113 protein-coding genes and 1 tRNA gene (2 of these 114 cut by a window edge) are annotated in these 114942 nt (G+C 53.4%); 61 read left to right on the plus strand and 53 right to left on the minus strand.

The window, feature by feature from the left end; genetic code table 11:
- The 3 genes in view from dnaG to rpsU are tightly spaced (at most 22 nt apart) and all read right to left on the minus strand, a layout consistent with a single transcriptional unit that may run on beyond the window.
- Positions 1-1202, minus strand: partial view of a DNA primase gene (dnaG, locus tag E0F26_RS03945; protein WP_279242750.1) — the 5' portion only. Its footprint begins 667 nt before the window's first position; only the first 1202 of its 1869 coding nucleotides appear in the window; its start codon is at positions 1200-1202; its stop codon lies beyond the left edge, outside the window.
- 22 nt (positions 1203-1224) lie between these two features.
- Positions 1225-1683, minus strand: a complete 459-nt coding sequence (locus E0F26_RS03950; protein ID WP_279242751.1) for a GatB/YqeY domain-containing protein — start codon at positions 1681-1683, stop codon at positions 1225-1227.
- An 18-nt stretch (positions 1684-1701) separates the two neighbouring features.
- Positions 1702-1917, minus strand: coding sequence for a 30S ribosomal protein S21 (gene rpsU, locus E0F26_RS03955; protein ID WP_009021038.1), 216 nt, complete (start codon positions 1915-1917; stop codon positions 1702-1704).
- A gap of 134 nt (positions 1918-2051) precedes the next feature.
- Here rpsU and tsaD point away from each other — a divergent pair, with 134 nt between their 5' ends.
- On the plus strand, positions 2052-3104 hold the full coding sequence (tsaD, locus tag E0F26_RS03960; protein WP_279243190.1) for a tRNA (adenosine(37)-N6)-threonylcarbamoyltransferase complex transferase subunit TsaD: 1053 nt from the start codon (positions 2052-2054) through the stop codon (positions 3102-3104).
- Complete coding sequence (folB, locus tag E0F26_RS03965) at positions 3101-3472, plus strand: dihydroneopterin aldolase (protein WP_279242752.1); 372 nt, start codon at positions 3101-3103, stop codon at positions 3470-3472. Before tsaD ends, folB begins: the two co-directional genes overlap by 4 nt.
- A 101-nt stretch (positions 3473-3573) precedes the next feature.
- On the opposite strand, the gene E0F26_RS03970 is transcribed toward folB, so the two are convergent.
- The 4 genes from E0F26_RS03970 to E0F26_RS03985 all read right to left on the minus strand — a co-directional run bounded on the left by E0F26_RS03970 (position 3574) and on the right by E0F26_RS03985 (position 6952).
- Complete coding sequence (locus E0F26_RS03970) at positions 3574-4644, minus strand: tRNA nucleotidyltransferase/poly(A) polymerase-related protein (protein ID WP_279243191.1); 1071 nt, start codon at positions 4642-4644, stop codon at positions 3574-3576.
- Positions 4645-4667: 23 nt separating this feature from the next.
- The gene (locus E0F26_RS03975; protein WP_279242753.1) at positions 4668-5483 is read right to left on the minus strand and encodes a symmetrical bis(5'-nucleosyl)-tetraphosphatase; all 816 of its coding nucleotides are present in this window, start codon (positions 5481-5483) and stop codon (positions 4668-4670) included.
- A 159-nt stretch (positions 5484-5642) separates the two neighbouring features.
- A complete protein-coding gene (gene rsmA / locus E0F26_RS03980) occupies positions 5643-6464 on the minus strand; it encodes a 16S rRNA (adenine(1518)-N(6)/adenine(1519)-N(6))-dimethyltransferase RsmA (protein WP_279242754.1) in 822 nt (273 codons plus the stop codon).
- A gap of 71 nt (positions 6465-6535) precedes the next feature.
- Complete coding sequence (locus E0F26_RS03985) at positions 6536-6952, minus strand: H-NS histone family protein (protein WP_279242755.1); 417 nt, start codon at positions 6950-6952, stop codon at positions 6536-6538.
- 128 nt (positions 6953-7080) lie between these two features.
- On the opposite strand from E0F26_RS03985, the gene E0F26_RS03990 reads away from it, so the two are divergent.
- Entirely contained in the window at positions 7081-8010 is a 930-nt protein-coding gene (locus E0F26_RS03990) for a patatin-like phospholipase family protein (RefSeq protein WP_279242756.1), read from the plus strand.
- Here the strand turns inward: E0F26_RS03990 and pdxA are convergent.
- The 3 genes from pdxA to E0F26_RS04005 are packed head-to-tail and all read right to left on the minus strand — an operon-like array spanning position 8007 to position 12590.
- A complete protein-coding gene (pdxA, locus tag E0F26_RS03995; protein WP_279242757.1) occupies positions 8007-8993 on the minus strand; it encodes a 4-hydroxythreonine-4-phosphate dehydrogenase PdxA in 987 nt (328 codons plus the stop codon). The genes E0F26_RS03990 and pdxA overlap by 4 nt on opposite strands.
- 14 nt (positions 8994-9007) lie before the next feature.
- Positions 9008-10282: a peptidylprolyl isomerase gene (locus E0F26_RS04000; protein ID WP_279242758.1), complete on the minus strand. Its 1275-nt coding sequence runs from the start codon at positions 10280-10282 to the stop codon at positions 9008-9010.
- The gene (locus E0F26_RS04005; protein WP_279242759.1) at positions 10269-12590 is read right to left on the minus strand and encodes an LPS-assembly protein LptD; all 2322 of its coding nucleotides are present in this window, start codon (positions 12588-12590) and stop codon (positions 10269-10271) included. The genes E0F26_RS04000 and E0F26_RS04005 overlap by 14 nt, the downstream gene beginning before the upstream one ends.
- 188 nt (positions 12591-12778) lie before the next feature.
- Here E0F26_RS04005 and E0F26_RS04010 point away from each other — a divergent pair, with 188 nt between their 5' ends.
- The 7 genes from E0F26_RS04010 (at position 12779) to trpC (ending at position 19298) form a co-directional block, all read left to right on the plus strand.
- Positions 12779-13819 (plus strand): aminoglycoside phosphotransferase family protein, encoded by a 1041-nt coding sequence (locus E0F26_RS04010; RefSeq protein ID WP_279242760.1) that lies wholly within the window; start codon positions 12779-12781, stop codon positions 13817-13819.
- Positions 13820-13827: 8 nt separating this feature from the next.
- On the plus strand, positions 13828-14484 hold the full coding sequence (gene murU, locus E0F26_RS04015; protein ID WP_320416198.1) for an N-acetylmuramate alpha-1-phosphate uridylyltransferase MurU: 657 nt from the start codon (positions 13828-13830) through the stop codon (positions 14482-14484).
- Positions 14485-14592: 108 nt separating this feature from the next.
- On the plus strand, positions 14593-15264 hold the full coding sequence (rpe, locus tag E0F26_RS04020; RefSeq protein WP_279242762.1) for a ribulose-phosphate 3-epimerase: 672 nt from the start codon (positions 14593-14595) through the stop codon (positions 15262-15264).
- Between the two features lie 8 nt (positions 15265-15272).
- Positions 15273-16751 carry an anthranilate synthase component I gene (gene trpE / locus E0F26_RS04025; RefSeq protein ID WP_279242763.1) on the plus strand — a complete coding sequence of 493 codons (1479 nt, stop codon included), beginning with the start codon at positions 15273-15275 and terminating at the stop codon, positions 16749-16751.
- Between the two features lie 4 nt (positions 16752-16755).
- Positions 16756-17382: an anthranilate synthase component II gene (locus E0F26_RS04030; RefSeq protein WP_279242764.1), complete on the plus strand. Its 627-nt coding sequence runs from the start codon at positions 16756-16758 to the stop codon at positions 17380-17382.
- A 63-nt stretch (positions 17383-17445) separates the two neighbouring features.
- The gene (gene trpD / locus E0F26_RS04035) at positions 17446-18489 is read left to right on the plus strand and encodes an anthranilate phosphoribosyltransferase (protein ID WP_279242765.1); all 1044 of its coding nucleotides are present in this window, start codon (positions 17446-17448) and stop codon (positions 18487-18489) included.
- Entirely contained in the window at positions 18486-19298 is an 813-nt protein-coding gene (gene trpC / locus E0F26_RS04040) for an indole-3-glycerol phosphate synthase TrpC (protein ID WP_279242766.1), read from the plus strand. The genes trpD and trpC overlap by 4 nt, the downstream gene beginning before the upstream one ends.
- Here the strand turns inward: trpC and crp are convergent.
- Complete coding sequence (gene crp, locus E0F26_RS04045; RefSeq protein ID WP_279242767.1) at positions 19295-19951, minus strand: cAMP-activated global transcriptional regulator CRP; 657 nt, start codon at positions 19949-19951, stop codon at positions 19295-19297. The genes trpC and crp overlap by 4 nt on opposite strands.
- A gap of 122 nt (positions 19952-20073) precedes the next feature.
- Here crp and E0F26_RS04050 point away from each other — a divergent pair, with 122 nt between their 5' ends.
- The gene (locus E0F26_RS04050; protein WP_279242768.1) at positions 20074-20493 is read left to right on the plus strand and encodes an OsmC family protein; all 420 of its coding nucleotides are present in this window, start codon (positions 20074-20076) and stop codon (positions 20491-20493) included.
- Positions 20494-20600: 107 nt separating this feature from the next.
- Here E0F26_RS04050 and coq7 read toward each other — a convergent pair whose 3' ends face one another.
- From coq7 to dusB, 5 genes are read right to left on the minus strand one after another with little or no spacing between them, the layout of a single operon-like run.
- Positions 20601-21248, minus strand: coding sequence for a 2-polyprenyl-3-methyl-6-methoxy-1,4-benzoquinone monooxygenase (gene coq7, locus E0F26_RS04055; RefSeq protein WP_279242769.1), 648 nt, complete (start codon positions 21246-21248; stop codon positions 20601-20603).
- A gap of 31 nt (positions 21249-21279) precedes the next feature.
- Positions 21280-22554: a phosphoribosylamine--glycine ligase gene (gene purD / locus E0F26_RS04060; RefSeq protein ID WP_279242770.1), complete on the minus strand. Its 1275-nt coding sequence runs from the start codon at positions 22552-22554 to the stop codon at positions 21280-21282.
- 2 nt (positions 22555-22556) lie between these two features.
- On the minus strand, positions 22557-24131 hold the full coding sequence (gene purH, locus E0F26_RS04065; protein ID WP_279242771.1) for a bifunctional phosphoribosylaminoimidazolecarboxamide formyltransferase/IMP cyclohydrolase: 1575 nt from the start codon (positions 24129-24131) through the stop codon (positions 22557-22559).
- Positions 24132-24183: 52 nt separating this feature from the next.
- Positions 24184-24450, minus strand: a complete 267-nt coding sequence (gene fis / locus E0F26_RS04070; RefSeq protein WP_279242772.1) for a DNA-binding transcriptional regulator Fis — start codon at positions 24448-24450, stop codon at positions 24184-24186.
- On the minus strand, positions 24447-25484 hold the full coding sequence (gene dusB / locus E0F26_RS04075; protein ID WP_279242773.1) for a tRNA dihydrouridine synthase DusB: 1038 nt from the start codon (positions 25482-25484) through the stop codon (positions 24447-24449). The genes fis and dusB overlap by 4 nt, the downstream gene beginning before the upstream one ends.
- A gap of 245 nt (positions 25485-25729) precedes the next feature.
- Here dusB and aroQ point away from each other — a divergent pair, with 245 nt between their 5' ends.
- The 4 genes from aroQ to prmA are packed head-to-tail and all read left to right on the plus strand — an operon-like array spanning position 25730 to position 28934.
- Positions 25730-26167, plus strand: coding sequence for a type II 3-dehydroquinate dehydratase (aroQ, locus tag E0F26_RS04080; protein ID WP_279242774.1), 438 nt, complete (start codon positions 25730-25732; stop codon positions 26165-26167).
- A gap of 36 nt (positions 26168-26203) precedes the next feature.
- Positions 26204-26665, plus strand: coding sequence for an acetyl-CoA carboxylase biotin carboxyl carrier protein (gene accB / locus E0F26_RS04085; RefSeq protein WP_279242775.1), 462 nt, complete (start codon positions 26204-26206; stop codon positions 26663-26665).
- Between the two features lie 26 nt (positions 26666-26691).
- Positions 26692-28038, plus strand: a complete 1347-nt coding sequence (accC, locus tag E0F26_RS04090; protein WP_279242776.1) for an acetyl-CoA carboxylase biotin carboxylase subunit — start codon at positions 26692-26694, stop codon at positions 28036-28038.
- On the plus strand, positions 28035-28934 hold the full coding sequence (gene prmA / locus E0F26_RS04095; protein ID WP_279242777.1) for a 50S ribosomal protein L11 methyltransferase: 900 nt from the start codon (positions 28035-28037) through the stop codon (positions 28932-28934). Before accC ends, prmA begins: the two co-directional genes overlap by 4 nt.
- Here prmA and E0F26_RS04100 read toward each other — a convergent pair.
- The 5 genes from E0F26_RS04100 to E0F26_RS04120 are packed head-to-tail and all read right to left on the minus strand — an operon-like array spanning position 28931 to position 33649.
- Entirely contained in the window at positions 28931-29998 is a 1068-nt protein-coding gene (locus tag E0F26_RS04100) for a DUF2333 family protein (protein ID WP_279242778.1), read from the minus strand. The genes prmA and E0F26_RS04100 overlap by 4 nt on opposite strands.
- Before the next feature lie 48 nt (positions 29999-30046).
- The gene (locus E0F26_RS04105) at positions 30047-30490 is read right to left on the minus strand and encodes a copper chaperone PCu(A)C (protein WP_279242779.1); all 444 of its coding nucleotides are present in this window, start codon (positions 30488-30490) and stop codon (positions 30047-30049) included.
- Positions 30491-30529: 39 nt separating this feature from the next.
- Complete coding sequence (locus tag E0F26_RS04110) at positions 30530-32269, minus strand: protein-disulfide reductase DsbD family protein (RefSeq protein ID WP_279242780.1); 1740 nt, start codon at positions 32267-32269, stop codon at positions 30530-30532.
- Positions 32270-32278: 9 nt separating this feature from the next.
- Complete coding sequence (locus E0F26_RS04115; RefSeq protein WP_279242781.1) at positions 32279-32632, minus strand: pentapeptide repeat-containing protein; 354 nt, start codon at positions 32630-32632, stop codon at positions 32279-32281.
- 18 nt (positions 32633-32650) lie between these two features.
- The gene (locus E0F26_RS04120; RefSeq protein ID WP_279242782.1) at positions 32651-33649 is read right to left on the minus strand and encodes an adenosine kinase; all 999 of its coding nucleotides are present in this window, start codon (positions 33647-33649) and stop codon (positions 32651-32653) included.
- A gap of 167 nt (positions 33650-33816) precedes the next feature.
- On the opposite strand from E0F26_RS04120, the gene E0F26_RS04125 reads away from it, so the two are divergent.
- The gene (locus tag E0F26_RS04125; protein WP_279242783.1) at positions 33817-34428 is read left to right on the plus strand and encodes an NUDIX hydrolase; all 612 of its coding nucleotides are present in this window, start codon (positions 33817-33819) and stop codon (positions 34426-34428) included.
- Positions 34429-34492: 64 nt separating this feature from the next.
- On the opposite strand, the gene E0F26_RS04130 is transcribed toward E0F26_RS04125, so the two are convergent.
- Genes E0F26_RS04130 through E0F26_RS04145 form a run of 4 tightly spaced genes read right to left on the minus strand, consistent with a single transcriptional unit; the run spans position 34493 to position 37980 of the window.
- Positions 34493-35209, minus strand: coding sequence for a delta-aminolevulinic acid dehydratase (locus tag E0F26_RS04130; RefSeq protein WP_279242784.1), 717 nt, complete (start codon positions 35207-35209; stop codon positions 34493-34495).
- Entirely contained in the window at positions 35206-36213 is a 1008-nt protein-coding gene (hemB, locus tag E0F26_RS04135) for a porphobilinogen synthase (protein ID WP_279242785.1), read from the minus strand. Before hemB ends, E0F26_RS04130 begins: the two co-directional genes overlap by 4 nt.
- 10 nt (positions 36214-36223) lie before the next feature.
- Positions 36224-37504: a glutamate-1-semialdehyde 2,1-aminomutase gene (hemL, locus tag E0F26_RS04140; RefSeq protein WP_279242786.1), complete on the minus strand. Its 1281-nt coding sequence runs from the start codon at positions 37502-37504 to the stop codon at positions 36224-36226.
- Positions 37505-37560: 56 nt separating this feature from the next.
- Entirely contained in the window at positions 37561-37980 is a 420-nt protein-coding gene (locus E0F26_RS04145) for a CopD family protein (protein ID WP_279242787.1), read from the minus strand.
- A 72-nt stretch (positions 37981-38052) separates the two neighbouring features.
- Here E0F26_RS04145 and argC point away from each other — a divergent pair, with 72 nt between their 5' ends.
- From argC to erpA, 4 genes are read left to right on the plus strand one after another with little or no spacing between them, the layout of a single operon-like run.
- Complete coding sequence (gene argC, locus E0F26_RS04150) at positions 38053-39081, plus strand: N-acetyl-gamma-glutamyl-phosphate reductase (protein ID WP_279242788.1); 1029 nt, start codon at positions 38053-38055, stop codon at positions 39079-39081.
- A gap of 3 nt (positions 39082-39084) precedes the next feature.
- Positions 39085-39795, plus strand: coding sequence for a DUF6776 family protein (locus E0F26_RS04155; RefSeq protein ID WP_279242789.1), 711 nt, complete (start codon positions 39085-39087; stop codon positions 39793-39795).
- Positions 39796-39845: 50 nt separating this feature from the next.
- On the plus strand, positions 39846-40271 hold the full coding sequence (locus E0F26_RS04160) for a bactofilin family protein (RefSeq protein WP_279242790.1): 426 nt from the start codon (positions 39846-39848) through the stop codon (positions 40269-40271).
- Positions 40272-40284: 13 nt separating this feature from the next.
- Positions 40285-40638: an iron-sulfur cluster insertion protein ErpA gene (erpA, locus tag E0F26_RS04165; RefSeq protein ID WP_279242791.1), complete on the plus strand. Its 354-nt coding sequence runs from the start codon at positions 40285-40287 to the stop codon at positions 40636-40638.
- Between the two features lie 137 nt (positions 40639-40775).
- Here the strand turns inward: erpA and E0F26_RS04170 are convergent, their stop codons facing one another.
- Positions 40776-41870, minus strand: coding sequence for an anhydro-N-acetylmuramic acid kinase (locus E0F26_RS04170; protein ID WP_279242792.1), 1095 nt, complete (start codon positions 41868-41870; stop codon positions 40776-40778).
- Entirely contained in the window at positions 41867-43171 is a 1305-nt protein-coding gene (locus E0F26_RS04175; protein WP_279242793.1) for a peptidoglycan DD-metalloendopeptidase family protein, read from the minus strand. The genes E0F26_RS04170 and E0F26_RS04175 overlap by 4 nt, the downstream gene beginning before the upstream one ends.
- A gap of 229 nt (positions 43172-43400) precedes the next feature.
- Here E0F26_RS04175 and tyrS point away from each other — a divergent pair, with 229 nt between their 5' ends.
- The 5 genes from tyrS to E0F26_RS04200 all read left to right on the plus strand — a co-directional run bounded on the left by tyrS (position 43401) and on the right by E0F26_RS04200 (position 48317).
- A complete protein-coding gene (gene tyrS / locus E0F26_RS04180) occupies positions 43401-44687 on the plus strand; it encodes a tyrosine--tRNA ligase (protein ID WP_279242794.1) in 1287 nt (428 codons plus the stop codon).
- A gap of 26 nt (positions 44688-44713) precedes the next feature.
- On the plus strand, positions 44714-45730 hold the full coding sequence (nagZ, locus tag E0F26_RS04185) for a beta-N-acetylhexosaminidase (protein ID WP_279242795.1): 1017 nt from the start codon (positions 44714-44716) through the stop codon (positions 45728-45730).
- A gap of 312 nt (positions 45731-46042) precedes the next feature.
- Positions 46043-46360, plus strand: coding sequence for a hypothetical protein (locus E0F26_RS04190; protein WP_279242796.1), 318 nt, complete (start codon positions 46043-46045; stop codon positions 46358-46360).
- A gap of 2 nt (positions 46361-46362) precedes the next feature.
- Complete coding sequence (locus E0F26_RS04195) at positions 46363-47670, plus strand: dicarboxylate/amino acid:cation symporter (RefSeq protein WP_279242797.1); 1308 nt, start codon at positions 46363-46365, stop codon at positions 47668-47670.
- Positions 47667-48317 (plus strand): MBL fold metallo-hydrolase, encoded by a 651-nt coding sequence (locus tag E0F26_RS04200; RefSeq protein WP_279242798.1) that lies wholly within the window; start codon positions 47667-47669, stop codon positions 48315-48317. The genes E0F26_RS04195 and E0F26_RS04200 overlap by 4 nt, the downstream gene beginning before the upstream one ends.
- A gap of 6 nt (positions 48318-48323) precedes the next feature.
- Here the strand turns inward: E0F26_RS04200 and E0F26_RS04205 are convergent, their stop codons facing one another.
- Genes E0F26_RS04205 through E0F26_RS04270 form a run of 14 tightly spaced genes read right to left on the minus strand, consistent with a single transcriptional unit; the run spans position 48324 to position 64083 of the window.
- Positions 48324-49400, minus strand: a complete 1077-nt coding sequence (locus tag E0F26_RS04205; protein ID WP_279242799.1) for an NADH:flavin oxidoreductase — start codon at positions 49398-49400, stop codon at positions 48324-48326.
- A gap of 12 nt (positions 49401-49412) precedes the next feature.
- A complete protein-coding gene (locus tag E0F26_RS04210; protein ID WP_279242800.1) occupies positions 49413-51116 on the minus strand; it encodes an amidohydrolase in 1704 nt (567 codons plus the stop codon).
- A 60-nt stretch (positions 51117-51176) separates the two neighbouring features.
- Complete coding sequence (locus E0F26_RS04215) at positions 51177-52586, minus strand: M48 family metalloprotease (RefSeq protein WP_279242801.1); 1410 nt, start codon at positions 52584-52586, stop codon at positions 51177-51179.
- Between the two features lie 3 nt (positions 52587-52589).
- Complete coding sequence (locus tag E0F26_RS04220) at positions 52590-53246, minus strand: hypothetical protein (protein ID WP_420887702.1); 657 nt, start codon at positions 53244-53246, stop codon at positions 52590-52592.
- Positions 53246-53923: a hypothetical protein gene (locus E0F26_RS04225; RefSeq protein WP_279242803.1), complete on the minus strand. Its 678-nt coding sequence runs from the start codon at positions 53921-53923 to the stop codon at positions 53246-53248. The genes E0F26_RS04220 and E0F26_RS04225 overlap by 1 nt, the downstream gene beginning before the upstream one ends.
- Positions 53898-54896, minus strand: coding sequence for a vWA domain-containing protein (locus E0F26_RS04230; RefSeq protein WP_279242804.1), 999 nt, complete (start codon positions 54894-54896; stop codon positions 53898-53900). The genes E0F26_RS04225 and E0F26_RS04230 overlap by 26 nt, the downstream gene beginning before the upstream one ends.
- Positions 54896-55987 (minus strand): VWA domain-containing protein, encoded by a 1092-nt coding sequence (locus E0F26_RS04235; protein ID WP_279242805.1) that lies wholly within the window; start codon positions 55985-55987, stop codon positions 54896-54898. The genes E0F26_RS04230 and E0F26_RS04235 overlap by 1 nt, the downstream gene beginning before the upstream one ends.
- A gap of 3 nt (positions 55988-55990) precedes the next feature.
- On the minus strand, positions 55991-57253 hold the full coding sequence (locus E0F26_RS04240; RefSeq protein ID WP_279242806.1) for a hypothetical protein: 1263 nt from the start codon (positions 57251-57253) through the stop codon (positions 55991-55993).
- Positions 57250-58053: a MotA/TolQ/ExbB proton channel family protein gene (locus tag E0F26_RS04245; RefSeq protein WP_279242807.1), complete on the minus strand. Its 804-nt coding sequence runs from the start codon at positions 58051-58053 to the stop codon at positions 57250-57252. The genes E0F26_RS04240 and E0F26_RS04245 overlap by 4 nt, the downstream gene beginning before the upstream one ends.
- An 11-nt stretch (positions 58054-58064) precedes the next feature.
- Positions 58065-58376 carry a hypothetical protein gene (locus tag E0F26_RS04250; RefSeq protein ID WP_279242808.1) on the minus strand — a complete coding sequence of 104 codons (312 nt, stop codon included), beginning with the start codon at positions 58374-58376 and terminating at the stop codon, positions 58065-58067.
- A complete protein-coding gene (locus E0F26_RS04255) occupies positions 58366-60432 on the minus strand; it encodes a PEGA domain-containing protein (protein WP_279242809.1) in 2067 nt (688 codons plus the stop codon). The genes E0F26_RS04250 and E0F26_RS04255 overlap by 11 nt, the downstream gene beginning before the upstream one ends.
- Complete coding sequence (locus E0F26_RS04260) at positions 60432-61967, minus strand: tetratricopeptide repeat protein (protein WP_279242810.1); 1536 nt, start codon at positions 61965-61967, stop codon at positions 60432-60434. Before E0F26_RS04260 ends, E0F26_RS04255 begins: the two co-directional genes overlap by 1 nt.
- 17 nt (positions 61968-61984) lie before the next feature.
- Positions 61985-63175: a hypothetical protein gene (locus E0F26_RS04265; protein ID WP_279242811.1), complete on the minus strand. Its 1191-nt coding sequence runs from the start codon at positions 63173-63175 to the stop codon at positions 61985-61987.
- Positions 63172-64083, minus strand: a complete 912-nt coding sequence (locus E0F26_RS04270; protein WP_279242812.1) for a hypothetical protein — start codon at positions 64081-64083, stop codon at positions 63172-63174. Before E0F26_RS04270 ends, E0F26_RS04265 begins: the two co-directional genes overlap by 4 nt.
- Before the next feature lie 16 nt (positions 64084-64099).
- Between E0F26_RS04270 and E0F26_RS04275 the strand changes: the two genes are divergently transcribed.
- A complete protein-coding gene (locus tag E0F26_RS04275; protein ID WP_279242813.1) occupies positions 64100-64456 on the plus strand; it encodes a hypothetical protein in 357 nt (118 codons plus the stop codon).
- On the opposite strand, the gene E0F26_RS04280 is transcribed toward E0F26_RS04275, so the two are convergent.
- Positions 64389-66002: a hypothetical protein gene (locus E0F26_RS04280; RefSeq protein ID WP_279242814.1), complete on the minus strand. Its 1614-nt coding sequence runs from the start codon at positions 66000-66002 to the stop codon at positions 64389-64391. The genes E0F26_RS04275 and E0F26_RS04280 overlap by 68 nt on opposite strands.
- A gap of 149 nt (positions 66003-66151) precedes the next feature.
- Here E0F26_RS04280 and E0F26_RS04285 point away from each other — a divergent pair, with 149 nt between their 5' ends.
- Positions 66152-66940 carry a thioesterase family protein gene (locus E0F26_RS04285; protein ID WP_279242815.1) on the plus strand — a complete coding sequence of 263 codons (789 nt, stop codon included), beginning with the start codon at positions 66152-66154 and terminating at the stop codon, positions 66938-66940.
- A 1-nt stretch (position 66941) separates the two neighbouring features.
- On the opposite strand, the gene ggt is transcribed toward E0F26_RS04285, so the two are convergent.
- On the minus strand, positions 66942-68675 hold the full coding sequence (gene ggt / locus E0F26_RS04290; RefSeq protein WP_279242816.1) for a gamma-glutamyltransferase: 1734 nt from the start codon (positions 68673-68675) through the stop codon (positions 66942-66944).
- A 79-nt stretch (positions 68676-68754) separates the two neighbouring features.
- Here ggt and pdxH point away from each other — a divergent pair, with 79 nt between their 5' ends.
- Positions 68755-69480, plus strand: a complete 726-nt coding sequence (pdxH, locus tag E0F26_RS04295; protein WP_320416195.1) for a pyridoxamine 5'-phosphate oxidase — start codon at positions 68755-68757, stop codon at positions 69478-69480.
- Positions 69481-69514: 34 nt separating this feature from the next.
- Here pdxH and E0F26_RS04300 read toward each other — a convergent pair whose 3' ends face one another.
- The 3 genes from E0F26_RS04300 to E0F26_RS04310 form a co-directional block, all read right to left on the minus strand.
- Positions 69515-70801 (minus strand): CinA family nicotinamide mononucleotide deamidase-related protein, encoded by a 1287-nt coding sequence (locus E0F26_RS04300; protein ID WP_279242817.1) that lies wholly within the window; start codon positions 70799-70801, stop codon positions 69515-69517.
- Between the two features lie 62 nt (positions 70802-70863).
- The gene (gene asnS / locus E0F26_RS04305) at positions 70864-72261 is read right to left on the minus strand and encodes an asparagine--tRNA ligase (protein ID WP_279242818.1); all 1398 of its coding nucleotides are present in this window, start codon (positions 72259-72261) and stop codon (positions 70864-70866) included.
- A gap of 53 nt (positions 72262-72314) precedes the next feature.
- On the minus strand, positions 72315-74324 hold the full coding sequence (locus E0F26_RS04310; RefSeq protein WP_279242819.1) for a VacB/RNase II family 3'-5' exoribonuclease: 2010 nt from the start codon (positions 74322-74324) through the stop codon (positions 72315-72317).
- Positions 74325-74829: 505 nt separating this feature from the next.
- On the opposite strand from E0F26_RS04310, the gene E0F26_RS04315 reads away from it, so the two are divergent.
- Positions 74830-76266, plus strand: a complete 1437-nt coding sequence (locus E0F26_RS04315; protein ID WP_279242820.1) for a PhoH family protein — start codon at positions 74830-74832, stop codon at positions 76264-76266.
- 125 nt (positions 76267-76391) lie between these two features.
- Here E0F26_RS04315 and E0F26_RS04320 read toward each other — a convergent pair whose 3' ends face one another.
- On the minus strand, positions 76392-77399 hold the full coding sequence (locus tag E0F26_RS04320) for a hypothetical protein (RefSeq protein WP_279242821.1): 1008 nt from the start codon (positions 77397-77399) through the stop codon (positions 76392-76394).
- Between the two features lie 27 nt (positions 77400-77426).
- A complete protein-coding gene (gene rsgA / locus E0F26_RS04325; RefSeq protein ID WP_279242822.1) occupies positions 77427-78398 on the minus strand; it encodes a ribosome small subunit-dependent GTPase A in 972 nt (323 codons plus the stop codon).
- A 58-nt stretch (positions 78399-78456) separates the two neighbouring features.
- Between rsgA and orn the strand changes: the two genes are divergently transcribed.
- Positions 78457-78996, plus strand: coding sequence for an oligoribonuclease (orn, locus tag E0F26_RS04330; RefSeq protein ID WP_279242823.1), 540 nt, complete (start codon positions 78457-78459; stop codon positions 78994-78996).
- Between the two features lie 34 nt (positions 78997-79030).
- Here orn and queG read toward each other — a convergent pair whose 3' ends face one another.
- Positions 79031-80212, minus strand: coding sequence for a tRNA epoxyqueuosine(34) reductase QueG (queG, locus tag E0F26_RS04335; RefSeq protein ID WP_279242824.1), 1182 nt, complete (start codon positions 80210-80212; stop codon positions 79031-79033).
- On the opposite strand from queG, the gene tsaE reads away from it, so the two are divergent.
- The 11 genes from tsaE (at position 80193) to E0F26_RS04390 (ending at position 91885) form a co-directional block, all read left to right on the plus strand.
- Positions 80193-80675 carry a tRNA (adenosine(37)-N6)-threonylcarbamoyltransferase complex ATPase subunit type 1 TsaE gene (gene tsaE, locus E0F26_RS04340; RefSeq protein WP_279242825.1) on the plus strand — a complete coding sequence of 161 codons (483 nt, stop codon included), beginning with the start codon at positions 80193-80195 and terminating at the stop codon, positions 80673-80675. The genes queG and tsaE overlap by 20 nt on opposite strands.
- Positions 80676-80731: 56 nt before the next feature.
- Positions 80732-82039, plus strand: coding sequence for an N-acetylmuramoyl-L-alanine amidase (locus E0F26_RS04345; protein ID WP_279243193.1), 1308 nt, complete (start codon positions 80732-80734; stop codon positions 82037-82039).
- Positions 82039-83892, plus strand: coding sequence for a DNA mismatch repair endonuclease MutL (gene mutL, locus E0F26_RS04350; RefSeq protein ID WP_279242826.1), 1854 nt, complete (start codon positions 82039-82041; stop codon positions 83890-83892). Before E0F26_RS04345 ends, mutL begins: the two co-directional genes overlap by 1 nt.
- On the plus strand, positions 83893-84795 hold the full coding sequence (gene miaA / locus E0F26_RS04355) for a tRNA (adenosine(37)-N6)-dimethylallyltransferase MiaA (protein ID WP_279242827.1): 903 nt from the start codon (positions 83893-83895) through the stop codon (positions 84793-84795).
- 91 nt (positions 84796-84886) lie between these two features.
- A complete protein-coding gene (gene hfq / locus E0F26_RS04360; RefSeq protein WP_009469913.1) occupies positions 84887-85129 on the plus strand; it encodes an RNA chaperone Hfq in 243 nt (80 codons plus the stop codon).
- 44 nt (positions 85130-85173) lie between these two features.
- Complete coding sequence (gene hflX / locus E0F26_RS04365) at positions 85174-86436, plus strand: ribosome rescue GTPase HflX (RefSeq protein WP_279242828.1); 1263 nt, start codon at positions 85174-85176, stop codon at positions 86434-86436.
- A gap of 77 nt (positions 86437-86513) precedes the next feature.
- A complete protein-coding gene (gene hflK, locus E0F26_RS04370; protein ID WP_279242829.1) occupies positions 86514-87662 on the plus strand; it encodes an FtsH protease activity modulator HflK in 1149 nt (382 codons plus the stop codon).
- A 2-nt stretch (positions 87663-87664) separates the two neighbouring features.
- Entirely contained in the window at positions 87665-88537 is an 873-nt protein-coding gene (gene hflC, locus E0F26_RS04375; RefSeq protein WP_279242830.1) for a protease modulator HflC, read from the plus strand.
- A gap of 98 nt (positions 88538-88635) precedes the next feature.
- A complete protein-coding gene (locus E0F26_RS04380) occupies positions 88636-89805 on the plus strand; it encodes an ATP phosphoribosyltransferase regulatory subunit (RefSeq protein ID WP_279242831.1) in 1170 nt (389 codons plus the stop codon).
- Positions 89805-91091, plus strand: a complete 1287-nt coding sequence (locus E0F26_RS04385; RefSeq protein ID WP_279242832.1) for an adenylosuccinate synthase — start codon at positions 89805-89807, stop codon at positions 91089-91091. The genes E0F26_RS04380 and E0F26_RS04385 overlap by 1 nt, the downstream gene beginning before the upstream one ends.
- Positions 91091-91885, plus strand: coding sequence for a YdcF family protein (locus E0F26_RS04390; RefSeq protein WP_279242833.1), 795 nt, complete (start codon positions 91091-91093; stop codon positions 91883-91885). The genes E0F26_RS04385 and E0F26_RS04390 overlap by 1 nt, the downstream gene beginning before the upstream one ends.
- 187 nt (positions 91886-92072) lie before the next feature.
- On the opposite strand, the gene E0F26_RS04395 is transcribed toward E0F26_RS04390, so the two are convergent.
- Positions 92073-92573, minus strand: a complete 501-nt coding sequence (locus tag E0F26_RS04395; protein ID WP_279242834.1) for a helix-turn-helix domain-containing protein — start codon at positions 92571-92573, stop codon at positions 92073-92075.
- A 230-nt stretch (positions 92574-92803) separates the two neighbouring features.
- Between E0F26_RS04395 and E0F26_RS04400 the strand changes: the two genes are divergently transcribed.
- From E0F26_RS04400 to E0F26_RS04415, 4 genes are all read left to right on the plus strand, one after another.
- Positions 92804-93982, plus strand: coding sequence for a CaiB/BaiF CoA transferase family protein (locus E0F26_RS04400; protein ID WP_279242835.1), 1179 nt, complete (start codon positions 92804-92806; stop codon positions 93980-93982).
- 313 nt (positions 93983-94295) lie between these two features.
- Positions 94296-95435: a LamG domain-containing protein gene (locus tag E0F26_RS04405; RefSeq protein ID WP_279242836.1), complete on the plus strand. Its 1140-nt coding sequence runs from the start codon at positions 94296-94298 to the stop codon at positions 95433-95435.
- A gap of 144 nt (positions 95436-95579) precedes the next feature.
- Positions 95580-97232 carry an AMP-binding protein gene (locus E0F26_RS04410; RefSeq protein WP_279242837.1) on the plus strand — a complete coding sequence of 551 codons (1653 nt, stop codon included), beginning with the start codon at positions 95580-95582 and terminating at the stop codon, positions 97230-97232.
- Positions 97233-97494: 262 nt separating this feature from the next.
- Positions 97495-99678, plus strand: coding sequence for a carbohydrate binding family 9 domain-containing protein (locus E0F26_RS04415; RefSeq protein ID WP_279242838.1), 2184 nt, complete (start codon positions 97495-97497; stop codon positions 99676-99678).
- Positions 99679-99874: 196 nt separating this feature from the next.
- Here the strand turns inward: E0F26_RS04415 and E0F26_RS04420 are convergent, their stop codons facing one another.
- Complete coding sequence (locus tag E0F26_RS04420) at positions 99875-100150, minus strand: YciI family protein (protein WP_279242839.1); 276 nt, start codon at positions 100148-100150, stop codon at positions 99875-99877.
- A gap of 220 nt (positions 100151-100370) precedes the next feature.
- Between E0F26_RS04420 and E0F26_RS04425 the strand changes: the two genes are divergently transcribed.
- Both E0F26_RS04425 and E0F26_RS04430 read left to right on the plus strand, forming a co-directional pair.
- Positions 100371-101657: a DUF3422 domain-containing protein gene (locus E0F26_RS04425; RefSeq protein ID WP_279242840.1), complete on the plus strand. Its 1287-nt coding sequence runs from the start codon at positions 100371-100373 to the stop codon at positions 101655-101657.
- Positions 101658-101797: 140 nt separating this feature from the next.
- Entirely contained in the window at positions 101798-102862 is a 1065-nt protein-coding gene (locus E0F26_RS04430) for a phosphotransferase family protein (protein WP_279242841.1), read from the plus strand.
- Here E0F26_RS04430 and E0F26_RS04435 read toward each other — a convergent pair.
- A complete protein-coding gene (locus E0F26_RS04435) occupies positions 102859-103086 on the minus strand; it encodes a DUF2835 family protein (protein ID WP_279242842.1) in 228 nt (75 codons plus the stop codon). The genes E0F26_RS04430 and E0F26_RS04435 overlap by 4 nt on opposite strands.
- Before the next feature lie 163 nt (positions 103087-103249).
- On the opposite strand from E0F26_RS04435, the gene E0F26_RS04440 reads away from it, so the two are divergent.
- From E0F26_RS04440 to E0F26_RS04470, 7 genes are all read left to right on the plus strand, one after another.
- Positions 103250-103537 (plus strand): hypothetical protein, encoded by a 288-nt coding sequence (locus E0F26_RS04440; protein WP_279242843.1) that lies wholly within the window; start codon positions 103250-103252, stop codon positions 103535-103537.
- A gap of 259 nt (positions 103538-103796) precedes the next feature.
- Positions 103797-104264 (plus strand): DUF2062 domain-containing protein, encoded by a 468-nt coding sequence (locus E0F26_RS04445; protein WP_279242844.1) that lies wholly within the window; start codon positions 103797-103799, stop codon positions 104262-104264.
- A gap of 215 nt (positions 104265-104479) precedes the next feature.
- Complete coding sequence (locus E0F26_RS04450) at positions 104480-104902, plus strand: hypothetical protein (RefSeq protein WP_279242845.1); 423 nt, start codon at positions 104480-104482, stop codon at positions 104900-104902.
- Positions 104899-105096: a helix-turn-helix transcriptional regulator gene (locus tag E0F26_RS04455; protein WP_279242846.1), complete on the plus strand. Its 198-nt coding sequence runs from the start codon at positions 104899-104901 to the stop codon at positions 105094-105096. Before E0F26_RS04450 ends, E0F26_RS04455 begins: the two co-directional genes overlap by 4 nt.
- Positions 105097-105279: 183 nt before the next feature.
- Positions 105280-105723: a DUF2147 domain-containing protein gene (locus E0F26_RS04460; RefSeq protein WP_279242847.1), complete on the plus strand. Its 444-nt coding sequence runs from the start codon at positions 105280-105282 to the stop codon at positions 105721-105723.
- Between the two features lie 121 nt (positions 105724-105844).
- Complete coding sequence (locus E0F26_RS04465; RefSeq protein ID WP_279242848.1) at positions 105845-107071, plus strand: acyl-CoA dehydrogenase family protein; 1227 nt, start codon at positions 105845-105847, stop codon at positions 107069-107071.
- Positions 107072-107242: 171 nt separating this feature from the next.
- Positions 107243-107971, plus strand: a complete 729-nt coding sequence (locus E0F26_RS04470; RefSeq protein ID WP_279242849.1) for an SDR family NAD(P)-dependent oxidoreductase — start codon at positions 107243-107245, stop codon at positions 107969-107971.
- A 245-nt stretch (positions 107972-108216) separates the two neighbouring features.
- Here E0F26_RS04470 and E0F26_RS04475 read toward each other — a convergent pair.
- A tRNA-Leu gene (locus E0F26_RS04475) sits at positions 108217-108303 on the minus strand.
- A 123-nt stretch (positions 108304-108426) separates the two neighbouring features.
- On the opposite strand from E0F26_RS04475, the gene rnr reads away from it, so the two are divergent.
- The 7 genes from rnr to dnaB all read left to right on the plus strand — a co-directional run.
- The gene (gene rnr, locus E0F26_RS04480; RefSeq protein WP_279242850.1) at positions 108427-110883 is read left to right on the plus strand and encodes a ribonuclease R; all 2457 of its coding nucleotides are present in this window, start codon (positions 108427-108429) and stop codon (positions 110881-110883) included.
- Positions 110880-111623: a 23S rRNA (guanosine(2251)-2'-O)-methyltransferase RlmB gene (rlmB, locus tag E0F26_RS04485; RefSeq protein ID WP_279242851.1), complete on the plus strand. Its 744-nt coding sequence runs from the start codon at positions 110880-110882 to the stop codon at positions 111621-111623. The genes rnr and rlmB overlap by 4 nt, the downstream gene beginning before the upstream one ends.
- Before the next feature lie 118 nt (positions 111624-111741).
- Positions 111742-112206: a 30S ribosomal protein S6 gene (gene rpsF / locus E0F26_RS04490; RefSeq protein WP_279242852.1), complete on the plus strand. Its 465-nt coding sequence runs from the start codon at positions 111742-111744 to the stop codon at positions 112204-112206.
- Positions 112207-112209: 3 nt separating this feature from the next.
- Complete coding sequence (gene rpsR / locus E0F26_RS04495; protein ID WP_279242853.1) at positions 112210-112437, plus strand: 30S ribosomal protein S18; 228 nt, start codon at positions 112210-112212, stop codon at positions 112435-112437.
- A 7-nt stretch (positions 112438-112444) separates the two neighbouring features.
- The gene (locus E0F26_RS04500) at positions 112445-113299 is read left to right on the plus strand and encodes a hypothetical protein (RefSeq protein ID WP_279242854.1); all 855 of its coding nucleotides are present in this window, start codon (positions 112445-112447) and stop codon (positions 113297-113299) included.
- Positions 113300-113348: 49 nt separating this feature from the next.
- Entirely contained in the window at positions 113349-113798 is a 450-nt protein-coding gene (gene rplI, locus E0F26_RS04505) for a 50S ribosomal protein L9 (RefSeq protein WP_279242855.1), read from the plus strand.
- Between the two features lie 96 nt (positions 113799-113894).
- Positions 113895-114942: the 5' portion of a replicative DNA helicase gene (dnaB, locus tag E0F26_RS04510; protein WP_279242856.1), read on the plus strand. It continues 335 nt past the right edge of the window; only the first 1048 of its 1383 coding nucleotides appear in the window; the start codon lies at positions 113895-113897; its stop codon lies off the right edge, out of view.

The raw sequence follows: 114942 nt of genomic DNA on the forward strand, positions 1-114942 counted from the left end.
TCCGGGATTTGGTTGAGGTAGGGTGCCACCAACTTTGAGAGCCTTGCTTTTCCGTCCATCGTGGCGAGGTCGATGCCCAGTCCCATTTGCTCAAACAGGAAGGTTTCGAGCGGCGCAGCCGTATCAAATAGGTGCTCCAGATGCTGTGCGCCTTTATTTCGAACTACGGTATCGGGGTCTTCGCCCTCGGGTAGGAACAAAAATTTAACCTGTCGACCGTCTTCCATCATCGGTAGTGCAGCTTCCATTCCCCGAAAGGCCGCTTTTCGGCCCGCTTCGTCACCGTCAAAGCAAAAGACGACTTGTTCGACACGACGGAATAACGTTTCTAAGTGGGGCTTACCGACTGAGGTTCCCAGCGTTGCGACCGCGTAATGAATGCCAAACTGCGCCAAGGCGATAACGTCCATGTAGCCTTCGACAACAACAATGCGGTTCAAGTTTTTTGAGAACTTACGGATATGGTGGAGTCCATAAAGCTCATGTGATTTGGAAAACAGGGGGGTTTCGGGTGAGTTTAAGTATTTGGGCTTGCCGTCGCCCAACACCCTGCCGCCCATGGCAATGACTTTGCCGCGCTGATTCACAATGGGAAAAATTACACGATCTCTAAACCGGTCGTATTTTCGACCTTTGTCGTTTTCAATGAGTAGGCCGACCGTTAACGCATGCTCAATACTTTCCTCGTCAGCAAGCGTTTGCATCAGGTTGTCCCAACCCTCGGGGGCAAAGCCAAGCCGAAAATCCCGCGCAATCTCACCCGATAACCCGCGGCGCTTGAGATAGTCCACTACGCTCTTGCGGTCCTTATGTTGGCGCAAGAACCCTTCATAGAGCTTTGTGGCGCGCTCCATCGATTCATAAAGTGGCTTTTGGTTATCCACTTGCGGTGCGTTATCGGCCTCCTCGGGAGGCATTTCAATTCCGGCTGAGTGAGCAAGTAGCTCGATGGCTTCTCTGAAGTCCATTCGCTCGTATTCCATGATGAATCCGAGCGCGTTACCACCGGCCCCACAGCCGAAGCAATAATAAAATTGCTTGTCTGGGTTGACGGAAAAGGAAGGGGTCTTTTCTTGGTGGAAAGGGCAGCAGGCTGAATAGTTTTTACCGGCCTTTTTAAGCTTCACACGACGATCCACAACATCGACGATGTCAGTTCGATCGAGGACTTGGTCTATGAATGCCTGTGGAAGTCGGGCCATATTTGGCAGCCTAAGCCGTTGCTCAAGCCGTCAGTTTAGCCTTAACAATCTTGGAAACGGCACCCATATCTGCACGGCCTTGCAGTTTAGGTTTGATAACGCCCATTAATGAGCCCATTGCAGCCATACCTGTTGCATCTATGCCTGCTAGTGCCTCGTCAATAATTACAACGATTTCGGCTTCGCTAAGCTGCTGTGGAAGGAATTCTTGAATAACGGCGATTTCGGCCAGTTCGATAGCGGCCAACTCATCGCGACCCGCGTTTTGAAACTGTGTTACTGAATCGCGGCGCTGCTTGACCATCTTATCCATGATGGCCAAGGCGCGGGGGTCGTCGATTTCGATTCGCTCATCGACTTCAACGCGCTTAAATTCTGCCTGGATAAGCCGGATGGTTGAGAGACGTGCCTTCTCGCGCGCTTTCATCGCCGCCTTCATGGCAGCTTTGATTGTAGCGACTAGACTTTCGGCTTCGGACATCTCGCGACCCCGTGGGAATTAATACAGACGCTGACGCTTGCGGTTTTCCCGAGACATTTTCTTGAGATGGCGCTTAACAGCGGCAGCAGCGGCGCGCTTACGCACAGTCGTTGGCTTCTCGTAGTGTTCGCGCTTACGCACTTCTGCAAGTAGCCCTGCTTTCTCGCATGAGCGCTTGAAACGGCGCAGGGCAACGTCAAAGGGCTCGTTTTCTTTTACCTTAACTGAAGGCATTCAAATCTTCCTGTCTAACTGAGGGCGCAAAAACGCCGCACTAAAAATAAGGGCGCGCAGTATAGGTAGGGGAGCGGCGTTTTGCAAAGGCTAACAACGTGCTAAGTTCCAGATTTTTCCAAGGATGCCCCGATTTGCGAGTATTAGGCATAGAAACGAGCTGCGATGAGACGGGGGTTGCCCTCTACGATACTGAGCGAGGGTTGCTTGCCGATGCCCTGTATTCGCAGATCGCGGTCCATGCCGAATACGGTGGCGTGGTTCCTGAGTTGGCTTCACGCGACCATATACGCAAGACCTTACCGTTAGTGGATGAGGTGATAAAAACTGCTGGATTGGTTAAGCAGGATATCGATGCGGTTGCCTATACCTCTGGGCCGGGACTCTTAGGCGCCTTAATCGTGGGTGCAACGATGGCAAGGTCGATAGCTGCGGGCCTCGGCGTGCCATCACTCGGTATACATCATATGGAAGGGCATCTCATGGCGCCGCTATTGTCCGATGAGCCGCCTGATTACCCCTTTGTGGCACTTTTGGTGTCCGGAGGGCACACGCAGCTAATCCGTGCCAACGCGTTCGGCGATTACTGCTTACTTGGTGAGTCGTTAGATGATGCGGCTGGTGAGGCCTTCGACAAGACGGCTAAGCTCCTGGGATTGCCTTATCCCGGTGGGCCGCAGGTGGCGCGGCTTGCTGAGCAGGGAAATCCGGATCGCTTTTCATTTCCGCGGCCTATGGTTAAACACCCGGGGCTGGATTTCAGTTTCTCGGGATTAAAAACCCACGTTGGTACCTGCATACGCGATCTGAGTTCGGAGGGCGCCTTGAGTCCTAAAGACAAAGCGGATGTCGCGCGCTGCTTCGAAGAGGCGGTCGTGGATACGTTGGTGATCAAGTGCAAACGTGCGCTTAAGCAAGAGAATGTCCGTACCCTCGTTATGGCGGGAGGCGTGAGCGCTAACAAAAGATTGCGAGAGCGACTGCAGAGCGCCCTCGGGCAATTGGGTGCAGAGGTGCTCTATCCTGAGCCCAAGCTGTGTACTGACAACGGCGCGATGATTGCCTTTGCCGGTGCCTTGAGACTCGCTGCGGGAGAAAGCGATCCCGACGCACCCGAAGTGCGAGCGAGATGGCCCATTACCGAGCTGGAGCCTCCGACGGCGTCCAAAAAAGGGAACCAATTATGAAGGGGGTGGTGACAATTAAGGGGCTAGAGCCTGAGGCGGTCATTGGGTGTTACGACTGGGAGCGCGAGATCAAACAGCGGTTAATTATTGATCTGGCCATGACGACAGATTTCGCGGCCGCGGCAAAAAGCGATGACTTACCCGATGCACTCGACTACGCGGCAATCTCGCAGCAAGTCATCTCCTTTGTAGAGCAGACAGAGTTTCAGCTACTCGAAGCGTTGTCGGCGGCGATTGCTACTGAGATTTTCCAGTCTTGGCCAGTCTCTGAGTTGCGCATTGATATTGATAAACCCAATGCGGTGCCCGCAGCGGCGTCTGTCGGTGTGTCGCTGAACGTCAATCGAGCGCAATGTTTGAGAGATTGAGATTGAGATTGCGAGGGCGTGACATGCTGAGTTGCCAGGCGTCATCAGACGCGATTTCTTCCTGCCCCTGCCGCGAATTGTGTCGCCACGCGAGATTCATGTCAGAAAAGATGTTTTGTCGCGTCGACACGCTCTTTTTGAATCGCTAACTTTACGTCTTTGCCTGTCAGTCCTTGAGCGGCGAACGCTTTTCCGCCAATCGATGCAGCGATAGTTCGTATCGTCTGGATTCGCAAAATATCGGCGGCCTCAAATCGGGTATCTATGCAGTCGATTACATCTAACACTGCCTCGAAAAGCGACCCCTGACGAAACGCATCTAACCGATCGAGTAAGTCCAATGCATCGGACGCTGACCGAGGTTTTTCTCGTAACAATAGGTCTGCGGTAAGCCTCGATATGGCCAAATGCCGTTTAGGGATAACGGCGCGATGCGCAAGCTCAAGCGAAAAGTCATCAGCGGTAAGCACCGCCCAGCGACGCAAACTATCGCCAAACTGATTTCGCACAGAGGCGAGCCGCTCGATCGCCTTTTGACTGAGGGTAAATGGGTACATAGGAGTATCCAGTCCCAGCGAATGCAAGAGGCTAAAGAAAACCTCTGGATGTCGCTCAGTCAGTGCACGTTCAGTCTCTCGCCATAAGCGATCTGGGGCGAGCTCCGCGAGTTCTCCTCTCTTCACCATTAACCCCATGAGGTCCATGGTTTCGTCTGCCACTTCGAATCGCAGATGATGATACCGAGCGGCGAAACGACATACTCTCAATACCCTCAAGGGGTCTTCTATGAAACTGTCTGAAACGTGACGCAGTCTTCGCGCGCGTAAATCCTTTTCACCACCGTACGGATCGATGAGCTCGCCTTGTGCTGAGCGGGCCATTGCATTGATGGTTAAGTCCCTGCGCCGGAGATCCTCTTCGAGTGTCACTGTGGGATCTGCGTGCACAGTGAAGCCGTTGTATCCTCTCCCGACCTTGCGCTCCGTCCGGGCTAGCGCGTACTCCTCACCGGTTGTTGGGTGAAGAAACACGGGGAAGTCGTTGCCAACTTGTTTGAAGCCTGCATTTAACAGGTCATCGGGGTTGGCGCCAACAACGACCCAGTCAACTTCATCAAAAGCATAGCCCAAGAGCTCATCGCGAACGGCACCCCCGACTCTGAGTATGTCGATATCCTCCTTGAAGGATAAGACGCTCATTTGCACCGACACCTGTGCAAGGTGCGTGCATCCAGATCGAGCATTGTCATCTTGTTGCCCCAAACACATCCGGTATCCAGAGCTATGGCATTGGGGGAATCTGTCACCCCTTCAAGCGACGCCCAATGACCAAATATAATAGTGTCTGCGGCGGCTCGACGTTCTTCGTGAGAGAACCAAGGTGCCACTTTCTTTCCTTTGAGCGCATCTGTTTTGGGTTTAGGGCCTTTGTTGATTAAGTCGAGCTTGCCCTTTTTGGTGCAGTAGCGCATGCGCGTCAGGTAGTTGGTTATGACTCGCAAACGAGTCATTCCCCCGAGCTTATCGCTCCAGACAACGGGTTCATTGCCGTACATCGCATCAAAAAACGCCTTGTAGTTAGGTCCCTGGAGCACCGTTTCAACTTCTTTGGCGTATCGGAGTGTCTGCTTAATACTCCACATAGGTGGGATGCCAGCGTGAACCAAGGTAACCCCTTGATCATGGTGGGCCAGAGGTTGCTGTCGCAACCACGCGAGCAGGGAATCTCTGTCGGGTGCCTGTAAAATATCGCCGAAGTTATCGGACTTGGACATCTTTCTGGCCCCTGCCGCTACGGCCATTAAATGAAGATCGTGATTCCCTAGGACGACGACCGCGCGGTCACGATGGGCAAAGAACCACCGAAGTGTCTCTAAATTCGCGGGGCCACGGTTGATAAGATCGCCAACGCTCCAGATGACGTCTTTTGCTGGGTCGAAGTTTACCCGTTCAAGCAGGCACTGGAACGGGTCAAAACACCCTTGTATGTCTCCCACTACATAAGTTGTCATCTGAGATCTCGCGGCATAACGACTGGAGGTACGTGGCTCAGTTCAGCTGTATAAGTGAAGTGTAGCTGGGCGCGCGAAATTCAGGTAGCGGATTGATCGCTTATACGCCTTCAGGACCGCCACACTTGGCAAAATGATTGAGACAGCGCGCTGGAAATTCTACGCGGCTGCGTCTAGTTGCAGCGACAGATCGATGAGCTGATCGAGTGTCAGTGTCTCTGCTCGACAAGCAGGATCGATGTCCAAGGCCTCAATGGTGGCCTCATCAATAATGCCCTTTAAGTTATTGCGCAGTGTTTTCCTCCGCTGCGCAAAAGCGAGCTGAACCAATTTTGAAAGACACACACGAGAGCAGTCAGGCCGGTGGCGCTGGACTTTTGGTGTGATGCGCACAATAGCCGATTGCACTTTGGGCCTTGGGAAAAACGCTTCGGGCGGAACCTCAAACAGCGACTCCACGTCACAATCAATTTGTGTCATGACGCTCACGCGTCCCCACGCTTTTGTTCCCGGTGTCGCCGCTAAGCGGTCAACCACCTCTTTCTGCAACATAAAATGCATGTCTTTAATCAGCTCTAAATTATCTAGAAGCTTAAAGATAAGGGGTGTGGAAATGTTGTAGGGGAGATTTCCAACCACCCTTAAATCATTTGCAGATTGAGATAATTGAGAGAAATCAAATTTCAACGCATCCGCATTATGTAATGTTAAATCGCGATTAAAAAACATGACGCGTAACTGTGACTGAAGATCTCGATCTATTTCGATCGCGTTGATGGCACAACCGCTATCGAAAAGAGCGTCGGTCAGTGCACCTTGCCCCGGACCAATTTCTACAAGGTTGTCATCTCGACTAGGCGATATGGCTCTCGCTATGGCTGTAATCACACCTTGGTCGGTAAGAAAGTTTTGGCCAAAGCGCTTTCTTGGCGCATGCGCGGTAGCACCGGGCCTGCCTTTACGCGGGGCTTTATGACTCATCGTTACTCATCGAGTGATAACGCAAACCGTGGGTCTGCGCTGGGAATAAACGTGTTTGTTTTCCTTCACCTTTAAATAAGGCAGTCGTCTAAAGACCCACCTTGCTCGACGTGTTTGCGAAAAACGACGGGTGTTCGACCGCGACCTGTCCACTGGTACGTCTGGCCGTCGACCGTAATTTGATATTTCGGTGCGACTTTATTGCCTTTCTTAGGCCCAGTCGTTTTTTTGCGAGTTGAAATGGGTTTCTTGGGCGTAACAATATCGTCTGCTGATATTCCAAGTTGATCCATCATCGATTTTAATTTTTTAACGGCGAGCTCTTTTTTACGCTCTGCGCGCTGTGAATCACGTTCTTTTAAAGTTTGAGCTGCAGCTGATAGATTCTTAATGGCGCGCTCTAGCTGTTTAATATCAAGTGCTTTAACTGCGCGATTTGCAGCCGCTTTAGAACGTGCGATTGATTGCAGTACCTGTGCTTCACTCATGAATATAAAACCTTTCTTGTCGTTTTTGTCGTAGTGATTAGTGTTATCAAAGTAAAACACAGTTTTATCGCGAAATCATGAGTAAATGAATAAAACAGTAAACCAGTTTTTTTGCGGCGAGCTTAATTATGCGGACAGTACTTTCAATAGACGGCGGTGGTATTCGCGGAATTATTCCGGCACTTGTTTTGGATTATTTAGAGCAGGCGTCAAATAAGCCCATATCGGAACTGTTTGATGTGTCTGTGGGAACATCCTCTGGTGGCATTATCGCCTTGGGTATTGCGCAGGCAGATCCACAGGGAAAACCTAAATATACTGCTCACGATTTAGCAGAGTTTTTTGAGAATAGCGGCAGGAAGATTTTTCAGAAAACAGTGTGGCGTAATATTCGTTCTGCGGGGGGTGTTTTAGACGAACGTTACTCGGCTAGACCCTTGGAAGCTGCGCTTCGTAAATATTATGCGGATGCTCGGCTGGGCGATACCTTAGGCTCGACTATGGTTACGAGCTACGACATCGAAGGCCGTCGAACCCTGTTTTTGAAGAGTTGGCACCCAGACCATGAGACCGTCCTTTGCCGCGACGCAGCGCGTGCAACGAGTGCTGCCCCCACTTATTTCGAACCCGCACTCATTGACGTCCAAGGTAGTCACCGTGCGCTCATTGACGGCGGGGTTTTCGTAAACTCTCCGGTCGTTTCGGCTTATGCAGAGGCGTTAAAACTCTTTCCGGGCGAGCCGCTGGCGGTGGTTTCACTGGGTACCGGTGAACTCATTCGCCGGATTCACTACGAGTCTGCAAAAGATTGGGGGCAGGCGGGCTGGGTGACGCCGCTCATTGACTGCATGTTCGACGGTGCGACAAAAGTGGCGAACCATCAGATGCGGATGTTTTTGGGCGATCATTATTTTCGTCTTCAGGTGACGTTGGACGAGGCGAATGACGATATGGACGATGCCAGCGAGGTTAATATTCAAAACCTAAAGCGCATAGCTAACCGCATGATTTCAGAAAATCGATCGACCCTCGATCGGATTTTGGACGTTGTCGCCTAAGCTTGATGATGGGCGCAAACAATCGCTTCATTGATGGCGGCGAGCAGACTTCCTTCTGAGGCCTTTCCAGAAGCCGCAAGTTCCAGCGCTGTTCCATGATCGACAGAGGTGCGAATAATCGGGAGTCCTAAAGTGACGTTGACCGAGTGTCCAAACCCCGCCGTTTTTAAAACAGGCAAGCCCTGGTCGTGATACATCGCGAGAATAACATCGGCGCACTTACCCGCCTCTGATACGAAGGCTGTATCGGCAGGAAGAGGCAAGCTAACGTCGATGTCTTCACTTAGCGCGACGTCACGCGCTGGGATGAGCGTATCAAGCTCCTCCTTACCGAGGTGCCCACCTTCACCCGCGTGTGGGTTTAACCCCAACATGGCGATACGGGGTTTTTCTACGCCGTAGAGTTCACAGAAGCTGCGATGAATAATGCGGAATTGTTTGCAAAGACCGTCTTTGCTGATCGCATTTGGAACGTCGCGCAGCGGTAAATGGGTGGTCGCGAGTGCTACTTTGAATTTCTGATTGGTGAGTAGCATCACAACGTCTTCACAACGAAAAAAATCGGCGAAGAACTCGGTGTGGCCCGAGAACGGGATACCGCTGTCATTGATGATGGATTTTTGCACCGGGGCGGTCACGATGGCATCAAAGACGCCGTCCTGAGCGAGGCTTGCTGACCTCTCGAGGGTTGTGATGACGTATCTTGCGTTAGCAATATTCAAGGTGCCCGGGACAACGTCGTCCAAGCAAGGAGTGTGAAGTACCTGGATTCGATTAGGTACGTGTGCCGATACCTCGCTTGGGATATCGAGTTTTTGAATGTCGCAGGCGATGCCAAGCATATTGGCTCGGCGTTTTAGCAGGTCAGCATCTCCAACGACTGCAATACGCGCCGTGATATCAGATTGCAGGGCTTTGACAATGACGTCAGGCCCAATTCCCGCTGGCTCGCCTGCCGTGATGACTATACGGGGTAGGCTCATGGTTAACGGGTGCCTTATTTGATGTCGACGAAGGCCTCTTCACGAATCTCTCTGAGCCAGTTCTCTAGCTCTTCTTCATACTTAGATTCGCGAAGGAAGTTGGCCACTTGATTGCGTCGTACCTGTTCGGCGAAATTTTCTGTCCTGCGATCGGTTACTTCTAAAATATGCCAGCCGAATTCGCTACGAATTGGGTCTGTCAGGACATTAATATCTGCACCCGCCATGGCCGATTCGAACTCGGCTACCATCTGGCCTGGGTTGGTCCAGCCGAGCTCACCACCCTCTTGCGCCGAACCAATATCGTCAGAATGCTCTTTGGCGAGCTCGCCAAAGTCCTCACCGCCCTCAATCCGTTGCTTGAGTGATGCGATAAATTCTCGTGCAGCGTCGTCATCGAGTACCTCGTTTGGTTTGACAAGGATATGCCGAACATTGGTCTGCTCAACGAGTCGCTCGATGCCACGTGCCTCGGCCAAGTGCACGAGGTGTAAGCCAGAGCTCGATTGCACCTTGCCCGTTTGCCCGGGCTTCAGATTGGGAACGATCTCGGCAAACATGCTCGGAATATCGCTCAACTTACGCCAACCCAAATCGCCACCTCGAAATTCGTAAGGCTCGATCACGCTTACGGCTTCGGCAAAAGCGGCCCCAGCAAGAATATTAGCTAGGACACCATCGACAAAGTCTTCCTTTGCCGCGCGCTCAGCGTCACTGTCTGAGCGAGAAACAGAGACGAGCGCCTGCTCCACGCGATATTCAGGCTCGACCATAGCCTCGCCTTCTTCCGTCGCCATGAAGTTATCAATTTCACGCTCGGTAATACTGATATCACGCATCACACTGCCTTGCTGCACACGCTGTATCGCCAGTTCGTCTCTTAGGGCCTCACGCATTTGCAAATAGCTTTGGCCATTTTGCGTTAGCGCGTCTCTGAACTGCTCGAGTGTGAGTCGATTTTGGGCCGCTACCCGCGCCATTGATTGGTCTAGCTGTGCATCGGGAATTCGTATCCCGTAGCGATCAGCAAGCTGCAATTGAATGCTCTCCAGGATCAGTCGGTCGAGAGTCTCTTGGACAAGCGTGTCATCGTCGGGCAATTGCATACCCCGTTGAGTGGCGGATGTTTTAATCTGTTGAACACGATCACGCACTTCACTTGAGAGGATTATGTCCTCGTCGACAATGGCTACAACACTGTCTAGTGGAACCACTTGTGCGTTGGTAGAGAGAGCGGCGGCGAGTGCGAGCACAGCCGTTGCGTGATGAAAAAACTTACCGTGTAGCATTAAAACCTCTAATCATGTCTTGCATGAGATTATCAACTCTGCGCCCGAAGGAGCCTAGTCCTTTAAGGACGAACTGAAATTGGAACGCACGATCGCGTCTTAGTTCAGGCTGTGGAACAAAAACATCTGTATCGCGTAGCGCATCGAGATAACTCACGTAGAGAAATCGTGCACGCCAGCAGCAGCCATCGTACTCGACACCAAACATATCTTCCACGCTACTGTCGATCTCGAGTGAGTATCGGAGCGCGCCAAACAGCCGCCAGTTCTCATCAAGGGGAATATAGGCCGAGGTGTTGAATTGCTCGGTCACGGGTCGCGCGGCAAAAGACTCTGGAGGTTCTCTCAAGGTGTAGCCGATATTAAAGAGCGACTCGTCATTAGGGCGATAGCTAACCCGAACATTGGCTGCGTCCAATTCGTTGTCATAAGCATCAAACAGCAAGTTGCTGTGAATTGACCATCGCTCACTGGCGGTCATATCCAGCGCAAAGGCCAGTGCCGAGCCATCTTCTGTGAGCGGAGCATCACCTTCCTTTAAACGGATACGCTGATCGCGGAAGTTGATAATTTGTCCGAGGCTGACGCTGACTCGCTCTAAACCCGTTTTGGGATCAATTAAACGTGAAGTGAGGCCGAGGGCGAGTTGGTTCGCGTCGGCCAATCGATCATGGCCTGAAAAGCGCGTATTGCGGAATAGTTGTCGATAGCTAAACGTGAGCTCGGCGCTATCAAAGTCAGGAATGCCAACGTGGTCGTCATAGCTTGCATACAAATAATGAGCTCGGGGTTCCAGCGTTTGGGTGAACGAGTGACCAAAGAATTCGCTCGAGCGCTCAAAGGTGAGTCCTCCGTCAATACTGGCTACCCATGACTCAACACGCTCATCTCTGGAATCCGTCATACCCGGGTCTTTCAGGCTGTATTCAATACCACGGTGTGTCAGTTGTGAGTTTAAAAAACCATAACTACGAGAAAGTGGGAGCGATACGCCGACTTCGTGGAACAGTCTTTGGCCTCGCACTTTTTCAAAGTCAGTATCAAAGTTTGCCGCCTGAATGTTTACGATAGGTGCTAAGCCGCCGAGTGTTTTATCACCGCGCCAGACGGCACTTACTTGGGGCAAGCGTTGATAGTTATCGGTCAGGTCTTCCGCGATGCCTTGAAATTGCTGGGCTTCTACCCCGATTAACCAGTTATCCGCTAACCAATCTACCCTTGCTTGTTGAAGCAAGGCGGTTTGACGTTGCGCGCTGAGGGTGTTGTTTTCCAAGTCCTTCAAATAATCGTTGTCACTGATCTTCGAGAAATCGATCGACGTCCGTAAACGAGAAGAGGGCGTGCTGTTTTGCTTTACCTTGATAAGCCAGCGTGCATCTTTCCCGGGCTCTGCGCTGAGCTTGTCGTCATTCAGGTAAGCACCCGTTACGTCCCAGGAACCCGACCGCTCACCTAAGTATCGCGCGTTGAGTTGATGTACAAATCCGCGGTCTGCGATGTGACGCGGTGAATACGTTGCGTCGTAATGAGGGGCAAGGTTGAAATATATAGGGGCCATGACATCGAGGCCGCCGCGTGTATCGCTGCTGATATCCGGAAACAGTAGCCCCGTCTTCCGTTGATCACTAAGAGGAAATTGTATCCAGGGTAAATAGAGAATGGGTACGCCTTTCACATCGATCCGCGCGCCCCATGCTTCGCCAACGTTATTGATGGCATCGATCTCCAAGGTCTCTGCTGAGACCAGCCAACTGGGATCCGTGGGCGTGCAAAAAGTGAGCTCACCGTCTTCTATGGTTAGGGTGCCGCTAGCGTCACGCGTAACTTCTTCGGCGATGCCATACAGCTGCTGCTCGTACAAAACAAATTCCGCGTCGGTGAGCTGAGCTTGCTCGTCGACGCTGTTGTAGCTGATCGTATCGCCATACATGACGATGCCAGGTTCTCGGACCTCTATCGGGCCTGTGGCGGTAACGGTCTGCTCCACTCGGTCAATGGTTACTTCTTCTGCTTTTAATGTGCGATAGCCTTGCGTAACGGTGACGGCGTCGGAGAAAAAAAAGGCATTGTCGGTGATGTCGCTGTCGCCTGAGCTCACCTCGAGGTCTGATTCATTGGGTGAAACTGACCGATCAGCGCCGGCGAGAGGGTCTGTGTACTTGCCGCGGCACTTAATGCAGCGGGCATCCCTGTCGGTTTTTGCAACTTGCTTGAGTGGTGTCCAGTTGAGCCGGCTCTGAATACGCTCTTCCTCGAGCGACGACGCTATGGCAGCCGGGCCATTAGCGGCGAACAGGGCCACACCCACCGTTGTGCCCAGGGAGACAAAAAAAGCTTTAATTCGTTTTAGTCTTTTGTGCACCGGCGTGTAGGCTTGCGCTTCAGGTTATTATGCAGCGCATAGTGTACCGCGGACCTCGTGAGTATCAGTGGGTTTTTTTGGCAATGCTGCGGGTTTGGCGCGGCGAGTTGGTGTATCGAGCAAGGAGGCAATGAGTGCCGACACAGGACTTTCTTTCTGAGCGAGCATGGCTCGCTCAATCGTTACGTTGTGACGAGGAGTCTATTGGTATTCAGCTCATTGCCGGTGATGCCAGTCCACGAAAGTTCTATCGTGCCTCGCTCTGTCTCAACGCGGAGATACAGACACACATTCTGATGGTGTCGCCACCTACTGAGAACAACGAACAGTTTGTTTTAGTGCAAGGGCTACTTAAGACGGCGGGTGTTCGTGTGCCAAGGTTACAGCGTGCCGACTTAAGTCTAGGGCTCTTTTTGCTCGAGGATCTTGGGGACGTCACCTACTGGTCCGCCTTACAAGAGGGGGATGTCGATACTTATTACACGAGGGCACTCACCGCCCTCAGCGACATGCAGGCACTGAGTGGGGCGCAGACAGTTTTACCTGTATACGACGACAAAGAGCTTCAGCGTGAGTTGACTATTTGCCCTGACTGGTTTTTTGCGCGTGCGCTCTCCATGGACTTAGGCCCCTCGGATGAGGCGGTCTTTGAGCGATTCAGTCAGTGTCTTTTATCGGTAGCGGCTGAGCAGCCGTCTCGATTTGTCCATCGCGACTATCACAGTCGAAATCTCATGGTGCTCGGAGAAGGCGACATCGCCATTATCGATTTCCAGGACGCCATTGTTGGTCCTATTACCTACGATGCGGTATCGCTTTTGAAAGATGTTTATATCGTCTGGCCACGAGAGCAGCAGATGAGCTGGCTTGCACAGTATTGGCGCCTGTTGGTGAGTGCGGATTATTTGCCTGACGACTCATGGGGGGCGTTCGTGCGCTGGTACGACCTAATGGGTCTTCAGCGTCACGTAAAGATCTTGGGGGTGTTTTCCCGGCTTTGGCTGCGAGATCAAAAGCCAGCCTACATGCGCGATATTCCGGTGGTTATTGACTATATTCGTGAGGCTTGTGGTTTGTATTCTAAGGATTACTCAGCGATTGCTGATTTTTGGAAGTGGTTCGAGGACAGGGTGCTCCCACAGGTACAGCAAGCAGATTGGTACGCTACTTCATGAGGCGCGTGATGATTTTAGCTGCGGGAGAGGGGCGAAGAATGCGACCGCTCACCGACAGCCGGCCTAAACCCTTAATAGAGGTCGACGGAAAACCGCTGTTGGCATTCCACTTTGAGCGGCTGGTTGCGGCAGGATTTACGGACATTGTGGTGAACGCATCGTATTTTTCGGAGCAAATAGAGGCCTTTTGTGGCGATGGATCTCGTTGGGGCTGTCATGTGAAGGTTGTGGTAGAGCCCAAACCGTTAGAGACGGCAGGCGGAATTTTAAATGCGTTGCCTCTGCTCGGAGATGAGCCTTTTGCCGTGGTAAATGGTGACGTCTTTACGCACTATCCCTTCGAGCAGCTGCGAAGACATGACTTAAACAATGACCTTGCGCACTTGGTCATGATTCCCAATCCAACACATCATCCAGAGGGTGACTTCCAACTGTTAGAAACACGGATAGTCGATGCCAAGCCATCGCGGACCACATTCTCGGGGCTGTCGGTAATGAGTCCTAGCTTGTTTACTGGGTTGGCGCCGGGCAAGCTGGCTCTGCGCCCTGTGCTTGATCAGGCTATTTCGTCACAACGCGTGAGCGGCGAGTTGTTCTCAGGGCTCTGGTCAGATGTCGGAACGCCTGATCGGCTACGAAACCTTGAAATTGCGCTAGCAGGTTAAACCTAAGACTCAAGTTGACTGGCGAGCGCTGGCCGCGCGCTTTACACTACGCGTCTAGCTTATATATGACACCAATATTCCTCACACACTTCTGCTCTGGATGCCGCGATGCGTGATTATCAAATAGCCCCGTCAATTTTGGCCGCCGACTTCGCGCGATTAGGTGCCGACGTCGAGGCCGTATTAGCGGCGGGAGCCGATATTGTTCATTTCGACGTTATGGACAATCACTACGTCCCTAACTTGTCCGTTGGTCCAATGGTGTGCAAAGCCCTTAGAGATTATGGGATTGAGGCGCCAATTGATGTACACCTTATGGTGACACCCGTCGATGCATTGGTTGGCATGTTTGCCGATGCGGGAGCGAGCTACATCACCTTCCACCCTGATGCCTCAACCCATGTTGACAGGACGCTGCAGCTCATTCGCGATGCAAACTGCAAGGCGGGTTTGGTTTTCAACCCAGCGGCTAGCCTCGATGCACTTAAGTACGTCATGGACAAGGTTGATATGATTTTGCTTATGTCCGTCAATCCGGGTTTCGGCGGGCAGTCGTTTATTCCTCAAACGCTGGATAAGTTGCGAGAGGTGCGTGAGCTTATCGATGCCTCGGGGCTTGATATACGACTTGAGGTCGATGGAGGCGTTGGGCCTGCCAATATTGCCGCCGCCGCAGAGGCGGGAGCCGATACGTTTGTTGCGGGCTCAGCGATCTTTGGAAAGCCGGATTACAAAACCGTTATCGATAGTATGCGCGAGGCGCTTGCGGCGGTTGGATAGGATGTGCAATGAATCAATCTGATTACGATGCATTGGTTGCAGAGGGTTATTCGCGCATACCGATTACGCGGACGTTGCTTGCCGATACCGAGACCCCGCTCTCAACATTTTCCAAGTTGTGTAAAGCGCCGTATGCCTTTCTATTTGAGTCTGTCGAGGGTGGAGAGAAGTGGAGCCGTTATTCGATTGTTGGACTCCCGGCAACGCAGCGAATTGCTATCTCAGGTAAAACCGTCTCGCGTTACCAGGGTGGGGAATTGGTTGAATGCCACGAATCGACTGATCCCCTCGCTGAAATAGAAGCGCTCCACCAGTCGGCTTCTAGCGCGCCACTCCCATCGCTACCGGTGTTTCACGGAGGATGGGTGGGTTACTTTGCCTATGACACGGTGCGCTATGTCGAGCCCAAATTATCGGTTGACGTCAATCCCGATGATCTGGGGACACCCGATATTCTGCTGGTGCTCGCTGAAGAGGTTGTGGTTTTTGACAATCTTCGCGGCACACTAACCCTGATTGTTAATGCCGAGGCGAGCGTTCCAAATGCCTTTGACATGGCGATTGAGCGCTTAGACGCCCTCGAAAAGGCGCTGGCACAACCGGCGGCGGATTTAGGCAGTTTTGAGTTGGGATCTACCGATACAAGCGATATCGAATCGCGATTGACTTACGGCACTGACAAAGCGACCTTTGAATCTTGGGTCGCAAGAATCAAGGACTATATTCTCGACGGCGATGTTATGCAGGTCGTTGTTTCTCAGCGAATGACCCTGCCATTTTCGGCATCGCCGCTTAACTTATATCGAGCGCTGCGACATCTGAATCCCTCGCCGTATCTTTTCTACCTAGACCTCGATTCATTTCATGTCGTGGGGAGTTCGCCTGAGATCTTAGTGCGATCGGAGCAGGGCAAGATTACGGTGCGACCTATTGCTGGGACAATTCGTCGCGGCGCCAATGAGGCCGAAGATAAAGAACTGGCTACACGCCTGCTCAACGATGAGAAGGAGCGCGCCGAGCACCTCATGCTGATCGATTTGGGTCGGAATGATATTGGGCGTGTCTCGCAGCCTGGGAGCGTCACACTCACCGATAAAATGGTTGTCGAAAAGTACTCACATGTCATGCATATCGTATCGAATGTCACAGGGGATGCGCGCGAAGACGTGACAGCCATCGACTCGTTACGAGCCACCTTGCCCGCCGGCACGTTGAGTGGCGCACCCAAGATTCGGGCGATGGAGATTATTGACGAGCTTGAACCCGTGAAGCGAGGTATCTATGGCGGTGCCGTGGGCTACCTGTCTTGGTCAGGTGATATGGATACAGCTATCGCTATTCGAACAGCTGTTATCAAAGACAATCAGCTGATCGTTCAGGCGGGTGCGGGTGTCGTAGCTGATTCCGTACCGGAGGCGGAATGGGAAGAGACATTGAACAAAGCGCGCGCTGTGCTGCGTGCGGCTGCGATGGTTGAGGCGTGCTAACGCTATGAGTGCTAAGGCTGTGACTACTAATACCGTAAAAAGCCCCGATATTTTAATGGTTGATAACTACGACTCGTTTACCTACAACGTCGTTCAGTACTTTTGGGAATTGGGCGCATCGGTGGACGTTTATCGCAACGATGAGATCACCATTGATGAGATAGATCGAATTAGACCTAAGCTTATCTGTGTCTCGCCCGGCCCCTGCTCGCCAACGGAGGCGGGCATTTCGATTGAAACGATAAAACGATTCGCGGGCGATATCCCCGTTTTTGGAATCTGCCTTGGGCTTCAGAGCATGGGGGCCGCCTACGGTGGCGATATTGTTCGAGCGCCCGAAGTGATGCATGGGAAAACCAGTCCGGTGCATCACAATGGCACTGGCGTTTTCGCTGGGTTGCCATCACCGTTTACTGCAACGCGATACCACTCCTTAGTCATCGATCCCAATACATTGCCTGCGTGTTTCGAGGTGACGGCTTGGACGGTTGACGAGGCGGGTGATCTAGACGTGATTATGGGTTTAAGACACAAAGAATTTTCACTTGAGGGCGTGCAGTTCCATCCAGAGTCGATACTGACGGAATACGGCCACGACATGCTTCAGAACTTTCTCAAGCAAACGGGTTGAGGGCACATAATTGTCACCGGTAAAGCAAGGGAAAATCTTGCCCCGCACTCCCAGGAGGACGCTATGAATATCCAGCAAGCAATTGCACAGGTGGTTGATGGGCGGAGCCTGAGTCAATCCGATATGGAGCAAGTCATGCTGTCGGTTATGCAAGGTGAGGCCACTGAAGCGCAGATCGGTGGTTTGCTGGTGGGTCTTCGGATCAAGGGAGAAACAATTGGTGAAATAGTGGGTGCGGCGGGTGCCATGCGTTCACTTGCAACACCCGTTGAGATTGATGCCGAGGGTCTGATCGATCTGGCTGGTACCGGGGGCGACGGCGCCGATTTATTCAATGTGTCCACGGCCGCCACCTTTGTCGTTGCCGCGGCGGGTGGGCGGATAGCAAAGCACGGTAATCGCTCGGTATCCAGCTCAAGTGGTTCGTCCGATGTGCTCTCTGAGCTGGGCGTCAACCTCAGCGTATCGCCACAGGTGATTGCTGAGTGTATTGATACATTGGGTGTCGGGTTTATGTTTGCGCCCATGCATCACAGCGCCATGAAGTACGCGGTTGGTCCCCGGCAGCAATTAGCTATGAGGACCATCTTCAATGTTCTGGGTCCTTTAACGAATCCAGCAGGTGCACGTCGCCAAGTACTGGGTGTTTTTAATGCAGACCTCTGCCCTGTCATGGCAGCGGCGTTAAAGGATTTGGGTAGTGAGCACGTGATGGTTGTGCACGGTAACGACGGGCTCGATGAGATTTCAATTTGCCAGCCAACCGAAGTCTGCGAGCTCAAGGGCGGGGAACTCACCACGTATCAAATTGATCCCAAGGAGTTTGGCCACTATCACGCGTCACTGGATGGACTGGCCGTGTCGACTGCGGGCGCTTCCGCTGCCCTCATAAAGGCCGCACTGGGAGGCGATGAGGCTGAGGCTGCAGGAAAGGCGCGTTCTATTATTGCGCTGAATGCGGGGGCGGGCCTCTATGTCGGCGGCCAGGCGCAAAGTTTATCTGCTGGTGTGCAATTGGCTGATAAAACGATCGCGTCAGGCGCAGCATTGACCGTAATTGATGCCTTTGCCAATAAGACCACCAAGGCTGCGGAGTCAGGGGCATGAGAAGTAATACACCCACGGTGTTACGGCGCATATGTGATCGTAAGCTCGAGGAAATTGCCGAGAGGAAAGCAGTAACAGGCTTGGATGTGGTCAAGGATAGGGCGCTCGCAGCTGATGCACCGAGGGGATTCATTCGTGCCCTCGAAGCGCATCGCGATCGAGGCGTTCCCGGTGTCATCGCCGAGATAAAAAAGGCCAGTCCCAGCAAAGGCGTTATTCGTGCTGATTTCGATCCCGTCAGTATTGCAACAAGTTATGAGCAAGGAGGGGCTGCTTGTCTTTCCGTGCTAACGGATATCGATTTTTTCCAGGGCGCTGACGCCTATTTGCAAGCGGCCCGTGCTGCAACTCGTCTTCCGGCCATTCGAAAAGACTTTACGTTAGATCCTTATCAAGTGTGGGAGTCTCGCGCGTTAGGAGCCGACGCAATTTTACTTATTGTTGCCTGCCTTGAGGATCGGCAGCTCGCGCATTTGTTTGAAGAGGCAACGCTGGCGGGTCTGGACGTTCTCGTTGAAGTGCACGATCAAGCGGAATTGGCGCGCGCGCTGAAGCTGGATATCAACTTGGTTGGTATTAATAATCGAGACTTACATACCTTTGATACCCGACTCGACACAACGATTGAGCTGCTAAGTCACGTGCCCGAGGGCGTCACGGTGGTGACGGAGAGCGGTTTTCATAACGCCAGTGATATGCGAATGATGCTCGAGCACACGGTCTCGACGTTCTTGATTGGTGAGTCTTTTATGCGAGAGCCGTCACCGGGGCAGGCACTTGCGACGATGATGGCGGATGCCCTGGCTTAAGCGAGTTTGCTCCCGCCAGTCGGCTCGCGCAGAACGACAATGGTCTTTCCTGCGACCGTAATGTAGCCGTCTCCTTCGAGCATTTTCAGTACTCGCCCCGCCATTTCTCGCGAGCAGCCAACGAGCTTTCCTAACTCCTGGCGGGTCACTCGAATTTGCATACCATCGGGGTGCGTCATGGCCTCTGGCAGCGTGGTGAGCTGTATTAGCGAACGGTGGATCCTTCCGTAGACATCGATGAAGGTAAGGTCGGCAAGTTTCCGCGTTGTATTTTTGAGTCGCTGCCCAATTTGCGTAGTCAGAGCATATAAGACATCAGGGAAGCGCTGACGAATTGCGTGGAAGTCGTGGTAGCTAATTTTCGCGAACTCGCAGGCTGTTCGCGTAACGAGATTTGCCGTGCGTGTCTCTTCACCGAATAAGCCCATTTCGCCAAAAAACTCGCCGGGATTTAAATAGCTCACCACCATTTCTTGGTCCGGGGCCTCACTGTCGTCAACAATTACTGAAACAGACCCGTCGAGGATCAGATATAGGTCCTCGCTGGGGTCTCCCTGTCGGAACACGACTGACTTCGATTTCATCGAGATGCGTTCGCAATGAACCAGGAAGGCCTCAGCGTTTGGAACGCGTTTACTTACTAAGTAATTCATGACCAATACCATAATGTGATTTACCGCACACTTACAGTAGCATAACGCTGTCAAAAGTCCGGTGCCAACCGTAAATCCCTTTGACACGGTTAGTTTGTTTTTCTTATTGGTAGGAGCGAAAGATGCAGGGCACAGTAAAGTGGGTCGATGACGTGATGTTCGTGGGTGAATCAGGTTCAGGCCACAGTGTGGTTATGGATGGACCCCTTGAGTTGGGCGGTAGAAACCATGGTTTACGTCCTATGGAGATGTTGCTCTTAGGGACGGGTGGCTGCGCCTTATTCGATGTCGTTACGATGCTTAAAAAAGCCCGCCAAGACATCCTTAATTGCCGCGTCGAACTGCAGGCAGAGCGAGCAGACGCTGTTCCCGCCGTTTTTACCGCGATCAACCTACACTTCGTTGTCGAAGGCAATGGCATCAAAGATAGCCAGGTCGCGCGAGCGGTGTCCTTATCAGCTGAGAAATATTGCTCGGCGTCTATCACCCTGGCGACAGGGGGCGTGGCGATAACGCACTCACATGAAACGGTTTCGGTCTGAGAGTTTGACCTGGGTTGATAGTTGCATGAGCGTCCGCCTAAGACGGGCGTGGGCTTTGGGTGACGTGTTTACCCATCTTGGTTTGGGTCTGGATAGGTAAAAGTGACTTACAGCCAGTAAGTGGTTTTTGTCATGAGTTGGCTAACGCCTCTCATTGCCTTCTTCAGGGGTGCTGAGAATTCTTGTCCGCCTTGCTCCAGCGCATGTGCGCCGTGACGCTCCTCTTCCTCCAGCATCGCCTGAAGGACCAGCTGAGACTTGCGATCGTCCTCTGGGAGTTTCTGTAGATGTTCTTTTAGGTGCGCAGCGACCCCCTCCTCAGTTGCATGGACAAAGCCCAGGCTGACCTTGTCGCCTATCGCGCCAGTAAGCGCGCCAAGCGCGTAGGAGCTTGTGAAGAAGAGCGGATTGAGCCGACTTGGGTGCGTACCCAGCGAATCTAACCGCTCTTCGCACCAATCTAGGTGGTCCTTTTCCTCCTGCGCCGCAGCTAGGAGTGCGTCCCGCGTCTCATCCGACTTCGCAACCAAGGCTTGTCCGCGATAAAGCGCTTGTGCACAGACTTCGCCTGTGTGGTTGATTCGCATGAGGCCGCCAGCGTGTTGACGCTCGGCATCGGTCAAATCAGCTTCGCTATGATCCGTTGCAGGCGAGGGGCGCTCGCCAGATAGCGACTCGGTCCCCTTGCTTACTTCACGAAGCGCAGTATCCAAGGTCGCAATTAATCTATCGAGGCCGGTAAGTTGTCGTTGCATAATCTGTATCTAGCGTTCTTGAGGTGTAAGGTTAACGCGCTAACGCACGCCAACCAATATCGCTCCGGTACTTCATGCCTTCCCAGCTAATCGGACCAATAGCTTGGTAAGCGGCTGACGCTGCGTCGGCTAATGACGCACCTTTTGCTGTGACGCACAGCACTCGGCCGCCCGAGGTGACCGTCGTATCCTGATTTATTGAGGTGCCAGCGTGAAATACTTTTACGCCTTGTGGCTCTTCACCAAGGCCCTCTATAACGAGGCCCGTCGGACTTGAGGCAGGGTAATGCTCTGAGGCAAGTACGACGCCGATTGTAGCGTCGCTACTCCACGTGATGGTCTCTTCGAGTAAACGACTCTCACAGGCAGCGAGACAGTGCGATGCCAGATCCGACTCAAGGCGCATCATAATAGGCTGTGTCTCAGGATCACCGAAGCGACAATTGAACTCGATCACTTTCGGTGCACCTGTCTTATCGATCATGAGTCCGGCATACAGGAAGCCGCGATATCGATTGCCGTCCGTCATCATGCCTTTGACGGTTGGGTTGATGATTTCGGCCATCACGCGCTCATAGACAGAGTCAGTCACCACCGGCGCAGGAGAGTAGGCGCCCATGCCGCCTGTATTCGGGCCTGTATCGCCTTCACCAACGCGCTTGTGGTCTTGGGACGTTGCCATGGGGATAACGTCGGTGCCATCCACCATCACAATGAAGCTCGCTTCTTCTCCCTCTAAAAACTCCTCGATGACCACCCTTGCGCCCGCATCACCAAAAACATTACCGGAGAGCATATCTCGAACTGCGGCCTCGGCTTCATCGGTCGACATGGCAACGATGACGCCTTTACCCGCAGCGAGCCCGTCAGCTTTCACAACGATGGGCGCCCCTTGTGCCTGAATGTAGGCACACGCCGCGTCAGGGTCGGTAAACGTCTCATAAGTCCCGGTTGGAATGGCATGTCTGGCGAGAAATTCTTTGGTGAATGCTTTGGATCCCTCAAGCTGTGCTGCGGCCGCGCGAGGGCCAAAACAGTGGAGTCCCTCGCTTTCAAAAAAATCAACAATCCCGTTCACCAGCGGAGCCTCAGGTCCCACCACGGTTAGCTCACAGTCATTGCCCTTTGCAAACTCCACAAGCGCGGCATAGTCGCTTGTATCGACCGTAATGTTTTCGAGCTTAGGCTCGACGGCAGTGCCAGCGTTTCCTGGAGCCACAAAAACGGTTTCTACGTCTGTCGACTGTGCCAACTTCCAGGCTAGCGCATGCTCGCGACCGCCGCCGCCAATCATCAATACATTCATAATTAGTGTCTAAAGTGCCTTACGCCTGTGAATACCATAGCAATTCCGGCAGCGTTTGCAGCTGCAATGACTTCGTCATCGCGAATAGAGCCACCAGGTTGAATGACGGCTTTGATGCCGCGCTCTGCCGCGTTATCAATGCCGTCGCGAAAGGGGAAGAAGGCATCTGAGGCCATTACCGCACCGGCCACATCGAGCCCCGCGTGTTCAGCCTTGATAGCGGCAATCCGCGCTGAGTTAACCCGTGACATCTGCCCAGCACCCACACCTATCGTTCGCTCGTTGGAGGCGTAAATGATGGCATTCGACTTCACAAATTTGGCAACGCGCCAGGCAAAGAGAAGGTCGCGCATTTCCTGCTCACTGGGCGATCGCTCCGAGACAACCGTTAGGTCGTCCCCGTTAATAACGTGGTCATCACGGTCTTGAATAAGTAAGCCACCGTTGACTTTCTTGAGGTCCCAAGTGGGTGTGCGTTCGCCCCAGTAGCCTGTAGACATGACTCGCACATTGGGTTTCTTACTCGCTGCGTCGAGCGCCTCATCGTCAATCTCAGGTGCGGTAATCACCTCGACAAACTGGGAGTCAATGATGGTGGAGAGGGTCTCGCGATCAAGGGCTCGGTTGAATGCGATGATGCCGCCAAAAGCCGATTCGGTATCCGTCTCAAACGCGAGCTTATACGCGTCTAGCAGTGTTTCTGCGACAGCTACTCCGCAAGGGTTTGCGTGTTTGACAATTACGCAGGCGGGCTGATCGAAAGACTTTACGCACTCGATCGCGGCATCTGCGTCGGCGACGTTGTTATAACTTAAGGGCTTTCCTTGATGGAGTGTTGCGGTGCCAACACCCACCTCGCTTGCATTCCGGTCAGTATAGAACGCGGCACTTTGATGAGGGTTCTCGCCGTATCGCATGACTGAACTTCGGGAAAATTGAAAGTTGGCTGTTCGCGGAAAGTCGCTGAGTGCGTCACCATCAAGGCGTTTACCAAGGTAATTCGCAATTGCCCCGTCGTAGCCGGCGGTATGCTCAAATGCCTTGACTGCAAGATCAAAGCGAAGGGCGTCGGACGTGCCACCGCTGGCGGAAAGTTCGGTTAAAACCCTGTCGAAATCGAGGTTGTCGACGACAATAGTGACGTCACGATGATTCTTTGCCGCCGCTCTCACCATGGTCGGTCCGCCAATATCGATATTCTCGATGGCATCTGCCAGTGTGCAGTCGGGGTTGGCTATCGTTGCCTCAAAGGGGTAGAGGTTGACGACAACAAGGTCTATCCCTCCGATGTCATTCCTTACCATGACGTCATCGTCTGTTCCTCGGCGCCCTAAGATACCCCCGTGGATTTTCGGGTGCAGCGTCTTCACGCGGCCGTCCATCATCTCTGGGAAGCCTGTGTGATCTGAGACCTCTGTCACCGGCACGCCCTCCGTCATGAGGAGTCGGCAGGTTCCCCCCGTTGACAGTATTTGAACGCCTTGAGCGGCAAGTGTCTGAGCAAACTCAACGACGCCGGTTTTATCGGAGACGCTGATTAATGCACGTTTTATGGGGGCGACTCTCGCCTCAGTCATAGCAGTTTCCTTGCATAATAGTGTGTCTGCTCAATATCTGTGCTGTGCTGTGCTAGAGCAGGTTATGTTGACGTAGTTTTTTACGTAGCGTGCCGCGATTTAGTCCGAGCAGTTCAGCGGCGCGACTTTGGTTGTTGCTGCAATACTCCAAGACTACGCGAAGCAATGGCTCCTCGACTTCTGAGAGCACAAGATTATAAAAATCACTCGTGTCTTCTCCATCGAGCGTTTCCATGAACTCGCGAACGGCGCCTTCAACGGCGCGTTTAAGCCCACCCTCTTGGCGATCTTGCTGCTCGGCTGCGTTGCTATGTGTCATGCAGCTATGTGCTCCTCCCTGCGTACCCGACGTCTCACCCCGTTTATAAGGTCGTCTTCCATAAGGTGAAGGATAGCGTCCGTTTCCTGCTTGAGAAACTGCTGCTGCGCGTCCTGGGATAAAAGTGCGTTGAACGCGCGTTTATGGGGTAGGTAAATTTCGCCCAGTTCAGCTTCGAAAAACCAGCCAATATGCTTTCGCGCGATTTTATATCCCATTACCGGGCCATGGAATTCATAGAGTAGCTCGCAGTGCTCCTTCGCCAGCGCTAAACGCGCCGCAGCACAGGGGGGCGTGTCCAGACCCTTTCGCAGTCCATTGGCAATGTATCCAGGAAGCCAGAGCTGACCTTGGGCGGCGCGGCCAATCATGACGCCTGCAGCGCCCGAGTAATTCAGCACGCGCTCGGCTTTTTCCACAGAGGTGATATCGCCGTTGGCTATCACAGGGATGTCGACGGCTCGGACAATATCCCGCAACGTCTCATACTCTGCCTCCCCCTTAAATTTATCAGCGCGCGTTCTGCCATGGACCGTCAGCATTGAGATGCCGCACGATTGCGCAATTTCGGCAACGTCAACGCCGTTGCGGTGGTCGCGATCTATGCCGGTTCTTATTTTCAAGGTGACGGGAACGGATACCGCTTGCACTGTGCTTTCTAGAATGTCTGAAACGAGCTGAACGTCGGCTAGCAGAGCTGATCCTGCGGCTTTCTTGCAGACCTTTTTCGCGGGACAACCCATGTTGATATCGATCACCTGGGCGCCGCGCTCGACATTAAACTGCGCCGCTTTGGCAATGGTTGTCGGGTCATTTCCGACCAACTGTACCGATCTAAGTCCCGCGTCAGCGCTATGGACTGCTCTTGATTGTGATTTGCGCGAGTGAGCGAGTGAGAGGTCCGACGACATCATCTCGCCGATGGCGATATCGGCGCCGTGTTTCACCGCTAGCTGACGCATAGGCAAGTCAGTGACGCCCGCCATGGGAGCGAGCATCACCGGTAGATCACTAGCAAAGGTGCCAAGGTGCATGTGAGACGTCGAGATCGAAGAGAGCGACTAGTGTAATCAAGGGTGTGGCAAGCGTGAAGTCTCGTCACTGGGTAGTATTAACTCTATCGTTTGATTGGCGGGCGACAACCGATAATTCAAAATTAACGAAAAGTCGATAACTTCGGTAAAAACGCACAGATTGGTCGCGTAGTGCCGAAAACAGTGGACACTGTTCTCACGCTATTGGAGACTTCCAGCTAATTTCAGAAATTAGCGTGGTCACTATGGCCGATATACTGGTGCTGCACGGTCCCAATCTTAACCTTTTGGGTACCCGGGAGCCTGACGTCTACGGTAGCGAGGACCTCTCGTCGATCAATAGTCGTCTAGAGAAGGCGGCGGTAGATGCGGGTCAAACACTTAGCACCTTTCAGAGCAACGTAGAAGGTGAGCTGATTGATGCGGTTCACAGAGCGAGACTCGAAAAGACGCAGGCGATCATTATTAATCCCGCAGGCTTGACGCATACCAGCGTTTCATTGCGCGATGCACTAGCGGGTGTTGCCATCCCTTTCGTGGAAGTGCACCTCTCCAATGTGTATGCAAGAGAGCCCTTCAGACACCACAGTTTTTTCTCCGATCTGGCGATCGGCGTTATTTCGGGTCTGGGAAGTGCAGGTTATGACCACGCATTACAATTTTTATTGAACCGAAATCACTGAAACGAGTAATAACAAAAGACGGTAAAGGTGACCCTTATGGATATTCGAAAAGTAAAAAAACTCATTGAGCTGCTAGAGGCTTCAAGCGTAGACGAAATTGAGATCAAGGAAGGGGAAGAATCCGTCCGCATCAGCCGCAATACGGGTGCGCCGATTGCCATGGCAGCTGCGCCTGTTCCTGCTGCGCCAGCCATGCCCGCGCCGGTTGCACCGGTGGCGGCTCCAGCGCCCGCAGCTGCACCCGCTGCTCCAGCGGTCAACACAGACAATGCAGTAAAGTCTCCCATGGTTGGCACGTTCTATCGTTCGCCAAGCCCCGAGGCGCCATCGTTCGTAGAAGTGGGACAGAGTGTCCGAGCGGGTGATGTTCTTTGCATTGTCGAAGCGATGAAGATGATGAACCAGATCGAAGCAGATCGTGCGGGAACCGTCACTGCCATCCACGCCGAAAACGGTGAGCCGGTTGAATTTGACCAGCCACTCATCACGATTGCATAAACGCCACCGGGCGAGGAAACATACCTATGTTGGAAAAGGTACTCATTGCCAACCGCGGTGAGATAGCGTTGCGCATTCTGCGAGCTTGCAGAGAATTAGACATCCCAACGGTAGCTGTTCATTCAACTGCCGATAGCACGCTGAAGCATGTGCGCCTCGCGGATGAATCGGTTTGTATTGGTCCTGCGCCGTCAACGCAGAGCTACTTACAGGCGCCCGCTATTCTTAGCGCGGCGGAAATAACCGGCGCCGATGGTATTCATCCCGGTTACGGATTTTTGTCGGAGAACGCGGATTTCGCTGAGCAGGTCGAACGAAGCGGCTTTAAGTTTATTGGTCCGCGCTCTGAAACCATCCGCTTGATGGGGGACAAGGTATCCGCCAAACACCAAATGCGGAAGTCCGGTGTACCAACAGTACCCGGTTCAGAAGGCGCACTGCCTGACGATCCCGAAGAGGTGCTTCGCATCGCGCGCGATATCGGTTACCCCGTGATCGTAAAAGCGGCGGCTGGCGGTGGTGGTCGCGGTATGCGTGTCGTCCACAACGAGGAAGTTTTGTTGTCCTCGATCGAAGTCACGCAATCTGAGGCGGCAGCAGCGTTTGGCTCCCCCGTGGTTTACATGGAGAAATTTCTCCAAAGACCCCGTCACGTTGAGATCCAAATACTGGCCGACGGACAAGGCAACGCCGTGCACTTGGGTGATCGCGATTGCTCGCTTCAGCGTCGCCATCAGAAAATTATCGAAGAGGCACCAGCGCCGGGCATCCCAGACGACGTCAGAGAGGAAGTGGGTGCTGCCTGCGTTCAGGCTTGCATCGACATGGGATACACGGGTGCGGGAACATTTGAGTTTCTCTATGAAGACGGGCGATTCTTTTTCATTGAGATGAATACCCGCGTGCAGGTTGAGCACCCTGTTACCGAAATGATCACGGGCGTTGATATCGTCAAAGAGCAGTTGCTCATTGCCGGAGGGCAGAAGCTTTCGATTAAGCAAAGTGACATCTCGTTTAACGGCCACGCTATCGAGTGCCGCATTAACGCGGAGGATCCACGAACCTTCATGCCATCTCCTGGGTTGATAAAGACCTTCCACGCACCGGGTGGGCATGGCGTACGTGTGGACTCGCACATCTACAGCGGATACCAAGTACCCCCTCACTACGACAGCCTCATTGGAAAATTAATTACCCACGGCGATGATCGCGAGATCGCGCTGAAAAAGATGCGTCAGGCACTCGATGAATTCGTTGTTGAAGGCATTCGCACTAACTCAGCACTGCACCGTGAACTCGTAGTCGATCCGTCCTTTGTTGCGGGTGGAGTCAGTATTCACTATCTCGAGAGTAAGCTGGAACACGAGCATTGAGTTCGGAAGAGTGGCAGGAGTGGGTTCTTGAAACGCACTCCCACCATGTCGAATTGCTCGAAGATTGGTTCTTTGCTCAGGGCGCGCTTGCGGTTTCTCTCGAGGATAATGCAGACGAGCCCTTACTCGAGCCCGGGCCCGGCGAAACCCCTGTTTGGCAAAACGTTAAGGTCACGGCCTTGTTTACCGGGGATGTCGATCTTGAACCTATTCGAGCCGAGATTCCTGACGCGCTTTTGGCAAAAAACTCCCGTAGCGATATCACCACACTGCGTGACCGCGCTTGGGAGCGTGTTTGGATGGACGATTTTTCGCCCATTCAAATGGGTCCTCGATTGTGGATTTGCCCTAGCTGGTCAGAGCCTCCAGACGCGTCTGCTATTAATGTTTATCTGGATCCGGGGCTGGCGTTTGGTACGGGTACGCATGCGACCACAGCCATGTGTTTGGCGGCGCTTGACGATGCAGTCAGAGGTGGCGAGCGCGTCGTTGACTACGGTTGCGGCTCAGGCATTTTAGCCATTGCTGCGCTGAGATTGGGCGCGTCCTCTGCGCTCGGTGTTGATAATGATCCGCAGGCGTTAACGGCGAGTCGAGACAACGCTGAGCGCAATCAGATTGAGGCGAGTTCGCTCGAGATTCTTTTCCCTGAAAGCCCCGGCATCGATGCGTGGGTGGGGGGCTCGGATTTAGTCGTTGCCAATATTCTCGCTGGGCCCCTATTAACGCTTGCGGACGAACTCATTGCACTAATGACACCAGGGGCGAAGCTGCTACTCACTGGGATTCTAACCGAGCAAGCGCCAGAGCTGATTGAGCGCTATGCGACGGTGAATCTACAAGTCAGTGACACCCGAGATGGCTGGGTGTTGATGAGTGGACAGCGAGCACGTTAGCCCTGAGCGAGTAATTCTCGTAGGTCGATAAGCGCCGCGTTGGCTCGAGAGAGATAGCTCGCTAGAACCAAGGAGTGATTGGCCCAGATACCGAAGCCTGAGCCGTTCAAAATCACAGGACTCCACACAGTTTGTTGCGTGGCTTCAAGCTCGCGAATAATTTGCCGCAAACTGACCGCCGCATTTTTCTTCTCAAGCACATCTGCAAAGTCGACTTCGGCTGCCTTAAGAAAATGAATGAGTGCAAAAGCGGCGCCACGCGACTCGTAATAGACGTCGTCAATTTCGTCCCACGGTGTTTTAACAAGGATTTCGGAGGTCGAAGAAGTTGATTGTCGCGCAGCGGCATCACCTGCAAGATCAGTGTTGATCCTTTTTTGCCCAACACTTGCTGATAGTCGCTGAGAGAGGCTGCCAAGGCGTGTCTCAACGATGCCCAGCCAGTAGCTTAAATTGTCGGCGCGCGCATAAAACTGCGCACTGTCCTCGCCATTCGAAGGCAGTCGCTCTAGGTAGGCTTTCAAATAGCGGCGCGCGTCTCGGTATTCAGACTCGGTTGCAGGAAGGGCCCAGCTCGAATTCTGGAAGTTAATGCGGGGTTCCGCGAGCGTTAAATCCACGTCCTCTTGGGACTGTGACTGAGAGCGGCTTAATACTTCGCGGAGCGCTCTCGCAAGATCACGAGACTGAATGAGCGCACCGTACTCCCAGTTGGGCATGTTATCGAGGAGGCTTCCGGGTGGCGCTATGTCATTACTGATATAGCCCCCCTTTTTCTCCAATAGCAAACGCGTCACCTCCAAAAGCGCGGCAGTCGTCGCGGCGCCCGTCACTGATTGGTCTGCACTGCTCAAGTACGTAGCACGATTCTGTATGACATCAAACGGCTTAGGCGGAATGCTCCAATAGATGCAAAGACCTAAGATGAGCAGGCTATACGAGGCAAGCATCGCGATGGCAGCACGTCGACCACCTCGGCTTTGTATCAGGCCTAATGACTCGCTCGAGGGAAGCGCGCCGGTGAGCCTTGCTTTGAGCGCAGACAACCGTTCTTTAAATGTCATGTATTCACTTGCCTCATCGGCCGCCTTCTCTGACTTACAGCGCTGGACTTAATGACTGTGCGCCGACATTTTATACTTTGTTACCGAAAAATCATGACAAACGTCGTTATTGTTCTCCAGCTTGAAGCAGATGTCGATGGATTGTCCCTCTTTGAGAGGTGAGTCAAGCTTCATCAACATGATGTGCATGCCACCGGGCGCAAGCTCAGCTTCCTCTCCGGGCGCAAGGGATAAGCTTTTAACCGGTCGCATTGTCGAGCGATCACGCTCGATGAGTGTCTCATGCAGCGAGCTATGTGCCGCAACATCGCTACTGACCCCGTTTATAACAATCGTTTTATCGCCCGTATTTGTTAACGTCCCGTACGCGGCCGTCATCAGTCTTCCAGGTGGTGTTTCACGAGCCCAGCCATGCGCGATGTTCAGATCAGCTGCGAGTACCGTGGCATTGCCCAGTAAGGTTAGCGTTAGAAAGAACAACGTTCGGAGCATGAGAACCTCTTGCTTGTCTGTATTGCTTACTTGGGGTGATTACTGCGCTTTTTCAATGGCCGACAGAACGATATCCCGCGTTAAAAGTTGCGGAAGGATCACCGGGTCACTGCCGGTACCCCGTGGATACATTACATACAGCGGAATGCCGCTGCGGCCATGAGATTTTACGAACTCGCCGATGTCGGCGTCGTAGTCAGTCCAGTCCGCGATCATGTACGGTAGATCTGCCGCTAGAAAGGCCGCCTCTATCTCGGGTGTAAAGAGGACGGCGGCCTCATTAGCCAGACAGGTAATGCACCAGTCTGCTGTGACATCGACAAAAACGGGTTTTCCCGCTTCGCGATAGGAAGCAAGCGTTGCCGCGGAGTAGGCAACCTGTCCCTCCGATAATTTTCGCGCACCGGTTCCACCGTCTCTGCTGCCGCTCTGGGGTATGGCGAGCAAGACCGCCGCGATTACAAGCAGCGCTGTGACGGCCTTTCGCACCGGGGTCTCACCGTAGAGATAAGCTGCCATGGCAAGGAGCACGAGACCTGAGAGGGCCATAGCCATGGTATTGACGCCGCTTTGATTGCCAGCAACCCACAAGAGCCAAACCGATGTGAGATACAGGGGGAAAGCCAATACATTCTTTGCTGTATCCATCCACGGTCCAGGTTTGGGCAGAACTTTTACCGCCGCATCGCTGTAACTCAGAATCACCATGGGAAGCGCCATGCCCAGACCGAGCGACGCGAACACGAGCAGCGTGATGTAAATGGGCTGTGTTAAGGCGTAGCCAAGCGCACTTCCCATAAACGGCGCGGTGCAGGGACTTGCTACAACCACGGCTAAAATGCCGGTGAAAAAGCTCCCCGCGTCGCCGTCCTTTTCGGTCAAAGACTGCCCCACGTTCATCATGGAGGTGCCAAAGTGTAAGAGGCCATTGAGACTCAAGCCCATGAGTGTAAATAAGTAAGCAAGTCCAATGACAAAGCCCGTATTTTGAAGCTGAAACCCCCAGCCAATAAGCTTTCCAGTCTGCTGGATGGCAATAAGCACCGCGGCCATACCAACAAAACTGACAATCACCCCCGCTGAATAGACCAAGCTCGAGCGGCGATGGCTTTGTGCATCACCGCGCGTGAAGCTCAGCGCTTTCAGAGAGAGAATGGGGAAAACGCAGGGCATGATATTCAAGATCACGCCACCTAAGAGGGCGAATACGAGGGCGGCTATCAACCCAAAATCTTCCCCGTCACCACTGTCCTGAGGCGCGTTAGTATCCAGCACAGTTGGGCTCAGTTTGCCTTTTTGCACCTCGCCGGAAGCCGTATGCCAAAGGAAGGTCTTTGTCTCCGGGGGATAGCAAAGTCCGGCATCGGCGCAGCCTTGGTAAGTGATCGATAACTCTATTAGTTCGGCTGATTCGGCAAGTTCTACGCTGGCGTCTAAGGCGCCGTAATACACCTCAACATCACCAAAAAACTCATCGGTTTTGGCGAGGCCATCCGGTATGGAGAGCGCTACTTCAATATCTTGACTGCTCGTGCGCGCTTTCGCGGCAAAGGCGTGTCGGTATAGGTAATAGTCAGGCGCGATAAGCCATTGCAGTAACGCCCCTCGCTCTGTGGTGCCGATAACGCTGAGCTCATAGGCCTCGTCGACCGGGAGGAATTCGGTTTGCTGCTGTGTGTAGGCGGACAGCGGGCTTTGTGCTTGTGCTGAAAATGTGCCGATCGCTAGTGCGATTAAACACAGTGAGGCAAGGAGCGTCCGAGTCCGACCTAAATGCATTTTTGATCCCTACTTGTGGTAGCGAAGGCGCGTACCGTGATCGAGTGAAAGCCGGATTTCAACGGCGCTTAATTCGTCTGGGAAATAAACACCGGAGACTTTCGCATCAAGCAAACTCGCGCCTTCAAGATTGGTCTCGCGAAAATCGATCCCGGACAAATCACAATTTCTAAAATAAGCACTGGAGAAGTCGAGGCCTCTTGCGTTCATTTTGCGAAGATCACGGCCGCGATAGTCTCCTCCGGAGAGCTGACTGGTATCGAGCGTATCTCGACTGTTGTTAAAACTGTCGACATCTTCATGCCGAAGCATTTGGTAGAGCGGGTCGCTCTTCACCTCGGGTTTAATTTCTTGATCGCTCATTGTGTGGTTACCTCTGCCTTACGCGTCGAAGTACGAATTTCTGAGTTCTAGACTGTCGCTTAAGCTTAATCTTGGGCCTGGCTGGCAAACAACCCGTGCGGCGGCCTTTGCCGCAAACTCGCAGGCGCTGCGCATGTCGCTTTCGCGCCACAGTGCAAAGAAAAACGCACCAGCAAACATGTCACCCGCACCGTTGGTGTTTACGGCATTCACCTTCTCAGCGGCAATCTCGTAAGTTGTTGCGCCGTCAAACAAAATAGCACCTTCACCACCGCGTGTAATGACAAAGCTTTGTGTGACGGCTTTGAGCTTGGTTGCCGCCTCGTCGAGGTCGTCGGTTTCCGCCCAGCCAAGGGCTTCAATTTCGTTACAAAAGACAAAGTCGACCCCACCCTCGATTATTTGATTCATGTTGTCGCGAAAGAAGGTGACCATACCGGGATCAGAAAAGCTTACGGCCACTTTGGTATTCGTTGTTCGTGCGATGGCTTTCGTTTTGAGCGCGGCTTCGTGTCCGGTGGGGGAGGTCACTAGATAGCCTTCGAGATACACCCATTGCGAGTCGGCAATGGCCTGCTCATTCACCTCGGTCACTGAGAGTGTTTCAGACACACCGAGGAATGTGTTCATGCTTCGCTCGGCATCGGGTGTAATCAACACGAGGCACTTGCCGGTTGTACCAGAGCGACGCTCCTCACGAAATCCGTGTGAGACCCCTGATGCTTCCAGGTCGGCGATGTAAATATCGCCGTCGGCGTCATTGGATACCAGACAGCTCATATAGGTGGGCGCACCAAACTGCGAGGCGGCAATCACGCTATTTCCCGCCGAGCCGCCGCAGGCGTGGTTTGCCTGACTTAGTGCGTCAGCGAGGTGAGTTTTGATCTCGGTTTGGCGTGACTCATCGACCAGCGTCATCATGCCTTTTTCAATGCCCAGTTGATCAAGATCGCTGTCGCTGACTGCAATTTCAGTATCGACCAGCGCGGCGCCGATGGCGTAAACAAAGTGAGGCATGTGGTAGTGGGCCAGTAGTTAGACAACTTATTATTATCGCATGCTGCCATCGCATGTTCACGCGCTTGTCGCGATTGTAATCGAGGTAAAACGAGGTAAATGGGGGGCAATTGCACGGATATTCCCATTACTAGATTGTGTACACTTGCGAGCACGAGGAATTTGATGTGTATCCAACTTTTCAAGAATCCATAGACCGACTAGCGCTTGTTAAAGCGCCTTCAAAGCCACTGCCGGCGAAACGGGCCGCGGTTGTTATTGGCTTACGTGAGGGGCACACAGGACCGGAGATGTTAATGATCCAGCGTGCGGTTCGTGAGGGCGATCCCTGGTCCGGTCACATGGGCTTTCCGGGCGGAAGAAAAGATGACACGGATGCCTCAGACGAAGCCTGCGCTAAGCGAGAAACCCTCGAAGAGATAGGTTTTGATCTCGAGGGTCACGCGCGCTTTGTTTGTCAGCTATCGGATGTCAACACGGGCTGGCGGGCCGACCGACCCGAAATGCTGGTGGCCCCATTTGTCTTTAAGGTTGAGTCTGTCCCTGAACTCACGCTCAACTATGAAGTGGCTGCAACCGTTTGGATTCCCCTGCACTTTTTACTGGATGATGATAATCGCGGTCGGCATCAATGGGACTGGCGCGGTGAGGTTCTCGAGTCCGACGCATTTACATACAACGGCCACCTGATTTGGGGGCTGTCACTTATGATGATCGATGAATTGTTAGAGATTGTGGGTAATCGTCAGAGCGATGCCGCAAGCGTGGAGCGGGCCTAGCGAGAGTGGGAATGGCGCGGCTCAGGGGCGCCAGCAAGAGAGGTTGAGATCGGGCTTTTAGTCCTCAAGGCTCGTCATTGTCATCACCAAGGTCATCACCAAGGTCATCACCAAGGTCATCACTAAAGTCATCACCAAATCCCCGGATAAAGCTCCGCGAATCCTTTTTAAGTGCTTCTAGCTCAGGGTTCAGACGCGCCGCCTCAGCGAGTGATTCAACCGACGCACGCCCCTTCAAAAAGGCGATCACGTGACCCACGTGTACCGGCGACATTTTTGGGTTTTGCGCGTAGCGAGGCATCCCAGGTACAAGATTTCCTGAAGCGCGGAGCCCTTGGACACTCAACCAGTAGCCTCCACAACTAGAGAGCTCATAATCCCCAATCCGCCCGAAACTAACATTAGGTGTAGAGGGGTTGAAGCCGTCGCTAGGAACTTCGGTGATTTTTTTCAACGCGAAGATGTAACGCTCATCTGATGAGAACTCGCTGGCTTCAGGCCGGCAGTACGCCCCCGTTTTGAGCCATACGCGTGGAGTTTCAATCCATTCTGGACCCAAGAGTGTGACGTCGATTTTGACATCAAACGCATTACCCCTCGGGGCGTTGGGACTGCCCAGTACCACCAAATCCGCCGCCGACACTACTTCTGAAAAGCTGCCTTCCCAAAGGCAGTCACAGGCGCGGGCATGGGTAGATGTGAGTGCGCAGATAAACAGGGCAATGGTCGTGCTGAAAGTCCGACAAAAGACCGAGTATTTATCTGCGCGCAGGATGCTCATTTTTCTGCAAGCAAGCGGGCCGCATCGACTGCAAAATAGGTCAAGATGCCGTCTGCACCGGCGCGCTTGAACGAGAGAAGGCTCTCTAAAATGACTGCATCACGCGATAGCCAACCTCTCTCAAAGGCGGCTTGGTGCATGGCGTACTCTCCAGACACCTGATAGGCAAATGTTGGCACTTTTAGCTCGGATTTCACGCGGCTAACAATATCGAGATAGGGCATGCCAGGCTTAACCATCACCATGTCCGCGCCTTCCTGTAAATCCAGCGCAACTTCATGAATCGCCTCATCGCCATTGGCCGGATCCATTTGATAGGTCTTTTTGTCACCGCCTTTTAGGTTTCCAGCCGAGCCCACTGCATCGCGAAACGGCCCGTAGTAGACCGACGCGTATTTGGCTGCATAAGACAGGATAAGCGTATTGACGTGCCCAGCAGACTCAAGCGCTTCTCTGATTGCACCGATGCGTCCATCCATCATGTCAGACGGCGCCACCACATCTGCGCCGGCTTCGGCGTGACTTACGGCCTGTTTCACCAGCGCGTCTTTGGTGATGTCGTTAAGGACATATCCCTCGTCGTTGATGATGCCGTCCTGGCCGTGCGTAGTGTAGGGGTCGAGTGCAACATCGGTAATCACGCCGAGTTCAGGGAGTGCGGTTTTAAGCGCCTTCACTGTTCGTTGCACCAAGCCGTCAGGCGAGTAGGCTTCAGCGGCATCGAGCGACTTCTTGGCCTCACCCACAACGGGAAACAAGGCTACTGCAGGAATACCCAGCTCAAAAGCTTCTCGTGCGCGCTCGGTTAGTAGGTCGATACTTAAACGCTCAACACCTGGCATCGAAGGAACAGCCTCTCTTTGACCTTCGCCTTCAAGCACGAACATTGGGTAAATAAAGTCGCTCGCTGTGAGTGAATTCTCTGCCGTCAGCGCGCGGGCAAACGATGTCGCGCGTAGTCGTCGCATTCGAGTGAAAGGAAATGGACCTCTTGGTGTACTCATAAGACTCTCCTCACAACGCTTTGAACGCCCGACGTGCGGCGTCAACGGTATTCGCGATATCACCATCGGTGTGCGCTGAGGACATAAATCCTGCTTCAAACGAGGCAGGCGCCAAATACACACCCTCATTTAACATGAGGTGGAAGAACTTATTGAAGCGCTCCACGTTCGCACCAATGACTTGTGGGTATTGCGTCACTTTTTTATCTTCGGTGAAGAAGAATCCGAACATGCTGCCCAGATGGTTGGTAGTAAACGGAATGCCTGCTTCATCTGCAACCGTCTGCATGCCTTCACATAACTCGGTGGTATGACGAAATAGATCATCGTAAAAGCCGGGCTCTGAAATGATATCGAGCGTTGCGAGACCCGAAGCCATGGCTACTGGATTTCCCGACAATGTTCCCGCTTGATAGACCGGTCCCAGTGGAGAGATATGCGCCATGATCTCTTTTTTGCCCCCAAAGGCGCCAACAGGCATACCGCCACCGATGACTTTGCCTAGGCAGGTCAGGTCAGGGTCAATGCCTAAATGGCCTTGGGCGCAGTGAGTGCCAAAGCGAAAGCCGGTCATGACTTCATCGAATATGAGAATGGCACCGTGCTGTGTGCAGAGCTCGCGCATTCCCTCTAAGTACCCGGGCTCAGGCAAAATACAGTTCATATTTCCCGTAACGGGTTCGGTGATCACGCAGGCGATTTCGTCTCCGAGTTCGTCAAAGGCAGTTTTTAGTGCATCGAGATCGTTGAACGGAAGTGTAACGGTGTGTTGCGCGAGTACATCAGGCACGCCCGGTGAGCTGGGCACACCAAATGTGAGGGCACCGGACCCCGCTTTTATCAGCAATGAATCCGAATGTCCGTGATAACAGCCTTCAAACTTGATGATTTTGTCCCGGCCGGTTGCACCTCGCGCGAGTCGTATCGCGCTCATAGTGGCCTCGGTACCCGAGCTCGTCATTCGGACCTGCTCGAGACTGGGTACCAGGCTGCAAAGCCGTTCTGCCAGCTCGATCTCGATTTCGGTAGGGCAGCCAAAGCTGAGGCCGTCCTGCGCAGTCTGTACCACCGCGTCACGTACTTTTGGGTGGTTGTGCCCCATGATCATGGGGCCCCAGGACAGCACGTAGTCGATGTATTTATTGCCGTCCGCGTCAAAGATATAGGCGCCGTCGGAACGCTCCATAAAGCGCGGGGTTCCGCCGACTGCTTTAAACGCTCTAACGGGCGAGTTAACGCCACCTGGAATGTGAGTTTGTGCGCGCTCAAACAACGCTTCTGATTTGGTCATCGACCATAGTCCCCCGACTTTTTGTCGTTTTTATGTTGGTTTTAGTTCGTTCCTTGTCAGCCCGGCCTGATGTACACCAGCAACACAATGGCAAATAAAAACAGCACGGGTACCTCGTTAAAAAAACGGTAGAACACGTGGCTTTTACTGTTGTCTCCGCCGTTAATCCGAGCTACATAGCGTCCGCATTGCACATGATAAACAAGGAGACACACCACTCCCAGTAGCTTTAACTGCATCCAAAGGCTACTCAAGTAGTAATCGAGCGCAAAGCTCAATCTCCACAGGCCGAGTGCGACCGCAAGCATCATAAGCGGTGTCACAAATCGGTAGAGCTTGCGCGCCATGATGGCGAGCGTTGTTTTTGTTGTGTCATCCTCTGCTTGCGCGTAGTAGACGAAAATCCGCGGAAGATAAAAAAGTCCCGCAAACCAGGTCACCACAAACACCACATGCAGCGCTTGAATCCAAAGCATTGGTAACTCCGTGCTGGTTTCGAATCGAACAGCAAGTAAACTAGCAGCACAATATCAGATCTTAGGCCTGAAATGATTAAAGTTGGCATTGTAGGAGCAACGGGTTACGCCGGGGTCGAACTCATCCGTTTGCTATTGGCGCATCCCGAGGTTGAAGTGACGCGGCTGACCTCTCGTGCTGAAGCGGGAGTGCGGGTTGACAGGCTTTTCCCGAGTCTTCGTGGCGGTATCGATCTGTCGTTTGAGGATCCAGCAAACGTCCATTTTGAGGACTGTGATGTCATCTTTTTCGCGACGCCGCATGCGGTGGCAATGAATACGGTCCCCGCACTTATTGAGCAGGGTAAAAAGGTGATCGATCTCTCTGCTGATTTCCGCCTTGAGGATATCGCGAGTTGGGAGACCTGGTATGGGGTAGCGCATGTCGCCCCAAGCCTCGTTGAACAGGCTGTCTACGGCCTGCCAGAGTTAAATCGCGAAGCCATAAGGTCTGCGCAGCTGGTGGCCTGCCCCGGCTGCTACCCCACGGCGGTTCAACTCGGATTCATGCCGCTACTGCAAGCGGGCGTCATTGATCCGTTGAGTTTGATTGCCTCGTGCGCATCCGGAACCAGCGGTGCGGGTCGTAGCGCGAAGATTAATCTTCTTCTCGCTGAGGCGACTGAATCCATGAAATCTTATGGCGTCTCGGGTCATCGCCATCTACCCGAGATGGAGCAGGGTTTGTCGAAGATGGCGGGGTCTGACGTCAAGCTGACCTTCGTTCCCCATTTGGCGCCCATGGTGAGGGGTATACACGCGACCTTGTTTGCAAAGCTGACGGACGCTTCTCTCGATCTTCGCGGCATTTTCCAAACGTGCTACCAACATGAGCCCTTCGTGGTATTGACGAACGGTCAGTACGAACCAGAGACTCGGCATGTTGCTGGGACCAATCGCTGCGAAATTGATGTCACCCAGCCCGCCGGAGACACGGTAGTGATCACGGTTGCGATTGATAACCTCGTGAAGGGAGCTTCAGGCCAAGCGATTCAGGCAATGAATCTTATGTTTGGATTCGAGGAGAGCCTGGGTCTTCAAAATCTGGCGGTGATGCCCTAGGTCATGTCGCAAGCGGAGATAAAAACGGTTGTAACGCGCGTCAATGTTGTCCGACAGCGACGCATCCGGGTGGCGATGTTGATCGCGGCGTTACTCGTAATGGGTGTCACGTATTACGGTGGTTACCAAAGCGGCTTTGATGACAGAGTTCCGTTGGTGCTCGATGAGGCTGGCTTAAAAGCGCGCATATCGAAATTGGAGACGCGCCTTTCAGTCGATGCTGAGACGGTAACGCGACTGCGCACAGAGCTTGCCAGTAAGGAGAGTAAGGTCGGGGAGTTAGAGCGAGAGCTTGTTTTCTACCGAGATATCATGTCCTCGTCCGAGGATGTGAGTTCCGTAAAAGTTCGCCAGCCTGATATGAGTTGGAAATTCGATTCAAGGGAGCTCGAGTATCGAGCGGTGGTTCAGCGGCTTGCACCGGGTACACAGTCTTACAAAGGTGAATTGCGAGTTGAGCTCATTGACGCGCAGGGCCGCGTATTGGATGCGTCTTATTCGACCACGCCCACTTACACGATCGGATTTAAATATTTTCAGCGGATATCTGGCATTATTACGGTGCCGGAGAGTTTTATTCCCGCCGAGTTGCGCTTTGCCATAACATTGACGAAGCCGAGAAAGCGAACGCACGAGCAAGTTTTCGCATGGCAAGAACCTCGTGCAGAGCGTTCAGCTGAGAACGCATTAAGTGGCTCGGTCGGTAATAGATAAAAAGCTCTGAAGGCTCGATACAGAAGAAAATGAATTTAAGGGATTAGAAAATGAGAAATAAACAATCGCAAATGCCTAATGCTGCAAGCGGCAACACAACCTTGATTTCCTCGGGAACCACGGTCACAGGCGATATTAGTTTCTCCGGCAACCTCGATATTGAGGGTAAAGTCATCGGCTCTATTAGTGCTGAGCCGGGCGCATCAGCACTCTTGCGGGTCGTGGCGGGCGGCTCCGTTGAAGGTGAGATACGCGTGCCTTCAGCCTCTATCAGCGGCTCTGTAAAGGGCAATATCTATAGCGCTGAAAATCTTGAGCTGACAAAGGGTGCTGTTGTGGCAGGCGATGTTTTCTATAATCTTATCGAGATGTCGATGGGCAGTAAGATCGACGGCAGTCTCAAGCACTCAACGGCGTCCGCCAAAGTTGAGCCAATTAGCTCGGTGACGGTAACTTCATCGGCTGAAAAAGCCTAAGTCTGGAGCCTTTATGTCGGTCGTTGCGGGATTTGACCCTACCGAAATTCGGTTATCCGATAATGCAGTCAATAAGCTACAAGTGTTGATTGCTGAAGAGGAGAACCCATCATTGCGATTTCGAGTTTACATCACAGGCGGTGGGTGCTCGGGCTTTCAATATGGCTTTACGTTTGATGACAACACGGCCGAGGACGACTGGATTATCGAGCGCGAGGGCGTTGCGGCACTGATTGATGCAATGAGTTATCAGTACTTAATGGGGTCAGAAATTGATTACGTTGAGGGGCTCGAGGGCTCAAAGTTCGTGGTGAACAACCCAAACGCCACTACCACCTGCGGTTGCGGTGCGTCCTTCTCCATTTAATCGGTCGACGCGGGCGCTCAACCAGAGCCCCCACTCAACTGATCTAAAAAACGTCTTTTTTTAAACGCTCGCGAGGTCGGTTGCGATGCCGCGTCGTAGCCCAGCGTGGCACGACGTCGGCCGTTGTTAGTTCGGCGCTATGCCGGGAATACCACACCCAATACACGTTCGCCGCGGGCGCCAGTGACTGCTGGGTCGTTACCCGGTTTTCCATCGAGGCACTGTTTAGCCAACCAAGCAAAGGCGGTGGCTTCCATAAAGTCAGGATCAACCCCTAGTTTGCTGGTCGGTGACACAGATAGGCCACCAAGAAGATCCTGTATGCGCGCCATTAAAAAGTCATTGTGTCTGCCCCCTCCGAAGGTAAATACAGACTGACTACCACTTTGCCGTAATGCAGTACTTGCGGTAACAGCGGTTAACTCAAGTAGTGTGCGCTGCACGTCTTCGGGTGCTGGACTGTCCGTTAAAAGGGCGCTCAGCCACGCCAAATTAAAGTGGTCTTGTCCCGTGCTCTTGGGCGCAGCTCTGTGAAAATAAGGGTCCGCGAGCATAGCCTTAAGCAGCTTTTCATCGAGGGAGCCCGCTCTCGCCCAGGCACCACTGCGGTCGAAGTCGAGCCCCTTATGCCGACGGATCCACGCATCCATTAACGTGTTGCCAGGGCCGGTATCAAAACCTGACGCCTCCCCCTGCTTTATGCAGCTAATGTTGGCAATGCCACCAATATTGAGAAAGGCCGCAGACTCCTTCGGCGCAACCAGTGTCTTGTGAAAGGCGGGAATTAGAGGCGCGGCTTGACCACCCGCAGCGATGTCGCGTCGCCTAAAGTCCCCCACCACCGTGATCCCAGTAAGCTCGGCTAAACGGTGGTTGTCTCCGATCTGGAGGGTAAATGCGGGGTTGTCATCGGGACGATGAAGCAGCGTTTGACCATGATTGCCGATAGCGGCAATGTCGGTCCGCGCAACGGAGGTCTTGGCGATCAAGGAATCGACCGAAGCGGCGTAATGTTGCGCAAGCTCAGCGTCGAGCCTGCAGACGTCATAGATGTCTCGGGAGGCGCCACTTTGCAGCGCAAAAATAGGGGCTTTTAGCCCCTCAGGCATCGCTTTGCTGTGACTTGCGATGGTCTCAATGGCGCCATCGCCCTTAAATCGCGTCATTACGGCGTCGATCGCGTCTGCACTGGTACCCGACATAAGGCCGATAAAAATATCGGCCCCCCTCACTCGGCGCCTACTTCTGACGCGGTGATCTTTAAGGCAGCGAGTTGTCGTACCGGTTTCTGTATGGCTTTTTGGAATGAAGCAAGCTCGCTTTCGGGGAGCGATCGCGCCTTCGGTAATATCTTGTGGACAGTACGCGGGTTGCGGTGCACGCCGTTGACCAAAAACTCGTAGTGTAAATGCGGCCCAGTTGCGGCACCGGTAGAGCCCACCGTCCCGATCACCTGACCTTGTTTTACTCGACTGCCTTTAGCGACTCGTTTCTTGTTCAAATGTAAGTAGTGTGTTTTGAAGGCCTCGCCGTGTTGAATGAAAATATAATTTCCATTGGCCCTACTGTATCCCGCTTCGATTACCCGCCCGTCTCCCGCGGCATAGACTGGCGTACCTCTCGGAGCCGCGTAGTCTGTGCCTCGATGTGGACGCTTGGTTTTGTAGATAGGGTGCAAACGGTTTGGATTAAAGCTCGAACTGACACGGGTAAAGTCCAGCGGTGCCTTGAGAAAGGCTTTCCGCATACTCACGCCCTCCGGGTCGTAGTAACCCACATCGCCATCGCTGTCGATAAAACGAAAGGCCTCGACGAGTCGTCCGTTGTTATTGAAGGAGGCTGCGAGAATATTGCCGTCTGAATACTTCTCATCGTCTAAGAAGTTTTCCTCAAACAAAATAATAATTTCATCGCCTCTGCGAGGATCGAGCGCAAAATCGATAACGCCCCCCAAAATAGCGGCAAGTTCCATAATAACGCCATCAGACAGACCCGCGCGTGCCCCGGCGAGAAACAACGAGCTTGAAATGGTTAAGGCGACGGATCGTTCGCGTGTTTCGGTTTCTCGGGTAATGACTTCAGAGGAAAATTGCCCGTCTGCGCGTTTGTAAACGGTCTGTTTTAGGGGGGATTCAATGTGTCGTACAGCCAGTAATTGCTCGGCGTCATCCGATGCAAAGCCAATAAGCTGGCCAGGAAAAATTTCTCTTAACGCCTTGCCGTCTTTGCTGGTCGTGACATCAAAGACATCGCGATCTGAAAACCCAGCTCGGTTAAATAGTAGGCTGAGGTTGTCGCCATTTCTAACCGTTACGTCGACCCACTCTAGTGGCGCCTCTCGCGGTACCAGTATCTGTCCCTCGCTTACTGCATCCCAAGCCACTTGGGTTGTTGCCAAAACAAGCGGGTCAGCTTTAGGGCTTTTCACTACGTTATCTTCGGTGGTATCACCCCCTAGGAAAAGCTGTGCTACGAACATCAAGACGAGTAAACTTACGCCACCCCAGAGGACGTTGCCCCTGTTAGCTGTCACGATTTGACCTGTTTGAAGGCGAGTGGCGCCTCTGGGCTTGCTATGCAACGCGTTGTTCCTTGTCCTACTGAAGGCAATTCGTTGAGCCGTATCATAACCGACAATGGCTACGTTCAGCATCACTGTTGCGTGCAAGTAGGGTGAGTGTTTTACGCATGCTGAGGTTGATGGCACGATGTCAGGTCGCAGTGCCAAATTTTGAAAAAAACGTTTAACGAAAGGTAATCTAATGGGGCTTTTTGAGGATCTGAAAGCACGAGGCTTGGTTTTTCAGACCACCAGTGACGAGCATTTTGAGGCATGGCTTAGTGAGCGGCCCCGCACACTGTATTGTGGGTTCGATCCAACGGCCGACAGTTTGCACATCGGCTCGTTAGTTCCGCTTTTGACCCTACGTCGTTTTCAGCTGGCGGGCCACACACCGATTGCTCTGGTCGGTGGCGCAACCGGACTGATTGGTGACCCCAGTTTTAAGGCTCAGGAACGTGCCCTAAATACCCCCGATATTGTTGCCGGATGGGTAGAACGACTCCGGACTCAGATGTCGCAGTTTTTAAGTTTTGATGGCGACGCCGCTGCGGTCATGGCAAATAATCTCGATTGGACAGCTGAGATCGATGTTCTGACGTTTTTGAGGGATGTGGGTAAACACTTCTCTGTTAACAGCATGATTTCCAAGGAGTCAGTAAAGCAGCGGATCGAGCGCGAGGGCTCGGGCATTAGTTTTACCGAATTCACTTATATGATCCTACAGTCGTTTGATTTCGCAGAATTGAACAAGCGGTTCGGTTGCGAGTTGCAGATAGGCGGCTCAGACCAGTGGGGAAATATCACAGGTGGTATCGATCTCACTCGTCGCATGAACAGCGCGTCGGTCCAAGGTCTCACTATGCCATTGGTTACGAAGGCGGATGGGACAAAGTTTGGTAAAACGGAATCGGGCACCATTTGGTTGGATGCAAGTAAGACCTCGCCTTACGCTTTTTACCAATTCTGGTTGGGCACCGCTGACGCCGACGTGTACAAATTCCTTAAGTACTTCACGTTCTTATCGGTCGATGACATTGACGCGATTGAACGCGAGGACGCCGCACGGGAAGGTCGACCCGAAGCGCAGCGCGTTTTGGCCAAAGAGGTCACGGTCCTGGTTCATGGCGAGGCTGGTTTAGAAGCCGCTGAGCGCATTACTCAAGCCATGTTTAGTGGCGATGCCACAGCCTTGTCTGAGTCCGATTTGGCTCAGTTAAGTCTCGATGGACTGCCCAGCAGTGAGATTAGTCGAGATGCCCTCCCTGAGACACTTACCCAACTTTTGACTGATGCAGGCATGGCGAACTCCGGGAAGCAGGTTAAAGATGCCTTAGGACGCGCCGCGGTGTCGATTAATGGCCGCGCTATCTCGTCCGAGGACAACGGTAATCCCGGAGCGTGCTTTGGTGCCGATGCCGCCTTGCACGGGCATTACTTCATTACCCGTCTCGGCAAAAAGAAGGTCCATCTGTTTATTGCCAAATAGCCACACCATGAGGCTGAGGACTGCTTATGACACCGGCTATTTTTGGTCTTGAAGGTTTAGCTGTCACGGCCTCTGAGCGCGCCTTTTTTAAAGACGCGGCGCCTGTGGGCTATATTCTCTTCGGTCGTAATGTTGCAGATCGAGAACAGCTACGCCGACTCACTGATGACCTTAGGAGCATTTCGGGGCGTTCAGCACTGCCTATTTTGATCGATCAGGAGGGCGGGCGCGTGGCGAGGATGCAGCCCCCTCAGTGGTTGAGCTATCCACCGGCGGCGGTTTTTGAAGCACTATTTTCGCGTGATCCCGTGGCTGGCGCACAGGCATGTCGTTGTAACTTTGAGGCGCTGGCGCTCGACCTTGCTGAGGTGGGGATCACCGCGACCTGCGCACCTGTTTTAGATGTCCCTGTTGATGGTGCGCATAGCGTCATTGGTGATCGAGCCTTCTCGCGCAGTCCGCATCGTGTCTCTCTATTGGGGAGAGCCTGCCTCGAGGGTCTTTTGGACGGTGGCATAGGACCTGTGATCAAGCATATTCCCGGCCATGGGCGGGCAGCGGCTGACTCGCACCTTGAGTTGCCTCGCGTCGCGGCTACGCGAAGCGAACTTGAGAATGATTTGACGCCCTTTAGGGCACTCGCCGATGCATCAATGGCCATGACCGCGCACGTGATCTACGAGGCTTGGGATAGCGAGCGATGCGCCACACTGTCCTCTAGCGTTATCAATGAGATTATTCGTAACCAAATCGGGTTCGACGGGTTACTCATGAGTGATGACCTCGATATGAAGGCGCTCTCCGGAGAGATTGGCAGCTTGGCCCTTGAAGCGCAGCAGGCGGGTTGCGATGTCGTTCTAAATTGCTGGGCAAAAATGGCCGACATGGTCGATATTGCTGGAAAAATGGCGGCGCCAGGACCAAAAACCATCGCGCGGATCGAGCGCGCTGAGAGAGGTCTAATGGCCGCGGCCTCCTGTGTTGCAATAAAAGACCGTCAGCGGGCATTACTTGCGCAGCGCGACGCACTGTTGGCGACCTAAACCTAAACCTAAACCTAAACCTAAACCTAAACCTAAACCTCGACCGATAGCGGATGACTTGCCGCCTCCCCTCAGGTGGATCGCCCAGCGCAATCGTCTAGACTTGTCAGTGCAAGGCCTTGCGGTTTTTGATGGAGGCGATACGCTTCAGATCGCGCTTAAGAGCACCTGTTGCTTTGAGGGGTGAAGCGCATCGGTCCCAAGCCTTCAGTGGGTTATAGCGCGTCAGTCGCAAGCGCGCCTTTAAAGACAGTGACGGGCAAAAAAAGAGTGCCGGTCAGAAAAGAGCGCCGGTCGCAAGAGAGTAGAACGATGAGACATTCCTCAAGTACTAATTCCCAATGGCTTAAAGTGCGCGGCCTCGGTGCCGGCATTTTGTTCTTGATGATCTCTGGCTGTCAGTTGCTCGAGGAAGTCGGTGGCTCGCAGAGCGCTACGCGCCCAGAGCCCAAAGCGGCGCCCGAAAGAACAAAAATGTGTGAAGATCCAAGACCGAAAATTTGCACAATGCGTTACGAGCCTGTTTGTGCCGTCATGGCATCAGGCCTCATTACCACGTACCCTTCAGCTTGCAACGCGTGTGCTGACATTGCTGTCAGTGGTTGGCGAGCGGAACCTTGTGAGGAATAAGCATGTCTCTGACTAATCGAATTTTGCTGGCTATGGTGCTGGGTATCAGTCTCGGCTCTATCCTCGAGATACTCTTGGGCAACTTAGACACTGAGACTCAGCTCTATGGCTTCGTGTATAACGGCCTCGTTATGGGTGTCTTCGATGTCCTCGGTCGTATTTTCATCGCTTCCCTGAAGTTGCTCGTCGTGCCCTTGGTCTTGGTGTCGCTTATTTGCGGAATGGCGGCACTCGGTGCGAGTAGCCGTATGGGACCGATCGCAGGAAAGACCTTGGGGCTTTACCTCATCACGACCTGTATCGCGGTAACACTTGGCTTAGCTGTTGCAATCATTGTGGGGCCGGGCAATGGCGTTAACGCCATTGCGAGTGTGGATTTTGTGCCGAAAGAGGCGCCGCCGATCAAGGAAACGCTGATCAATATATTTCCTACGAACCCCGTCGCTGCAATGGCCGAGGGCAACATGCTGCAGGTCATCGTATTTGCACTGCTCGTCGGTTTCGCGATGACGCGCGCAGGCGAGGCAGGTGAGCGCCTAATCGCCTGGTTCCAAGACTTAGAAGTGGTTGTCATGAAAATGGTCGGGGTGCTTATTGAGCTCGCACCCTACGGTGTCTTCGCATTATTGACTAAGTTATTCGCCACCATGGGGTTTGAGACGATTTTCGATCTAGCAAAGTATTTTTTCACTCTGCTAGCGGTCCTGCTTTTCCACGGACTGGTCATTTACGGTTTGGTGTTGCGGACACTCACGCCACTCTCGCCTGCGGTGCTGCGTGCAAAGATGCGCCGCGTCTGGGCTTTTGCTTTTTCGACCTCTTCGTCTGGGGCAACGCTACCCATAACGCTCCGCACTGTTGAGAAACGATTAGGCGTTAACAAGAGTGTTGCAGGGTTTGCGGTACCACTGGGTGCCACCATTAATATGGACGGTACGGCCATTATGCAGGGGGTTGCCACGGTCTTTATTGCGCAGGTTTACGGTATCGACCTCAGTAGCAGTCAGCTTCTGATGGTCGTTCTAACAGCAACCCTTGCCTCTATTGGGACTGCTGCGGTACCGAGCGCGGGTTTGATTATGCTCTCGCTTGTGCTGACGCAGGCGGGCCTTCCGGTAGAGGGTGTTGCCCTGATTCTCGGTGTCGATCGTCTGCTCGATATGGTTCGGACAGCGGTTAACGTGACGGGCGATGCAACCGTTTCCACCGTTGTTGCCTACCATGAGGGGCAGTTGGATGAGGTCGTGTATAACGATCCCAACGCGGATCTTGAGTTAGACAGTGAGGAAAGCACAGAGGCTGTGGTATGAGTCTGTCGGTAACGATCGTCCCGGTCACCCCCTATCAGCAGAACTGCTCTATCGTTAAGTGTAATGCGACAGGTAAGGCGGCTGTTGTTGATCCTGGCGGTGATATTGATCGGATAAAAGCCGCCATCGAAAAGATGGGCGCAACCGTTGAGAAGATCCTTCTTACTCATGGCCATATGGACCACTGCGCGGCAGCCGACGTCCTTCGGCAGGAGTGGGAGGTCCCCATTGAGGGTCCCGAGGAGGGCGACAGGTTTTGGATTGATAACCTGCCTAAGTGGTGTGAGATGTCCGGTTTCCCATCCGCCGAGGCTTTTGAGCCAGACCGCTGGTTGGTTGATGGGGATACCGTTTCCGTGGGCAACTTAGAGCTTGCTGTGATTCATTGCCCAGGGCACACCCCGGGGCATGTTGTATTTTACGATCGCCATCAAAACGTCGCCTGGGTGGGCGATGTGATCTTTGCTGGGTCGATTGGCCGCACAGACTTTCCCAAGGGGAATCACGACGAGTTGATTCACTCGATTCGTGAGAAGCTTTTCCCCCTCGGCGATAACGTCCAGTTTGTTCCCGGGCATGGACCGGACTCAACCTTTGGCCGCGAGCGGGCAACGAATCCCTTCGTTGCCGATATGCAGTTTGGTTAGCCTGATTTAAGCTGCCACAAACCCTTTCCACGACGCCATATAGTCGATGAACTTGGGGCCTAGGCCCTGGTCGGCTAGATGTTGGCGACTTACCGGTAGCTCCAGCATGGCAAAGTCAGGATTTGCCATGGCCTGCGCTGGGAAGTCCGCGTGAACCACGGCTCCACGTCCGATCAAAACAAAGTCGAGGCCGCTATCTATTGCTCGTTGGCAGTCACCAGCAGAGTACAACTTACCCGCCGCACCCAGTGCGACACCTTTTCGAGGCAGATCAGTAAAGACCTTAAGCAGTGACTCGCCCGCAAACGCCTCATCGTGTGCCGGCTTAAATACATCCCAGAGCGACATATCGAGGTAGTCGATGCGATCGTCGGTGAGTAATTGACCGGCTAAATCTCGTATTTCTTCCGTGCGTTGTCCAAAGCGCTCGGGCGATAGGCGGACCCCTAAGCTAAAGGATCGCCCACAAGAGGCGTTGATTCCCTCGATAATGTCGAACAACACCTTCGCGCGCTTTACGGGACTACCACCATAGGCGTCGTCTCTACGATTAATCTCGGGACTCAAAAATTGAGCGATGAGATAGCCGTGAGCGCCGTGCAATTGCACACCGTCAAAACCGGCCTTGTGACACCGAACGGCCGACGCGATGCAGTCCTCGACAAACCCCTCGACCTCCTCAATTGTCATCGCTTTCGAGTTGGTGGACTCATCATCCGAGGGGCACATAGGGGTGTCATCGCAATAGTCTCCCATCGCACGCATCCCGCCGTGATGCAGTTGCACTACAGCATGGCTACCTTGGGCTTTGATGCCGCTGGCCATGCGCTTTAGGCCCTCAAGGTGCAGGTCATCGTGTGCGCCCAGCTGACCAGGGAAGCCAACCCCCCGATGTTGTACCGATGTAGCGCAGGTCATCGTGAGTCCAAATCCCCCCTCTGCGCGTCGCGTCAACCAGTGATACTCATCGTCACTCATGACACCGTCTCTACCGCTCTGCAGATTGGTAAGCGCGGCCAACATGAAACGATTTTTAATGGTTGAGCCGTTGTTAAAGTGTAGGGGGTTCCCTAGGGATGTCATATTGCTACCTCGTTAGTTTCGGTGGGCTTCACCGGCAAATACAGTGCCGACAACGTCGATGTGGCGTAACGTATCAAGCGGTGCGGTCATTGGGTCGTCAGCGAGTATCGTAAAGTCAGCGGCTTTACCGGCCCTTATCGATCCAATTTCATCTTCTAGGCCAAGAATCCAAGCCGCGTCGATAGTAATCGCTTTTAATGCACCCTCGCGACTCATGACTTCAGCCTGACCTGTTTTATCGCCTGAGATATTTTCCCGTGCTACCGCGGTCCACATAAGTGTCAACGGAGAAAGCGGCGCCATTGGGCTATCTGAGTGCAATCCAACCGGTACATTTTTCTGCTCCAGTGAGCCCAAACGCACCATTTGAGGCCCTCTATCGGGTCCGAGCCAATCGCCGCTATACATTTCAGACAAGATGAAGTGGTAATAGGGGTTCGCCGAGACGGCGGCCCCGAGCACGGCCAACTTTCGGTTCTGATCCTCGGTGCTATAGGCAAAATGCTCAAGGGTCATACGGTGGTCAGCCCGAGGGCTTTCGCGTAACAAGTATTCCAATAGATCGATAAATCTTGCCGTAGCCGCATCTCCGTTACTGTGCGCATGAATTTGGAATCCTGCGTCCCAAAAAGTTCTGGCGAAGGATTTGAGCGTCGGGACGTCCACCATCCAAACACCCATATGGCCGTCTAGGTAACCCGGCGCACCCATCTGAGACAGCCCTGAAAAGATAGCGCCATCGATCATGAGCTTGAAGTGATTACCCACTGACACATGCTCATCGTTCATCGCTTGCCACTCACGGACTTCAGTTAAGGCTTGCTCTGGAGTTTTCTGGCGCGTGAGGAAGTCGGTGATGATGGGGGTAAGTAAAATGCGCACACCCACCGGGTCATTGGCCACAGCGGCTTTTACCGCCTGAATTTCAGCAACAGGGTTTCCGAAAATGCCTGTCCCCATATCGGCGGCGGTTGTTACGCCTGACTCGTGCATCATTGAGAGAAAGTTCTGCATGCCTTTCATATAGCGAGCGGGCTCAAATAGAAAGCCCATGCGAGGAAAAACAGCCCTCAGGCCCAGCTCATAAAAGTGACCTCGCTCCCAGTCAGCGCCCTCGTGAATCGCGTCCGCGTCCTCCTTTGTGACGCCAATTGCATTCCACGCCGCGTCATTACCAATCAGTTCATGAAATGAGCGGTGCCAAATCATCACCGGTACATCGCCAAACCAGTCGTTAAGGTCTTCACGCCATACCTCCCCATGCCAGAGCGGGTGGTAGCCAAACACAACAAACGGAATCGTCGGGTCAGCATGGCCAGCTACAAGTTTGGTCAGTGATCGCTTGTAAGCCTCGGGTGTGGTGGCTCCGGGAAAGTCGCCTGTTGGCAGATACCAATCATCCGGTGCGAGAAACGGGAACTGAGTCAGTACAGCAGGAAGGGTTGGATGAACATGGGGGTCTATCAGTCCCGGTGTCATAACGAAGGATTCGAACTGCCGGTCGATTCGAGCACTGCGATCGCGAATGAGTGGGGCTAAGCTTTCAAGGTCTCCCACCGCCAGCACCTTGCCATTTTCTACTGCAACCGCCGTGGCGAGGGGCAGCGCGGGCTCCATGGTCCGAATGAGTTTGGCGGTGTAGACCACTGTTTCTGCCGCACAAACGGGCGCCGCAACCAGGAAAATGATGGTTTGAATTATTGTTCTTAGCATCATGCATCTACCCTCCACGTGCCTTTCCCATCATGTCACGAACAGGGCAAAAAAGTGGAGGGGTTAGCGCAGAACTTTTATCCAGTCACCGGTACGTGGCTCACCACCTGGGTAGTAACCATTGATAAGGCGGAGCTGGTTTTCTGCATCGGGGATACGGATGCCGGTACTTAACGAGGCGAACGTCGCACCGCGAGGCACCTGCACATAGGTTAATGTGAGACTCTCACCCCGTTTTTTCTCCTTGGGAAACAAGGGGCGAAACGAGGTGATTATTTTCTTAAAGGCGTCATCGGACCCTGCAAAGTCTGATGACTCACCCTCAAAGAGGTAGCGAAAACGGTAATCAACAATGCCGAGTCGCTTTTGAACACCGCCGGCACTTGCCAGCCCCGTCGCTCCTTTGAGGCCTTGGTTCTCAATTTCTTCTTGTTGACTCACTTCGCCGGTTGCGAGGGTTGGTAGCGCGGCTGTTGGGTCTGTCTCGGGATCAATCTTTGCAATTTTTATTGTCAAAGCAGCATCGGAGTCAGGCGCCCGCGCCACGATCTCGCGTGTATTTGCGGTGACGTTCCAGCCCTCCGGGTGCTCGAACGTGAAGTCGAGTTTATTGTGGTAGTAGCGCAGTGGGTCGCTCTGTGCCTCAGCGCTAGCACCGACCACCATGCCCTGGGTTTCCCGTCTGAATCGACCCGGTAGCTCAGGATCATCCGCCATGGTGTCAAAATCGAGTGTGTTGGCTGTTTTGATAACGGTTTGCAGGCGAAGGTCATTACGTGGATGACTGGCGTAGAGACCGTGATAGGTGCCGGAGGGTTTACCTGCGGCTTTGGCGGCGGCCTTTCGATAGCGTTCTTGATCTTTGAGAACGCCAATTACCGATAACAGTGCATCGGCGTCATAGCCGCTTTTATGCATAATCTCGGCGCCTTCAGCGTCCGCTTCTAGCTCCATTTCCCGACCGAAGCCTGAGACCAATTCCGCACCGTACATGTTCGTCGCATCGTAAAGATCCCCGGATCGGGTAAGGATCAGAGCGGAAACTGCGACGGCCTGCGTCGTGAGCTGCTGGGTACGTCTTCTAGCGTGATGCCGCTCGGTGATGTGGGCAATCTCGTGCGCAATAACGCCTGCAAGTTCTGCTTCAGTATTGAGGTAAGCCAATAGCCCACGGTTGATGTAAATCATCCCGCCCGGCAGAGCAAAGGCATTGATATCCGGCGAATCGAGCAGGGTGAAGGTGAATTCTTCGTCGGCTAAGCTCGAGTTGGCGACGAGTCTCTGGGCTATTTCGTTAACGTAGGTGTTGAGTTTTGGATCGTCATAAATACCAACATTCTCAATCAGTTTCTCATGTTCATCTGCGGCCTTTTTGGGGATGCTGACCGGCCTACCGCCGACCGTAACCGTAGATGATCCCGCACAGCTCACAAGGAAAATCGCGGTCAGCAATACGGTGAGTAATCGGGTCATGAATTAAGACTCCGCTGACAAATACTGAAGTAGTTGACTGCCTAAACTCTCACAGGCGGTGTCCTGCACGGGAGCAATGATGGGAATGGGAACAACCACGGCGGGCATATAACTCTGCCCGCTTGTTTGGGCGCTCATACGACCGACTTCAGATCCGTCGCCGAAGTTCCATATCGTGGCTTCGTATTCAGACTCGGTGCCCCACGTTCCAAAGCCAAAACATCCAGCACCTGTCGGTCCTACACCGCAAGTCATCGAACCGCTACTGTTTGTGTCCTCGGTTCGTCCATCAATCCAAATCATGTACTGCAGGTCTAGCTCGCCCAGTTTGTCAGCAACGCTGGGCAGCGCCATTAAGCGGTCGACACTCTCGATACTCAGGGGTGCCGTACGGGGTTCGAACCAGGGATAAAGCGAGTCGATAAACTGACGCTCGGGAATCACGCTGATGCCGGTGTCGCCGCGACTAACATGTCCCCCAATACAATCAATGAAGTCTGGCTCGGTATCATAATCGGGTGCGTGTCGACGACCTAATATAACGATGGTGCCTTCGCCCATGCCGGCAACGGGCGCATCAAAGGTCATCTCGTCCACATTCGCCGTGACACAGCCACCCAACAACGAAGTGACTGCGATTAGGCACACACAAAAGCGCATCATTGGGCCTCCTGGGACTTTTGGACCCATGCTACGACGCCCGGTACGCGACCAAAACTGGTGATGAAGTTAGCGCCAGCATCTCTGAGAGCCATCACAGCGGCCTCATTTACCGCGTCTGTATCGCTTTGTAAGAAGGCGGTTGGTGTCTTGCCATAGGCTGTTAGTGGCCACTGGGTAAATGCCTGTGCGTTCTCTGTGACGATGACTTGATTTTCCTCGTCTTTGAGCTGGCCGGGTTCCACCAGTGAGAGTTGATAACGCATCCAGATCTCGTAAACCTTGACGTTGGTGTAGAGCGGGATGGCGTATTGGACATCGGTGACTTCAGGAATGAGAACGGCATCAACGTCATAGGTGTTGAGATCCTCATAGTTCTCTATGAAAACCACATTCTGGAAAAATGCGGGTAGGAGAGTTGACCAAAAGTTAACTTGTGCAAGGCCCGTACTCACCCGCCAGCTGGCCTCACCGCGGCCTGTAGCGTCGTCGACAAGCTCGTGCTCGCGAAATTCCTTGGTGAAGAGCACACCAACCGACACGGGAAGTGGGTCAACAACGGGTGTCGGAAAGCTACCCTCGACGATGACCTCTCGGCTGCTGCAAGCCGCCAAGCTCATGAGACAGAGTAGCGCTAAGGCGCTTTTGGCCCTACGGCCTAAAGTCGTTGAGTCCAACAAACGTTCCACCATTCCGATGAGTCAGTTCTCGCATGAGTGTAGCAAATCGAATACCCGTATCCTGCAATTCAGGTGGGCGTATGAACTGTACGGGGAACCCGACCGCATGGATGCGCACGCGACGCTCTCCCGTTCGTGCCTCCGCATTGAGCTTATCTACTGTTAAGACGACGTCTTCGATCGAGCGCCCTGTGAACTCATCGCCAAAGACATAAATCGAAATCTTTTTGTCCCGGTCATAAAACGAGCGCACTGCTTGAGTGATGCCCTCAACGGGTGAAGAGTTAGAAAAGGCATTCCAGTTGGCAAGATTACGCAAGATGAGCTGTCGCCTTGCTGGTGTGTCGGGAATCCACTGTCCCGCGTAACGACTAAATAAGTAATTACCCATGTCGTTCATGACCTGAATGCCCTTGACGTTAGGGTAAATATTGAGTGTTGCCTCCATCTCTCTCAGCATGCGATCCCAGGCGTAGGAGAACATGGAACCCGAGGTATCAATAATAAAAATGATGTATTCGCTGTCTACCGGGATACCCCCGATTAGTTGGTTCTTTCGCTCGGCGTCACGACCCAAGAGACGCTCTTCCTCTTCGCTTAGTTCTTGTCGAGCTATTGCTAATTGTGCTTCAACGATACTGTTCGCATTGCGCGTAGTCTGAAGTGAATCGTAGCGGGATTTTGACGAGGCGAGTGCGCCCTGCAAAATGGCAATCTGCTCTTCAAACTCCGAAATTTGTTCCTGCTTGGCCGCAAGATCTCGATTAAGCACGGTTGTTTCACCGCGGATTTCAAAGAGCTGCTCTGTGAGCTCAGCAACGCGGCCTTCCGCAATGACTGTTGATTCTTCAAGAACCTGTGGTTCAACGGTTTTGGTAATCATCAGTAGAAGAATCACGGCACCAAACCCGCAGCAAATAACGTCGAGGAAGGAAAGGGATATTTCAGGTGTCGGTCGTCTTTTAGGCATTATGGCCAATCCTCGGCAGGTGCCATGAAGCTACCGCCCGTTTCTTGCGCGAGCTTCCAAAATTCCGACGCGGCAGCCGGGTCGCCCTCCATGGGAGATAGCACGACATTTACCGGTACATTATTGGGTAACTTTCTGAGCGCATCGCGATAGTGTTTTAGACGCGCAGGCCCTGACACTGTGTTGCGCCTCGGTGCAGATTGGCCCTGTGTCGGCAGCCCGTCCGTAATGAGGAAGATGTTGTCAGGCTGGCTGTCGAGTTCCTGTAAGAAGCCAAAAGCGTTGTGCAGCGAGGTGCCACCCGTTGGTAGCGTCTCTCTCACAGAATCGACAACGCGTTCGATTTGCTCGCCGTCTGCGACCTCCAACCATCGACCTTTGGTCTCGGGAAGGGCGAACTGCGCTTGTGTGTTGAACAGTATGATTTGATAACGAGACCCTGTTGGGAGTTGCGCCGTTAGCCAATCGACCACGTCGAGTGCTTGTACCCATTTTCGCGCAGAACGCTGGATAGCCTCCGATTGATTTCGTATTCGGATCACGTTCACTACCTCGGGTGCGAGCATGCTCGCCGACACATCTAACAAAATAGCGATGCGATTACCGCCGAGTTTCAGTCCTGTCAGATATTGGCGATTGCCCTCGCCCTGAAACTCCCGAGCACTCGCACCCCCGTCAGCCTCCGCCGCTTCACGCAATTGCTGGATACGCTCCTCGAGCGAATTAATTTCGGCTTTCAGCGCGTCGAGGTCAGTGGTTTCGCTTACATCGGATTCTTCGAGCGAGGCTATTAATGCCTCCAGCCGATCTAGCTCTTCGGTCACGACTCGCGCACGACCTTGTGCTTCAACAATATCGAAATCGGTGCTGCTGACGGCATTTCGAAGCTTTACCAGGCCTTCCTCGCCCTCTCGAATATCCTCCTCGAGCAGATCTACTTCGGAGAGCACTTCGGCGTTTACCGATTGGATTTGAATCTCAATTGAGTGATCGATAATAAGAAACACCAGAACGACAGCACCAAATCCGCAGGACATGATGTCCAAAAAGCTCAGACTAAAGGTAGTGGTTTGTCGCTTCCGGCGCGCCATTGGTTAGCTTTCAACACGAATCAGTAGGGCCTCGAAACCATCGTCACGATAGAGGCGACAGCCCGCGTGCAGTTGCTCATGTGAGCTTTGGGTCGACAGCACGTTCACCCGGTTTCTAAACGCATCTGAAACGTAAACGCGATCAGGGCCGGCGATAAGACCGAAGGCCTGCGACTCAGGACTCTGATTTGTGATCGAGTACGCCTGCGAATTGATCAAAATATGGGTAGGGACTGTGGAGTGAAGCGTAGGCTCATCGCTCGCATCTGGCCGGTGCGTTGATTCCCTAAGTTCGGGGGACTCAGAGACATCCACCTCCTGTGAAGGAGCGTTAGTGCTGCTAATACGAGACAGCGGAGCATCAGTGCCCCGTGTACTGAGAATGTGATCTGATGCGTTTGTAAGGCTTTGTAGATCGGCAGCGTAGTCAAATCGAATGCCTGGGAGATTGGCCAACAGACCGTCAACGCTCAATACTCCCGGAGCGCTCTCAACGGCTTTCATTACTTGCGTACCTATGAACGTCAAACCACTGCGCGCGATCTTAAATTCGTAGCCATTAACCGAGAGCGCGGCTTCCTCAGCGTGTTTGAGGGTCTCGAATGCACCCGGAATGGCATTAAATAGATTTTGCTCAGCTTCTGCGCTGCGCCTTGGATCAAACCGCGTTTGTTCCACACACATATCCGCACAGTACTCGAGACATTGTTCTAAAAGATCCAGATAACCAAGCCCGGGCATGGACGTCGATTTCCCTACTGTGAGCTGACCCTGATCGAGGTTGACCTTGGTGACTATGAGTTGCCGCCATTGAAGATCCAAATGGACCCCGGCCTTTCCCGTAGCGTGCTGATGCAGCAGTGCACGATCTAAAATGGAAGCAGGCGTTTTGCCGAGCGCATTCATGATGCCAAGGAGCAGCTCTAGCTGGGCTTGACTCAGACTTGAGGGGGCGATCACTGAAAGATGGGTGATCTCACCCATTTCGCGCTCTGCTTCGTTAAAAATGAATTTGAGATGCTCATAGACAAGGTCAGCACTATGCCGGGCTCCCGCAAACTCAGAAGTAAGCGATACGGTTGATAGCTGCGACCAGAAGTCGGTTCGTGTTTCGAGTGGACGACGCTTTAACTCTTCGAGTACCCCGTGTCCAAACACGAGTCGTCCGTCGCTTGAGGCCAGTGCCGCACCGGGTGACGCGATGACAGTGCTACCCGACGTCAACGTAATTTGGGAGTCCGTAATATCGAGAAGGATATGGCTCATTTGGGTGCAGCCAAGTGTCGTATGAGTTGCTTGTCGGTGTAACGCTGCGTTCTTAGGACGAGGCGTTCTTGCGACAACTGCAGCTGGTGCAGCGCAAACATGATAATGATTGATAGGACCAGAGCGACGAACGTACTGTTGAAGGCGACACCTAGGCTGACTGTGACGCCCGAAATATCACCCTCTACGGCCTTGTAAGCCTGCCCTAGTGCGTCACCAATACCGCGAACTGTTCCAATAAATCCAATCGACGGGATCGCCCAGCTGATGTATCGCACCATCGACAATTCGGAATCCAGCTTATCCGCTTCAATGTCGCATTGCTCACGTACAGCCTCAGACACAGCGGGTATGCTTGCGGTGGTAGAGAAACGACTCAGTGCATTCAGTAAGGTCCTAGGTAGCAGGAGATCCTGTTCCGTTTCAGGCAGAGCCTCGATGGCTCGAGCGTAGTTACGCGCGTCCTGAGGCAAAAGCGTTGTGCCTTCGGTTACTTGTATAAGGTTTCGCTCAAGCATCGCGGCTTCTTGTCGGGTCGACCAGGCTTTGAGACTCATGATCGCAAGTGCCCAGATCATGAGAATGAAACACGCTTCTTGTTCGAAATCTCGAATGACGACGAACAGCGAGCGCTCTGGCACAAAGGCCTCACCCGAGGCTTGAAGCGCAGCTTGTGCGACGAGCTGCGCATCGGCCGAGGGCCTAATCAATCCCACGTAAAAAGCGTGCACGACGATCACCGCGGCCAATAAAGCCAGGACCTGAAAAGCAAATTCGGAAGGCAGTCTCGATTTATTCATGGCAGTTGTTCTCATATGTCGATCGGAAACGACACGGATCGATCTTCCGAGATTCGTTCGGTCGGACGATATCGGTCGGCAGCACTATTCGTTTCGCCAGAGCTCATCTCTGGCTCGGTGGCGTTGGAGTCCTGCGTGCTCGTGCTTTCAAGCGCTTGTGTCTGAACTTCATCTGATATTTCGTCATCAGTATCAGTTGTTGAGGCGGCGGCTGGGGTCTCGACGGGTGATTCCGATTCGGTCGCGGGCGAAGTCTCCTGCCCAATGGCGGCTGCGGCTGTCGCCAAGAAAATACTTAACATCACAATGTGTTTATTCGGCATATCTGGCCACCCTGAATCCGACATCATCTCTACCGCGCTCGCCATAATCTCTGTAGGTCAGCCTGAGCTCTCTCAATCGACTCAGACTCCAACTTGCGCCTCGAATTGTAAAATTATCGCCCTGATCATCTCCCAGCGGATTTTCTTCTACGGCCTCCCCCGGGACAGGAATTCGATAAACATCATTTACCCATTCCGATACATTTCCCCCAAGATCATATAAGCCTCTGGGATTAGCAGGAAATTTACCCACTTCGGAACTGACAATCGCACCATCAGAGTAACCATTGAGTATCCGACCTGTCACGATTGCCGAGGAGCCATCCGCCAAATTGGCACTGTTATTTTCAGGTGGCCAGGCATCTCCCCAGGCGAATCGCCAAATATCAGTATCGTGTATACGACTTGCATAGGCCCACTCGGCCTCGCTGGGAAGGCGATAACCGATACTTTTCTCGTCAAAGCCGACAATGATGCCGTCGCGCTCTTTGTAAAACGGGTCTAAGCCCTCGCGTGCGCTTAACCAATTGCAGAAACTGGCCGCTTGCTGCCATGACAGATCAACGGCGGGCTGATGCTCCCGATTTAAACTCTTACCGCCGGCTTGTCCTGAATTGTGATCCGCGGTGAACTGGCGAAACTGCGCATTGGTAACTTCCGTTGTGGCGAGATAAAAGGCACGTGTTAAGCGGATCGTGCGCTCTACTTCGTTGGCGCCGCGTCCAGCATCACGACGGGGCGCACCCATGGTGAATTCGTTGACGGCCTCGACTTGGGGGTCTATCAGCAGTAATGACTGGCCAAGCGAGGACAAGAGCTGAGGCTTAATAGCGGCTTTTCGTGCTTCCTCTTCGGTCAATAAATCGATTTTTAGACGCTGCGCGAGGCCTGCTCGTGGCGTTACCTTTCGTTCAACACTTGCGTATCCAGGCGCACTGACAGCAATCGTCTGCTCGATACTGGGCAGCGATAACGTCGTGCTGCCTGCGCCTCGGTCAGAACCGTTAACCGATACACGCGCTATCGACGGTGTTATTTGAAGTGAGACATCTCCCAACGTGGGGGTGAGTGTCAGGGCTCTGCGTTCGGTGGCGCCTTTCCCCAGGGAGGATCGAAATTCACTTGGTTGATACCCAGCACGTCGTAAGATAATCAGGTGATTAACATCAGGCGACATAGCAATATCGACAGGCGTGATGCCGATAAATTGACCATCGCGCGTTACAGAGGCTCCGCTGGGTGTTGAGGTCAAACTCAGAGTGCCCTCGGCCGCAACGAGCTCCACGGTGCCCAAGTCCAGATCTGTATTCGCTACCGCCTTGACCTCTATTATTTGGCTGACATAACCCGGTGCGCTGATTAACAGTTGCTGTTCACCCGCCATCACTTCGATGACACCGTTGTTCTTGATGATGGGCTGTTCGTCAATTTGAAACCTGGCCCGCTCTGGTATGGCGTCAACTGTCACGCGCGCCCAACCGGGCACCAAGTCTTGGCTGTATCGCTGCGTGATGCCCCGCCCTTCGAGGGTGATTACGCCCTCGAAATCGAGATGACGCTCGGCAGAGAGCTTAAATGCGACATCGCCAGCAGCCACACCTTCTAGGGTAAGTGGCGTGACACCGGCTACCTGCCCATCAATGACTACCGTTGCCCCGGCAGGTTGCGTCTCAATGATTAACGTACCCGGTAGGGGTATGAGGTTCACCACGCGGTTCTGAACGTCGGCTGAATCGACCTCCAACGTACCTTGAAACGGAGAGTAGCCGTCGGCTGTGATGGTTAGCGGGTAGGACCCGGGTCGGATTAACAGTCGATCGCCAAAGGGCAGGGCGAGTCCACCGACGTTGATATCAATTGGTGTAACCGTCTCAGACGTTACGGCGACAGATTTCGCGGTCAAAAGGAAAAAGAGTGCATAGGCCAACACCAGTGTACCTAGGGCGAGGACTACTAGGCGCGGTTGCATCTTGGCTGTCTTTTCCACGATAACCGCTTGTCGCGGCTCAAAGGTGGCTGCCGCGAGGCGTTCCTGCGGTGTTTGCTGCTCTGTCATCAGCGGCGAATTGCCTCCGTGCAACGGATATCGACTGTATTTTCGCGATTCATCCCGACGTTTAATGTTACCAATACATCACGATAGCCATTTCGACTTCCTAGCAATTGATACTGGCCGGGTCTTAAGGAGACAACGCGGGACGTGACGGTGCCGAGTCGTGCTACCCGCTTTAGGGTAATTTCGGTCTTGCCATCAGAAAGGATAGTGACGGGAAGAGGGGTACTCGCGTTCTGAACGATGTCTTGAGCCCTGGACCCTAGCGCTTGTAATTTAGGCATGTTGTCTGCCGTATTCAGCGCCGCGTTCGCCTCCCTGACCGTTGTTTGCGCATCGTCCAAAATGGTGGGGTCCACAAGCCTTGCCGGTTTTTCGATAATGGCGTCTAGTCGTAAGAAGAGGTCTGCCATCGGCTCTGTTCTCGCAAGTCCCTCCGAGGCTTGAACCAGGCTGGGATCAAGCGCTAAGGCATCTCGGTAGGTCTCAGATGCTGATGCCCAGCTTTCACTCGCCTCCTGCTTTGCCGCTGTGCTAATGAAGCGATTGAGCGAGCTCAGTATTTCGGCTTCTCTGGTTTGATCGAGCGCCACGCGCGGGGATTCATCAGCAGGCTTGAGCTTTGCGGCTCCTTTGAAGGCAGCTCGTGCCGTATCAAAATCGCTGACCTCGAGTGCTTCGAATCCGCGGGTCATAGCGGTGAGGAATTGCTGGTTGGTCAGTGCATTGCGATAGGCTTTGGCAATGGCCTGCAAGCGCTTATGGGGAGGGTCGAGTTCAATTGCTGCTTGGATTTTGCCGAGTGCCTCACCGAAGGCGCGGTCAGAATAGAGCGCGCTGGCTTGATCAATGAGCGCGACAACTTCGGGAATGCTTGGTACCCGCGCTGTGGCATCAATTACATCAAGGCTGTCGGGTGCCATCTGCAGCAGGATAATACCCAGCCTGTTTGCGCCCTCGGCCTGACCGGTCTCGATCATATTTAATAAAGTAGCCAGTCTCTCAGAGACTTCATCCGGTAACCGAGCCTCCAGCGCATCGAGCGCGGACTGTGCTCTTTGGTAGTTTATTTCCGCCTCAGCAAAATCTTGCTCTCGATATGACTGATCGCCGTTGATCGCAAAGTTGGTTGCTTCGTTGAACTCATTGTCTGCCCAGTCATTGACGGCCCGGGCTTCGAGGCGAGCTTGAGTCTCTAATAGTCCTTGCAGTGCTTCCTGTGCGGCTCGGCGGGACTTCGCCATTTGAGCCTCTGCGAAGGGGCTTCGTTCTTCTGTCTGGGTGGTGCTATCCAGCCCCGTTCCGTTGGGTACTTGTATTCCCTGTGAAGCGGGATCATTGGACGAAGCTAACGGCAGGGGGGCGGGCGTTTGTGGCGGCAATACAAAGACGACAAAACCGAGGAGAATGAGACCGATGACACCTGCTATCCATACACCACGCTGAGGCGATGCGGGCGCCTCGGTTTGCGTTGGCGAGGCGTTTGGCTTTGGGTCAAAGCTTGTGGCTCGCAACGCTTCGTCGCTGTCTTTAGACATACCGGTTATACCTATGGCTACGACGAGGGCTGGTCGAGAGACGATGGTAAGTCAGCGATTTCCGCCGCGTAAATGTCGCTTAGGATCTCTCGCCACTGACTGTACTGGTCCTCAATGCTACCCGATAGCTGCACTGTTCGATCCTCTAGCTCAATGACTTGCGGCGTTATCTCGGCTTCCAAGGATTGCCCCAGTTCTTCCAGGGCAAGTGAATGGATTTTGGCTTCAGCTCGGCGCTCGAGGCCACTCTTGACCAAACTGCCGCCTGCATAGATCCCCACTGCGCCGGCTGTTCTTGTCTCTCTATCGTCGGAGGTGGCTGCAGCTACACCAGCTAACAGCGATAGCCCACCGACAATCAGCTGCGTTCTTGCCTCTTGCTCAAGCTCGCGTAATGCGACTGTTTCGTCGTAGCTCAGACGTCGCCACTCATTGTAGGGCGCCTCCATGCTGCCTGAAAAATTGTCATAGTGGCCTTGGAGCGTATCGACGAATACGTGATTACGCTGCTGGATGGCACTAATGCGCGCCATCATGGGGTCACTCTCAGCCGGCAAGCGAATGGCCCGCGTGATGTTTGATTCATCTGTTTTCAAATAACCACTAAACGCCTTGGGCGCAAAACTCTGGGCGAACTTCAGGCGCGCTACATCTCGTATAGCGAGACGCTCCTCTCTGGAGAGCGCCTTGAAGGTCCGAATGAGGTCGTTGGCAATTTTGCGATACACACCCAGGAATGGGTCTCGCTTAACCCGCTGCGTTTGCTGGTAGGCATATCGACTCGTCGAGCCGGAGTAGGCTTTATCCAGCCAAAGGCCCCCGCGCGCATCGCGTGCTTGAATGTTGAGGACAAGTGACTCGCCATCTGACTGCTCAATGGTGCCCGCTATAACAATATCGCTTATATAATCTGCAGATGGTACTACGCGACTGGCGCCCCACACGCCCTGATCGTCAAGAACCAAAGCGAGCTCACGTGCCATGAAGGTTGCTTCAGCGCGCCGTATTTCGGGGTATATGCTGTCATTGATCTCGGTTTCTGAGATGCCTGGATCGAACACAGCCACGGCAATATCGAGGATTTCATCACTTGAAAGCTCGCTTTCGTAGGTCGCAAGTGTTGGAACAGACGTCGTCTTCACCGTCTGAGTAACACAGCCAGATAGGAGTCCGATAAGCGCGAACAGTGTGACCCAGCGATGCATCATTCTTTTGGTATCTCTATGCCTTTGTATTTTCGATACTCGTTCCAGAGTGCCTCTCTGACCTCGGGGTCAGCTTCACGCATGGCGGCCTCACGGAGCTGCCGTGCAACAATGTCGTCGTCATTACCAGAGGGGATGTCCTCGGGCGCTTCGAAGACTGCTGGGTTCTCGGGCGCGCCACCTGAGCGACCGCCAATTCCGCCCCCGACCGACCCATAACCACCGTCGTCAGATGCTTCATAAGGATTTCGACCACCCGATGCGCTCTCAGTTCCTGAGCCACCGGTGCTTTGCGACTGATTACCTTGTTCTCGACGGCTTGAGCGTTGCTGTCGTTGCTCTTCTCTTATGATGGCGTCAAAAACACCTGTACTGGCTTCTAGCTGGCGATCGAGAACAGCCACTCGTTCGGCCGTCGTCATTGGATCGCTACCCCAGTCGGGCTCTAGTCCACCCTGGGCACGCGTCCCAGTGCCTTCGGTTCCGGACGCCACCACGGTGCCTCCCGCTGCGGCAGACGGTGATCCGCCCGAGCTGCCGGTTTGACTGCCCTGTGGGCCACTGCCCTGTGACGATTGCCCACCTTGTCCGTCACTCGATTGTGAACCTGAACCTGAACCTGAGCCACTTGACCCATCTGCGGATTCACCCGGCTCGCCAGGGCTCGCTGAAGCGCTGCTATAGGTAGGTTGTTCATCCACTAAGCTTGGCAGCGATAGATCACCACCCGCGGCGTCACCAAAGCCGGGATCACCTCCCGAAGTACCTGGACTCGAACTGCTACTTCCCCCTGCGGTTTGCCCGGCCGATGATCCCCCGCCGGTGCCTGCACTTTGATCTCCTGAGGCACCACCGCTGGGTGCAGAGCTCCCCGGCATCCCACCGCCAGACGCTGCACCACCACTTGGCATACCTCCGCCTGAACTGTTGCCGCCTCCTGAGGAATTCCCAGAGGAGCTGCTTGAACTGCCGGCGGCACCACCCGAGGATCCACTGGAAGATGAGCTTGCGCCACCGCCACTCGTGCTGCTCGAGGAACTGCTACTCGAAGAGCGGCTGCCGGATGAGCCACTCGATCCTGAGCTGCTTGGCGAGGGCATTGAGGCCGATGGCATTGAAGGCGTCGACGGCGTAGTTGGCATACTGGCAGACGGACAGCCGGCAATGAGTGGTAAGGATACGACGGCCGCGGGAAACCATTTCAGAAACTGTCCATTCATGTTGAAACCTCTGTGGTCGAATCGTAGGGCGATGCCCAATGCTCTGGACCAAATACCCAAGTAATGGGTGCGCTCTCCACGGGTTCACCGGCCTCAAAGACGGGTCTAAATCGCAGTCGTCGCAGTCTTCTCAAGACCCGGTCGGGACTGCGCCTAGTATTCGTGACAGGCACCTGTACGCGCTCTAGGTTATCAACTTTACCGTTAGCGTTAACGGTAAAAGTCACAATAAGGTCGGCCTCGGTGGCGGGCTCTGTCTTTACCTTGAGCACTGGGCCGAATCCTTCAATTGCCGGTAATGGCACGGGTGTTTCTAATATACGGAACGTGGGGAAGGTTTGTGTCGCTGGATCGTCATCCGCTGTCTCAGGCGCGGTCTTTGCTATTTGATCGGGCGCCTCATCGGTTGCGAGGTTCATCTCTTCAGCCGCTCTGACCGTTGAATCCGTATTTTTGTCAGTGTGTGTGCGAGTGGGTTCAGCATAAGCGACCTCATCGAGGGTCTCCCCCTGAGTTACGGTAGAGGCTGACAAGGTGCCGTCTATGGCATTAGTTGTGTCGACTGAGGTGCTCTCGTCATTCGAGGCGAGGTCTGCCGCACGCTCGGTTTGAGACGTTTTCTCTTCTGGATCCGTGTCTTCTGGGTCAATATTTTCTGGGTCAGTGTTTTCTGGATCAGTGTTCTCTACCGTGGGCCCGCCATCAGCGGCATCAGTAGCAGCCAAGGCGTTTTTTACAGCTTCGGCATCTGCAAGCTCAGCATTTGCTTCAGGTCCTCGATTTAACACCTCTCCATTGGCCAGTTTGATGGCGTCGCCGTAGAACTCGAGTGCAAACGTGCGATTGCCGGTCCACCAAGCCCAATCACCCATGCGAACAAGGTCTTCAGCCTGAGCTTCCCGGCTGACCTTCAATCGATCGCGATTGAGCTGTTGCATGGCTATTAATAGTGAAATGCCTCGTTTGAAGGAGCTTTTAGATTGGCTGGCCGAGGTGCGCTCGCGCCGCATTTTGCCCGGCATAGCGGCGCCCACGCCTTGGTGGCCGGCAAGGAGATATTGCGCTCGCACCATACCGTGGAGTGCCGGTAGCAACTCCTCGGAGTTTTCGCCATAGGTGGCAACCGATTCATTGAGTGCTCTGCGATAGAAATTCCACGCTTTCCCCATTCTTGCTTGGATCGCTTCTTCCTCATCCATATCTTCTAAGAGCGCATATTGATGCCACTCGGCCTGCCGGAGTAGTGCTTCGATTTTCTCAGGGCCGGAGGGCAGCACCTGCTTTTCGATGCGTGACATATACGCGTGACGCTCGTCAGCCAATGCCAACTCATCTAGGGCGCGGTAACTCTGAATTTCAGCCCTTACGTAGGGTAGCTGGCTGGCAGCATTTAATCCGTCGCTGATACGACTGAGGTGGGTTGCCTGCTTTAGCACCGGAATCGCTTCTTCGTGGCGGCCTTGAGCTTGTAGGTCAATGGCGGTGTTCCAAAGCGACTCTTGCTGCCTCGGATCGTAAGCGCCGTACACTGCCTTATTGGCCCATGCAGGCGTCGCACAGACGCCTGCGAGAGCAGTTGTTATGACGAGACTTATCGAAAGCGTTTTCACGATTCAGTCCTCTTTGTGTGCAACCCAGTATAGAGATAGTTTTATCTAAATCTCTACGTCTTGTATTAGGGCATGTACACTTCGTGCGCATCCACCGTCTGGGCGAGAGCTGGACAGTCGATGAGCAAAGTGAGGAGGAAGGAAGTCCCATGGGTAAGTTTGTAGACGACACATCGCTCGAAGAAATCGGTAATCATCGATGGAAAGCTTGCTTGCAAAAAGGCTGGAGAATAGGGCGTGTGCCGAATGGTGGTTATGTACTGGCTATTGTTGGGCGTGCGATTTCTCAGTCCTTGTCTGGTGCAGATCCACTATCGATTAATGCGTTTTATTTAGAGCCTACTACTTTGGGCGAGGCAGAAATTCACGTCGAAATTTTGAGACTGGGCAAAGGCACTCAATTTGCCACAGCACGGATGTACCAAGAGGGTAGTCTTAAGGTGATCGCGAACGCGGCGTATACCGACCTCGATAAGTTGAAGGGCCCAACCAATACTGTCATGACCATGCCAGATGTACCGTCCTTTGATGCTGTCGACGTGCCTGCGCATAACGTTCTAGAAATACACAGCACGATTGATACGCGGATCGTCAAAGGGCGGGAGTTTTTTGACAGCCAGGAGCCGACAGGCACCGGAGAGTTTATTGCCTATATGCAGCACGTCGATGGCGCACCGATTGGCGTAATCGATTTGCTGATGTTTGGCGACATGATACCGCCGCCCTCATTTACCTTAGTTCCCAACGTAGGGTGGGTGCCAACGGTGGAGATGACGATTCAGTTAAGGGGCGCGCCGGCGCCGGGGCCTATTTTATGTCATGCGCGCTCGCACACCCTGATCCGTGGTGTGACGGAGCAGGACTCTGAAATTTGGGATTCAAATGGCGACCTTGTTGCTGTGGGTCGCCAAACCATGAAGGTGCGATCGATAAGCTGACCTACCAGGTCGCGACATGACCACCAGGTCGTCTGGGGTCGGCGTAACCATAAAACCACCCATCTTCGATTTGCACCGAATTTACGCGCCCGATCGTGCTATTCGAGCGTAAAATCTTGTGTTTACTCTTTTCGAGGATGCGAATTGTATCCTCCGAAATGCCGGGCTCTACCATCGCCATATCCGGCATCCATTGGTGATGTATGCGCGGGGAAGATGTAGCCATGCCGAGTGTCATATCAAATGCCATGAGGTTTAGCAGCGTTTGAGTGACCGCCGTGATGATGCGGGAGCCTCCAGGGCTGCCAGTGGCTACCCATGGTTTACCTTCTTTAAAAACCAAAGTGGGTGTCATTGACGATAGGGGGCGACTGCCAGCTGAAACGGCATTTGCCTCGCCTTGCACAAGGCCATAACCGTTTGGAAATCCGGGCTTAGCTGCAAAGTCATCCATCTCATTATTAAGCAGCATGCCTGTGCCGGGGACCACAATACCCGAGCCAAAACTAAAGTTGATGGTGTAGGTATTAGTGACGACATTACCGAACTGATCGACAACGGAGAAATGGGTCGTTTCAGTACTTTCATAATCGTCAACGTCGCCAGGCTTGATGATTTCTGAAGGGGTCGCCTCGTCGTCCTTAATGAGCTCCCGACGTTTTTCCAGATACGGCTCACTCGTGAGCGTAGCAATGGGAATAGTCGTTCGGTCTGGATCGCCGAGGTATTCACTGCGATCCGCATAAGCCAACTTCATCGATTCGATCAGCAAATGCAGGTAGGCCGCGCTGTTATGGCCCATGTCCTCGATGGGGTAGGGCTCCAAAAGCTTCAAAATCTGAGAGACATGCACGCCGCCAGATGAAGGGGGTGGCGCACTGACAATGTCATACCCTCTAAACGAAGCGCGAACGGGTTTTCGCTCGATCGCACGGTAGCTTGCGAGATCGTCGGCGTTCATAACACCGCCTCCTCGCTGCATTTCTGCTGCAATAAGCGCAGCCGTTTTACCTTTGTAAAACCCGTCGAAGCCTTTATCTCTCACACGCTTGAGCGTGGCGGCAAGATCAGGCTGCTTGAACAACGTGCCCATTGCCGGAGCTGTCCCCGTCCCTCCGAGATAAACGCGGTTTGCCTCTTCGTTACGGCCGAGGCGCTTTGCCGCTGAGCGCAAATTCAGGTGGAGCGCTGCAGGCACCGCAAAGCCGTTCTCTGCAAGATCGATGGCGGGCTGCATTACTGTTTTTAGATCCAGCGTGCCGTACTGCTCAAGTGCATGAATGAGTCCCGCAACGGTCCCTGGAATGCCAGCGGCACTCACACTGTTGTATGCCTTGCGCTTATTGACCGTTCCGTCTTCATTTAGAAACATATCTCGAGAGGCGGCGGCCGGCGCCATTTCGCGATAATCGATGAATACTTGCTCGTTAGCGTCAGCGAGGTGGACGAGCATAAATCCGCCGCCTGCGATGTTGCCGGCACGCGGCAGCGTTACAGCAAGCGCAAAGCTGGTCGCAACGGCCGCATCAATCGCATTGCCGCCTTTTTTTAACATAGCCAAACCGGCTTCTGAGGCTAATTTCTCAGGGCCTGACACCATGCCCCGCGACGCGATTGCAGGTATGAATCGCGTTCCGTAGTCGATCAACGGACCCCCTTGACTCTCGCTCTGCGCCAAGCTCCTCATGGGGCTTGTGATAATCAGGAAGGCGAGAAATAAACGAGTTAGACGCATCAATACGTGCTCCAAAAAATACGAGAGAGGAAATTAACACAGGTTGCTCCTCTTATTGACCACCCTCTGAGAAGTGAGCGTGCAATATCGTAAACGCGACTTGCTCCGCAATACCTTTGCAATATCGATTACCATTGCCACTTCAGGAGGGTATATGGAACTCAAAGACTTTCGCAGACAGTATACGAAGGGTGGGCTGCGGCGCGGTGCGTTACCAGAGCAGCCAATGGCCTTGTTCGAGCAGTGGCAGGCAGATGCGACGGCGGCAGGGCTCGCCGATCCAACCGGCTGCGTTGTGGCGACTGTGCACCCTGGTGGCATGGTGCGCCAACGCTTTGTGCTTCTAAAAGGGGTCGATGAGCGAGGGTTCGTCTTCTATACCAATTATAAAAGCGACAAGGCCGTTGCGCTCTCTCACTGTGACGAGGCCTCGATGCTATTTCCCTGGAATGAGCTTGATCGTCAAGTCAGTATTTCGGGTGTTGTGCGGAAAGTGTCTGAAGAGGAATCCGATCAATACTTCGCGGCGCGACCGCGCGCCAGTCAACTCGCCGCATGGACATCACAGCAAAGCCAGCCGATTGAGAGCCGTGATGCCTTAGAACAACAGTTTCACGCCACCGTTGCTCGCTTTGAGGGCGATCACGTTGCGCGACCCCCGCACTGGGGTGGATTTCGCTTAGAGCCTACTCGGATTGAATTTTGGCAGGGCGGTAGCGACAGGCTTCACGATCGTTTTGTTTACGTTTCAGAGCCGTCTGAACAGGGCTCAGATCAATGGCGACTATCGCGCCTACAACCCTAATTTGAATCTGAACTCGTCGTACCCTGCGAAAGATTCACGCACTCCGATAAACAAATCGCTTGATGTAGTGAGGAATCGGAGGGAGCTCCAAGAGCTGCCGTCTCATAAGATCAAGGCCAATCGCAGCAACGAGGATCTGAAATCGCTCGCGAGAACCGGGGATTTGCAACCGGATAGCATCGTTATTGTCCTTTGTACCCCAGGCGAGCCACACCGTGCCCACGGGCTTGTCCTCGCTACCACCACCCGGGCCGGCAACGCCTGAAACGGCAATACCGATATCTGCGTTTGCTTTTGTTAATGCGCCGAGCAACATAGCGCGAACAACCCCTTCACTGACCGCGCCGTGGCTATTGATTGTGTCCTCAGAGACATGGAGTACCTGCTGCTTAGCCGTGTTGGCATAGGTGACAAAGCCGGCTCCAAATACCTGCGACGATCCCGCTTCTTTTGTAATCAGCGAGGCAATCAGGCCACCCGTGCATGACTCTGCCGTGGTCAACGTCATTCGCTTTTCAACCAATACACGCTGCAGCGCCATGGCGAGCTGATCGCTGTCCTCTCCAATAACATGATCGCCAATGAGCTCAAGGAGTAGCTGCTCAGCCTGGTCGCGCTTTTCAAGAAGCGCTTCATCATCAACTTGCAGTTTTAGTTCAAGTTGCGGCAAGCCTGATCGAAACCCTAGGACGACCCCTTCCGGCCAATCTTGATTTCGTTCGTTGACCAATTCTTGAATGGTGGATTCGCCAATGCCAAATGTTTGAAGCCGGCGTATATAAGTGGTGCCCGAGCCCACGCGCTGAGCAACGCGTTGACCGATTTCAGGCAGCATGGCTGTTAGCTCCACCGGCACGCCAGGCGTGGTGATGACTAAGCTCTCGCCTATTTCGACTGCAAAACCGACAGCGCTGCCAATAGGGTTGTCAACGATGTCCGCGGACTCAGGTAAAAGCGCTTGTTTAAGATTGCTCGCGTTGAGTTCTAGGCCGCGTTTTTCACACCATTCTTCAAGGTGTTTGATCGCCTTTGGGTGGTCAGTCAGTCGCTCCCCTAAGACGTCGGCTACAACGTCTGCTGTCAGATCGTCCTCGGTTGGGCCGAGACCACCGTTGATGATGACAACGCCCGCATCCTGACACAGCGCTCTTAGGCTTTCTCTGAGCAACTCTTGATCGTCACCTACGGTAATCTTTTTACTGATCGCGATTTGCCGCTCTCCCAGTGCGATGGCAATCCGCGAGGAATTACTGTCCACGGTATCACCGCTCATCAGTTCATTGCCGGTAAGAAGAAGCGCGACTTTTTTATGCTGTGACATGTTTATCCTTCGAGATAGCGAAACACTGAGAAGCGGCCTTTTAGGCCTCAATGACTCGTTGATCAGAAGTCGGCGTTTCCTGGCGTTCTTGGAAATGGAATGACGTCTCTGACGTTTTCCATGCCGGTGATATAAGCCACTAGCCGCTCAAAGCCAAGACCAAACCCCGCATGCGGCACCGTCCCGTAGCGGCGTAAATCGCGATACCACCAGAGCGTCTCTTTGAGCCCCTCGTCCATTCGGGCGTCCAATACATCGAGCCGCTCTTCGCGCTGGCTACCCCCAATAATCTCACCAATGCCCGGCGCAAGGACGTCCATGGCGGCCACAGTTTTTTCGTCATCGTTTAGGCGCATGTAAAATGCTTTTATATCGCGCGGATAATCGGTTACTACCACGGGTGACTTGAAATGCTCCTCGGCTAGGAAACGTTCGTGCTCGGAGGCCATGTCGATTCCCCATTCGACAGGGTATTCAAACTTTTTGCCTGACTTCAGCAAAATGTCGATCGCATCGGTATAAGTGACACGAACAAAGGGATTTTCAACAATATTTCCCAAACGCTCGAGCACTGTCTTATCGATGCGCTGTTGAAAAAACCCGAGATCCGTTTCGCAGTCGTTCAGTACCCGCGCGGATACCGACTTCAATAATCTTTCTGCAAGTGCGGCATTGTCAGCTAGGTCAGCAAAGGCCACTTCCGGCTCTACCATCCAGAACTCAGCTAAGTGTCGCGACGTATTGGAGTTCTCTGCGCGAAATGTCGGACCGAAGGTATAAACCTTGTTCATTGAGAGACAGTAAGACTCAACGGCAAGCTGGCCTGATACCGTGAGGTAGGCGTCACCACCGAAAAAATCCTGTCCTGTATCGACTTGCCCCTCGTCATTGCGGGGAAGATTGTTGAGATCTAAAGTGCTGACACGAAATAATTCGCCGGCGCCTTCGCAATCGCTTGCCGTAATAATGGGGGTGTTGACCCAGTAAAAATCTTCGCCGTGGAAAAAATCGTGGATAGCGTTTGCTACGGTGTGACGCACCCGAGTGACGGCACCAAAGGTGTTTGTTCGCGTTCGCAGGTGTGCTTGGGTACGAAGGTACTCAAACGTGTGGCGTTTCTTCGCAATAGGATACGACTCTGGGTCGTCGACATCGCCGATTAAGACAACGCTTGAGGCTTGAATTTCAACGGCTTGCCCGCCGCCTTGTGACGCAACTAATTGACCCGTAACGCAGACCGCACATCCGGTGGATAGCTTCAGCACCTCTGATTCGTAGTTATCTAAATCCTTGGGTGCGACACACTGCAAACTGTCAAAGTGGCTACCGTCGTTTACGGCTAAAAATGAAATGCCGGCCTTTGAATCACGTTTGGAGCGTAGCCAACCGTTGACGGTGATTTCTGTGCCAATAAGCGAGCCGTCTGTCAGTAGTTGTTTTACGGGATGAAGCTTGGCCATGATGGAATGATCCTGCGAACGAGATGGTTTGAAAGGCGTGTTAGCCCTCGGGTTTAGGTTTTTTGTGTGTCATCAGTGGCACCGGAGTCCGATGCAGTGACTGAGCTTGATGCCAAAATCGAAAAAGCCGCTTGCGTGCCACGAGGCTTTTCTGTCGGCTGGTACTCGACCCTAATCTGTTGCCCCAGCACAAAACGTGCGTTTTTACTTTTGAGCGACATCTCCCATTTATCAAAACTGAACTTATCGTTGTGGCTACGCAAATCGATGACGCCTTCTAAGCCATTTTTGTCGAGCCGGACGGTGAAGCCGGAGGTGTTGATGTGAACGACAGACGCGTCGAACTGATTTTCTCCCCCTGCTGCAAGCTTGTTCAGGAAGTTACACGTAAGCCAGTTTTGAGCTGTATTGACCGCCTGGCGATTTTTTGCGCTGGCTTGGTTAATCGCATCAAAGACTGTCGCTTGAGCGGGTGTTACGGACGTATCTCCAAGCATCGCTTTGAGCTGAAGATGCACGCAGTAGTCGAGCGCCTTTCGCAGAGGCGAGGTGCCGTTTGTGTAGAGGGGAACCGCCATTCCCATATGCGGAGCCGCTTTAACACTGAAGCTGGCTCGAGCCATCAGTCTGTTAATCATCGCTCTTAGCGGACGTTCATCTGTGGCGGCGTTTAGCGCATTGATCAGTGCGCGGAAGCCCTCGATGGTAGAAAAATCTGTCTCTGCCATCTCCGGCAGAAAGCGGTTTAAGAACTCTTTTGCCTCATCACTTTTGTCGCGGCGAATGCCGGCATGCGTTACGAAAGGTCCGGGCTTATCCGAGGCTCTCAGTTCACTGGCAATCGCTTTGTTGGCGGCGACCATGCACTCCTCGACGAGGATTTGTGAGGTGCGTTTTGCGACAGGCTCAATGCTCCCGATCTGCTTGGTCTCATCGAGTATCCATCGATAGTCGGTTCTGTGCTCAATCACTAATTCGTTCTGCTCGCGCCAAGACCTCAGGGCCTGAAAGCACGCGTGTAAGGTGGCGATCTCTGCTGACATGTCGTGGTCAGTGTTGCCCTCAATAATGCCATCGACCTCTTGGTAACTCAGCTTAGCTTTAGAGCACACAGTGCCAAGCGCGAGCGAGGCATTTGAGGTCTCACCCGTTGCGGCAATTGTCAGCTGACAAACAATGGCAGGGCGGTTTTCGGCGGGTGCAAGCGCGGCCGGTTTTGAAACCGAGTCAGGCAACATGGGAATAGCAGTGCCATGGAAGTAGTGCGACGTGCCCCGTTCCGCGATAACTTTTGTCATCGAGCTGGAGTGACCGATCAAAGCACTCGGATCTGCAATCGCCACACTGAGTTTCCAGCCATCTTCGATCGACTCGGCGCAGATTGCATCATCTATGTCAGTAGTCGATGCAGCGTCAATGCTCACTAGCGGCAGAGCGGTGAAGTCTGTTCGCGCTGCGGCTGTGTCAGGCATCGTTTTTAATGCCTGGTCCAACGATTGAACGGACGTTTTTGGCAGGTATCGAGCGATGCCCGCGCGCAATGCGCAGTACTCGTTCTCGATTCCTGGTGTATGCATGTTACCTAGGTTCTGAAGTACTTTTACCGCAGGTTTGCCATCGCCAAACGGGTGCCGTTGCAACTGACATTGAACGAGGTCGCCCTGTTTAGCGCCAGATCGCGCGTTGGGAGGAATAAACAGCCATCGAGTGAAGTTGGCTAATTCCGGTACATCGGGCGCGATAAAAAAAGCCTTTCCTTTTTGAACAACTTCGCCAACAAAGCAATCAACGCTCGTGCTCAGTAGTTTTTCCAACTCCCCGGCTGTCTGGGATTTGGCCTTCTTGTCGTTTGACGCTACCGGCTTTATGACAATGGAGACACGATCGCCAGGAAGCACTCGCTGCATCTCGTCGGGTGCAAGAAAGATCTCGCGGTTGTCATCAAGAACAACAAAACCAAATCGGTGACGCGTGGCCTTGACGATTCCCTCGGCGTATTCCTTGTCGGCTTCGATTTGATCTTTGAGGCCCTGAAGCTGTGAGAGGGCGTTTTTATCTAGCATTTTATGGGCGAGTCTCTTGCGTCATGCTTGCGGCGGTCTTGTTTTCGCACTCACATTAGAGCGTGAAGTGAGTGCACACGGGTTAGGTGCCTGTATCTTCGTTCTGACTTAAAAGCGGTGATTTCACAATGTCAGCACGGTGTTTTTTTACCCGCTTAGTTGAGTTCATCTTCCACAGTTAAATCCTAGCTGACAGACGGCGATTTTTCACGTTTTTATGCCGAACAAAAAATTCATCAAACGCCGATTGACATGCGATACGCGGGTGGTTTTACTGAAGGGGCCCGAAATGGAGAGAGTAGGACGACTTATTGGTAATGACGCCGAGACCTAATGCCTTGACGCTTCGTTCCATCCGCCGACGCTGTGATGTCTTTACGGCGCTCAACTTTCCGTTACCCCTAAAGAAACACTATAACCATTTTGTGGTCCGCTGTTGGGGACATTCTTTGGACGTGCCCCACGTGTTTCTGATCCGTTTTTTAACTCAGCGCCTGGAGATTCTATGCAGCAATCCGTAACCCTGCCGAATGACTTATCTAAGCTCGCGCCTGCCGGCATTAAGACGTATGTGTTGGATACCAACGTCTTACTTCATGACCCGACAGCGATAACGGCGTTTGCGGAACATCGCGTTGTGATCCCTATGACGGTGCTTGAAGAGCTAGACCACATCAAAGACCGTCGCGATAAGTCGGTTAGCAGAGAGGCTCGGATCGCTATTCAGATGATCGACAAGGTTGTGGGTTCTGCCGCACCGCAAGCGATCCAAGCGGGTGTCGATATTCCGGGATCTACGCTATCGGGTGATTTGGGGCGCCTTGCTATTTTCCCCGATCAGTTACTCGATGCGAGTGACAACGTTCCGTTTTTGGACAGCACTCAAGATCAGGCGAATGACAATCGCATTATCAATGTTGCTTTGAAATACCAAAGCGAACATCCGGGCGAGTTTGTCTGTCTTGTAACGAAAGATATCAATATGCGAATTAAGGCCAAGGGATCGGGCCTCGAGCATGTTGAGGACTATCGGCATGACCGAGTACTCGATGATATCGACCTCTTGGCCACAGGGTATAAAAAGAGTGCGGGTGATTTTTGGGATGGCATTCTCGAAGTGGATACTGTCCGAGAGGGGAGTATCACCTTACATCGTATTCCGCGCGTGGAATTACCGGAGGCCTACCCCAACCAATTTCTCTACGACGACAACGGTTTTATCTCCTTCGTTGATCACGTTGACGCTGATTATGTCTACGTGGCCGTCGATAGCCGTGACAATCTTATGAACCAGCGTTTCTGGGGGCTGGCCCCTCGGAATTTAGAGCAGGCAATGGCTATGCGCCTCTTGGATAATGACGATCTCGATATGACGGTACTGACTGGGCCGGCTGGCTCTGGAAAGACCTTATTGGCGCTCGCTTATGGTCTGCACGCTATTCTCGAGCAGAAAAAATTCAGCAAACTAATTGTCGCCAGATCGACGCCGCCAATGGCTGAGGAGATTGGTTTTTTGCCGGGTACCGAAGAAGAGAAGATGGCGCCATGGCTGGCAGCGTTTGACGACAACCTCGAAATTTTACACGGGGCCGACGAATGTGCCTTTGGCAGCATCGATTACGTTAAGGAACGTGCGAATATTCAATTCAAGTCACTGAACTTCATGCGGGGCCGTTCATTTAATGGCGCCTACATCATTATCGATGAGTCTCAGGGTCTGACGCAGTTTCAACTAAAGTCCATCATTAGCCGCGTGGGTGCCGATTCGAAAATCGTTGTCTTGGGCAATCTCGCCCAAATCGACAACAAATATATATCGCCACTCACGTCCGGGCTGACTTACTTAGTTGAGCGAGCGAAGCCCTATCCGCACGCGGGTATCATGCACATCAATGGCATTGTGAGATCAAGACTCGCGGCATTTGCTGAGGAGAACTTGTGACTTTAAGGGGCTGACGCCTCCCGTCTTTTTTGGGGGGCATCCCGAGTCCGTGCGAGCGGCCCGGCACCTCGGCGGCTCGTCCCCGTTAACGGTGCTAACTTATGTTTTGCGCTCGCTATTTTTGCTCAGTCAAAAAGCAGAAACTCAACTCGCGCTTCAACGGCCCAAGCCCCCTTTCGGCGAGCATAAGGCTCGTCGACACGATAGTTAAACGTGGGTTCGAGTTCGAAGAATAAAAACTTGCGCAGCGCCTGTGCTCTAAACCGAAGGCCGAGTTGATAGTTATTCACGTGGCTGTAAGGTTTAGTTTGGCCTTGCACCTCAAAATACAAAAACGAGGCGCGCTCAAACCCCTCCGTGTCAGTCCACTGCCGTACCCGGCCAAAATTCGTCGACCATTCCATTCCCTCTGCGTCACGCCCATACAAAATACGATTTTGTGTTCGCAACAAAGAGGTATCCGATAAGACATAGTCGGCATCCAACTTCGTCGTTGCATACGCTCCGTCATCAAGGTCGTATTGCGCCCGCTGTGAAAATCGGAGTGCTGTATTGGCGTTTAAAGCCGTGTGATAGCGGTATTTAAATCCTGGCTTGGGCCCCGAACTTGAAAGACCAACGGTGAGGTCGGTACGGTGCTTGCCGCTGGCACTCTCATCCAGATTAACCTGAATACCTACCTGACTCTGTGAGGGGTCGTTTTGATCACCACGAATCAGCTCGTCGGGGTCGTCACCTCTAAACACCAGGTCGACGCGATTGGCGAGACGCGGCAGGTCTATTTTACCGCCAACGGTGACGCGATTCTGATTGGGAAGTCGTGCGTCCCATTGGTTGCTGAGCTTCACCCTGAGGCGCGACTCTGCCATTTCCGCGTCACCCTCAATATCACCAAAGAAGCTGTCGACCCAGCGAGTAAGCGCCATGGTTTGATCGGTCGCGAAGCGGTGGCCTGAATCGACCCACCCAGACCCTTTTGGTGCGACGCTGTCTTCCTTTAATACGTCGGTTTGAGGCGCCTTCTCTTGCACAGCAGCGGGATCCGCAAGTGCGGTTGCGGATGAGGCTGCGCAGGTGCCTGCGAGCAACAAGTGCGCAAAGAGCGCTCGAAGAAAAACACCCTGGGTCGTCATTATCTTAGTCTATGCGAAAAAATGAGTTCAGTGCGATTTCGTATCGATGTCTTTTACAATATTAACGAAACTGTCATATCGCTCTTTAGAAATAGAGCCAGCCTCCAATGCGGCCAGAACGGCGCAGCCCTGCTCAACCAGATGTCGACAATCTCGGTATTTGCAATGGTCAATGTAGGGGTGAAACTCTTTGAATCCCGGCGCAACATCCTCAGGGGCCACATGTTGCAGCCCAAACTCGCGAATGCCCGGAGAGTCGATAATAAGCCCCCCCTCGGGTCGCAAAAAGACCTCGGTTGTTGTCGTTGTGTGCTTGCCCTTGAGAACGCTTTCCGAAAGGGCGCCAACACGCAGTTCTTGGTCAGGGATGAGGCGGTTGATCATAGAGGATTTTCCAACGCCGCTTTGACCAACAAAGACCGCTGTTTGATCGCCCAGTAAATCGTTTAGGGCGCTGGTCGACTGGTCGTCTGGCCCTGTCTCGATAACAGTATGCCCAATCGTTTCGTAGCGTTTCAAAAGCGCTCGACTTTCCTTATTTGTTGCAACGAGATCAGACTTATTGAGTGCAATAACTGTGTCGATACCGGCGAGATACGCAGCCACTAAATAGCGATCGATTAAGTTACCAAAGGGCTCGGGCTCTGGTGCTATCACAATAACGATTAGGTCAACATTTGCCGCGACCGCTTTAAGCTGTCCTCGAACATCGGGACGTTTTATTTCAGATTGACGCTCGAGCTGGGTTGAGACAACGCCTCCCTGCTCGTTTTTCTGCCAAAGCACCCGATCTCCCGCCACGAGGTGCGAGAGGTTTGGCCGAAGGTGGCACCGATGCACGTCATTATTTTCATCCATGACAATGGCTGCTTTGCTAAACCGGGCGATGATGATTCCGTTTGAATCTTCACCCTCTCCGGACAACGAGCTTTCCCTGCGTTTAGCCGCATTTTGTTCGATTTGCCGTCGCTGTCTGTCCGTAAGTCGCCGATTTCCCATTCGATCAGTGTACCCTGTCCCTGACGCGTGATTTGAAATTTTTGTGGAGTAGGGGCTCATGCAAAACGAGCAGCGATTGATTTGGGTTGATATGGAGATGACGGGTCTCGATCCGGATGAAGACGTCGTGATCGAGATCGCCAGCATCGTGACCAACACTGACCTAGAGGTGCTGGCAGAGGGGCCGGTAATAGCGATTCATCAAAGCGATGCGACGCTTGCTCGCATGGATGAGTGGAATACCCGAACGCATGGCGAGTCAGGGTTGATCGATCGTGTGCGGGCGAGCTCATTTGATGAGGCGGCGGCAACAGAGCTGACGCTCCAATTTTACAAGGAATGGGTTGAGCCCAATACGTCACCGATGTGCGGTAACTCCATCGGCCAAGATAGGCGATTTATGGCGAGGCACATGCCCGAGCTTGCGGCGTTTTTTCACTACAGAAATCTCGATGTAACGACACTTAAATTACTCGCTGGCTATTGGCGCCCTGACCTTCCAGCGCATCCAAAGAAAAATGCACATGAGGCACTGGCTGATATTCGGGAGTCCATCGAGGAGTTACGGTATTACCGGGGCCAGCTGATCCAAGGTTGAGAGACCCAAGCATTCCCCGTTATGCCGCTCTGCCTCACCGGGATTGATCTGAAGCGGGGTCAAATTGCACTGCCATGCTCTGTAATGAATCGTCTCGCGCCGCGTGTTGTGTCAGCGCCCAAGCCACATGCTCTCTCACGAGCTCAGAGGGGTCATTTTCTCGCGATTTTAATGCGCCGATAACGGAGCTTGTAGAGTCTGCATTGCCCAGTGCAATAGCGATATTGCGCAACCATCTCTCATGCCCTATGCGGCGGATCGGCGATCCTTGAAGTTGTTGCTCGAACTCCTCTTCGGTCCACATAAACAGTGAGGCCAAGTCTGGGTTGGCAAGGTCACCGCGCGGTTCAAAGTCGGATTCTTTACTGAGAGAGGCGAATTTATTCCACGGGCAAACAAGCTGGCAGTCGTCACAGCCGTAAATCCGATTTCCCATTTTTGCTCGAAGAGCAGGGTCGATGGAGCCTTTGTGTTCGATGGTGAGATAGGAGATGCAGCGCCGAGCATCAAGAACAAAGGGCGCGACAAAGGCGCCGGTCGGACAGGTGTCGAGGCAGGCGGTGCAGGTGCCGCAATGCTTTTCACGCTTGGGTTCAGAATGCGCAAGCGCAATGTCAGTGTAGATTTCGCCGAGAAAAAACCAAGATCCTGCCGATTCGTTGATGAGCATAGTGTTCTTCGCGATCCAGCCCATACCCGCTTGCTCGGCGATGGCGCGCTCAAGGACTGGCGCGCTGTCGACAAACGCACGGAACTCTCCGGATGCGAGTTCAGTACGAATGCGCTCGGCCAGTTTCGCCAGTCGGCTCCGGATCAGTTTGTGGTAGTCGCGACCCAATGCGTACCGAGAGATGAATCCTCGCTCGCTCGAGGCGATGACTTGCCAGGAATCAGCGGCCTCGGGTAAATAATCCATACGACATGAGATTACCGTACAGGTGCCTGGAATCAATTCGTTCGGGCGGCTGCGCTTGGTCCCGTGCCGCGCCATCCAGGACATCGTGCCCTCGTAGCCGGCATCGAGCCATTTTTGTAGGTAGCCTTCGTGCTCGCCTAAATCGACTCCGGTAAAGCCGATATCCTGAAAGCCGAGTTCGCTCGCCCAGCCGCGTATCGTGGCTATTATTTCTTTATCGTTTGCTGTATTCACCGAAACATTGTGACAGATAAGGGGTGCAGCGAGGTACACTTCGCGCATGATGACCGAACCACCCATTTTGGCGATCTTACGCGATGAAAGTGAGACAGTTGCGCTGGGGAGTACATTGAGTAGCGCGCTTGTGCCGGGAGCTGTTGTGTTTCTCGAGGGTGATTTGGGTGCGGGCAAGACCACGCTGACACGGGGTGTTCTCAGGGCGCTTGGTCACGAAGGTGCTGTAAAGAGCCCGACTTATACCTTGTGCGAACCTTACACACTCAGGGATAGCCAGCATTTTTGCCACTTCGATTTGTATCGGTTGTCGGATCCCGAAGAGCTTGAGTTTTTGGGGTTCAGAGACTATTTGGCAGGAGAGGCGATCTTGTTCATCGAATGGCCAAGCCGCGGCGCTGGTTGGTTGCCAAAACCTGACGTCACGGTCACTCTTACTGCGCGAGGTGAGGGTCGCGAGATCACACTCACCGCAGGCACAACAAAGGGTGTGGGTATTCTCGAGAGTTTCAAAGGGGCGAGCTCGTGAAAGCGGGAGCGAATTTACGGGGCAAGGCGCTACTTATCACGCTGGCGTTATTAGTCATGCTGGCACTGTTGGTTGCGCCGGTAAAAGCGAGTCCGAGCGTTGAAGTTAAAGACGTTCGCTTGTGGCGTGCACCCGATCACACGCGAATCGTCCTCGACCTTACAGGCCCCACAAGCCACAGTGTAATGGAGCTCAAAGGGCCTGATAGGCTTGTTCTTGATGTGAAGAGCGCATCCCTACAGGGCGTACTAACGGATCTGCCGCTAGAGGGAACACCGATAACGCGGGTTCGTTCGGGCATAAGGGGCGGCGAAGATCTTCGCGTTGTTTTTGATCTCGCCTCCAGCATCAAGCCTGCAAGCTTTGAGTTGAAGCCTAATGAGCGGACAGGCCACCGTTTAGTGCTCGATTTGTATGATATCTCTGCATCCGATAAGACTGCTCCGCCCGCTGTGCCCGCCATAACAGTGGAGCAAGTAGACACACGTCGTCCTGTGGTCGTCGCCATTGATGCCGGGCATGGCGGTGAGGACCCCGGCGCATCGGGACCCAACAAGCTCAGAGAAAAGAACGTCGTGTTGGCGATCGCACAGCGCCTGAAGAAAAAGCTCGAAGCATCGCCCAAATACCGCCCAGTCATGATTCGATCGGGCGATTATTACGTGAGCTTGAAGGGGCGTCGTGAGTTGGCGCGAAAACATCAAGCGGACTTATTTGTGTCGATTCACGCTGACGCATTTACCCACCCGTCCGCTAATGGCGCTTCGGTCTATGCACTCTCGAGGCGAGGCGCGTCATCAACCGCCGCACAGTTTTTGGCCGACAAAGAAAATGCGGCGGACTTAGTGGGTGGTGTCGCTGTTTCAGAAATGGACGACGTTCTCGCCGGCGTACTGACTGATTTGTCGATGACCGCTACCTTGGATTCAAGCTTGAGCGTTGGTAAAGAGGTGCTGGAGGAGATGGGTGGCTTTGCAAGGCTCCACAAAAAGCAGGTCGAGCAGGCCGCTTTTTCAGTACTCAAGTCGCCCGATATTCCGTCGATACTGGTTGAAACCGGGTTTATTTCAAACCCCAAGGAAGCAAAGTCGCTAAACACCGGCTCCTATCAGGAGAAAATGGCCACGGCTATTTACCGTGGTGTAGATCGATGGTTCGAGGCCTACCCGCCGCCGGGTACGGTTTTTGCCCGTAAATCAGACGCTGTTGGCACCCCTCGAACAGTGACCGTCGCACGAGGCGATACACTTTCTGATATTGCGCGTCGTTACGACGTGTCGGTCGGTGATCTGCGCGCGCTCAATGCGCTCAGTTCGAGTACGATTCGAGTCGGTCAAGTATTGCGACTTCCGGAGTCCGGCTGATGTCTGCGCCTAAAATACGCCAACTCGATAATCGTCTCGCCAACCAAATAGCTGCCGGGGAGGTAGTAGAGCGCCCGGCCTCGGTGGTGAAGGAGTTGCTGGAAAATGCAATCGATGCCCACGCTCGGGTTATTACCATCGACATTGAAGAGGGCGGGGTTAAGCGAATTCGAATTACGGATAACGGTGTCGGCATTGCTGAAGAGGACCTGACGCTGGCCCTCGCACGTCATGCAACGAGCAAGATTGCGTCTATTGACGATTTAGAGGCTGTTGCAACGCTTGGATTTAGAGGAGAAGCATTGGCCTCTATCGCCTCGGTTTCAAAACTGTCGATCACGTCCAACACAACGGATCTACCCGCGAATGGCCGCGCAGCTTATTGTGAGGGGCGCGACATGCAGGTCAGCGTCTCGCCGCAAGCTCACCCACTTGGCACCACTCTCGATATTCGAGACCTGTTTTACAATACGCCCGCCAGGCGAAAGTTTCTTCGCACACAACGCACGGAATACGTGCGCATCGAGGAGGTGGTCAAGCGAACGGCGCTTGCTCATCCAGATGTAGCGTTTGTGCTCTCGCACAACGGCAAAGTGATTCACCGGCTGCCTGCGGGTTCTTCAGATTCAGATCTTCAACGGCGCGTCATTGGTGTTTGCGGTGATGCCTTTGCGCATCAAAGTGTTGTTATCGACCGAGTGGCGCACGGCTTATCGCTTCGGGGCTGGGTTGGATTACCGACCTTCTCGCGTGCGCAAGCAGATTTGCAGTATTTTTTTGTGAACGGCCGCGTCGTAAAGGACAAAGTCATCACGCACGCAGTTCGTCAGGCTTACCGCGATGTTTTGTATGGGGGGCGGCACCCCGCTTATGCATTATTTCTCGAGCTCGACGCTAACCGGGTTGACGTCAACGTACACCCGACCAAGCATGAAGTTCGATTTCGTGACAGCCGCTCTGTGCACGGGTTTGTTTTTAGTACGTTGGGGCGAACCCTGGCCGAGGTCAGACCGGGGGATCATGCCAATGACGCCACTGTGCCTGCGCTTGAGACTTCCTCGTTTGAGCAAGTACCGATGGGGCTTGAGGTTCCAAGGAACCTGTCGGTTGGCGCACTGGATTACCCGGATGCCGAGGTATCAAGTTCCGGCACCTCCACGATATCTGATTCGCGCGCTCAAACGCCTCAGTCATTTGCACAAACTGCGTTCTCTCGCGGGTCCCGCCCACTCGATGCCGCGCCGATGGCAGCTGCGTCGGGGGAAGAGGTACCGCCACTGGGCTTCGCTGTGGCGCATTTGCATGGGGCTTACGTCGTGGCACAAAATGCTAATGGCATGGTCTTGGTCGATGCGCACGCGGCACATGAGCGCATCACCTACGAGCGTTTAAAGTCTGCGCGAGCCTCTCACGGTCTCGCGAGGCAACCGCTGCTCGTACCCATTTCACTGCATCTTTCGAGCACTGAAATGGCGTCATTTGAGGAGTTTTCCTCTGCTTTCGATAGTTTGGGTTTGGTCATTGAAATCGCCGGTGAAGACAGTGTTTTGATTCGAGAGATCCCGGTTATTTTAGCCCGCGATAACGCAGAGCAACTGGTGCGCGACGTCCTCGCTGATTTGGCTGAGGTAGGGCATAGCGATCGATTATCTGCGCGGATCGACGAGATATTGGCCACCATGGCCTGTCATGGTGCCGTTCGCGCTAATCGAGCACTCTCTATTGGTGAGATGAACGCCCTGCTTCGCGACATGGAGGTCACACAGAACTCGGGTCAGTGTAATCATGGCCGACCAACATGGGTGCAACTTAGCCACGACGAGCTCGATAAGCTGTTCTTGCGAGGCCGGTAAGTGACAGATCCGCTACTTTGCATCATGGGTCCCACCGCTGCGGGGAAAACCGATGCCGCAATTGCACTTGCACAACAGTGTCATGCCGAGCTGATTAGCGTTGACTCGGCCCTTGTATACCGCGGCTTAGAAATCGGCGCCGCTCAACCCGATTACCCTCATCATCTCATTGATATTCGTGATCCGTTGGAAGTCTACACGGCAGCAGATTTTGTGGACGGTGCCTTGGAGGCAGCTGAAGACGTCCGTGCTCGCGGGAAAGTGCCTATTTTCGTCGGCGGTACCATGATGTATTTCAAAGCGCTCCTTGACGGCCTCTCGGAGATGCCGGCTTCCGACCCTGATGTTCGTGCAGCAATCGAGAAAGAGGCAATCGAGCAAGGGTGGCCAGAAATGCACCGGCGGTTGCAGGTAGTTGATGCGATAACCGCCGAAGCCTTACATCCGAATCACAGCCAGCGGATATCTCGGGCGCTCGAGGTGTACCGTCAAACTGGGGTTCCCATGAGTCAGTGGCGTGAGCGCTCCCAGGGACAAAAGCGAGCTGCTATTTGTGTGGCACTGGCACCTGCAGAGCGACGCACCCTGCATGAGCGGATCGAGCATCGCTTCGACGACATGCTTGCCAACGGGTTCCTTGAGGAAGTTGCAGCGCTATATCAGCGTGGCGATCTGCACGTCGATTTACCGGCTGTTCGTGCGGTGGGGTATCGACAACTTTGGTCACATTTGTCGCAGGAGTATTCGCTTGAAATCGCCAGAGAAAAGGGCATTGCGGCAACTCGGCAGTTAGCTAAGCGTCAAATTACGTGGCTTCGCGGCTGGTCTGGTCTACACTGGTTAGACAGCGGCGCAAAAGATGTACAAGAGCAGGTCAAAGCGCGGTTTCGGAACTACCTGTAGGCACCGCTGTCGTAGTAGACTACGCGCCCCCAATTTTGGGGATATTGGGCCGCCTCGTTTTTTGCGGCCGCTGACATTTTAAGGAGCACCCATGTCAAAAGGGCAAACGCTACAAGACCCTTACCTCAACGCACTCAGAAAAGAGCGCGTTCAGGTATCCATATACCTCGTAAACGGCATCAAGCTTCAAGGCCAAATCGAGTCGTTCGATCAATTTGTCGTGCTGCTCAAAAACACCGTTTCGCAAATGGTGTACAAGCACGCTATCTCAACTGTGGTCCCCGCACGCAATGTACGTATCCCCATCGCGGCGAACGAGGAAGAGGCTGCATAACATTGAGTCTGAACGCGGCGCTGTTAAACGCGTAGCGAACGTCAATGTTTTTTGAACTCCACTCGGGTGGCGAACGCGCCGTACTTGTTCAAATCGCCATCGATGGTGGTGCGAATGAGCCTGATCTAGGCGAATTTATTGAGCTTGTTCGCTCTGCGGGCGGCGAGCCAGCATCTGTTGTTCGCGGATCCCGCCGCACGCCCACGGCGAAATATTTTGTGGGTCAAGGGAAGCTAGATGAGATCGCTGAAGAGGTCGCCAATGCGGAGGCCGAGCTCGTCGTTTTTAACCACGCACTATCGCCGAGCCAGGAACGTAATCTAGAGGCGTATCTCCAGTGTCGCGTCATTGCCCGCACGGGTTTAATCCTCGATATTTTCGCGCAACGTGCGCGTACCCATGAGGGCAAGCTGCAGGTGGAGCTTGCGCAATTGAAACACGTTAGCACGCGCTTGATTCGCGGATGGACTCACCTCGAGCGTCAGAAAGGCGGAATTGGTCTGCGTGGCCCGGGTGAGACGCAACTCGAGACGGATCGGCGCTTATTGCGCGCACGCGTGAGCACCATCGAATCGCGGTTAGATAAAGTGCGGCAACAGCGAGCTCAAAATCGCCGGGCGCGGCAGCGCGCAGAGGTGCCGCTGGTATCGTTGGTGGGGTACACAAATGCGGGTAAATCGACGCTGTTTAACACGTGGTCTGAGTCCGGTGTCTATGCGGCTGATCAGCTATTTGCCACACTCGATCCAACGTTGGCGCGTGTCGAAGTTGAGGGCTTGGGCGGCGTTATTATTGCTGACACTGTCGGTTTTATTGCCGACCTCCCACACACTTTGGTGGAGGCATTTCGAGCGACGCTGGAAGAGACGCTGAACGCGTCGCTCTTGATACACGTCATCGATGTGGCCGCAGATGATAGAGCGTTTTTAAAAACGGAGGTTGAGTCTGTTCTCGAGGAAATCGGCGCTGGCGACATACCTCAGCTTGTTGTGTACAACAAAATTGATTTGTTGGAACGTGAGCCCCGGATAACGCGTGACAGCGATGGAACACCCGATACGGTGTCTGTGAGCGCGAAAACGGGGGAGGGTCTCGACTTGCTCCGCGATGCGATTGGTGAGCGTCTGGCGGGGCGCTTTTTCACCGGATGTGTAGAGATAACCCCCATGCAGGGTAAGCTAAGAGCGGCCTTGTATGAGTTGGGTGCTATTCAGGCGGAGGAGTGGCTGGACAACGGTAACAGCACTTTAAATCTGCACTTGCCGGACGCTGATTGGGCGCGTTTGAAACAGCAGCACGGAATTTAGGCCTTGAAAGTGAATGACAGGCCCCCAATCTATAAGCTTTTGTTAGACTGTGTGCATATTTAACCGAGGAAACGACTATGTCATGGAATGAGCCCGGTGGCGGTAACCGCCAGCGCGATCCCTGGGGCGGGAAAGATCAAGGACCGCCGGATCTCGATGAGGCGTTGCGAAAACTCCAAGATCAGTTAAACGGTCTCTTCGGTGGGCGCTCCGGCGGTGGTAGCTCAAAAGGTGCCGGTGGCTTGATCGGCATCCTTGCGATCATCGCTGTAACGGTTTGGGGCCTCATGGGCCTTACGCAAATAGGCGAACAGGAGCGGGCAGTGGTTCTGCGACTGGGTGAATATAACCGCACAGCACAGCCGGGTTTGTTTTGGTATCCCCGCGGCATCGATACGATAAGCCGGGTGAATATCACACAGGTCCGCGCTGCACAGTTTCGCGAGACGATGTTGACGCAAGACGAGAATATCGTCGATGTCAGCATGTCGGTGCAGTACGTCATTAACGATCCCAAAAACTTCGTTCTTGAAGTGCGTGACCCGGAGCGATCACTCCAGCATGCGGCGCAAAGTGCACTGCGTCACGTTGTTGGTGACGGCACCATGGCCTTGGTGTTAACGGAAGGTCGAGCTGAGATTGCGGTGGAAGTGCGTGACAGGCTGCAGCAATACCTCGTTGCCTACACGACGGGCATCACGGTGCAAAAGGTTAACATCGACGACGCCAGCCCACCCTCGCAGGTGCAAGAAGCATTCGACGACGTGATTAAAGCGCGTGAGGATGAGGAGCGCGTGAAGAACGAAGCTGAGTCCTACGCTAACGGCATCGTTCCAGAGGCGCGGGGTCGTGCACAGCGTATTAAGGAGGAGGCCGAGGCCTACCGACAGCAAGTCATCGCTAAGGCTACGGGTGAAGCGCAGCGTTTCGATCAGTTACTTTCTGAATATGAAAAAGCACCTGAAGTAACGCGCGAGCGACTCTACATCGATGCACTGGAATCTGTTTTGACCAATACAAGCAAGGTAATGGTCGACGTAGAGGGCGGCAATAACATGATGTATCTACCGCTCGATAAGTTGGTCCCCGGTGGTGGGAATTCGGCGACCCCAGGTTCAGCGGTAAACCGCGGGTTGTCATCGCAGCAGTTGAGAGAGGTTACCGATGCGGTAACGGAGCAACTTCGCCGTGATCTTGGAAGCCGAAATGGACGAGGAGGGCGCTAATCATGTCTAGATCTAATTTACTTGGAACCCTCTTGTTCTTGGGCTTTATCGTCTTGAGCAATTCGGTATATGTCATTAGCGAGACGCAGCGAGGCGTTCTTCTGAAGTTTGGTGAGGTTGTGAAATCGGACCTTGAGCCGGGGCTCCACTTCAAAACGCCCTTTGTGAATTCGGTGCGGAAATTCGACGGACGGATTCTGACCGTTGATTCGACTCCTGAGCGTTTCTTTACACAGGAGCAGAAGCAACTCATCGTCGATTCGTACGCGAAGTTCCGTGTGGTCGATACTGCTAAGTATTACACGGCAACCAGTGGCGAGGAGTTCCGCGCTGCCGCTCTCCTGTCACAGCGGATCAACGATGACCTGCGTAACCAGGTGGCGGGTCGCACCGTTCAAGAGGTGGTGTCGGGTGAACGTGATCAATTGATGGAAGCGGTGAAAGCGCGACTGAATGAGACCGTACTGGCTGAGCTCGGTATAGAGGTCATTGATGTGCGCGTAAAAAAGATCGATCTGCCGAATGAGGTCTCGCAGTCGGTCTATCGCCGGATGAATGCCGAACGGGAAAAGGAAGCGCGTGAACTTCGTTCGGAAGGTAAGGAGATTGCTGAAGGCATGCGAGCCGAGGCCGACCGAAAGGTAACAGTGATTGAGGCGGAAGCGGTTAGAGATGCGGAAATCATCCGTGGTGATGGTGATGCGACGGCTACTCGAATTTATGCTGACTCGTTTAATCGCGACCCCGAGTTTTATGCATTCACACGAAGTCTCAACGCCTATCAGCAGACCTTTTCTACTGGCAGCGACATCATGCTCCTCCAGCCTGATAGTCAGTTCTTCCAGTATTTAAGAGATCCCAAAGCAGGGAAGTAATCTTCCACTGTATATCTAAGGCCGTACCGGTGATAATACGCGGGTTCGGCCTTTTTTTTGCGCGCACTACCTCAGCTTTTATAGCTTGGAACTAAGACATGAGTGACACAACACGATGGTTGCTCCCAAATGGGATCGATGAGCTTTTGCCTGAACAGGCGAGCCGTGTTGAGCATTGCCGTCGAAGGCTCCTCGATATCTGCACCGGATGGGGGTACGAGTACGTGGTTCCCCCGCTGGTGGAGTTTACCGATTCGCTTCTTGTGGGACTGGGTGCGGATCTTGATGAGCTCACCTGTAAGTTCGCTGACCGAGAAACCGGCAAAACCCTCGCTGTGCGCGCCGACATCACCCCTCAAGTGGCCAGGATTGACGCGCATAGTTTGGGTCGCGAGGGCGTTACTCGACTCAGTTATGCCGGGTCGACGCTAAAAAGCGTAGCCAACTCGATACCAGCGGATCGCAGCCCTGTGCAACTGGGTGCGGAAATTTTTGGCTCTGCTGACATCGAAGCGGACACAGAGGTTGTAAATTTACTCTTGTCGTTGGTCACCCAAAATGGATTGTCGGGGGTGACTTTTGATATAGGTCACGTCGCGTTTTGTGATCTTGTGCTGGACACCACTACGCTTAGTCCTGACCAGCGAGAAGAGGTTCTCTCGCTGCTGGCACGCAAGGCGTCTTCTGAATTAGAGCGTCTCGTAATGACGCTGCCCCAAGTAGATGAGCGCGAGCGAGTGCGTCTACTTGCAAGTATGCATGGTGGGCGCGATATCCTCTCGCTGGCGAGACAAGGTTTTGCAGACGTGCCGGGCGTCGATTCGCTGATGGACGAGCTCGAGGCAGTATTGGCCTGCTGCGATCGCTACGCGGACGTCAATATTTACATCGATCTGACTGAGGCACATGGTTACCGCTATCACTCAGGGGTTGTGTTTGCGTTGTATGCAAAAGAATTGGGCGCCCCGATTGCAAAAGGCGGCCGCTACGATGGTGTTGGGGAAGCCTTTGGTCGTTCGCGCCCTGCAACGGGCTTTGCGATTGATTTGAAAGCGTGGTCCGTGCTCGCTGAGATGCCCGTTAGTGGCGGTAGCTACGTGGCCTCGCCGGCCGTTGATTGCAGTGAGCTGCTTGTTCAAGAGGCAGACTTGAGACGCACCGGTGCCATCGTTATTAAGTCCCTCGGAGATATCATTGATCCCCGATGTTCACAGCAACTTGTTCGAATTGAAGGAAAATGGCTGTTAAAGCCAGTGGAGAAAAAATAATGGGTCGTAATGTGGTTGTGCTCGGCACGCAGTGGGGTGATGAGGGCAAGGGCAAAATTGTTGACTTGCTCACTGAGCAGGCGGCTGCCGTGGTTCGCTTCCAGGGCGGACATAACGCAGGCCACACACTGGTCATAGACGGTGAGAAGACCGTCTTGCATGTGACGCCCTCGGGCATTCTTCGCGAGGGTGTTGAGTGTCTCATCGGCAATGGTGTTGTGCTCTCAGCTCAGGCGCTCTTGAAGGAGATTAAGCAGCTTGAGGCGCGAGGTGTTCCGGTTCGAGAGCGGCTTAAAATCTCTTCGGCGTGCCCACTCATTCTTCCCTACCACGTAGCGTTAGATCAGGCGCGTGAAGCAAAGCGTGGCAAGAAGAAAATCGGGACCACTGGCAGGGGCATCGGACCTGCTTACGAGGACAAGGTTGCACGACGCGGACTTCGCCTTGGGGATCTGAGAGACCGAAAGCGATTTACAGATACGCTTCGCGAAGTTCTCGACTACCACAATCATTCGCTAGTGCATTACTACGGCGCTGAGGCCCTCGATTTTGACGAGGTGTTGGCAACAGCGCTTGAAGAGTTTGAACAGTTGCTGCCTATGATGGCAGACGTCACGACGCGCCTCCATGAGCACCGTGAAGCAGGTGCGAACATTATGTTCGAGGGAGCACAGGGCTCACTTCTGGATATCGACCACGGGACGTATCCTTTCGTTACGAGCTCAAACACCACAGCGGGTGGAACGGCGACCGGTTCGGGTTTTGGTCCACTTTATCTTGACTACGTATTGGGTATTACTAAGGCGTACACGACTCGGGTCGGTTCGGGCCCTTTCCCAACAGAACTTTTTGACGATGTCGGTCGGCGGCTTGCTGAACGCGGTAACGAGTTCGGCGCCACGACTGGGCGTCCTCGTCGATGCGGTTGGTTCGATGCAGTTGCGCTGAAAGCCGCCGTTCAAATTAACTCTATTTCGGGGCTGTGCTTGACCAAACTCGACGTTCTTGATGGCCTCGAGCAGATCTCGATTTGCGTTGGCTATACCGATGCGCAGGGGAACGAGATGATGGGGGGAGCTGAAAATTATGACGATCTGCATCCCGTCTATGAGCAAGTACCGGGTTGGACAGAGTCCACTGTTGGCGCGCAGCGGGTAGAAGACCTTCCCCCGGCGGCAGTGAGCTATATAAAGCGGCTCGAAGCCTTGGTCGGCGCACCCATTGACATTATTTCCACAGGGCCCGATCGTGCAGAGACGATCGTACTGAGGAATCCTTACGCCTGATGTTCACGCTGACGAAAGTTCTCTCGCTTTTTGTCTACCCACTCTCATTGGGCGTATTCCTGGTTGGTCTCTCGCTGCTGTGTCAGCTGCGTGGCAACCGTGCTGCAGCCGGTCTTTACACCTTTTTTGCGCTCGCGGTGCTCTATTACCCCTCGACCGAGTTTGGGGTGGAGGCACTTGCCAAGCCGCTTGAAGCCCGCTATCCCGCGTTTTCGCCCGAGGAGTTGCCAGAGGGCGATATTATTGTTGTCTTGGGCGGAGGGATTGAGGCCGAGGGTTATTTCGGGCGCTGGGGTGATTTGAATCATGCCGCTGATCGTGTCGTCTCAGCCGCTGAACTTTGGCATGCAAACAAGGCCGCAAAGATTGTGGTCAGTGGAGGCGCCACTAACGGTCCTGTCTCAGAAGCGCGCCGTATGAGCGATTTGTTGGAGCGCTTGGGTGTGCCTGCAGCCGCCATTAGCCTGGAAGAAAAGAGCTTAAACACCGAGGGAAATGCCCGAGAAGTGTCGGCTATGGCAAAGGCAAATGCTCAACACGTGTTGCTTGTGACGTCCTCTGTGCATATGCGGCGTGCCTCAGCACTTTTCGCCGCCTATGGCTTCAAGGTTACTGCGGCGCCAACAGATCATCGTGTCGCGCGGTACCCCGGCGCCGTGCCCGGCTGGATGCCGCAAATCAAACATCTCGATACGTCGACTGCTGCCATTCACGAGTGGGTAGGCTACTGGGTTGGTAAGCAACTGGGCAGTTTTGAATCGACAACGGACGATACGGTAGAGGTCGCCGACTAAGACATAATGGCAAAGGGGCGAGCTGTGTCTCGCGAAGCACGAATACTTAGTACGCTTTATTTCATCTAGCCACGCGATCTATAGCCGTCATTGCCGGCGCGTAAAACGCGATAATTGCAGGCACCCTACTACACAGATCACACTTCAGTATTTCTTGCTCTGCGCACACCCGTCTTGCGGGCCGTTACTAGGTCAGTAGAAGCTTAAGTGCGCTGTAGTTGTAGCCAGTCCAGCGTCGGAAAGCCCTGTAAAAACTGTTGACCTCTGCGTAACCGAGCTCCCAAGCAAGGCATTTGCCTGGAACCCAATCGCTAGCCAAGGTTTCCTCACAGCGATAGCGCCGCACGGCGTCTAGGATTTGCTGGTAGGTCAATGAATCTCGACGTAAACGGCGCCTGAGGGTAGTTGGACTGATTCGCAGGCTGTCTGACAAGGTGTCGGACCGGATGCGGCTCAAGTCGCCAATAAGCAAGGCGTCGATCACTCTAAGGGTGGTTTGAGAAAGGTTGCGAGGATTCGGTGCCTCAATAAACGTGAAGAGTCGCTCGGGCGGTTGTGGCGGGCTCTGCCTTAGCCTAAGTGCAAAAACCTCTTGGCCGTTACCCCATGCAAGTTGTGGGAAGTGAGCGCTGGTGCCTGGGTGTTCTTTTGACGCAGATGCGCCGGCGGTTAGAGTGTTTACTCTCATAATGACGTCCTTGTTGTTGTTACCCGTCCTTGGGTCTGTCCAACGTTACTCGTTTTATCTCTGCAGTAAAGTCGCTGATCACATTTGATCTCACGCGGATGACTGCCGTTTGATGCTCGTTATGGGATTCGTTTTCGAGCAAAGCGGCGAACTCGCAGGTTTCACTTGATTGTGAGCTAGCGCGCAACTAGCGTGTCAGTAATAAAGAAAAATAACGTATAGGTACTGGTATGAAACCGCTTGAGTCCGTCACCATTCTTGAGTTTTCCACGATGATTACGGCGTCGCTCGCTTCCATGATGATGGCCGAGCAAGGGGCGCGCGTAATCAAAGTCGAGCCAATGGAAATGGGTGATCCCATGCGCTACATCGGTGCGCGCAAGGCTGATATCTCCGCACTCTTTGCTAACTGCAATCGCGGTAAGGAATCCCTCCGTATCGACTTAAAATCGGCTGAGGGCGTTGAAACCATTAAAGCAATGATTCCCTCTGTTGACGTCGTCATCCACAACTTTAGGCCCGGTGTTATGGATAAGCTCGGGCTTGGCTCAGAGTGCTTGCGATCGATTAATCCAAAGCTAATCTACACAGCGATTTCAGGTTTTGGCACGAAGGGTCCCCTCAGTGGCGCGCCGGCTTACGACCCAATGATCCAGGCACATGCGGGTGTTGCTGCGGCTCAGGGGCGAGGCGATCAGCCTGCGTTTATGCGGACATTGTTGTGCGACAAAATCACCGGCTATACCGCATGTCAGGCTGTGACCAGCGCGCTGTTTATGCGTGAGCGGGTGGGAGAAGGTCAACACTTGGACCTGTCGATGATCGACTCTGGCTTGTTCTTCATTTTCCTAGACGGTTTTCAAAACGATACGTTGCTCAGCGACGACCACGAGCGTGGCCCCATGCTGATCGATATCCTGTACGACCCGTGGCTATGCAGTGATGGCAGTGTGATTATTTCGTTAGGTAGCTATGAGATTCAAAGGCGGTTTTTAACGGCAATCGATATGTCAGAGTTGCTCGAAGATCCGCGTTTTGACTCGTTTGAAAATCAGATTCGCAATATCAGAGAATTAAAGGCACTGGTTGCCCCACGCTGCGCTGGATTGACGTGCGACGATATGGTCGACCGTCTGCGGCTAGCCGATGTTCCTTGTGCAAAAGTGATGACGCGAGAGGAAGTTCTCTCACAAGAACAGCTTGCAGCGAACGGCACGGTTGAAATTTATGATCATCCGGTTGCTGGTTTGTCGCGGCGGGTACTGTCACCGCCCCTCTTTGGGGGTGAGAGGCTTGAGCCGGGAAGGGGTGCGCCCACCCACGGACAACACACGGATAGTGTTCTAGAGAGTTTTGGCCTAAGCGATGAGCGAGTTCAACACCTGAGAAACAACGCCGTAATAACCTAGCCCATTGATCGAGGGGTCGGCGGCGCAAAGCGACTTTTGTCGGTGCGCTGGTGCATTATTATATCGCTGTAGCAATGCGCTATAATAACGCCGCAGGTCGTCGACCGTGTTTTGGTCGGAGCCCGTATTGTTGTGGAAACGCTCCCGTGACTCGTGTCCTGTGTCATGCGACCTAGGCCGTGGTTGCACTGCAACATTTGTCGTTTTCTCATCAGTATGTTTGAGGTATTTGTCACGAAATCTTGCCTAGCGGGGGCAGTAGAGTGTCTGCTTAAGCCTGACTTTTAAGTCCTTGTTACACCGGTGTACTCGTTTGAAACAATCGTCAACATTCTGGGCATGTCTATTACTGGTTCTATTCAGTGAGTTTGTGTGGGCGGATCATGCAGAGCAGATTGACCAAGTGCGTATCGACGGTTCAAAAATAACGGTTTACGGGCGCTTCTTTGATTCGGCGAACACTCGGGTGACCTTTGGCGCAGAAGGTGCGTCTTATCCCTTTCTGCCTAGGGTGACCAATACCAGTGTTCGGGCTATCGAGTTGCAGCTCCCGTTTCAGCCGGTACCAGGGCAGTATCGGCTCACCCTCCAAGAGCCAGGCGAGGCTGAGTTGGACCTCGCTATAACCATTGGCGACGACGGTGTGTCAGCGGTCGCAGTCGCAAGTCCAACGGTGACGGTGGAGGATGGCGACTCAGTTTCATCTGAGGCCAATAGTTTGTCACCTGAGATTGTTGATGCTTGTCGTGGCGCTCCGGCGGCTTGTAATAGCCCCTCAGTTTTGACAGATGGCTCGCCATTTTGTGATGCCGTGGCGGATTTTGATCCCTTTCGAGGCTCACAGGCAATGACGATTGACGGTACGCAAGAGCTGTATCTCGATGAGAGTTTTACTATAGAGGCGCGCGTATTCACTAAAGGCTATGTTCGCTCTGGGATCTTGGTGGACAAGTACTCTGGCAACGCTCGGGGACGCGAGTATCGCCTTTCGGTTAATCGCGAAGGGTTGCTTAAAGCCTGGTTCTCCGTTGATGGCACGCTGAATCATGTACGCGCGTTATATTCAAATACGCCGGTTCCTAAAGACCAATGGGTACATGTTGCCAGCACATTCGATGGTCAAGTTATGCGGTTATACATTGACGGCGTGATGGCGGGCGAAGAAGCGATGCGCGGTCGTCCGGCGCAGTTGGGTTATCAGAATATTGCGATTGGCGGTAACAACTGTTGCGATGGCTATTATGAGGTTTTTAATGGCCTTATGGATGAGGTTCGGATCAGCAGCACAGTGCGCTACTCCGAGAGTTTTACGCCCCCAACGGAGGAGTTCGTTTCGGATAATAGTACGCTTTTGCTCCTGCCTTTTGATGAGTCCGGAAAGAACTTTGGGGTGCTGGGCGGAAAGGCGACGCTCACAGATTACAATCGCATCGTTCCCTGTTCAGCCCTCTGACCGCCTGGCAAAAACCACACGCAATTAAAAATCTCCTGACTAATATTGCCTCGATAACGTGATGTGGCATGCTCGTTGATACGAAACGGCAGCCCCTCGGTTTAAATGCGTGCGCTGTACAATAAAAATACTGGGAGAGACAGCATGCTTGAACATGACACGCTCATGGCCTACCTCGATCAATGGGCTGAGGAGAAGCCTCATGAAATATGGCTGCGCGATTTAAAGGGTGAGGGCAGCGACGACTACTCTTGGTCCGAAAGTCGTCGGCAGATTTATGCTGTAGCTGCAGCCCTAGAGCGCCGGTACGACAAAGACACAAAGATACTTCTCTTGTCTCGTAATCGCGCACACTGGTTTTTCGCCGACCTATCGATCATGGCCTCGGGGAATGTGAGTGTGGGTCTCTTTACGACGCTCAATGCTGACGTTGCCCAATACATAGCTGAGTTCAGCGAGGCGAAAGCCATTTTTGTCGGCGAGGCGGAAAACTGGTCAAGTGTTCGAGCTGTTTTATCTGACGATATCGATATTATTAGTTTGCCGGGCGTGGGTATACCTGAGGCGTCCCTGAGCTGGGATCAGTTAGTGGCGGAGGGTAACGGCGAAAGGCCGGCATTCCAGCCCAAGCACGACGACATGATCGCCCTTATTTTCACCTCTGGAACAACGGGTCGTCCCAAGGGTGTCATACAAACCCACGATAGCAATGTCATACCCATCAGGCGAGGCAGTGAGTTTTTGGGTATTGAGGCTGAGCCCAGCTATTTCTCCTATTTGCCCCTATCGCATCTTGCCGAGCGCCAAGTCATCGAGTTTACGGCACTTTGCCGAGGTGCCCCGGTAAGTTTTAACGAGGCTTTAGTGCACTTAGGTCGCGATATGCAGCGCACTCGTCCTACCTTCTTTTTTGGGGCGCCTCGCGTTTGGGAGCAGCTGCAGCAAGCCGTTATTGCAAAGTTTGGCGGTCGCGAAGCTTTTGATTCGGCGCAGGCCGCGGACCCTCAAAAAATGGCCGTTACGGTAAAAGCTGCCTTGGGGCTCGACCGGTGTGAGTTTCATCTGACGGGTTCAGCGCCCTTACCTTCGCCGCTTATGACTTGGTGGGACAGTGTGGGCATTTCCTTAATGGAGGGCTTTGGTCAAACCGAGGCAATGAGTTTGATCATTAGTCGCGAGGGGGAGCGCCGCCTCGGATCGCTGGGTAAGGCGCTTCCGGGCGTTGATATCAAGATTACCGACGAGGGTGAGCTCGCCATCAGAGCCGATGGTTGCACGCCGGGCTATTACAAGCAGCCCGAAAAGACAGCTGAGCTCATTCAGGATGGTTGGCTACACACGGGTGATCGATTTAGGCAGGATGAAGACGGGTTCCTTTATCTCACAGGACGAATCAAAGAGTACTTCAAAACCATTCAAGGGAAGTTTGTCGCGCCGACGCCGATCGAAGCGCAATTTGCTGGTAACAAGCATGTTGAGCAGCAATGTTTGTTGGGATTGGGTATGACGAAAACCGTCATGGTGGCAGTCGTGTCCCAGACAATGCGCAATGCACCTAAGACAGAAATTGAAGCATCGGTGCTGCAGACCTTAGAAACCATCAATGCAACACTCGACAAACACGCACGCATGGGCGGTGCTATTTTGAGCTACGAGCCTTGGAGCATCGAGAACGGCGTGCTAACGCCGACTTTGAAAATTAAGCGTGATCAAATCTCAGAGCGATTTGGGCATTTCGCTGCCCGGCTTGCGGTTGCGTCCGCAGAGCAGAAAACGTTGCTTGTAGAGTGGCACTAAGGCTAGTCGACTCGACCAGGTCGGTTAACGAGTCATAGCGCTAGCACTCTGGACGATTCCGAGCTTACCTCTGACTCCCAGCTTACCTTTGACTCTGGGCTTACCTTTTGTGCCCCCTGCGAATGTGACAATTTACTCCCATTGGTCTGTCGCTGAGGCTGAAATCTCGCACAGGCGCACCATTTGGGTGCTATCCTTATAACTGTTTGGAATGTGCAAGACATTGGCGCGTCTCCCTGTCTGACCCATGGATTGATTGTAAGTGGTTTTTCGATACCTCCTCGTTTTGTTGATAGGCATGTATGGCTTTGGACAAAGCCCTGGCGTGCTCGCTGCGCCCAGTGCTCAGGCTGTTCGTTTGGAGACAGTCCCTACCCTCGACGGAAGGGTGCTCAGCGATGCCGCGTGGGACCGACCGTCACTCAGTGGGTTCTGGCAGCAGCGCCCGATAGAGGGGACGCGCTCAACCCAAGAGACAGAGGTTTATATTGGCTACACGGAAACGACCCTATATGTCGGTATTGTGGCCTATGACAGTGACCCCTCGGGCATCATTATGGCGGATAGCCGCCGCGATGCGTCGCTTGAGAACGGTGATAATGTCAGCTTCATTATCGACAGCTTCATGGATCAGCAGAATGGACTGGTCTTTGGCACTAACCCTGCAGGAATTGAGTACGACGCGCAGGTAAGTCGCCAAGCCAGTGGCTCTATGATGGGGAGTGGTGGTTTCAACCTCAATTGGGACACGAACTGGCGTGTTGCTACCCATATTGGTGATTATGGTTGGTCTGCTGAGTTCGAAATCCCCTTTCGCTCGCTACGCTTTGGTAATCAGGATGTGCAAACCTGGGGCTTTAACTTTCAGCGAACAATTCGTCGCAATAATGAGATCGCATACTGGGCACCTATTTCACGCCAATACAGCTTGTCACGGCTCGCGGATGCGGGACGGGTGGCGGGTATAGAAGCGCCCGCTATGCGAAATTTCAAGATTACACCCTATCTCTTAGGGCGCGAGCGAACCGGAAATAGAATCGCCTCGTTGAGTGATCAAGATGGCGGCTTTGATATTAAATACAGCGTCACGCCGAGCTTGACGTTGGACGCGACGTACAACACCGACTTTGCGCAAGTGGAAGTTGATGAATTCCAAATAAACCTTGATCGCTTCAGCCTATTCTTACCTGAACAGCGCCCTTTTTTCCTAGAGAACTCTGCGCAATTCACGGTGGGAGATCCTGGTGAGATGGAGCTTTTCTTCAGTCGACGCATTGGTATAGCGGGTGACGGTAGCGCGATTCCCATCAAGGGTGGCCTGCGACTTTCAGGCAAGGTGGGCGATGCTACCAACGTGGGCCTGTTACATATGCAAGCCGATGAGGTGGCGGGTGTCGCTCCGCAAACCGACTTTAGCGTTGCGCGTGTGAGTCAAGAATTTGATAACCGCTCAAGCCTTGGCTTCCTCGTCGTCAATAAAGAAGAAAATGGCTCGCTCGACGGCGGTCCCAATCATTACAACCGAACCTATGCAGTCGATGGGCAGTTAGGCCTTGGTGACGATGCACTCCTTTCTGGTTTCGTTGCGAAGACGGACACGCCTGGGCTCAGTGGCGACGACATGGCGGTTCGACTGGCGGCTGCCAGCGATACCGAGGCTTGGTCTTTTGCCGGTAGCGTGACGCATGTTGGCGAGAACTTTAATCCTGAAGTCGGTTTCCTTCGCCGCAAAGATTACACGCGTGTTGGCATCTTTGGACTCAATCGTTGGCGTGACGCCAGTTGGGATAACCTCCTTGAGATGAGGCCACACATTGCCTACCGCGGCTGGTGGGGTGGTGATGGCCTCTACGAAACAGGCTTTTGGCATGTCGATAACCACTGGGAGTGGAAGTCCGGCTTCGAGATTCACACAGGTGTTAACTTCCTGCACGAGGGTGTCCGTGAGTCTTTTGAATTTGCTCCGGGCTACGAGGTCGCAGCGGGGGATTACGACGATGAGGAGCTGCAGTTGGTGCTCATCACAGATGATAGTCAGCCCCTTTCTATGCGCGTGACCGCGAAGATTGGCGGATACTTTGGCGGGGATCGAGTGCAGGTGACGCCTGCGATTAATTATCGTGTGGGTGAGGTGTTTAATGCGCGGCTGGGTTGGACACTTAATGAGTTAAAGCGACCGGGCAACCCCGAGAAGCTTCGTATCAATGTCGGGTCGTTGCGTATGACATATTCATTCAGTCCGCAAATATCCCTTCAAGCACTCTTTCAGTACAACGACGCAACTGACGTGGTTGGCGCCAACCTGCGGTTTGCCTGGTTAACATCGGCAGATGCCGGGTTTTATCTTGTCTATAACGAAATGCGTGATGAGGATGTTGGGATGTTCACAGAAAAGCGTCGCGAGTGGATCCTCAAATTTTCGCATACCTTTGACTTGTTTAATTAAGCGCCACTTTGAGGGCATTGATGACCTCATATCGGCATCAATAAGTCGGCAGATGGGCCAGCGTTATTGGCCTTTAATCAGAAATCGAAGACGGCTGTGGCCTATCACAGTTCATGCATCTGATCCCGTTCATGGCTAGCTGAGCAAGGGGCATTTCAGCACGAAAAAAAACGCAGTTACGCTGACGCATAAAGTGTCACGGCAGTGTTTTTCGCCAGCGCGTTATCTTCACCGTTTCAAATAGGCCGGCGAGAGCGTAGGGGTCGTCAGCACAAAACGCTTGCGCAATGTCATCAGAGTCAAAGTCGATAATGAGAACGCTGCCCACCATTTCATCACGATCATTAAGCAGCGGACCTGCTGCGAATAGCGTCTCACCTAGAGTATTTATATAGGCAAGGTGTGCTTCGCGGTTATCGAGACGAGTTTGCAAATGTCCGGGCTTATCCGTGCACAGGATGTGGTAAAGCATGTGTACTCCGAGTTCAAAGTCATAGTGAGACGGGGTGATTCTACTCGCTTGCCCGATCAGTTAAACCTCGGGTGTGCGATATTGCCGGCTGTGAGATCGCCGCTGATCAACCATCCGGAAGTAAGAAGAGTGCGTACTGTCTTGCGGAGGCGGTCGCGGCTTTCTTTGTGCAGAAAATCGCTGACTGTTAATTACGCTCGTCACGCACCGGTGGTCCCACATGTCTTCATCTGAATCCCTTGTGTCACGTCTGCAACTCAATAATGAGTGGCATGCGCGGCCGGTCGCAACGATGCCGGCCCCCTTTCGGTGTACTCATCAGGTCATTAAGCGATCCGGACAAGCGACGGAAAGTCGAGACGCCTTCACACAGCTTTGTGCGCGGCACAGCCAGCCAGGTCCGAGCGAGGGTAGTCGCTACCATTTGGCTCAATTGGGATCAGCGCTCATTAAGTGGGAGGGGCACACGGAGGCGGACTCGATTACTTGTCTGGTGCCGGGTAATGGAGCGCCACTCTTTGGTGAGTCGGCAAATCAATTTGCGCCAAACGAAGTGGAGACCGTCTTTAGCGGTGAGCTTGTTTGTGGCGTCAATGTGGAGGTGCTGAAGCAATCGGTGGATAAGCTCGATATGGACTTCATCCGGTCGAGCCTGGGTTCCAATGAGATTTATGGCGGCCCGGTTGTCGATGGTAAAGCATCGCTTTGGACCAGCTTCCATCTCGACGCGGAGGGCTACTGCCGCATCGTATTGATTGATCACTCGCTGCCCGACACGGCGGTCGGTCGATTGCTGCAGCGCGTGTTGGAGACAGAGAGCTATCGACTGATGGCGGTCGAGGGGCTACCTGTTGCTCGCATGACAATGGCTGAACTCAATCAGCTTGAAAAAGAACTCGAGCCGCTCATGGATGAACTCATGCAGTCGTCTGACAATACTGACCACGAATCGTTATTTATGAAGCTTTCGAATATGTCGGCCCGTATGGAGCATCTTGCTGCCGAGTCGAGCTATCGGTTCGCTGCATCGCGTGCGTATTCGAGAATAGTCGAGCAGCGGTTAGCTGACTTGCGGGAGGATACCGGACTCCCGCAGCTGCGCTATTCCGCCTACTTGCTGCGAACGCTCCAACCCGCAATGCGTACCTGTGAGGCTGCAGAAAGACGAATCGAGGAGCTCGCCCAACGGGTGACACGCGCTATCACGTTGCAGAGCTCGGTGGTGGATCTCATCCGCACGCGGCAGAGTCATGCGATGATGAAAACGATGGGTGATCACTCAGCGACGCAGATTCGCTTGCAGCAGGCGGTAGAGGGCTTTTCTACCTTCGTTATTAGTTATTACGCCATGGGTCTGCTGGAGATTATGTTGGAAGCGGGTATTGCCGCACAGTTAATCGATGTGAACCCAAAAATCGTCCTCGGTATTACAGCCCCTATTGTTTTCTTCTCGGTCTGGGGGCTTACCCGCTGGACACGCAAACGGGTGACCCGCAGCTCGAAGTAGCATAATTGGGCGAGATAGAGTCCCGCCAATCTCCTTATTCCCTGTGTTGGCTTATTCCGTGTATTGGCTAATTCCGATTGGCAGCCAGCTCTGGCGTAAGTACGATCTGCTCAGGCAATTAAAAATCGATGAGCTGTAAGATGAATAAGAATACAAATGCCGAGACTCGCGTTGCGGAAGGTTACGACATTCCGGCTGTTGAGGCCTGGATTTCTGAGAACACCGATTACTTCAAGCCCCCTTTCATTTGGACGCGCCTTGAGGGCGGACATTCTAATCTGACCTATCGACTAGAGGATCCCTCCGGCAAGAAAGCGGTCATCCGGCGCCCACCCATGGGCGAGCTGCTCCCGAAAGCGCACGACATGAACCGAGAATGGTCGCTCATTGCTGCCTTTGCACCTCATGGATTTCCCGTTCCCGAGCCAATTGGCTTCTGTGATGACCTGTCTGTCACTGGCGCTATGTTTTACATCATGGGATTTGCCGGCGGGCGGCCCTTATTTAAGGTGGAAGACACGTTGGAGTGGGTGCCAGAACACCAGCGCACAACGCTGGCTTATTCGTTTATCGACACATTGGCTGATATGCACGTACTCGACCCTGACGCCATTGGACTGACATCGCTGGGTAAAAAAGAGGATTACATCGGGCGTCAGATAAAAGCCTGGTATCGATCTTGGGTTGCGTCCGTAGATTACGCGGAGCTGGACGACCCGAGGGCGCATGAATTTAAAGATTACTTTCTTGAAAATCAGCCCGCGCAAGTCACCGCCAGTGTCGTCCACGGTGATTATTACTTGCATAACTGCTTGTTCTCGAGCGATTCAAAGGTATCCGCTGTGCTGGATTGGGAGCTCGCGACATTGGGCGACCCGCTCGCAGACTTGGGTTACACGCTGCGAGCATGGCCTGAGGAGGAAGACGATCCTTACTTGGAGCCAACGGCCCCCACTGCGGTGCCTGGCCTTCCTCTTAGAGCCGAGTTGGCACAGCGGTATGCTGAGCGGACCGGTTTCCCGGTTGAGTTATTAGACTATTACGTGGGCTTTAATCATTGGAAGACCGCGGCGATTTTACACGGCGTATACGCACGCTATCGCGCTGGGCAAAAGAGTACCGAAGGCGTTGATATGGAGGGCTTGCGTGAGGGTATTCTTAAAGCACTCGATGGTGCTGAACGCGCGATCGCTCGCCTAAATTAGTCTTCACGCTCGATTGAAACCAGCTTTCCCGCGCTGTCGTAAGTAATAGCGAAGCGGCCTTGTACGCCCGACCCAGAGAAGTAGGGTTGTAAAACGGACCAGGGAAGATTGATGGTCTTACCGTCAAAGGCCGTCACCTGAATGCGTGTCTTACTTCCTGTGTAGAAGACCTTTGCTTCGTCATAACTTAGACTTATTGAGAATGTGGATGCGTGTTGCGTCATGCTCGAGAAGTGGTGATACGGACATTCAAACATTGTCACATTGAGAGACAGAATGCACTAAGACTCAATCGCGTACTGTCTTCTTAAACAAGTTGTGTCTTGTTCAGAGGTTAGTTTTCCCGGTGACGTGCCAAATAGTATTTCAGCCTGATTAGGATAGAGCGTGGATTTTTCTGAATTAGTCGTAGCGCAAATTAAAACGCCCCTCGATGCGTTGTGTGCGAGCTTGATGGCCGCAGGCGAGCTTGACCAGTATCTGTTTTTCAACGGTGTTGCTGAAATGATGGGCGATGGCACTGACGAGGGCGCGGTGATGATGGGGTGTATCGAGCTCGGCAGGTGCGCCTTTCTTGGCTTTCACTTCACCCCTGATGTCGAGCTGCAAGTTACGACCATCCTAGATCGGGCCATAGAGCTTTCGTCGATCATGAGCGCAGATACACTGCAATAGAGTGCTTGTTGGACGTGGGCTTTCATCCTTCATTCGTCGCGAGACAACTCGACCTATGAATTCATATGGCTAACGCAGGGACAGCGATTGATTCGCTGCGGTTGTCTCGGAGCGTTAGCGCTGTTGCCCTAGCGATGTGCGGCTAATAGGTCAGTAGCTATAAATAATATCTCCTTCATAATTGAATCTTTGAAGGCGTATCAGTTTTCATATTGCGGAAGGCTTTCTGTGATTAGATTGGCCAAGGACGTCATCGTTTATGGCAAACGTGTTTAAAGAGCGCGTCATCAAGCCGCTCAAGCAATTACTCAATGCAGGACTTACGCCCGCGAAAATGGCTCAAGCGCTGTCTATCGGGTTTGTACTTGGCATAACGCCTCTTCTAGGAGTTTCCTCGCTACTCGCCGTATTAATTGCTGCGATGCTTAGGCTGAATCAGGTGGCAATACAGGTGGCAAATTGGGCTGCTTACCCCGCTCAGATTCTCTTATTCATACCCTATATTAGGGCGGGTGAGTGGTTGTTGGGTATGGAGAGCGTTGCGATAAGTCCGACCGAGATTGCCTCAATGTTCAACGAGGATTTCTACGCCTCGCTTCAGACCTATGGGCAATCACTCGCAGCGGGTTTTGCTGCCTGGGTGGTCACCGCCATTCCCTTATCGGTTGCATTGAATTACCCCTTTCAAGTCATCTTGCTCAGAACGCTTTACAAACAGAAACCCTAGCTCACGGCATTGGTTGTAAGCTGTTTGGATCGCCCCGGCTTCCGTAAACGCGGCTCTGCCTTGTGGACTTATGCCCCCTCAGTCTTATCCTGTTTAAGCGGCGTTTGCCGATCTTAGGTGCGGGCGGGCGTGGCCATGAATACCTCGGTGCTTGCATTGGGCATTGATAATAATGTAAAGTAAGCTTTACTTTTTGTAAAAAGAGCCATACTAAAATGACCAACATTAGCGAGAGCAGCTCCTTACAGCAGGACTTGCGACGAACAATGCGACTGCTTTTTGTCTGTACGGCGGCGTGGGTCGCTACAACTGCAGTTGCCGCGTTTGGGCCCAGCTCATTGTGGGCATACAGTGTTTCAGAGAGTCAGGTAGCGATATTGGTAAATGTTGTGGCTGGAATCTTGATGCTGTTTGCTTTTTATAAGCACCTTTTGAGCATGGACGAGTTGCAGCGTAAAACACACCTGGAAGCCATGGCGTTATCACTTGGCGTAACAATGATTTTTACTGTTGCTTATGTGAGCTTCGAAACTGCAAACCTGCTTGCCAATGCGCGTCCATCAAATATTCTGTTCGTTATGGGCATCACTTATTTTGGTGCTGTCGTCGTGTTGTGGCTAAAGCGCACGGCTGAATGAAGAATGGGCTTAAAGTTCTGAGGGCGGAGCGAAACTGGACTCAGTCAGAGCTTGCAGATCGTCTAGGTGTCACACGCCAGACGATCAACGCTATTGAGAAAAATAAGTACGATCCCAGTCTTCCCTTGGCATTTAAATTGGCGGGGGTGTTCGATATGACTATCGAGGCGATATTCACGCCGGATGAAGGGTAACGGGAAGTCTCGACGCCCTGTTAGCTAGGTTTTAGCAGTAACGTCTGGACAGGTAGCTCGTCGCGGCAATCTAAGATGTTAGGTGGTGCTAAAAATCTGCAGAGAGTGGGTCTCAGTCGGTCACGATGGTATGTTGGTGCTCAATCAGCGAAAGTAAAAAAATCCTCGGAGCCGTGTGAAGCCATGTTTTTGTACCAACTGTACCGTCGCCTCTCAATCAAAGCCGCTCAGTTGATATCGCTGCACGGACGCATTGCCCCTGCCATCGTCATAATGTTGTCTGCGGTAAGCGCGCAAGCCCAGATCGCTCAGACGCCTGACGGATATTGGCAACACCCCGAGGACCCTGTCTGGATTGAGGTATTGCTCCAAGCAGGGACTGGCATAGCCCTGCGAAACGATGATCAGCCTGAGACCGTTGGGTTTCATGTTGTTAAAGACTTAGCTGCGACGGACGAGCCGGGTATCTGGCAAGGTCAAGTATTTGTGCCCCAATTGGACGGATACAAAAAGGTCACGATTACTATGCCCGATGACCAGACGCTGCGCATGACAGTAAAGTTTGGCTTTCTTCGCCGCTCTGTGGATTGGTCGCGGGTGGGGGAGCGAGAAGACGTAGTCCAATGACCTGTGTCATTACCTTGCCACGCCTAAACAGATATTGACCGCTCTAAAACTACTGCTTTTATCCGCAGTCGAACCGGTCATACTCTAAGCCTCATTAAAAAATAATAACGAGGCAGCAACCATGATTGATTTCGAAATTCCAGATGAGACTAAGCTGGTTCGAGCACAGGTTCGCGAGTTTGTGCAGAGCGTTTGTATACCCGCTGAGAAAAATCTGAACGTTGATACATTTGATGAAATTCTGGCGGAGCTGCGTCTTAAGGCGCGGGCTCAAGGTTTGTGGTGTCCATTTTTTCCCATCGAGTGGGGCGGCATGGGTCTAAAACCCCTGGCGAATGCGCTGGTGCAAATGGAATTGGGCGAATCCATGCTGGGTGCGCTCGCCCTAAATACGCAGGGGCCCGACGATGCCACCATGATGACCCTACTTCGTCATGGGACGGCCTATCAGCACGAGAAGTTTTTAAAGCCACTTGTTGAGGGCCAGAAGCGCGTTTGCTACGCGATGACCGAAAAGGGTGGAGGTGCCGATGCAACGGGCATGAAAACGTCTGCCGTTGAGGTGGGCGATAACTACGTTTTGAATGGTGACAAGTGGTATATCTCGTCGGCGAACGTCGCTGACATCGCTGTCGTTATGGCGAAGACGGATCCTGATGCGCCGCGCCATCAACAGTTCTCCACTTTCATTGTTGAGCTGCCTAACCCAGGATTTAATATTTTAAGAAATATCGACACCATGCATCGGCATACCCCCTTAGGAGAGCGATTGGGTGCAGCGCACTGCGAAATCCAAATCAAAGACCTCGTGGTACCCAAAGAGAATCTCCTCGGCGGTCGGGGTCAAGGGTTTAATATGGGTCAGCATCGTCTGGGCTACGGCCGGCTGCGCCATGGCATGCACAACGTAGCCAAGGCGCAGCGCGCCCTGGATATGGCTGCCAAGCACGTACTTGAGCGTGAAACCTTTGGGAAGAAATTATCAGATCGTCAAAGTGTGCAATTTATGTTGGCCGACTGTGCCGCGGAGATTTACAAAGCGCGCTTGATGCTGATGCATATCGCCTACAAAGCTGAAAATGGGCTCGATATGACCCAGGAAAATTCCATTGCCAAAATCTTTCTCGCCAACATGGTTCATCAGGTCGTCGATACGGCCCTTCAATTGCACGGGTCGCTTGGCTATTCCCGCGATACGCCGCTTGCCGATTGGTACACCTCGATCCGCAGTCAGCGGTTAGTCGACGGGCCCGATGAAGTCCATCGCTGGAAGGTGGGAAAAAATGTGCTTCGTGCGTTCGAGCGGGACGGAACGACAGCCATGGCGGCAGGCGGGGACCTACTCTGACGCTTGGGCAAACAATGAGTGAATCGATTCGAAAGATCTCATTTACAGGGGCTTATGAGGAGTATGTGTTCACGATGAGCCAATAGACAAAGCGTTGGCTCCAATGGGGGTTTTAGTCGACACGCATGGAAAAAGCGTGCCGGGATGCAATGCACACAAAAGGTGATAGATATGACCGAGACGGTTTTGATTATGGGTGCCGGCGCAGTTGCGGGTGTTGGGGGGGCTCTGGCCAAACAGTTTTCTGACAACGGATACCACATCGTGGTTGCAGGCAGGACACAGTCAAAGCTCGACGGAATTGTTGAAGCGATCGAGCGCGAGGGTGGCTCTGCGGAAGCTGTCATCGCCGATGTCACTGCGGGTAAGGATCAAGATGCAGTATTTGATTTGGTAAGCCAGCGCGGTGAACCCCTCGCTGCGGTCTTGTATAACGCGGGTAGCAACCTACCCATTAAGTTTTCCGACCTGACGCCTGAGCAATTCGACGAGTTTTGGCGAATCGGTTGCTTTGGCGCCTTTTTAACCGCTCGGTTAGCACTCCCCATTCTTCAGCAGCAAGGCCGCGGCTCGCTATTTTTTACAGGCGCATCGGCTTCGATGCGAGGGCGTCCCAACTTCGCACACTTTGCGGTCGCAAAAGCCGGACTTCGTAACTTAGCTCAAGCACTCGCGAGAGAGTATGGTCCGCAAGGTATTCACATCGCCCACGTGATCATCGATGGCGTTGTAAATGGTGACATTGTACGCGGTCGTTTTGCAGACTACCTCGATGCACTGGGCGATGACGGCGCGCTTGAGCCACAGGCAATTGCCCAAGCATTCTGGGCCTTACATCAGCAGCATCCCTCGGCCTGGAGTCATGAGCTTGACCTAAGACCCTACAAAGAGAGTTGGTAGGTTTCCCGCGAGCGGTATCGTTATTGCAGTTATGTCGGCGTTTGTCTCGCGGCGCATTTTTTCTCAGGAGAGCTACTTTGTAGGTGGTAAGTTTGGGGCGCTGGAGAGTGTAAGTGGAGGTTTAGCGCGGCACGGCTGTGAGCCAACCAACGCAAGCGCTTCTCGCGCGCAGCTGGAACAGTCCTCTCGGTTTTCGAGGCGCGAAACTCGCATTGGCAAAGTGTGGGTTCGAAAAATTTTTAGTTTGGTGCCCAGGAGAGGACTTGAACCTCCACGCCCTTGCGAGCACTAGCACCTGAAGCTAGCGTGTCTACCAATTTCACCACCTGGGCAGGTAAGGTAAAACGAAGGATCGCGAGGCTACGGCTTGGACATTTATTTGTCAATCTCATGCCCGTACACTCTGCGTATAACAAAGAGCAATTCAGCTCCTTGTTACCCTCATCGGCGGACATTTGAAAAAGACCTCCAAGTCACAGACATTAACGGACCCTCAAGCAGCGCGCGAGGCAAACAAATACGATCAGCCGATTGCGAGTCGTGAGCTCATCCTCGATGTAATGGCTGAGCGGGATGTGCCGATGCGCATGTCGGAACTGGCTTCGGCACTCGGCATTACAAATGACAGTGATTTGTTTTCCCTGCAAAAGCGGTTGCGCGCGATGCAGCGCGATGGACAGGTGATCTCTGGGCGTCGCGGTGCGCTGGGACTTCCCAAAAAAATGGACCTTGTGAAGTGTAAAGTGATCGGTCACCGCGACGGCTATGGCTTCGCTTCACCCTTTGAGGAGGGTGACGACTTTTTTCTATCCAGTCGTCAAATGTTCAGGGTATTTGATGGGGACGAGGTGTTGGTGGCCGAGTCGGGGTATGACGACAAAGGTCGGCCGTCAGGGCAGATTGTCGAGGTGCTCACTCGCGCCCACTCTTCGATAGTTGGCCGCTATATGGAAGAGGGCGGTATTGGCTACCTACTTCCACACAACCGACGGATCAGCAATCACGTGCTGATACCGCCTAAGGCTAAAGCGGGGGCGAAATCAGGCCAGTTGGTCAGCGTCAAGATAACCGGTTACCCCACCGAGGTTTTGGGTGCAAAAGGTGAGGTTGAGGAGATTCTGGGTGATCACTTAGATCCCGGGCTTGAGATTGATGTCGCGATTCGCGCACACGATATTCCCAATGAATGGCCCGATACAGTGTTGTCGGAGGCTGGCGCTTTGCGCGATGAACCGTCGGAGTCAGACAAAAAAAACCGTGTTGACCTTCGTGGATTAGGGCTCGTCACGATTGATGGTGAAGATGCGCGGGATTTTGATGACGCGGTGTACTGTGAATCCGAGGGAGCAGGTTTTCGCCTTTGGGTGGCAATCGCTGATGTCAGTCACTATGTGCCGATTGGAAGCGCCCTCGATGAAGAGGCCTTTAACCGTGGCAACTCCGTCTATTTTCCAGAGCGCGTTGTACCCATGTTTCCCGAGGTTCTTTCAAATGGACTTTGCTCCTTAAAACCAGCCGTTGATCGCCTCGCTATGGTCTGCGAGATGCTCATCGACGCCAACGGCAAAGTCGTAGAATCAACCTTTTACGAAGCCGTTATTCATTCGCATGCGAGATTAACGTACACACAGGTTGGCGAGGTCCTTGAGAACGGTTTTTGCGAGGGTGTGGCGTCAGAAAGATTGGATGGCCTATTCAGACTGCACGCACTGTATAAGGTGTTACGCCAGGCGCGAGCCACACGCGGCGCTATCGACTTTGAGACGGTGGAAACCCGAATTCTGTTTGATGAAAACCGAAAAATCGATGCCATTGTGCCCGTCAATCGTAACGATGCGCATAAGCTCATTGAGGAGTGCATGCTCGCTGCAAACGTTGCAACCGCCAACTTCCTCGAGGAGTCAGAGCTCGCAGGTCTGTTCAGAGTTCATGAGGGACCGTCGGCAGAGCGATTGGAAGCGTTACGCACTTTTTTAGGCGAGTTGGCGTTAGATCTGCCGGGTGGGTTGGACCCCACACCACTGGACTATCAAAGTGTTCTAGCGCGACTTGTCGAGCGCGATGATGCGCAGGTAATTCAAACCATGCTGCTTCGCTCTTTGAGCCAAGCTGTGTATAAGCCTGATAACGGAGGCCACTTTGGTCTTAATTATGACGCTTACGCGCACTTTACGTCCCCCATTCGTCGTTATCCTGATCTGCTCGTTCATCGAGCGATAAAGCGTTTGGCAACAAGCTCGGGCGCTACGCCTAGGAAGCTGTCCAAAGAAAAAAGCCGAGAGCTCTATCCCTATACCATGACAGACCTTGTTGCCGCGGGAGAGCATTGCTCGATGACTGAGCGTCGTGCCGATGATGCGACGCGGGATGTTCACCTGTGGTTAAAGTGCGAGTACTTACGTCATCACATTGGCGATGAATTTGCTGGGGTTGTGGCCTCCGTGACTCGCTTTGGTATGTTCGTAGAGCTGACGGATATCTACATGGAAGGCTTGGTCCACATTAGCGCTTTGCCTTCTGATTATTACCATTTCGATCAGGCGTCGCAGCGACTCGTGGGTGAGCACACCCGCAAGACCTATCAATTGGGTGATGCGGTGAGAGTGCAGGTTGCACGTGTTGATCTCGATGATCGCAAAATTGATCTAGAGATTGTCGGCGAGGTGACGCCCGGTGCGGGTCGTCGCGGCAATAAGAAGTCGATACGCAATCGCTCTAAAACCTTTGAAGGCGCCCCTTCAAGGCGGTCGAAGCCCGGCGGCAAGACTGCGGGGAAAGGGGGGAGGAAGTCGAGTAAGTCCTCTACTTCGTCGAATTCCACGTCGGCAAAAAAAGGGTCTAAGCCGGCAAAGTCGCTGAAAAAGGCCTCAAAATCTAAGGGTGCGCCAAAGCGCCGAGGGCGCGATTCGTGACCGATCTCGCTTACGGTATTCATGCTGTAGACGTTTTATTACGCCGTTCGCCAGAGCGGATTATTTCGCTCTCCGTGCAATCAGACCGCAATGATAAGCGGATACAGGGTCTGCTCTCACTTGCCCAGAATCAGGGCGTAGGTGTCGATCGTGTTTCCAAAGCTGATCTCGATGCGGCTGTGGCAGAACGCCATCAGGGTGTGGTGGCCATTATTAAGCCTCGCCAGGGCACTAACGCCTTAACAGAGCGCGATCTAACTGACTTTCTGGCTGGCGTGACTTGCCCGCTTGTTCTTGTCTTAGACGGTGTAACCGACCCCCACAACTTGGGTGCTTGTTTGAGATCTGCAGACGCCGCGGGAGTTGCAGTTGTTGTTGTGCCAAAAGACAACAGCGCTGAGCTAAATGCCGTTGCGAGGAAAGTCGCTAGCGGCGCCGCTGAGGTGATACCGCTTGTGCGCGTGACAAATCTTGCCAGGACGCTTCGGTCATTAAAGGAGCTCGGTATCTGGATTGTCGGCACGACAGGCGATGCCGACACGCTTGTCTACGACCAGGATCTGTCGATTCCCACGGCCCTCGTTATGGGAGCAGAGGGTCCCGGTATGCGCCGACTGACCACAGAGGCTTGTGACTTCTTGGTCAAACTCCCCATGGCGGGTGATGTCTCGAGTCTCAACGTATCGGTTGCGACCGGAATCTGCTTATTTGAGGCGGTCCGACAGCGTCGTGGCGGGTAATTGCATTCTTGTTTGCGGCTCTGTAGACTCCGCGCCTCACAATTAGCCGGGCTCTTAGAGCCTTAACTCCTTGCTGCACTGTTTGTCAGGCAGCTACAACCGAAGGGAGAGATCGTTAGTGCGACACTACGAAATCATCTTTATGGTCCATCCGGACCAGTCGGAACAAGTACCGGGCATGATCGAACGGTACACCAATGTGATCACCAAAGATGGCGGGCAAGTTCACCGTCTAGAAGATTGGGGTCGCCGACAGCTCGCTTACCACATCAACAAAATTCACAAGGCGCATTACGTATTGATGAATGTTGAGGCCACCAATGAGGCCATGGAAGAGCTAACAACTACTTTCCGCTACAACGATGCGGTCATCCGTAACCTTGTTATTCGTCGTGACGAAGCAGTGACGGAAGAGTCACTGATTATGAAGTCCGAGAAAGAGGATCGTGAGCGAAAGTCGCGTTATCAAGAGCGTCAGGCAGCTGAAGCGAAAGCAGCTGAAGCCGAAGTGGCTAAAGAAGCGGCTTCTGACGAGGCGGCTGAAGAAGCGCCCGCCGAAACCGATAGCGCAGAGGAGGAGTAATCGATGTCACGTTTTTTCCGACGTAGAAAGTTCTGTCGTTTCACCGCCGAAGGCGTAAAGGAAATCGACTACAAAGATTTAGAAGTACTCAAGCAGTACATCAGTGAGACTGGAAAGATTGTACCTAGCCGTATTACGGGTACAAAAGCGAAGTACCAGCGTCAGTTGGCTACGGCCATCAAGCGCGCTCGCTACTTAGCGCTCTTGCCGTACACGGATTCTCACCAGTAAAACTGTGATGCGCGGCCTCGCTGAATTTATCATGCGCGGTCGCTGGCAAGCGCTGGCGGTAGCTGTTCTTGGCTCAGTGCTTGTTATCGCCGCTCCTATGAGTGCGGCGGCGATAGCCCTCGTTACCATGGCACAGGGAATGCGCAATGGAACGTGGGTCGCTTTATGGGCCTTGCTGCCTGCTCTGTTGTTGGGCTGGGTGAGCGGGGACTACGGGACCGGCTTTTTGCTGCTCTCCGTATATGTGGGTGCTGTGGTGCTTGCGCAAACGCTGAGTTTGTCGCTCGCGCTTATCGCAATAATCCCCGTATCGGCCGTCGGTGGTTTTGTGCTACTGACCTTTAATACGGCCTTTTTGGAGGCCATGTTATCGATGCTCGATGCATGGATAGCCGCACTGCAAAGCGAATCGCCTGAGACCGGTGATTCCTTGAGCGCGCTGCGGCCCACGGCAAATCAGGTCGCAGGTTTGATGGCGACTGGTAATGCATTTTTGGCGTCTCTAAGTTTGTTGCTGGGGCGTTATTGGCAGTCGGCGCTCTTCAAACCAGGTGCATTTGGTGAGGAGTTTAGGGCACTTAAATTGCCCGGTGCTTTGACGGCCTTACTTGTGCTTGTCGCTATGGCGGGAGCACTCAGCGGTAGCGAAACAGCCGCGTGGTCTGCGTTGGCGGGTATTCCCGTGACATTGGCTGGGTTTGGACTGTTTCACCATATTGCAAAGCGCCAGCAGTTGGGTGGTACGTTTCTAACGATTGGCTATGTGCTTTGGGTTATCGTCGATGGGTTAAAAGTCGGCGTGTTATTAGCGGTTTTGTTGGATGCGTTTCTCGATTTGGGACGCCGAGTGAAGCCGAAATGAGTTTAGAGAAGGTTGGGCACAGTGTGCTCAAAGTAGAGGGAAAAATACGATGGAAGTAATTCTGCTCGATAACGTAGGTAGCCTTGGTGGATTGGGTGACCGTGTTGATGTGAAGCCAGGCTATGGCCGTAACTTCCTTATCCCACAAGGAAAAGCAGTGCCTGCCACGGCTGAGAATGTCGAAAAGTTCGAAGCGCGTCGTGCGGAGCTTGAGGCGGCCGCCGCCGCAACTCTAAGCGCTGCGCAAAAGCGTGCTGAAGCGATCCAGGCGCTGGAGCAGCTGCAAATTGCAGCGACAGCGGGCGAAGAAGGCAAGCTCTTCGGGTCGATCGGAACGCGTGACATTGCGGACGCTTTGACAGCGGCGGGTTGTGATGCCGATAAAGCCGAGGTACGACTCCCTGATGGGGCGATTCGTGAGCTCGGTGAGTACGAGATCATGATTCAGCTTCATGCGGACGTGGTAACGACAGCCAACATCGCAGTCGTCGCTGAATAACGAATGTCTCTTACGCCACAGTTCTGAACTGTGGCATGCTGTACCGCCGGATTAGATCCGGATCGATCAACACGGCGTCATCGGTAAAGAGTTGATATGGAGACAGCATCAAATCCCGATTGGGATGTTGCCAAGCTAAAACTGCAACCGCAGTCGATTGAAGCCGAGCGCTCCGTGATTGGCGCTCTGCTGATCTCATCCGACAGTTGGGATGGGGTAGCCGAGGTCGTTGCTGCGTCAGATTTCTACCGTCCAGAGCACCGGGCTATATTTCGTCAGATCGCACTTTTGGTTGATCGGGGCGAGCCGGTCGACGTTGTTACGGTTTCAGACAGGCTGCTAGCAACTGGTGAGCTCGATGCCGCTGGCGGTCACACCTACCTTGCTGAGCTTGCTGAGCAAACCCCCACAGCTTCTAACGTTCGTGCTTATGGCAAGGCGGTCAGAGAGCGCTCGGTGCTTCGCCAGCTTATCAATGCCGCTCAAGACATTGCGTCTGCTGGCTTCAACCCCGAAGGCCGAAGCTCCGAGGAGTTAGTTGATGAGGCGGAGCGCCTCATCATGCAGATATCCGAGAGCGGTCAAAAAGCCGGTGGCCCTCAAGGGATGGAAGGTCTGCTCAAAGGCGCCATCGATCGTATCGAGGAGCTCTACAACACCGGTGGTGATATCACTGGATTGACCACCGGGTTCATTGATCTTGACCGCATGACATCCGGTTTGCAGCCTTCAGACCTGGTCATTGTCGCTGGACGCCCGTCGATGGGTAAAACCTCATTCGCTATGAACCTTGTTGAGAACGCGGCACTTGCCAGCGATCGCCCGCTAATGGTCTTTTCGATGGAGATGCCGGCAGAGCAGCTGGTAATTCGTATGCTCTCGTCGTTGGGTCGCATTGATCAGTCGCGCGTGCGCACAGGTAAGCTAGAGCAAGATGACTGGCCGAAACTCGCCAGTGCTACCGAGAAATTAAAAGGCACACAGGTCTTTATTGACGATACGCCTGCGCTTACACCCACTGAGCTTCGCTCTCGCGTTCGAAAACTGGTCCGTGAGCAAGGGGATTTAGGCATGATCATGGTGGACTATCTTCAGCTCATGCGCGTTGCGGGCTCTGGCGAAGGGCGAACGGCCGAAATTTCCG

It is taken from the genome of Candidatus Paraluminiphilus aquimaris, assembly GCF_026230195.1.
GTDB lineage: Bacteria > Pseudomonadota > Gammaproteobacteria > Pseudomonadales > Halieaceae > Luminiphilus > Luminiphilus aquimaris.

Coding starts and splice junctions, on each gene's coding strand:
- orn (WP_279242823.1), top strand. CDS start 78,457: ATGCAAAACGAGCAGCGATTGATTTGGGTTGATATGGAGATGACGGGT.
- E0F26_RS04195 (WP_279242797.1), top strand. CDS start 46,363: ATGTCTCTGACTAATCGAATTTTGCTGGCTATGGTGCTGGGTATCAGT.
- pdxA (WP_279242757.1), bottom strand. CDS start 8,993: ATGAGCCTACCCCGTATAGTCATCACGGCAGGCGAGCCAGCGGGAATT.
- hemL (WP_279242786.1), bottom strand. CDS start 37,504: ATGACCAAATCAGAAGCGTTGTTTGAGCGCGCACAAACTCACATTCCA.
- erpA (WP_279242791.1), top strand. CDS start 40,285: ATGTCGGTCGTTGCGGGATTTGACCCTACCGAAATTCGGTTATCCGAT.
- E0F26_RS03985 (WP_279242755.1), bottom strand. CDS start 6,952: ATGAGTGAAGCACAGGTACTGCAATCAATCGCACGTTCTAAAGCGGCT.
- E0F26_RS04220 (WP_420887702.1), bottom strand. CDS start 53,246: ATGCGCTTTTGTGTGTGCCTAATCGCAGTCACTTCGTTGTTGGGTGGC.
- tyrS (WP_279242794.1), top strand. CDS start 43,401: ATGGGGCTTTTTGAGGATCTGAAAGCACGAGGCTTGGTTTTTCAGACC.
- tsaE (WP_279242825.1), top strand. CDS start 80,193: ATGATGACCGAACCACCCATTTTGGCGATCTTACGCGATGAAAGTGAG.
- purD (WP_279242770.1), bottom strand. CDS start 22,554: ATGAATGTATTGATGATTGGCGGCGGCGGTCGCGAGCATGCGCTAGCC.
- E0F26_RS04285 (WP_279242815.1), top strand. CDS start 66,152: ATGGGTAAGTTTGTAGACGACACATCGCTCGAAGAAATCGGTAATCAT.
- E0F26_RS04430 (WP_279242841.1), top strand. CDS start 101,798: ATGAATAAGAATACAAATGCCGAGACTCGCGTTGCGGAAGGTTACGAC.
- hflC (WP_279242830.1), top strand. CDS start 87,665: ATGTCTAGATCTAATTTACTTGGAACCCTCTTGTTCTTGGGCTTTATC.
- E0F26_RS04345 (WP_279243193.1), top strand. CDS start 80,732: ATGCTGGCACTGTTGGTTGCGCCGGTAAAAGCGAGTCCGAGCGTTGAA.
- E0F26_RS04190 (WP_279242796.1), top strand. CDS start 46,043: ATGAGACATTCCTCAAGTACTAATTCCCAATGGCTTAAAGTGCGCGGC.
- aroQ (WP_279242774.1), top strand. CDS start 25,730: ATGGCCGATATACTGGTGCTGCACGGTCCCAATCTTAACCTTTTGGGT.
- E0F26_RS04420 (WP_279242839.1), bottom strand. CDS start 100,150: ATGCTTTACCACATCCTGTGCACGGATAAGCCCGGACATTTGCAAACT.
- E0F26_RS04255 (WP_279242809.1), bottom strand. CDS start 60,432: ATGACAGAGCAGCAAACACCGCAGGAACGCCTCGCGGCAGCCACCTTT.
- E0F26_RS04380 (WP_279242831.1), top strand. CDS start 88,636: ATGAGTGACACAACACGATGGTTGCTCCCAAATGGGATCGATGAGCTT.
- rsmA (WP_279242754.1), bottom strand. CDS start 6,464: ATGAGTCATAAAGCCCCGCGTAAAGGCAGGCCCGGTGCTACCGCGCAT.
- ggt (WP_279242816.1), bottom strand. CDS start 68,675: ATGCGTCTAACTCGTTTATTTCTCGCCTTCCTGATTATCACAAGCCCC.
- E0F26_RS04000 (WP_279242758.1), bottom strand. CDS start 10,282: ATGCTACACGGTAAGTTTTTTCATCACGCAACGGCTGTGCTCGCACTC.
- trpD (WP_279242765.1), top strand. CDS start 17,446: ATGAATATCCAGCAAGCAATTGCACAGGTGGTTGATGGGCGGAGCCTG.
- E0F26_RS04050 (WP_279242768.1), top strand. CDS start 20,074: ATGCAGGGCACAGTAAAGTGGGTCGATGACGTGATGTTCGTGGGTGAA.
- E0F26_RS04320 (WP_279242821.1), bottom strand. CDS start 77,399: ATGACGACCCAGGGTGTTTTTCTTCGAGCGCTCTTTGCGCACTTGTTG.
- asnS (WP_279242818.1), bottom strand. CDS start 72,261: ATGGCCAAGCTTCATCCCGTAAAACAACTACTGACAGACGGCTCGCTT.
- nagZ (WP_279242795.1), top strand. CDS start 44,714: ATGACACCGGCTATTTTTGGTCTTGAAGGTTTAGCTGTCACGGCCTCT.
- accB (WP_279242775.1), top strand. CDS start 26,204: ATGGATATTCGAAAAGTAAAAAAACTCATTGAGCTGCTAGAGGCTTCA.
- E0F26_RS04260 (WP_279242810.1), bottom strand. CDS start 61,967: ATGTCTAAAGACAGCGACGAAGCGTTGCGAGCCACAAGCTTTGACCCA.
- E0F26_RS04450 (WP_279242845.1), top strand. CDS start 104,480: ATGACCAACATTAGCGAGAGCAGCTCCTTACAGCAGGACTTGCGACGA.
- hfq (WP_009469913.1), top strand. CDS start 84,887: ATGTCAAAAGGGCAAACGCTACAAGACCCTTACCTCAACGCACTCAGA.
- accC (WP_279242776.1), top strand. CDS start 26,692: ATGTTGGAAAAGGTACTCATTGCCAACCGCGGTGAGATAGCGTTGCGC.
- E0F26_RS04235 (WP_279242805.1), bottom strand. CDS start 55,987: ATGGCGCGCCGGAAGCGACAAACCACTACCTTTAGTCTGAGCTTTTTG.
- E0F26_RS04460 (WP_279242847.1), top strand. CDS start 105,280: ATGTTTTTGTACCAACTGTACCGTCGCCTCTCAATCAAAGCCGCTCAG.
- E0F26_RS04265 (WP_279242811.1), bottom strand. CDS start 63,175: ATGATGCATCGCTGGGTCACACTGTTCGCGCTTATCGGACTCCTATCT.
- E0F26_RS04470 (WP_279242849.1), top strand. CDS start 107,243: ATGACCGAGACGGTTTTGATTATGGGTGCCGGCGCAGTTGCGGGTGTT.
- E0F26_RS04100 (WP_279242778.1), bottom strand. CDS start 29,998: ATGACATTTAAAGAACGGTTGTCTGCGCTCAAAGCAAGGCTCACCGGC.
- E0F26_RS04400 (WP_279242835.1), top strand. CDS start 92,804: ATGAAACCGCTTGAGTCCGTCACCATTCTTGAGTTTTCCACGATGATT.
- fis (WP_279242772.1), bottom strand. CDS start 24,450: ATGACACATAGCAACGCAGCCGAGCAGCAAGATCGCCAAGAGGGTGGG.
- purH (WP_279242771.1), bottom strand. CDS start 24,131: ATGACTGAGGCGAGAGTCGCCCCCATAAAACGTGCATTAATCAGCGTC.
- E0F26_RS04395 (WP_279242834.1), bottom strand. CDS start 92,573: ATGAGAGTAAACACTCTAACCGCCGGCGCATCTGCGTCAAAAGAACAC.
- E0F26_RS04145 (WP_279242787.1), bottom strand. CDS start 37,980: ATGCTTTGGATTCAAGCGCTGCATGTGGTGTTTGTGGTGACCTGGTTT.
- folB (WP_279242752.1), top strand. CDS start 3,101: ATGAAGGGGGTGGTGACAATTAAGGGGCTAGAGCCTGAGGCGGTCATT.
- E0F26_RS04240 (WP_279242806.1), bottom strand. CDS start 57,253: ATGAGCCATATCCTTCTCGATATTACGGACTCCCAAATTACGTTGACG.
- E0F26_RS04410 (WP_279242837.1), top strand. CDS start 95,580: ATGCTTGAACATGACACGCTCATGGCCTACCTCGATCAATGGGCTGAG.
- E0F26_RS04435 (WP_279242842.1), bottom strand. CDS start 103,086: ATGACGCAACACGCATCCACATTCTCAATAAGTCTAAGTTATGACGAA.
- E0F26_RS04155 (WP_279242789.1), top strand. CDS start 39,085: ATGTCGCAAGCGGAGATAAAAACGGTTGTAACGCGCGTCAATGTTGTC.
- rplI (WP_279242855.1), top strand. CDS start 113,349: ATGGAAGTAATTCTGCTCGATAACGTAGGTAGCCTTGGTGGATTGGGT.
- E0F26_RS04030 (WP_279242764.1), top strand. CDS start 16,756: ATGAGTGCTAAGGCTGTGACTACTAATACCGTAAAAAGCCCCGATATT.
- E0F26_RS04130 (WP_279242784.1), bottom strand. CDS start 35,209: ATGAGCATCCTGCGCGCAGATAAATACTCGGTCTTTTGTCGGACTTTC.
- E0F26_RS04115 (WP_279242781.1), bottom strand. CDS start 32,632: ATGAGCGATCAAGAAATTAAACCCGAGGTGAAGAGCGACCCGCTCTAC.
- E0F26_RS04215 (WP_279242801.1), bottom strand. CDS start 52,586: ATGACCCGATTACTCACCGTATTGCTGACCGCGATTTTCCTTGTGAGC.
- trpC (WP_279242766.1), top strand. CDS start 18,486: ATGAGAAGTAATACACCCACGGTGTTACGGCGCATATGTGATCGTAAG.
- rpe (WP_279242762.1), top strand. CDS start 14,593: ATGCGTGATTATCAAATAGCCCCGTCAATTTTGGCCGCCGACTTCGCG.
- rpsR (WP_279242853.1), top strand. CDS start 112,210: ATGTCACGTTTTTTCCGACGTAGAAAGTTCTGTCGTTTCACCGCCGAA.
- E0F26_RS04455 (WP_279242846.1), top strand. CDS start 104,899: ATGAAGAATGGGCTTAAAGTTCTGAGGGCGGAGCGAAACTGGACTCAG.
- E0F26_RS04200 (WP_279242798.1), top strand. CDS start 47,667: ATGAGTCTGTCGGTAACGATCGTCCCGGTCACCCCCTATCAGCAGAAC.
- hflK (WP_279242829.1), top strand. CDS start 86,514: ATGTCATGGAATGAGCCCGGTGGCGGTAACCGCCAGCGCGATCCCTGG.
- E0F26_RS04425 (WP_279242840.1), top strand. CDS start 100,371: ATGTCTTCATCTGAATCCCTTGTGTCACGTCTGCAACTCAATAATGAG.
- E0F26_RS04250 (WP_279242808.1), bottom strand. CDS start 58,376: ATGCCGAATAAACACATTGTGATGTTAAGTATTTTCTTGGCGACAGCC.
- E0F26_RS04205 (WP_279242799.1), bottom strand. CDS start 49,400: ATGACATCCCTAGGGAACCCCCTACACTTTAACAACGGCTCAACCATT.
- E0F26_RS04500 (WP_279242854.1), top strand. CDS start 112,445: ATGCGCGGCCTCGCTGAATTTATCATGCGCGGTCGCTGGCAAGCGCTG.
- coq7 (WP_279242769.1), bottom strand. CDS start 21,248: ATGCAACGACAACTTACCGGCCTCGATAGATTAATTGCGACCTTGGAT.
- trpE (WP_279242763.1), top strand. CDS start 15,273: ATGAATCAATCTGATTACGATGCATTGGTTGCAGAGGGTTATTCGCGC.
- E0F26_RS04465 (WP_279242848.1), top strand. CDS start 105,845: ATGATTGATTTCGAAATTCCAGATGAGACTAAGCTGGTTCGAGCACAG.
- E0F26_RS04445 (WP_279242844.1), top strand. CDS start 103,797: ATGGCAAACGTGTTTAAAGAGCGCGTCATCAAGCCGCTCAAGCAATTA.
- E0F26_RS04210 (WP_279242800.1), bottom strand. CDS start 51,116: ATGATGCTAAGAACAATAATTCAAACCATCATTTTCCTGGTTGCGGCG.
- queG (WP_279242824.1), bottom strand. CDS start 80,212: ATGGGTGGTTCGGTCATCATGCGCGAAGTGTACCTCGCTGCACCCCTT.
- E0F26_RS04230 (WP_279242804.1), bottom strand. CDS start 54,896: ATGCCTAAAAGACGACCGACACCTGAAATATCCCTTTCCTTCCTCGAC.
- E0F26_RS03975 (WP_279242753.1), bottom strand. CDS start 5,483: ATGACAACTTATGTAGTGGGAGACATACAAGGGTGTTTTGACCCGTTC.
- E0F26_RS04270 (WP_279242812.1), bottom strand. CDS start 64,083: ATGCCAAGTGGTGGTGCAGCGTCTGGCGGTGGGATGCCGGGGAGCTCT.
- E0F26_RS04160 (WP_279242790.1), top strand. CDS start 39,846: ATGAGAAATAAACAATCGCAAATGCCTAATGCTGCAAGCGGCAACACA.
- E0F26_RS03990 (WP_279242756.1), top strand. CDS start 7,081: ATGCGGACAGTACTTTCAATAGACGGCGGTGGTATTCGCGGAATTATT.
- E0F26_RS04390 (WP_279242833.1), top strand. CDS start 91,091: ATGTTCACGCTGACGAAAGTTCTCTCGCTTTTTGTCTACCCACTCTCA.
- argC (WP_279242788.1), top strand. CDS start 38,053: ATGATTAAAGTTGGCATTGTAGGAGCAACGGGTTACGCCGGGGTCGAA.
- dusB (WP_279242773.1), bottom strand. CDS start 25,484: ATGCACCTTGGCACCTTTGCTAGTGATCTACCGGTGATGCTCGCTCCC.
- E0F26_RS04315 (WP_279242820.1), top strand. CDS start 74,830: ATGCAGCAATCCGTAACCCTGCCGAATGACTTATCTAAGCTCGCGCCT.
- E0F26_RS03950 (WP_279242751.1), bottom strand. CDS start 1,683: ATGTCCGAAGCCGAAAGTCTAGTCGCTACAATCAAAGCTGCCATGAAG.
- hflX (WP_279242828.1), top strand. CDS start 85,174: ATGTTTTTTGAACTCCACTCGGGTGGCGAACGCGCCGTACTTGTTCAA.
- hemB (WP_279242785.1), bottom strand. CDS start 36,213: ATGAGTACACCAAGAGGTCCATTTCCTTTCACTCGAATGCGACGACTA.
- E0F26_RS04310 (WP_279242819.1), bottom strand. CDS start 74,324: ATGCTAGATAAAAACGCCCTCTCACAGCTTCAGGGCCTCAAAGATCAA.
- E0F26_RS04110 (WP_279242780.1), bottom strand. CDS start 32,269: ATGCATTTAGGTCGGACTCGGACGCTCCTTGCCTCACTGTGTTTAATC.
- E0F26_RS04105 (WP_279242779.1), bottom strand. CDS start 30,490: ATGCTCCGAACGTTGTTCTTTCTAACGCTAACCTTACTGGGCAATGCC.
- E0F26_RS04120 (WP_279242782.1), bottom strand. CDS start 33,649: ATGCCTCACTTTGTTTACGCCATCGGCGCCGCGCTGGTCGATACTGAA.
- E0F26_RS04245 (WP_279242807.1), bottom strand. CDS start 58,053: ATGAATAAATCGAGACTGCCTTCCGAATTTGCTTTTCAGGTCCTGGCT.
- rsgA (WP_279242822.1), bottom strand. CDS start 78,398: ATGGGAAATCGGCGACTTACGGACAGACAGCGACGGCAAATCGAACAA.
- murU (WP_320416198.1), top strand. CDS start 13,828: ATGATTTTAGCTGCGGGAGAGGGGCGAAGAATGCGACCGCTCACCGAC.
- E0F26_RS04385 (WP_279242832.1), top strand. CDS start 89,805: ATGGGTCGTAATGTGGTTGTGCTCGGCACGCAGTGGGGTGATGAGGGC.
- crp (WP_279242767.1), bottom strand. CDS start 19,951: ATGAATTACTTAGTAAGTAAACGCGTTCCAAACGCTGAGGCCTTCCTG.
- mutL (WP_279242826.1), top strand. CDS start 82,039: ATGTCTGCGCCTAAAATACGCCAACTCGATAATCGTCTCGCCAACCAA.
- rpsU (WP_009021038.1), bottom strand. CDS start 1,917: ATGCCTTCAGTTAAGGTAAAAGAAAACGAGCCCTTTGACGTTGCCCTG.
- E0F26_RS04300 (WP_279242817.1), bottom strand. CDS start 70,801: ATGTCACAGCATAAAAAAGTCGCGCTTCTTCTTACCGGCAATGAACTG.